General features: G+C 65.4%; 84 protein-coding genes (2 of these 84 running past the window's edge). 33 read left to right on the top strand and 51 right to left on the bottom strand.

The genetic code is table 11. The features are described from left to right. From BDW41_RS08275 to BDW41_RS08260, 4 genes are all read left to right on the top strand, one after another. A protein-coding gene (locus tag BDW41_RS08275) for a glycosyl hydrolase family 65 protein (RefSeq protein ID WP_233496809.1) crosses the window boundary here: on the top strand, positions 1–2,036 show its 3' portion. It extends 280 nt beyond the left edge of the window; 2,036 of the gene's 2,316 nt are visible here — the last part of the coding sequence; the start codon falls outside the window, past its left edge; it ends in the stop codon at positions 2,034–2,036. After that, positions 2,033–3,724 (top strand): trehalase family glycosidase, encoded by a 1,692-nt coding sequence (locus BDW41_RS08270; RefSeq protein WP_074545426.1) that lies wholly within the window; start codon positions 2,033–2,035, stop codon positions 3,722–3,724. Before BDW41_RS08275 ends, BDW41_RS08270 begins: the two co-directional genes overlap by 4 nt. Further along, positions 3,724–4,788, top strand: a complete 1,065-nt coding sequence (locus BDW41_RS08265; RefSeq protein ID WP_074545428.1) for an alpha/beta hydrolase fold domain-containing protein — start codon at positions 3,724–3,726, stop codon at positions 4,786–4,788. The genes BDW41_RS08270 and BDW41_RS08265 overlap by 1 nt, the downstream gene beginning before the upstream one ends. Before the next feature lie 79 nt (positions 4,789–4,867). After that, the gene (locus BDW41_RS08260; protein ID WP_074545433.1) at positions 4,868–6,277 is read left to right on the top strand and encodes a sigma-54 dependent transcriptional regulator; all 1,410 of its coding nucleotides are present in this window, start codon (positions 4,868–4,870) and stop codon (positions 6,275–6,277) included. Positions 6,278–6,789: 512 nt separating this feature from the next. Here BDW41_RS08260 and BDW41_RS08255 read toward each other — a convergent pair. The 4 genes from BDW41_RS08255 to BDW41_RS08240 form a co-directional block, all read right to left on the bottom strand. Next, positions 6,790–8,346, bottom strand: a complete 1,557-nt coding sequence (locus tag BDW41_RS08255; protein ID WP_074545437.1) for a response regulator — start codon at positions 8,344–8,346, stop codon at positions 6,790–6,792. A 67-nt stretch (positions 8,347–8,413) separates the two neighbouring features. Next, complete coding sequence (locus tag BDW41_RS08250) at positions 8,414–8,860, bottom strand: response regulator (protein WP_074545440.1); 447 nt, start codon at positions 8,858–8,860, stop codon at positions 8,414–8,416. Then, positions 8,857–10,698, bottom strand: a complete 1,842-nt coding sequence (locus tag BDW41_RS08245) for an ATP-binding protein (RefSeq protein WP_074546353.1) — start codon at positions 10,696–10,698, stop codon at positions 8,857–8,859. The genes BDW41_RS08250 and BDW41_RS08245 overlap by 4 nt, the downstream gene beginning before the upstream one ends. Positions 10,699–10,739: 41 nt before the next feature. Then, positions 10,740–13,142, bottom strand: coding sequence for a GH92 family glycosyl hydrolase (locus BDW41_RS08240; RefSeq protein WP_074545444.1), 2,403 nt, complete (start codon positions 13,140–13,142; stop codon positions 10,740–10,742). A 158-nt stretch (positions 13,143–13,300) separates the two neighbouring features. Between BDW41_RS08240 and BDW41_RS08235 the strand changes: the two genes are divergently transcribed. Genes BDW41_RS08235 through BDW41_RS08220 form a run of 4 tightly spaced genes read left to right on the top strand, consistent with a single transcriptional unit; the run spans position 13,301 to position 18,270 of the window. After that, complete coding sequence (locus BDW41_RS08235; protein ID WP_074545447.1) at positions 13,301–14,350, top strand: LacI family DNA-binding transcriptional regulator; 1,050 nt, start codon at positions 13,301–13,303, stop codon at positions 14,348–14,350. 15 nt (positions 14,351–14,365) lie between these two features. Continuing rightward, positions 14,366–16,069: a glucose/galactose MFS transporter gene (gene gluP, locus BDW41_RS08230; RefSeq protein WP_074545451.1), complete on the top strand. Its 1,704-nt coding sequence runs from the start codon at positions 14,366–14,368 to the stop codon at positions 16,067–16,069. 18 nt (positions 16,070–16,087) lie between these two features. Then, positions 16,088–17,065: a carbohydrate kinase gene (locus BDW41_RS08225; protein WP_074545454.1), complete on the top strand. Its 978-nt coding sequence runs from the start codon at positions 16,088–16,090 to the stop codon at positions 17,063–17,065. Next, complete coding sequence (locus tag BDW41_RS08220) at positions 17,062–18,270, top strand: AGE family epimerase/isomerase (RefSeq protein ID WP_074545457.1); 1,209 nt, start codon at positions 17,062–17,064, stop codon at positions 18,268–18,270. Before BDW41_RS08225 ends, BDW41_RS08220 begins: the two co-directional genes overlap by 4 nt. 60 nt (positions 18,271–18,330) lie before the next feature. Here BDW41_RS08220 and BDW41_RS08215 read toward each other — a convergent pair whose 3' ends face one another. Further along, positions 18,331–18,951: a hypothetical protein gene (locus BDW41_RS08215; RefSeq protein WP_074545460.1), complete on the bottom strand. Its 621-nt coding sequence runs from the start codon at positions 18,949–18,951 to the stop codon at positions 18,331–18,333. Between the two features lie 274 nt (positions 18,952–19,225). On the opposite strand from BDW41_RS08215, the gene BDW41_RS08210 reads away from it, so the two are divergent. Together BDW41_RS08210 and BDW41_RS08205 are read left to right on the top strand one after the other, a co-directional pair. Next, positions 19,226–20,038 (top strand): SDR family oxidoreductase, encoded by an 813-nt coding sequence (locus BDW41_RS08210; protein ID WP_074545464.1) that lies wholly within the window; start codon positions 19,226–19,228, stop codon positions 20,036–20,038. Positions 20,039–20,165: 127 nt separating this feature from the next. Beyond that, a complete protein-coding gene (locus tag BDW41_RS08205) occupies positions 20,166–20,579 on the top strand; it encodes a DoxX family protein (protein WP_074545468.1) in 414 nt (137 codons plus the stop codon). 31 nt (positions 20,580–20,610) lie between these two features. Here the strand turns inward: BDW41_RS08205 and BDW41_RS08200 are convergent, their stop codons facing one another. The 18 genes from BDW41_RS08200 to BDW41_RS08115 all read right to left on the bottom strand — a co-directional run bounded on the left by BDW41_RS08200 (position 20,611) and on the right by BDW41_RS08115 (position 46,224). Continuing rightward, entirely contained in the window at positions 20,611–21,435 is an 825-nt protein-coding gene (locus BDW41_RS08200) for an alpha/beta hydrolase (RefSeq protein WP_074545471.1), read from the bottom strand. A 95-nt stretch (positions 21,436–21,530) separates the two neighbouring features. Next, on the bottom strand, positions 21,531–23,996 hold the full coding sequence (locus BDW41_RS08195; protein ID WP_074545474.1) for a tetratricopeptide repeat protein: 2,466 nt from the start codon (positions 23,994–23,996) through the stop codon (positions 21,531–21,533). 122 nt (positions 23,997–24,118) lie between these two features. Next, positions 24,119–25,450 (bottom strand): BatD family protein, encoded by a 1,332-nt coding sequence (locus tag BDW41_RS08190; RefSeq protein ID WP_083337444.1) that lies wholly within the window; start codon positions 25,448–25,450, stop codon positions 24,119–24,121. Then, entirely contained in the window at positions 25,447–27,072 is a 1,626-nt protein-coding gene (locus tag BDW41_RS08185; protein WP_074545482.1) for a VWA domain-containing protein, read from the bottom strand. The genes BDW41_RS08190 and BDW41_RS08185 overlap by 4 nt, the downstream gene beginning before the upstream one ends. Positions 27,073–27,075: 3 nt before the next feature. Then, complete coding sequence (locus tag BDW41_RS08180) at positions 27,076–28,092, bottom strand: VWA domain-containing protein (RefSeq protein WP_074545487.1); 1,017 nt, start codon at positions 28,090–28,092, stop codon at positions 27,076–27,078. Then, a complete protein-coding gene (locus BDW41_RS08175) occupies positions 28,079–28,582 on the bottom strand; it encodes a DUF4381 domain-containing protein (protein WP_074545490.1) in 504 nt (167 codons plus the stop codon). The genes BDW41_RS08180 and BDW41_RS08175 overlap by 14 nt, the downstream gene beginning before the upstream one ends. Before the next feature lie 273 nt (positions 28,583–28,855). After that, the gene (locus tag BDW41_RS08170) at positions 28,856–29,806 is read right to left on the bottom strand and encodes a DUF58 domain-containing protein (RefSeq protein WP_074545493.1); all 951 of its coding nucleotides are present in this window, start codon (positions 29,804–29,806) and stop codon (positions 28,856–28,858) included. Between the two features lie 8 nt (positions 29,807–29,814). Further along, a complete protein-coding gene (locus tag BDW41_RS08165; protein WP_074545499.1) occupies positions 29,815–30,795 on the bottom strand; it encodes a MoxR family ATPase in 981 nt (326 codons plus the stop codon). A gap of 31 nt (positions 30,796–30,826) precedes the next feature. After that, positions 30,827–33,340, bottom strand: a complete 2,514-nt coding sequence (locus BDW41_RS08160; RefSeq protein WP_233496808.1) for a fused MFS/spermidine synthase — start codon at positions 33,338–33,340, stop codon at positions 30,827–30,829. A 144-nt stretch (positions 33,341–33,484) separates the two neighbouring features. After that, positions 33,485–35,158 (bottom strand): arylsulfatase, encoded by a 1,674-nt coding sequence (locus tag BDW41_RS08155; protein ID WP_074545505.1) that lies wholly within the window; start codon positions 35,156–35,158, stop codon positions 33,485–33,487. A 419-nt stretch (positions 35,159–35,577) separates the two neighbouring features. Further along, entirely contained in the window at positions 35,578–35,925 is a 348-nt protein-coding gene (locus BDW41_RS08150) for a hypothetical protein (protein ID WP_074545510.1), read from the bottom strand. A gap of 329 nt (positions 35,926–36,254) precedes the next feature. Beyond that, positions 36,255–37,925 carry an arylsulfatase gene (locus BDW41_RS08145; protein ID WP_083337446.1) on the bottom strand — a complete coding sequence of 557 codons (1,671 nt, stop codon included), beginning with the start codon at positions 37,923–37,925 and terminating at the stop codon, positions 36,255–36,257. A 97-nt stretch (positions 37,926–38,022) separates the two neighbouring features. Continuing rightward, on the bottom strand, positions 38,023–38,955 hold the full coding sequence (locus BDW41_RS08140; protein WP_110301556.1) for an HAD family hydrolase: 933 nt from the start codon (positions 38,953–38,955) through the stop codon (positions 38,023–38,025). 467 nt (positions 38,956–39,422) lie between these two features. Continuing rightward, a complete protein-coding gene (locus BDW41_RS08135; protein ID WP_074545517.1) occupies positions 39,423–39,953 on the bottom strand; it encodes an NADPH-dependent FMN reductase in 531 nt (176 codons plus the stop codon). Positions 39,954–40,077: 124 nt separating this feature from the next. Continuing rightward, positions 40,078–41,610 (bottom strand): CehA/McbA family metallohydrolase, encoded by a 1,533-nt coding sequence (locus BDW41_RS08130; RefSeq protein ID WP_083337447.1) that lies wholly within the window; start codon positions 41,608–41,610, stop codon positions 40,078–40,080. 75 nt (positions 41,611–41,685) lie between these two features. Next, positions 41,686–44,484, bottom strand: a complete 2,799-nt coding sequence (locus BDW41_RS08125; RefSeq protein WP_074545521.1) for a TonB-dependent receptor — start codon at positions 44,482–44,484, stop codon at positions 41,686–41,688. A 116-nt stretch (positions 44,485–44,600) separates the two neighbouring features. Next, complete coding sequence (locus tag BDW41_RS08120) at positions 44,601–45,716, bottom strand: FecR domain-containing protein (RefSeq protein ID WP_074545524.1); 1,116 nt, start codon at positions 45,714–45,716, stop codon at positions 44,601–44,603. After that, a complete protein-coding gene (locus tag BDW41_RS08115) occupies positions 45,709–46,224 on the bottom strand; it encodes a sigma-70 family RNA polymerase sigma factor (protein WP_074545528.1) in 516 nt (171 codons plus the stop codon). Before BDW41_RS08115 ends, BDW41_RS08120 begins: the two co-directional genes overlap by 8 nt. Positions 46,225–47,015: 791 nt before the next feature. Here BDW41_RS08115 and BDW41_RS08110 point away from each other — a divergent pair. The 5 genes from BDW41_RS08110 (at position 47,016) to BDW41_RS08090 (ending at position 56,879) form a co-directional block, all read left to right on the top strand. After that, a complete protein-coding gene (locus BDW41_RS08110) occupies positions 47,016–49,673 on the top strand; it encodes a TonB-dependent receptor (RefSeq protein WP_233496807.1) in 2,658 nt (885 codons plus the stop codon). A 112-nt stretch (positions 49,674–49,785) separates the two neighbouring features. Continuing rightward, entirely contained in the window at positions 49,786–52,431 is a 2,646-nt protein-coding gene (locus BDW41_RS08105; protein ID WP_074545535.1) for a glycoside hydrolase family 2 protein, read from the top strand. Beyond that, positions 52,428–53,882: a glycoside hydrolase family 125 protein gene (locus tag BDW41_RS08100; protein ID WP_074545537.1), complete on the top strand. Its 1,455-nt coding sequence runs from the start codon at positions 52,428–52,430 to the stop codon at positions 53,880–53,882. The genes BDW41_RS08105 and BDW41_RS08100 overlap by 4 nt, the downstream gene beginning before the upstream one ends. A 64-nt stretch (positions 53,883–53,946) precedes the next feature. Continuing rightward, the gene (locus BDW41_RS08095) at positions 53,947–56,364 is read left to right on the top strand and encodes a GH92 family glycosyl hydrolase (protein ID WP_074545541.1); all 2,418 of its coding nucleotides are present in this window, start codon (positions 53,947–53,949) and stop codon (positions 56,362–56,364) included. 2 nt (positions 56,365–56,366) lie between these two features. Continuing rightward, complete coding sequence (locus tag BDW41_RS08090; protein ID WP_233496806.1) at positions 56,367–56,879, top strand: gluconokinase; 513 nt, start codon at positions 56,367–56,369, stop codon at positions 56,877–56,879. Here BDW41_RS08090 and BDW41_RS08085 read toward each other — a convergent pair. Next, the gene (locus BDW41_RS08085; RefSeq protein WP_199535306.1) at positions 56,876–57,472 is read right to left on the bottom strand and encodes a DNA-3-methyladenine glycosylase; all 597 of its coding nucleotides are present in this window, start codon (positions 57,470–57,472) and stop codon (positions 56,876–56,878) included. The two genes, BDW41_RS08090 and BDW41_RS08085, sit on opposite strands and share 4 nt — an antisense overlap. A 224-nt stretch (positions 57,473–57,696) precedes the next feature. Here BDW41_RS08085 and BDW41_RS08080 point away from each other — a divergent pair, with 224 nt between their 5' ends. Continuing rightward, positions 57,697–58,227 (top strand): dihydrofolate reductase family protein, encoded by a 531-nt coding sequence (locus BDW41_RS08080; protein ID WP_074545548.1) that lies wholly within the window; start codon positions 57,697–57,699, stop codon positions 58,225–58,227. Between the two features lie 130 nt (positions 58,228–58,357). Here the strand turns inward: BDW41_RS08080 and BDW41_RS08075 are convergent, their stop codons facing one another. Then, complete coding sequence (locus BDW41_RS08075) at positions 58,358–64,219, bottom strand: putative Ig domain-containing protein (protein WP_074545551.1); 5,862 nt, start codon at positions 64,217–64,219, stop codon at positions 58,358–58,360. 301 nt (positions 64,220–64,520) lie between these two features. On the opposite strand from BDW41_RS08075, the gene BDW41_RS08070 reads away from it, so the two are divergent. The 4 genes from BDW41_RS08070 to BDW41_RS08055 are packed head-to-tail and all read left to right on the top strand — an operon-like array spanning position 64,521 to position 66,701. Continuing rightward, a complete protein-coding gene (locus BDW41_RS08070; protein ID WP_074545554.1) occupies positions 64,521–65,039 on the top strand; it encodes a tail fiber protein in 519 nt (172 codons plus the stop codon). Positions 65,040–65,054: 15 nt separating this feature from the next. Next, positions 65,055–65,585 (top strand): tail fiber protein, encoded by a 531-nt coding sequence (locus tag BDW41_RS08065; RefSeq protein ID WP_074545558.1) that lies wholly within the window; start codon positions 65,055–65,057, stop codon positions 65,583–65,585. 37 nt (positions 65,586–65,622) lie between these two features. Further along, on the top strand, positions 65,623–66,159 hold the full coding sequence (locus tag BDW41_RS08060; protein ID WP_074545561.1) for a tail fiber protein: 537 nt from the start codon (positions 65,623–65,625) through the stop codon (positions 66,157–66,159). Next, positions 66,156–66,701 carry a GNAT family N-acetyltransferase gene (locus BDW41_RS08055; RefSeq protein WP_083337448.1) on the top strand — a complete coding sequence of 182 codons (546 nt, stop codon included), beginning with the start codon at positions 66,156–66,158 and terminating at the stop codon, positions 66,699–66,701. Before BDW41_RS08060 ends, BDW41_RS08055 begins: the two co-directional genes overlap by 4 nt. 8 nt (positions 66,702–66,709) lie before the next feature. Here BDW41_RS08055 and BDW41_RS08050 read toward each other — a convergent pair whose 3' ends face one another. From BDW41_RS08050 to BDW41_RS08035, 4 genes are all read right to left on the bottom strand, one after another. Continuing rightward, the gene (locus BDW41_RS08050) at positions 66,710–67,003 is read right to left on the bottom strand and encodes a hypothetical protein (protein WP_074545565.1); all 294 of its coding nucleotides are present in this window, start codon (positions 67,001–67,003) and stop codon (positions 66,710–66,712) included. Between the two features lie 107 nt (positions 67,004–67,110). Further along, the gene (locus BDW41_RS08045) at positions 67,111–67,902 is read right to left on the bottom strand and encodes a phytanoyl-CoA dioxygenase family protein (RefSeq protein ID WP_074545567.1); all 792 of its coding nucleotides are present in this window, start codon (positions 67,900–67,902) and stop codon (positions 67,111–67,113) included. A 137-nt stretch (positions 67,903–68,039) separates the two neighbouring features. Then, positions 68,040–68,651, bottom strand: coding sequence for a response regulator transcription factor (locus BDW41_RS08040; protein WP_199535305.1), 612 nt, complete (start codon positions 68,649–68,651; stop codon positions 68,040–68,042). Positions 68,652–68,808: 157 nt separating this feature from the next. Further along, positions 68,809–72,129 (bottom strand): sensor histidine kinase, encoded by a 3,321-nt coding sequence (locus BDW41_RS08035; RefSeq protein ID WP_158536986.1) that lies wholly within the window; start codon positions 72,127–72,129, stop codon positions 68,809–68,811. Positions 72,130–72,519: 390 nt separating this feature from the next. Here BDW41_RS08035 and BDW41_RS08030 point away from each other — a divergent pair, with 390 nt between their 5' ends. Then, positions 72,520–73,932, top strand: a complete 1,413-nt coding sequence (locus BDW41_RS08030) for a cytochrome ubiquinol oxidase subunit I (protein ID WP_074545574.1) — start codon at positions 72,520–72,522, stop codon at positions 73,930–73,932. An 18-nt stretch (positions 73,933–73,950) separates the two neighbouring features. Continuing rightward, on the top strand, positions 73,951–74,958 hold the full coding sequence (cydB, locus tag BDW41_RS08025; protein ID WP_074545578.1) for a cytochrome d ubiquinol oxidase subunit II: 1,008 nt from the start codon (positions 73,951–73,953) through the stop codon (positions 74,956–74,958). Positions 74,959–75,296: 338 nt separating this feature from the next. On the opposite strand, the gene BDW41_RS08015 is transcribed toward cydB, so the two are convergent. From BDW41_RS08015 to BDW41_RS07940, 16 genes are all read right to left on the bottom strand, one after another. Further along, the gene (locus tag BDW41_RS08015; protein ID WP_074545582.1) at positions 75,297–76,706 is read right to left on the bottom strand and encodes a TolC family protein; all 1,410 of its coding nucleotides are present in this window, start codon (positions 76,704–76,706) and stop codon (positions 75,297–75,299) included. Next, positions 76,687–78,618 (bottom strand): FUSC family protein, encoded by a 1,932-nt coding sequence (locus BDW41_RS08010; RefSeq protein ID WP_074545584.1) that lies wholly within the window; start codon positions 78,616–78,618, stop codon positions 76,687–76,689. The genes BDW41_RS08015 and BDW41_RS08010 overlap by 20 nt, the downstream gene beginning before the upstream one ends. Continuing rightward, on the bottom strand, positions 78,602–79,627 hold the full coding sequence (locus BDW41_RS08005; protein WP_074545588.1) for an HlyD family efflux transporter periplasmic adaptor subunit: 1,026 nt from the start codon (positions 79,625–79,627) through the stop codon (positions 78,602–78,604). The genes BDW41_RS08010 and BDW41_RS08005 overlap by 17 nt, the downstream gene beginning before the upstream one ends. A 12-nt stretch (positions 79,628–79,639) precedes the next feature. Next, complete coding sequence (locus tag BDW41_RS08000; protein WP_074545591.1) at positions 79,640–79,927, bottom strand: YtcA family lipoprotein; 288 nt, start codon at positions 79,925–79,927, stop codon at positions 79,640–79,642. A gap of 225 nt (positions 79,928–80,152) precedes the next feature. Continuing rightward, complete coding sequence (locus BDW41_RS07995) at positions 80,153–81,862, bottom strand: thiamine pyrophosphate-dependent enzyme (protein ID WP_074545595.1); 1,710 nt, start codon at positions 81,860–81,862, stop codon at positions 80,153–80,155. Positions 81,863–82,920: 1,058 nt separating this feature from the next. After that, positions 82,921–83,454: a single-stranded DNA-binding protein gene (gene ssb, locus BDW41_RS07990; RefSeq protein WP_074545599.1), complete on the bottom strand. Its 534-nt coding sequence runs from the start codon at positions 83,452–83,454 to the stop codon at positions 82,921–82,923. A 230-nt stretch (positions 83,455–83,684) separates the two neighbouring features. Continuing rightward, positions 83,685–84,377, bottom strand: coding sequence for a response regulator transcription factor (locus BDW41_RS07985; protein WP_074545604.1), 693 nt, complete (start codon positions 84,375–84,377; stop codon positions 83,685–83,687). After that, a complete protein-coding gene (locus tag BDW41_RS07980) occupies positions 84,374–87,040 on the bottom strand; it encodes a sensor histidine kinase KdpD (RefSeq protein ID WP_074545607.1) in 2,667 nt (888 codons plus the stop codon). Before BDW41_RS07980 ends, BDW41_RS07985 begins: the two co-directional genes overlap by 4 nt. Positions 87,041–87,205: 165 nt before the next feature. After that, entirely contained in the window at positions 87,206–87,775 is a 570-nt protein-coding gene (gene kdpC, locus BDW41_RS07975; RefSeq protein ID WP_074545610.1) for a potassium-transporting ATPase subunit KdpC, read from the bottom strand. A 10-nt stretch (positions 87,776–87,785) separates the two neighbouring features. Beyond that, a complete protein-coding gene (locus BDW41_RS07970) occupies positions 87,786–89,237 on the bottom strand; it encodes an outer membrane beta-barrel protein (RefSeq protein ID WP_343125758.1) in 1,452 nt (483 codons plus the stop codon). A gap of 167 nt (positions 89,238–89,404) precedes the next feature. Further along, positions 89,405–89,605, bottom strand: coding sequence for a hypothetical protein (locus tag BDW41_RS07965; protein ID WP_074545613.1), 201 nt, complete (start codon positions 89,603–89,605; stop codon positions 89,405–89,407). Between the two features lie 175 nt (positions 89,606–89,780). Then, complete coding sequence (kdpB, locus tag BDW41_RS07960) at positions 89,781–91,862, bottom strand: potassium-transporting ATPase subunit KdpB (RefSeq protein WP_074545616.1); 2,082 nt, start codon at positions 91,860–91,862, stop codon at positions 89,781–89,783. 25 nt (positions 91,863–91,887) lie between these two features. Continuing rightward, entirely contained in the window at positions 91,888–93,690 is a 1,803-nt protein-coding gene (kdpA, locus tag BDW41_RS07955) for a potassium-transporting ATPase subunit KdpA (protein WP_074545621.1), read from the bottom strand. Continuing rightward, positions 93,687–93,779 carry a K(+)-transporting ATPase subunit F gene (kdpF, locus tag BDW41_RS07950; protein WP_074545624.1) on the bottom strand — a complete coding sequence of 31 codons (93 nt, stop codon included), beginning with the start codon at positions 93,777–93,779 and terminating at the stop codon, positions 93,687–93,689. Before kdpF ends, kdpA begins: the two co-directional genes overlap by 4 nt. Positions 93,780–94,068: 289 nt before the next feature. Beyond that, positions 94,069–95,040, bottom strand: a complete 972-nt coding sequence (locus tag BDW41_RS07945; RefSeq protein WP_074545628.1) for a VTT domain-containing protein — start codon at positions 95,038–95,040, stop codon at positions 94,069–94,071. 107 nt (positions 95,041–95,147) lie between these two features. Beyond that, on the bottom strand, positions 95,148–96,368 hold the full coding sequence (locus tag BDW41_RS07940) for an MFS transporter (protein WP_074545632.1): 1,221 nt from the start codon (positions 96,366–96,368) through the stop codon (positions 95,148–95,150). A gap of 137 nt (positions 96,369–96,505) precedes the next feature. On the opposite strand from BDW41_RS07940, the gene BDW41_RS07935 reads away from it, so the two are divergent. Beyond that, positions 96,506–97,507 carry a polyprenyl synthetase family protein gene (locus BDW41_RS07935; RefSeq protein ID WP_074545636.1) on the top strand — a complete coding sequence of 334 codons (1,002 nt, stop codon included), beginning with the start codon at positions 96,506–96,508 and terminating at the stop codon, positions 97,505–97,507. Between the two features lie 228 nt (positions 97,508–97,735). Here BDW41_RS07935 and BDW41_RS07930 read toward each other — a convergent pair whose 3' ends face one another. Genes BDW41_RS07930 through ubiH form a run of 3 tightly spaced genes read right to left on the bottom strand, consistent with a single transcriptional unit; the run spans position 97,736 to position 101,005 of the window. Continuing rightward, complete coding sequence (locus BDW41_RS07930; RefSeq protein ID WP_074545641.1) at positions 97,736–98,524, bottom strand: dienelactone hydrolase family protein; 789 nt, start codon at positions 98,522–98,524, stop codon at positions 97,736–97,738. A 34-nt stretch (positions 98,525–98,558) separates the two neighbouring features. After that, positions 98,559–99,779 carry a UbiH/UbiF/VisC/COQ6 family ubiquinone biosynthesis hydroxylase gene (locus BDW41_RS07925; RefSeq protein WP_074545644.1) on the bottom strand — a complete coding sequence of 407 codons (1,221 nt, stop codon included), beginning with the start codon at positions 99,777–99,779 and terminating at the stop codon, positions 98,559–98,561. Continuing rightward, on the bottom strand, positions 99,776–101,005 hold the full coding sequence (ubiH, locus tag BDW41_RS07920; RefSeq protein WP_074545649.1) for a 2-octaprenyl-6-methoxyphenyl hydroxylase: 1,230 nt from the start codon (positions 101,003–101,005) through the stop codon (positions 99,776–99,778). Before ubiH ends, BDW41_RS07925 begins: the two co-directional genes overlap by 4 nt. 122 nt (positions 101,006–101,127) lie before the next feature. On the opposite strand from ubiH, the gene BDW41_RS07915 reads away from it, so the two are divergent. The 3 genes from BDW41_RS07915 to BDW41_RS07905 are packed head-to-tail and all read left to right on the top strand — an operon-like array spanning position 101,128 to position 103,235. Next, complete coding sequence (locus tag BDW41_RS07915; RefSeq protein WP_074545653.1) at positions 101,128–101,733, top strand: hypothetical protein; 606 nt, start codon at positions 101,128–101,130, stop codon at positions 101,731–101,733. Positions 101,734–101,738: 5 nt separating this feature from the next. Then, a complete protein-coding gene (locus BDW41_RS07910) occupies positions 101,739–102,305 on the top strand; it encodes a cob(I)yrinic acid a,c-diamide adenosyltransferase (protein WP_074545656.1) in 567 nt (188 codons plus the stop codon). A 6-nt stretch (positions 102,306–102,311) separates the two neighbouring features. Continuing rightward, positions 102,312–103,235 (top strand): histone deacetylase family protein, encoded by a 924-nt coding sequence (locus BDW41_RS07905; protein WP_074545659.1) that lies wholly within the window; start codon positions 102,312–102,314, stop codon positions 103,233–103,235. Position 103,236: 1 nt separating this feature from the next. Here the strand turns inward: BDW41_RS07905 and msrB are convergent, their stop codons facing one another. Further along, the gene (gene msrB / locus BDW41_RS07900; RefSeq protein ID WP_074545661.1) at positions 103,237–103,641 is read right to left on the bottom strand and encodes a peptide-methionine (R)-S-oxide reductase MsrB; all 405 of its coding nucleotides are present in this window, start codon (positions 103,639–103,641) and stop codon (positions 103,237–103,239) included. A 93-nt stretch (positions 103,642–103,734) separates the two neighbouring features. Here msrB and lptD point away from each other — a divergent pair, with 93 nt between their 5' ends. From lptD to BDW41_RS07870, 6 genes are all read left to right on the top strand, one after another. Next, positions 103,735–106,236, top strand: a complete 2,502-nt coding sequence (gene lptD, locus BDW41_RS07895) for an LPS assembly protein LptD (RefSeq protein ID WP_074545664.1) — start codon at positions 103,735–103,737, stop codon at positions 106,234–106,236. 38 nt (positions 106,237–106,274) lie between these two features. Continuing rightward, a complete protein-coding gene (locus tag BDW41_RS07890) occupies positions 106,275–107,624 on the top strand; it encodes a peptidylprolyl isomerase (protein ID WP_074545667.1) in 1,350 nt (449 codons plus the stop codon). Between the two features lie 7 nt (positions 107,625–107,631). Next, positions 107,632–108,639 (top strand): 4-hydroxythreonine-4-phosphate dehydrogenase PdxA, encoded by a 1,008-nt coding sequence (gene pdxA, locus BDW41_RS07885; protein ID WP_074545669.1) that lies wholly within the window; start codon positions 107,632–107,634, stop codon positions 108,637–108,639. After that, the gene (rsmA, locus tag BDW41_RS07880) at positions 108,636–109,421 is read left to right on the top strand and encodes a 16S rRNA (adenine(1518)-N(6)/adenine(1519)-N(6))-dimethyltransferase RsmA (protein ID WP_074545672.1); all 786 of its coding nucleotides are present in this window, start codon (positions 108,636–108,638) and stop codon (positions 109,419–109,421) included. The genes pdxA and rsmA overlap by 4 nt, the downstream gene beginning before the upstream one ends. A 90-nt stretch (positions 109,422–109,511) precedes the next feature. Further along, a complete protein-coding gene (gene apaG / locus BDW41_RS07875; RefSeq protein WP_026033765.1) occupies positions 109,512–109,895 on the top strand; it encodes a Co2+/Mg2+ efflux protein ApaG in 384 nt (127 codons plus the stop codon). Then, positions 109,895–110,743: a symmetrical bis(5'-nucleosyl)-tetraphosphatase gene (locus BDW41_RS07870; RefSeq protein ID WP_074545675.1), complete on the top strand. Its 849-nt coding sequence runs from the start codon at positions 109,895–109,897 to the stop codon at positions 110,741–110,743. The genes apaG and BDW41_RS07870 overlap by 1 nt, the downstream gene beginning before the upstream one ends. Before the next feature lie 431 nt (positions 110,744–111,174). Here the strand turns inward: BDW41_RS07870 and secA are convergent, their stop codons facing one another. Together secA and BDW41_RS07860 are read right to left on the bottom strand one after the other, a co-directional pair. Beyond that, a complete protein-coding gene (secA, locus tag BDW41_RS07865) occupies positions 111,175–113,910 on the bottom strand; it encodes a preprotein translocase subunit SecA (RefSeq protein ID WP_074545678.1) in 2,736 nt (911 codons plus the stop codon). A 245-nt stretch (positions 113,911–114,155) separates the two neighbouring features. After that, positions 114,156–115,085: a M23 family metallopeptidase gene (locus BDW41_RS07860; RefSeq protein WP_074545683.1), complete on the bottom strand. Its 930-nt coding sequence runs from the start codon at positions 115,083–115,085 to the stop codon at positions 114,156–114,158. A 30-nt stretch (positions 115,086–115,115) separates the two neighbouring features. On the opposite strand from BDW41_RS07860, the gene BDW41_RS07855 reads away from it, so the two are divergent. Then, positions 115,116–115,343: the 5' portion of a DciA family protein gene (locus tag BDW41_RS07855; protein WP_074545687.1), read on the top strand. It continues 255 nt past the right edge of the window; 228 of the gene's 483 nt are visible here — the first part of the coding sequence; it begins with the start codon at positions 115,116–115,118; its stop codon lies off the right edge, out of view.

Raw genomic sequence — 115,343 nt, 5'->3', positions numbered from 1 at the left:
ACAGCACGGGCTTGTCGCACGCGGGGCAGTTCTGGCTCAACCAGGTGGACATGACGCCTGCGCGCTTCCAGGACTACCGCCAGACGCTGGACATGTACGACGGCACGCTGACTACGCACTACCGTTACATCGATGGACGCAAGCGCACCGACATCGACGTGGCCACCCTGGTCAGCCAGGCGTCGCCACATCTTGCCGCCACGCAGATCACGCTCACGCCGGATTTCGACGGCGACGTGCAGTTCTCCTTTCCATTGGACCTGTGGGCGCCGCATCAGCCCCGCTTTCCGCTGGCGACGCTCGACGGCCCGCAGATGCAGGAGGCCGTGGCGGCGCATAACCTACAGTTGCGTCCCATGCCTCCTGATGTGCCCGACCGCGCGCCACTCTGGTATCACGGCGATACCCAGCTTGTGGCCGGCGATGGCGACACGCAGCAGCTCACCCTATGGCTGGACGGTCGCGCCGCCCACGGCGCGCGCATGGCCGAAGCCGTCGCGGTGCTGCTGCCCCGCGGCCTGCACGTGCGCGACGTGCGGCTGTATCGCAGCGATTACAAGCTGTCGCTGGAGGTGCATGCCGACGTGCGCAAGGGGCAGTCCTACCGCTTCACCAAGTTCGTAGCAGCCTCGCGCGAGCGCTGGGGCGGTGATGCCAAGGAAGACCTTGCACTGGCCACCGAGGCGCGCGACCAGGGCTTCGAGAAGCTGCTGTCGGCGCACCGCGATGCGTGGCATCGCCTGTGGCAGTCGGACATCGTGATCGACGGCGATACGAAGGCGCAGCAGATCGTGCATTCGGATCTCTACTACCTGTTGAGCAACGCCGCGCCGGACACCAACTGGCCCATCGGCGCCTGCGGCATGACGCCGGGCTATACCGGACACGTGTTCTGGGATAGCGATTCCTGGGTGTTTCCCGCCCTGCTCCTGCTGCACCCGGAGCGGGCGAAATCGCTGGTGATGTTCCGCAGCCGCTCGTTGCCGCAGGCCGAACAGCGCGCGAAGGCGCGCGGCCTGCGCGGCGCCATGTATCCGTGGGAAGCGGACGCGGACAACGGCAGCTCGCAGACGCCGCATTCGGCGCAGATACTCGACGAGCGCGAGATCCATGTGAACGCCGACGTCGCCATCGCCCAATGGCAGTACTACCTGGCCACGCACGATCTCGACTGGCTCAAGCGCGACGGCTGGCCGGTGATCCGCGCCGTGGCGGATTTCTGGGCCAGCCGCGCGACGCGCGTGCCGGGCACCTCGCATTACGCGATCGAACATGTCACCTCGGTGGACGAGGACTATAACGACGTACCGAACGACACCTTCACCAATGCGTCGGCGCGCAAGGCGCTGCGCATCGCCTTTGATGCGGCCACGCTCGTCGGCGACGCGGCCGACCCGCGCTGGGCCGCCGTGGCCGACGGCCTGGTGCTTCCGTTCGACGCGAAGGAAGGCCACTACCTGGATTTCGATGCGTCCGTGCCGCACGACATCGACTCCTGGGGCGGCAGCTTGCTGCCGATGCTCAGCTATCCATCGCTCGACCTGCCGATGGACGCGGCGACACGCCGGCGCGATTACGACTACGCCATTGCGCCCATCACGCGGTCGCATCATGACCCCAACAGCATGGGCTTCACGCCGCTGTCCATCGCGGCGTCCACCGCGGGCGATACGACGGCGGCGAGCGAATGGTTCCAGCACAATCTCACCGCCCATGTGCTGAAGCCGCCTTACAACGTGCGCACGGAAACGGCAAACAACAACACCGGCTATTTCATGACCGCCAGCGGCGGCCTGCTGCAGAACATGCTGTACGGCTTCACCGGCTTGCGCATCGAGCGCGACGGCCTGGTGCAGGCCTATGCGCCGATGCTGCCAGCGCAGTGGCGCGCCATGACGGTAAAGCACGTGCGCTTCCGCGGCGACACGTTCGACATCACCGTCGACCGCGACGCGGCAGGCAAGGTACGCCTTGAACGCCACCCCGCCGCCACCGCGAACCCCACCGATCACGCCAACCACCGGGAGCAGACATGACCCCACACGCCAACCCGACCGTTCGCCGCCGCCTTGTGGCCATGGCACTGTCCTGCGCCGTCGCGGGCTCCGCCTTCGCGGCCGACACGCCCGACCCCGCCAAGACGCGCGCCTACATCGACAAGGCCTGGACCACGCTCACGCGCTCGCAGGAAGACTGCGCCGCGCTCGTCGACACCAAGGTGGTGGGCCGTCCCGTGCTCTACGTCCCCGCCGGGCAGCCCGTGCCTGCGAGCGTGGCGGCCATCGGCAAGCGCTGCAAGGTGGATGTGCGGGCGCTGCCGCGCAAGGTCGAGCAACTGGGCGACATCGACGCCACCAAGCTGCCGCAGCAAGGCCTGCTGTACCTACCGCATCCCTACGTGGTGCCCGGCGGCTTCTTCAACGAGATGTACGGCTGGGACAGCTATTTCATCCTGCTGGGGCTGGTTGCCGACCACAAGCTGGAGCTGGCGAAGGACATGGTCGACAACGCGCTGTACGAGGTGGAGAACTACGGCGGCGTGCTCAACGCCAACCGCACGTATTACCTCAGCCGCTCGCAGCCGCCCTTCCTCACCGCAATGATGACGGCGGTGCTGGACGAGCCCACCAGCTTCAAGGATGCGGATGCGCGGCGCGAATGGCTCGCCAGGGCCTATCCGCTCGCGGTGCGCAACTACGAGATCTGGACGCGCCCGGAACACCGCGCGGGCGACACCGGCCTTGCGCGCTACTACGACTTCGGCAGCGGCCCGGTGCTGGAGGCCAAGGACAGCGAGTTCTACAAGGGCGTGATGCGCTGGCTGATCGCGCATCCGCAGGAAGATCCCGGTTACCTGATCAAGGCGCCGGAGCATCCCAACGCTGCGGAAGCGGCGCAGCTGAAAGAGACCAGTTGCGACGTGCGTGCCTCCAAGGTGTGCGCGGGTGCGTGGGTGGACGGCTATCGACTCACCGCGGATTACTTCCACGGCGACCGCGCCATGCGCGAATCGGGCTTTGACACCAACTCGCATTTCGGCCCGTTCGGCGGCTCCACCCATCACTACGCCGATGCCAGCCTCAACAGCCTGCTCTATCGCTATGAGCGCGACCTGCACGATTTCGCCCTGCAGCTGGGCAAGGCAGGCGAGGCCGAGCGCTGGGCCAAGGCCGCGGACGCTCGCAAGGCGGCCATGGACAAGTACCTGTGGAGCGAGCAGGACGGCATGTACCGCGACTACGACTTCGTCGCCGGCAAGCCTTCGCCCTACCCCTACGTCACCACCTACTACCCGCTGTGGGCCGGCATGGCCTCGCCGCAGCAGGCCGCCGCGGTGCGCGGCAAGCTCAACGTGTTCGAGCGCAAGGGCGGCCTGAGCATGGACAACCGGCCGATGGCCGTGCAGTGGGGCGATCCGTTTGGCTGGGCGCCGACCAACTGGCTCGCGGTGAAGGGCCTGGACGACTACGGCTTCCACGACGACGCGCGCCGCCTCGCCGGCAAGTTCGCCGCCACCGTGGACCAGGGCCTGGCCGACGACGGCACCATCCGCGAGAAATACAACATGGCGCTGGGCAACGCGGACGTGAAGGTAAGCGCGGGCTACAGCGAGAACGTGGTGGGCTTCGGCTGGACCAACGGCGTGTACCTGAAGCTGCACGAGATCCTGGAAGGCACCGCGCAGCATCCGGCCACGCCCGCCAAGACGGAGAAGACGCCGTGATGCGCCGTCCACTGATGGGCCTGGCCCTGGCTGCCGCCGTGGTGTGCAGCCCGTTGCGCGCGCAGGAAGCCGCGCCGACGGTCAACGCCGACGGCGGCATCCACGCGGCCAACGTCACCCTGCCCTATTCCCCGGCGGCCTCGCCGGAGGCGCGCGCCTTCTTCCCGAAGATGCTCGCCGCCGGCAGCAAGGCGCCGCCGATCACCGCGCCCATCGAGCAAAGCCGCGCGTTCTACGACCGCATGAACAGCGACCGCGCGCACCGCATGATGGCGATCTATCCGGTGAAGACGCATCGGGAAACCATCGCGGGCGTGGCGACCGACGTGGTGGAACCGGCGCAGGGCATCGCGCCGGAGAACAAGGACCGCGTGCTGATCAACCTGCATGGCGGCGCGTTCCTGTGGGGCGCGCACAGTGGCGGGCTGGTGGAATCCATTCCCATCGCCAGCCTGGGCCGCATCAAGGTAATCAGCGTCGATTACCGGCAAGGCCCCGAGCACGTCTTCCCCGCCGCCAGCGAAGACGTGGAGGCGGTATACCGGGCGTTGCTCAAGCAGTACCCGCCCGCCGCCATCGGCATCTATGGCTGTTCCGCCGGCGGCGTGCTCACCGGCGAGGCGGTGGCGCGGCTGATCGACCGCAAGCTGCCCGTGCCGGGCGCCATCGGCACCTTCTGCGGATCGCTCGTGGACATGGACGGCGACTCGGCCTACGTCGCGCCGCTGCTCAACGGCGGCCCGGTGCCGGCCCATCCGCTGACGCTGGGCGACCTGCCCTATTTCAAGGGCGCCAGCGCGACCGACCCGCTCGTGTTTCCGGGGCTTTCCCCGGCCTTGCTGGCCCAGTTCCCGCCCACCCTGCTGATCACGGGCACCCGCGACATGGCCATGAGCTCGGTCATCCGCAGCCAGACCTTGCTCAGCCAGGCCGGCGTGGCGACCGAGCTGCATGTCTGGGAAGGGATGTGGCACTCGTTTTTCTCCGACCCGGAGATGCCAGAATCGAAGGCCGCCTACGCGACGATCGTGAGATTCTTCGACCAGCACCTGGCCCGCAAGTAGCCGCCGCGCCGTCGTCAGACTTTGCCCACTGGCGGGGTGGCGGTTATCCTAGCCCCGTCCACAGCGCAATACTGACGACATGAGCCAACAGACCGTTCTGGTCATCGACGACGAACGCGACATCCGCGAACTCCTCACCATCACCCTCGGCCGCATGGATTTGCTGGTCGACGCCGTGGGCACCGTGACGGAAGCACGCCGCGCCCTCGCCGAGCGCCACTACGACCTGTGCTTCACCGACATGCGCCTGCCCGACGGCACCGGCCATGAGGTGGTCGAACTGATCTCCGCCGAACATCCGGATACGCCGGTGGCGATGATCACCGCCTACGGCAACGTGGACGCGGCGGTGAGCGCGCTGAAGGCCGGCGCCTTCGACTTCGTGTCCAAGCCGGTCGACATCCAGATGCTGCGCCGCCTGGTACGCACCGCGTTGCGCCTGGCCGAGGAAAAGCGCAGCGGCCACGCCGCCGCCAAGCCCGACGGCAACGAGCGCCTGATCGGCGAGTCGCCCGCCATGCAGCAGGTGCGCGGCACCATCGGCAAGCTCGCGCGCAACCAGGCGCCGGTGTACATCGCCGGCGAATCCGGCGTGGGCAAGGAACTGGTCGCACGCCTTATCCACGAGCAGGGCCCGCGTGCCAGCGGCCCGTTCGTGCCGGTGAACTGCGGCGCCATTCCGTCCGAGCTGATGGAGAGCGAATTCTTCGGCCACCGCAAGGGCAGCTTCACCGGCGCGGTAGGCGACAAGGAAGGCCTGTTCCAGGCCGCGCATGGCGGCACGCTGTTCCTCGACGAAGTGGCCGAGCTGCCGCTGCACATGCAGGTGAAGCTGCTGCGCGCGATCCAGGAAAAGGCCGTGCGCCCGATCGGCGCGCGCGAGGAAGTGCCGGTGGACGTGCGCATCCTCTCCGCCACTCACAAGAATCTCGCGGCGTTGGTCGAACAAGGCCAGTTCCGCCAGGACCTGTTCTACCGCATCAACGTCATCGAACTGCGCGTGCCGCCCCTGCGCGAACGCCGCGGCGACGTGCCCCTGCTGGCCAACTTCGTACTGCGCCAGCTCGCCGCCAAGAGCGGCGGCACGCCGGGCCATTTGCTGCCCGCCGCGCAACAGGCGCTGGAGAGCTACGACTTTCCCGGCAACGTGCGCGAACTGGAGAACATCCTCGAACGCGCGATGGCGATGTGCGACGGCGACCAGATCGACGTCAGCGACCTGATGCTGCCGCAACGCACGCCGCGTGCCCATGCCGAACCGGTTCCCGCTGCGATGCCTGCCAGTCTGCACGCTGCAGCGGCGGAGCCCGCACCCGCCGCCTCGCCCACCGCCAGCGGCGGCCTGGACGACTACATCAGCAACCTGGAGCGCACGGCGATCATCAAGGCGCTGGAAGAGTCGCGCTACAACAAAACGGCGGCGGCGAAGAAACTGGGCATTACGTTCCGCGCGCTGCGGTACAAGTTGAAGAAGTTGGGCATCGACTGAGGTTGATCGGTGCGACGCAAAAAGCCGGACGTTGTCCGGCTTTTTTGTTTGTGGGTGACGTGATCGATGCGCCCCCAGTTCCCTCAGTTTGACTCCCTCTCCCCGGAGGGGCGCGCGGGGAGCAGCCATGGATGGCTGCGGCTTTGAGGAGCGAGGAGAGGGTTGGGGGTGAGCCCCGAAAAGGGGATAAAGGTCGTGGGCTTGCCTCAGCGCCTGATTCTTTAGCCGTCATCCCTGCGAAGGCAGGGATCCAGCGACTTTGCGCGGGGTTGATCGGCTCTTCATCAGCGCGTTCGCGACAACCGAACACAAAGTCACTGGATTCCTGCCTTCGCAGGAATGACGGTTCTTATGACGCCGCGAGGCAAGAATGGCCCTCACCCCAGCCCTCTCCTTGCTCCCCAGAGCCGCAGCCATCTATGGCTGCTCCCCGCGTACCCCGGAGGAGAGAGGAAGAAAACCTGCCGAGACCTCGACGCCTCGGCACAAACCATCACCGAACAGCCGCAACCTCACACCGGCCCCTGCGGCCCCGCCCCGGAAGCACTCTCCTCCAGCGCCTCCCTCACCGTCTTCAACAGCTTCGTCGTCGAGACTGGCTTGTCGACCAGGTACAGGTGCTCCATCACCGGCAGCTCGTCCATGTCCGGCGGCGCATCCGGGCGTGCCAGCAAAATCACCGCGCCGCGGTAGCCATGGTCGAACAGCGCCGCCAGCGTGCGCACGCCGGTGAACAGGTTCATGTCCGAATCGAGCACCACCAGGTCAGGCACGCCCTGGGCTTCCAGCCATTGCAGCGCGGCCGTGCCGCTCTGGCTGCCATGGGCCTGGTAGCCCCAGGAGTCGAGGGTGTCGACCAGCAGCGACAGCTGGCCGGCTTCTTCCACCACCACCAGCACGCGCTCGGCTTCGCCCTGCAGGTTGATGGTTTCCTGTTCCTCGGCGATCTCGGCGGCCTGGCGCGTCAGCGGAATATGCATGTGGAAGCGCGTGCCCACGCCGGGCTGGCTGTCCACCCGCATCACGCCGCCATGGGCGGTGATGATGCGCTTGCACGACACCAGGCCCAGGCCGGTGCCGCTTTCCTTGGTGGTGTAGAACGGCTCGAACAGGTGCTGCAGCGCCGCCTCGTCCATGCCCGTGCCGGTGTCGCTCACGGTGAGGCAGACGTAGTTGCCTTCGCGCGCTTCCTCATCGGGCAAAAAGAAGCTTTCCGGCAACGACGCCAGCGACGCCGAGATCTGCAGCTTGCCGCCGTCGGGCATGGCCTGGATGGCGTTGAGGCTGAGGTTGAGCAGGCACTGCTGCAGCTCGGTGTGGTTGCCGTCGAAGCTGAGGTCCGGGTCGTACGCCTCCAGCTCCAATGTCACGTTGCGCGGCACGCTGCCTTGCAGCAGCAGGCCAAGCGCATCGAGCAGCGCGCCCACGCGTACCTGCTCGGCGCGGCGCGCTCCACGCGCAAACGAAAGCATGGACTGCACCATGTCCAGGCCGCGCTTGCCGCAATCGCGCACCAGTCGTCCCAGGCGCGCGAGGCGTGGGTCGTCCTGGTAATCCTGCAGGCTGTCGCCCGCCAGCAGCAGCGGCTGCAGCAGGTTGCGCAAGTCGTGGCTGAGGCCGCCGGCGAGCATGGCGAGGCTTTCAAAACGCTGCGCGCGGATCAGCTCGGTTTCCGCGCGCCGGCGTGCGCGTTGCGCCTCGGCCTCGCGCATGGCGCGACGCACGGCGGAGGCCAGGCGCGCGGGATTCTGCTTGAGGATGTAATCGGTGGCGCCGTTGCGCAGCGCTTCGATGGCGGCCTCTTCACCGAGCGTCGCGGAGACGAAGATGAAGGGCAGGTCCTGGTCGCGTTCGCGCAGGATGTCCAGCGCGCGCTGGCCGGAGAAGCCCGGCATGCTCAGGTCCGACAGCACGATGTCCGGCTGGAACTGCTCCAGTGCGGAAAGATAATCGCGCTCGGCATCCACCAGCCGCACGTCGTATTCGATGTGATCGGCGTCCAGTTCGGACAACACCAGCTCGGCATCGAGCTGGCTGTCCTCGATCTGAAGTACACGGATTCGGGGCAACGCCCACTGCTGCCTTTCCACTTTCAGCCACCCCGTTGTGGTGCTCACCGCCCCCGCTCTTTAGTTCTCAGCCGTGGTCCGGCGCCTGGTTGAGCACGGCCCAGAACTGCCCCACGGTTCGCACCGCTTCAAAAAACTGATCCACATCTACCGGCTTGATCACGTACGCATTGGCGCCGATGTCCCAACTGCGCGCGAGATCGCTTTCTTCCCGCGACGAGGAGAGGATCACCACCGGCACCCGCCGGAAACGCTCGTCCGCGCGCAGCTGCGTCAGCACTTCCAGGCCGCTCATGCGCGGCATCTTGATGTCCAGCAGCACCACCGCGGGATCGACCGGTTCGCGCCCCGCCCAGTCGCCACGGCAGTAAAGGTAATCCAGGCAATCGACGCCGTCTTCCACGTGCACCACGGGATTGGCCAGGTGCGCGCCGGCCAGCGCGTCCAAGGCCATTTCGGCGTCGGCGAGGCTGTCCTCGACGAGCAGGATGGTACGGAGGTCTCGATGTTTCATGGGCGCCTCTGCGAAAAGCTCTCTGCGAGGTCCGAAGACGGCAGGCTGAAATGGAAGCGCGCTCCCTGCCCCGGCTGGGCATCGGCCCAGACGCGCCCGCCGTGTCGGGTCACGATGCGACGCACGTTGGCCAGGCCGATGCCGTTGCCGGGAAATTCGGAGGCACGGTGCAGCCGCTGGAACACGCCGAACAGTTTACCCGCATACTGCATGTCGAAACCGGCGCCGTTGTCGCTCACCACGAATTCGTAGCTGCCGTCGCGATGGCGCTGCACGTCCACGTCGATGCGCGCCACCTCGCACTTGCCGGTGTATTTCACCGCGTTGCCGAGCAGGTTCTGCCACACCGTGCGCAGCATGTTCTCGTCGCCGATGACGATGGGCAGCGGCGCGATGGACCACACGATGTGCCGCCCGTGCGCATCCGTCTCGGCCAGCGCGCGCGCCTCGTCGGCCAGCGACTGCATGTCCACCGGCTGCAGGCGCAAGGCGCCGCGGCCCAGGCGCGAGAACACCAGCAGGTCCTCGATGAGCAAGGCCATGCGCTTGGCGGCGTCGTTGATCACCTCGATGTAGTGGCGCGAGCGTTCGTCCGCGGTGTCGCCCAGGTGCTGCTGCAACTTGCCGGCGAAACCGCTGATATGGCGCAGCGGCGCGCGCAGGTCGTGCGACACCGAGTAGCTGAAGGCTTCGAGCTCGCGGTTCACGTCCGACACCTGCTCGATCTTGCCTTCGAGCTGGCGGTTGAGTTCCTTCACTTGCTGTTCCACAAGCGCGCGCGCCGTCACGTCGCTCAGGGTGAGCAGCAGCACGGGATCGCCGCCGCTGTCCTGCTCCAGGCGGCGGGCGTTGATCACCACGTGGCGGTCCACGCCATCCACGGTGCGCTGGATCAGTTCGTAGTCCCACAGTTCGCGGTCCAGCAGCAACACGTCGTTCAGTCGCTGCAGCAGCGCGCTGTCCTTCCATGCGCCATCGCCGATCTCGGTGAGCGGCAGCGACTGGCGGAAATCGGGCGGCAGGCCGTAGAGCTCGCCGAAGGCAGCGTTCACCAGCAGCGTGCCGAGGCTGGCGTCGAGCAGCGCGATCGGTTCGCGCACCGCCTGCACGATCAGTTGCGAGCGCTGCACCGCCTGCCCTTCGCGCACTTCGGCGCGCAGGCGGCGGCTGATCTGCCGCTCGGACACGATCACCACGATCGCCAGCAACAGCACCTGGGCGATGGCGGTGATGGTGAGCGCCAGTTCGCTGTTGAACGATTCGCGGCTGGCCGCGTCGCGGCGAGTGACCAGGTTGCCGTCCTCGTTGTGCACGATCTCGTCGATCAGATCGTCCATCTTGAACAGCGTGCCGGAGTCGCGCATGGCGTCGGCCGCGCCGGTGTCGTCGCCATGGTCATGCCGCAAGATGGCCTGCCCGCTCAGCGCCAGGCGACCGCTCACGGTGGAACTGAGCGAGCCGATCAGGGACTGCTGGTCCGGGCTGTCGCGGGTCATCTCGCGCAGCTGCTGCAGGAGTCCGGGCGCTTCATGCGCAGCGCGTTCCGCACGCAGGCGCACCTGCGCGTCCCGATCGCCGTGGATGAGGCGGTAGATCGCCGCCTCGCTGTCGCGCGTGACGTAGGCGATCCGGTAGGTGAGCGACTTCACCTCGCTGGAATGCGTCACGCGCTCGCTGGCCTGGATCGCTTCGCTGGAGCCGGAGCGCGTGACCACGTAGGGCAGCGCCACGATCACCAGCACGGCGGCGAGGAGGCCCCCCAACCGCCAGCGCAGGGCCAGGCGGTCCTTCACGGAGGGCCGTTGTGTCGACGCCAGTTTCCAGGATGAGCGCAACATGTCGGGCATGTTTGCAGAATCACCCCGGCAAACGCCACCGTCTATCGATGGGTCTTGCCATCGCTTTCGCCGGAAGCGCCCGCGACCTTGGTCGTAGAGACGCTCATCGACGAAGGCCGGTCACCCGCGCCCTGCCCCCACGACCGGTTCGGCTCGGCCTGCATGGCGAAGTGCAGCTCGCCGCCGGCCACGATCTCGCCGTGGCGGAGGAAGACGCGGTCCAGCGGCTTGCCGTTGAGGGTCACCGCGCCGACATAGGGGTGCGCGTCATCCAGCGGATCGGCCGTGACGGTGAAGGTCTTGCCGTTGGGCAGATGCAAGGTAGCGCGCGACACGAACGGCCGCCCGATGGCGTACTCGTCGCTGGCCGGCGTCACCGGGTAGAAGCCCAGCGCGGTGAAGATGTACCAGGCGGACATCTGGCCCAGGTCGTCGTTGCCGGCCAAGCCGTCGGGACGCGTGGCGTACTGGCTGTCCATGATCTGCTTCAAGCGCTTCTGCGTCTGCCACGGCACGCCCGCATAGTCGTAGAGGTAGGCCAGGTGATGGCTGGGCTCGTTGCCGTGCGCGTACCAGCCGATCAGGCCGGTGATGTCCTCGACGTTGGCGAAGTGCGACTTGTCGACCTTGGCCTCGAACACGCTGTCCAGCTTGGTGACGAAGGCCTGGTCGCCGCCCATGGCCTTGATCAGCGCGGCGACGTCCTGCGGCACGTACCAGGAGTACTGCCACGCGTTGCCTTCGGTGTAGTCGCTGCCATAGCCGGCCGCATCCGGATCGAACGGCTCGCGGAAGCTGCCGTCGCTCTTGCGCGCGCGCATGAAGCCGGTCTTGGGGTCGTACGCGTTGCGCCAGTTGCCGGCGCGCTTGTCGAAGGTGGCGGCGATGTCCTTGCGGCCCATGGCCTTGGCCATCTGCGCCAGCGACCAGTCGTCGTAGGCGTATTCGAGCGTCTTGGAGGCGGCTTCGGGCTCCTTGTCGATGGGCACGTAGCCGAGCTTCATGTAATCGCCCAGATCGCCGTACGGCGCATAGGTGGCGCTGGCGACCATCGCCTTCAGCGCCGCGTCCGCATCGAAGCCGCGCACGCCCTTGACGTAGGCATCGGCGATCACCGGCACGGCGTGGTAGCCGATCATGCACCACGTCTCCAGGCCCTGGTACGCCCACACCGGCAGGATGCCGAACGGGCTGGTTTCGCGCGAGGCGATCAGCGAGCGGATGAAATCGGTGCTGCGCCCGGGCATCAGCAGCGCCACCAACGGCTGCTGCGCGCGATAGACGTCCCACAGCGACCAGGTGGAGTGGAATTCGAACTTGCCGTTCTTGTCGACCGCTTCGTGCACGGCGCCGTCAGGGCCGCGGAACTGGCCGTTGACGTCCATGCTCAGCGTCGGCGACAGCAGCGCGTGATAGAGCGAGGTGTAGAAGCCCACGCGCTGGTCCTTGCTGCCTTCCACGTCGATGGACGCCAGCGCCTTGTCCCACGCCGCGCGCGCTTCAGCGCGGCGTGCATCGAAATCCCAGCCCTTGCCTTCGGCATCGAGGTTGGCCACGGCGTTGGCTTCGCTCACCGTGGAGATGGCCACCTTCACGCCCAGCGGCTGCTTGAGCGTGCCGAAGTCGAACACGCCTTCCAGCGCGCGGCCGCTCTGGCCGTCATGGTCTTCCGCCTCGTGGCCCGGGCCCTTGAAGCCCTTGTAGACCACGTCGGTTTCGCGGTTGTAGAGCGTGCGCGACTGCAGGGGCTGCGAGAAGCGCATGGCAAAGCACAGCTCGCGTCCCGGCGCCCAGCCGCGCGTGGTGCGGCAACCGGTGACGGTGCCGTCCTCATGCACGCGCAGGCTGGACCACAGCACCTTGCCGGGGTAGTCGTAGATGCTCGGACGCAGATCCAGCAGCAGATGCGTCGGCTTGTTCGCGGGGAAGGTGTAGCGATGCCAGCCGATGCGGCGGCCGGCGGTGAGTTCGGCGCGCACGCCGTAGTCGCTCAGCGTCACGGCGTAATAGCCGGCCTGCTCCACTTCGGTGTCGTGGCTGAAGCGCGAGCGGTAGCCGCTGCCGGGCTTTGCCGCGTCGCCGGGTTCCAGGCGGACGTCGCCGGCAATCGGCATCACCAGCACGTCGCCCATGTCCGAATGGCCGGAGCCGGAGAAATGCGTGTGCGAGAAACCCAGCAGGCTGCTGTCGCCGTACTGGTAGCCGGCGGCGTACTTGTAGGCATGCTTGAAGTCCGGCATGGCCGTGTCGGGCGACAGCTGGATCATGCCGAAAGGCACCGTGGCGCCCGGGAAGGTGTGGCCATCGCCGCCCGTGCCGATACGGGGGTCGACATCGGCGGCATGGCCCTCGGCAGCCCTTGCGCCAACCGGTGTCGCAAGGCCCAGGGAGACCGCGGCGGCCAGCAGACCGGGCAGCCAGGCACGGAACGGCGAATCAAACATAGACTTTCCCCAAAGTAATAGATTTGAATCGTTCTAATTTCGCCTCACGCTAACATTCATGCAGGCATCGTTGCATGCTGCGTCGCGCCATCGAAATCGGTTCCGTTCGACCGCGCGGCCGGTTACCTTTGGATCGTTCCAATCAACCCAGGCCTGCGATGGAAAGCCAGACCCCGGTCGGTAGAAAGATCACACTCAACGACATCGCGGCGGGCTGCGGTGTGTCCCGCGCCACGGTTTCGCTGGTGTTGCGCGGCAGCCCCCTCGTCAACAAGGTCACCCGCGCCAGGGTAGAGGAAGAACTGCGCAAGCAGGGCTACGTCTACAACCGCGCCGCGGCCAACCTGCGCCGGCGTACGTCGTCCAGCGTGGCCCTGGTGATCAACGAGCTGGCCAACCCGTTCTTCGCGGAATTCGCCGCCGGCGTCGACGAGACGCTGGGCACGGCCGGTTTCGTCACCCTGCTCGGCAGTACTGGCGACTCCGCCGAGCGCGAGCACGCGGTGCTGGGCTCGCTGATCGAGCACGGTCCCGGCGGCATCATCCTGTCGCCCGCCGAAGACAGCGAGGCGCGCAAGGTGCTCGCCGCCGTGGGCACGCATACGCCGGTGGTGCTGTTCAACCGCGAACTGGGCGGCGAGCTGCCGGAATACGCGCACTGGGATCGCCTGATGCTCGACAACGAGCGCGGCGCGCGCCAGGCCACCGAGCACCTGATTGCGCAGGGACACCGGCGCATCGCCTTCTTCGGCGGGCACGACCACGCCAGTTCCACGCGCCAGCGCCATGCGGGTTATCTACAGGCGATGCAGGCCGCCGGGCTCACCGTCGAACCGCAGTGGCGCGTGCAGAGCACGCCCACGCGCACCGACGCCGCACGCTCCGCGGGCGCGCTGTTCGAAGGAAGCGGAACCGCGCCCACGGCCGCCGTCTGCTACAACGACGCGGTGGCGCTGGGCCTCATGCTCGGCCTGCACCAGCACGGACGACAGGCCGGGCGCGACTTCGCCGTCACCGGCTTCGACGACATCGCCGAAGCCTCCATGAGCATGCCCTCGCTGACCACGCTGTCCACCGCGCCCCGCGCGCGTGGACGGCAGGCGGCGGAAATGCTCCTCGCCCGTCTGCGGGATCCGCAGGCGCCCTCCGGCACCATCATCGCGCCCGTGGAACTGGTCGTGCGCGAAAGCAGCTGCCCTCTTTCCTGACCCTCGGAAACACGCATGGCCTTCGCAGCTCCACCTGTCCAGTCGGCGACCGCGTCGCCGGCCACCGGCAAGACGCGCTACACCGACTATCCGATGGCGATGGCGGTGACCACCACGATCTTCTTCATGTGGGGGTTCCTGACCGTCCTCAACGACATCCTGATCCCGCACCTGAAGACGGTGTTCGAACTCAATTACGCGCAGGCCATGCTTGTGCAGTTCACCTTCTTCGGCGCGTACTTCCTGATGTCGCTGCCGGCGGGCCGCCTCGTCGCCCTGCTGGGTTACAAGAAGGGCATCGTGGCCGGGCTGGCGATCGCCGCGGTCGGCGCCTTCGGTTTCTGGCCGGCGGCGCAGCTGCATTCCTACGGCGCGTTTCTCGCGGCGCTGTTCGTGCTCGCCACCGGCATCACGGTGCTGCAGGTGGCGGCCAACGCGTATGTCGCGCTGCTGGGCCCGGAGCGCACCAGCTCCAGCCGGCTCACGCTGGCGCAGGCGATGAATTCGCTGGGCACCACCATCGGGCCGAAGTTCGGCGGCCTGCTGATCCTCTCGGCCGCGGCGGTGGTGATCCCGCCGGCGGTGCGCAATGCGCCGGAAACCGTGCAGTTGGTGCAGACCCTCAACAACGCGCCGGCGGTGCAGACCATCGACGCGATCAGGCAGGCGCCGCCCGAGCGCCTGGTGGCCGCGCTGAACGATGCCTCCGCCACGGCGCTGGATCGCCTGCCGGTGCAGGACGTGGCCGCAAGCTTCGTGCAGCTGCCTGCCGGCCCGATGGCGCAGGTGTTGGACAGTCTCTCCGGCGCGCCCCTGCTCGCCACGCTGTCGACGCTCTCGCCGCAGCAGCTTGCCGCCCTGCCGCCCGCCACGCTCGCCACGGCGCTGGACAAGCTCGCTTCCTCGCGGCTGGACGAACATGACGCCGCGCAACTGGCCAACGTGCGCGCGAGCCTGGCGCCGGAAACGCGCCAGCAGCTCACCGACTACCGTCAGAAGCAGGCCCAGCTGGTGCAGGTGCCCTACCTGGGCCTGGGCGTCGCGCTGCTCGTGCTCGCCGTCGGCGTGTGGCTGTTCCGCCTGCCGCCGTTGACCGAATCCACCGAGCAGGCCGACACCTCGCATCACACGCTGATGGACGCGCTGCGCCACAGCCACGTGCTGTTCGGCGTGCTGGCGATCTTCTTCTACGTGGGCGCGGAGGTTTCCATCGGCAGCTTCCTGGTGAACTACCTGTCGCTGCCGGAGATCGGCCACATGAGCGAGCAGGCCGCCGCGGACCACGTGGTGTACTACTGGGGCGGCGCGATGGTGGGACGCCTGGCCGGTTCGGCGCTGCTGGTCTACATCAACCCGCGCAAGCTGCTGGCCGCCTTCGCCGCCGTCGCCGGCCTGCTGGTGCTGACCACCATGCTCACGCAAGGCCAGGTGGCCCTGGTCAGCGTGATCGCCATCGGCCTGTTCAACTCCATCATGTTCCCGACCATCTTCGCGCTGGGCATCGAGCGCATGGGCCCGCTGACCGGCAAGGCATCGAGCCTGCTGATCATGGCCATCGTCGGCGGCGCGCTGCTGCCGCTGGCGCAGGGCGTGCTGGCCGACCATATGGGCATCCAGCACGCCTTTATCCTGCCGCTGCTCTGCTACGGCTACATCGTCTTCTACGGCCTGCGCGGCTCGCTCGTTCGCGAGCCGGCCACGCCCGCCATCCACCATTGAGTCGAGCCTCGAACGCTGATGTCACGCACCATTCTCTGCTTCGGTGAAGCACTGATCGATTTCCATAGCGAAGGCGGCGACGAAGCCGGGTTTCCGCGCAGCTTCGTTCCCTATGCCGGCGGCGCGCCGGCCAACGTGGCCGTGGCGGTGGCGCGCCTGGGTGGCGAGGCCGCCTTTGCCGGCATGCTCGGCAAGGACATGTTCGGCGATTTCCTGCTGGACAGCCTGCGCCGCGCGGGCGTGAACACCAACGGCGTTGCCCGCACCGACGAGGCGAACACCGCGCTGGCCTTCGTGTCGCTGGACGGCAACGGCGAGCGCAGCTTCAGCTTCTATCGCCCGCCTTCGGCCGACCTGCTGTTCCGCCCGATGCACTTCCACGCGGAGAGCTTCGACGGAACCGCCGTGTTCCACGTCTGCTCCAACAGCATGACCGACCCCGCGCTGGCCGAAACCACGCGCGAAGGCATGCGCCGCGCGCACGCGGCGGGCGCGCTGGTCAGCTTCGACCTGAACCTGCGTCCCGCGCTGTGGCCGCGCGACGTGGAGCCGCGTCCGCTGATCTGGCCGGCGCTGCACCTGGCCGACGTAGTGAAGCTGAGCGCCGAGGAATTCGCCTGGCTCGCCGTCGACGGCGAGGAAGCCACGCTGCAGAAACTGTGGGAAGGCCGCACGCGCCTGGTCATCATCACCGACGGCGCCAACGCGCTGCGCTGGTTCCATCCGGACGTGGAAGGGGAGCTGCCGGTGTACGCCGTGCCCGCCGTGGACACCACGGCCGCGGGCGACGCCTTCGTCGGCGGCCTGCTGTACCAGCTGGCCAGGCTCGACCACACCGACGACCGCATCGATCACCTCATCACCGAACTGCCCCGCCTGCATGCGGCCCTGCGCTTCGCCGCGGCCTGTGGCGCGCTCACCGTGACGCGCCAGGGTTCGTTCTCGGCCATTCCCGACGAGGCCGAGGTGCTGAGCTTCATGGAGACCTACGCATGACCACCACGCCCGACTTCCGCAGCGAGGCCTTCCTGCGCGAGCACATCGCCACGACGATGGCCTTCTACCATCCACACTGCATCGACCCGGCCGGCGGCTTCTTCCACTACTACAAGGACGACGGCACGATCTACGACCGCAGCCATCGCCACCTGGTGAGCAGCACGCGCTTCGTCTTCAACTACGCGATGGCGCACATGGAATTCGGCAAGCCCGAATACCTCGACGCCGTGCACCACGGCCTGCGCTACCTGCGCGACGTGCACCGCAACCCCGCCACGGGTGGCTACGCGTGGACCATCCGCGACGGCAAGCCCGAGGACACCATGTACCACGCCTACGGCGTGGCCTTCGTGCTGCTCGCCTACTCCACCGCCCTCAAGGCCGGCGTGCGCGAAGCCAGCGCGTGGATGGACGAAACCTGGAACCTGCTGGAGCAGCGTTACTGGGATGCCGAGGCCGGCCTGTACCGCGACGAGGCGAACGACCAGTGGCAGTTCACCGACTACCGCGGCCAGAACGCCAACATGCACATGTGCGAGGCGATGCTCGCCGCCTACCAGGCCAGCGACGAGCCGCGCTACCTCGAACGCGCGCTGCAGCTGGCGGACAACATGACGCGCCGCCAGGCGGCCAAGGCCGATGGCCTGGTGTGGGAACACTACGATGTGAACTGGAACGTCGACTGGAAATACAACCTCGACAATCCCAAGCACCTGTTCCGTCCGTGGGGCTTCCAGCCCGGCCATCAGACCGAATGGGCCAAGCTGCTGCTGATCATGGAACCGCTGCTGCTGGAGCGCGGCCGCGAGGAAGACTGGCTGGTGACCGCCAAGCACCTGTTCGACACCGCGCTCGCCCGTTCGTGGGACAAGGAATTCGGCGGCATGGCCTATGGCTTCGCGCCGGACGGCACCGTGTGCGACGACGACAAGTATTTCTGGGTGCAGGCCGAATCACTGGCTGCGGCAGCCCTGCTGCATGCGCGCACTGGCTTGCCCGAATACGACGCGTGGTACCAGAAGCTATGGGCGTACTCGTGGGAACATCTGGTCGATCACAAGTACGGCGCGTGGTTCCGCATCCTCACGCGGGACAACCGCAAGTACGACGACGAGAAGAGCCCGGCGGGCAAGACCGACTACCACACCATGGGTGCGTGCTACGAAGTCCTGGCCCTGATCCGCGACGGTGGCGTGCCGTAAGCGTCGCTGGATTCACCTCGACGCAAAAAAAGGGACCGCGGTGCGGCCCCTTTTCGTTGCTTACTTCGACGCCTTCGCCTTCGGCGTCACGGTGATCGCCAGAGCCTCGACATAGGTGGCGACCACCATGTCGCCCACCTTGAGCTTGCTCATCTCGGCCTGGCGCGCAGGATCCTTCACTTCGATCATGCGCTCGTGGCCGTCCGGGCCCTTCAGCGTCACGGTGTGGTTCTTCAGATCCACCGCGGTGAGCTTGCTGGTCACCGTGACGGACTGGCCTTCCTTCACGCCCGGCTTGCTGCCCGGCGCGGCGGTCGCCTCACCCGCCTGATATTCCACGTCGCGCTTGGCGCTGCCGGCCGGCATGATCTGCACGGCCACGGCGGACTGGTAATGCGCCGTCACCTGGTCGCCCGCCTTCAGCTGGTCGAAGTTCTGCACTTCGGGGCCGGCCTGGATGGTGACTTCCTTGCCCTTGGGGCCCTTCAGCGTGACGAAGCGCTCCTGCTTGTCCACCGACACCACGGTCGCCGTGATCGACCGGTCCTCGCGACCCAGCTCATGCACGGTCGAGTTGACGGGGGCTTCCTCCGTGGCCTGCTGCGCCCACGCGAACATCGGCGCGGAAAGGGCCATCGCGGCGGCGAGCAGGTAGCGGGTGGAAGGTTGGAACGTCTTCATGATGATGTCTCCTTGGGGTATCGATCGCCCGGGGCCGGGTTCGGTGCGGGAGGGTGGACACGTATCGGCGTAGCCATGCTTGAGCTCCCTTCACCCGGCCATGTTCGACCAGTACGCCCGGGGCCACGAGCGAAAAATCACCCAAAGATGATGCGTAGTTCTACTGAGGAAAACGCCCATCCGGGGCGTGACACGATACCGGCGCGGGTGCAAGCTTGACCGGTCATCGCGAAGCCCTGGCGCCATCCAAACCCTCGTCCCCGGAGATACCCGCATGGCCGTCGTCGAACAGCCCGATACCGTCCTGATCACCGGCGCTTCCGCAGGCATCGGCGCCGCTTACGCCGATCGCTTCGCGCAACGCGGCCATCCAGTCGTGCTGGTGGCGCGCAACCCGGAGCCGCTGGAAGCCCTGGCGCGGCGGCTTGCCCGTGAATATCAGGTGAAAGCGGAAGTCCTGCCAGCGGACCTGACCTTGCCCGGCGAACGCGAGCGCGTGGAAGAACGGCTGCGCACCGACGCCGCCATCGGCATGCTGGTGAACAACGCGGGCGTGGAGGCCGGGCCTGCTCTCGCGGAAGCATCGCCCGACGACGTGGACGCGATGATCGAACTCAACGTCACCACGCCGTCGCGACTGATCGCGGCCATGCTGCCTCGGCTGGTGGCGCGCGGCCAGGGCAGCATCATCAACATCGGCTCGATACTGGCGCTGGCGCCGGAGCTTTTCCCTGGCGCCTATGCGGCCAGCAAGAGCTATGTGCTCACCTACAGCCTCTCGCTGCACGAGGAAGTCGCGCGGCACGGCATTCGCGTGCAATGCGTGCTGCCGGGCGTGACGCGCACGGGCATCTGGAATGCCGCGGGCGGCATCGAAGCCTTCCCGCCGCGCATGATCATGGAAGTGGATGAACTGGTGGACGCGGCGCTCGCGGGCTACGACCAGGGCGAACTGGTCACCATTCCCTCGCTGGTGGACAGCGTGGAATGGCGACACTTTCAGGAAGCGCGCCGGCGCATGCTGCCCGAGCTGTCGCGCAGCGTGGCCGCCGACCGCTACAAGAGCGACATCTCCGAGGACGCCTGAACGGCCAGGCCAGGCTGCACCATCAGCCTCGCACAGGCATATAGTGTTCACGACCGCGCTGCACGGGTGGCGCGGTGCACGCGGGCCGCGACCCGCACGCCTTGCGTAGAGTCATGGGAGAAAAGCCATGCGATATACGTTACTGGCAGGCAGCAAGGATGGTTTGCTGCTCCTCGCACGCCTTCTGCTGATGGTTCTGTTCGTCATCTTCGGCTGGAGCAAGCTCACCGCGTTCTCGGATACGGCCACCTACATGGGTTCCGTCGGCGTGCCGATGCCGACGGTCACGGCCGCCATCGCGGTGATCATGGAGTTCTTCGTCGGCATCGCCATCGCGGTCGGGTTCTACACGCGCCCGCTGGCGATCGTGCTGGCGCTGTATACGGTGGCCGCTGCGGTGATCGGCCATCAGTTCTGGAACCTGGTCGATCCCGAACGCATCGGCGCGATGATCAACTTCTACAAGAACGTGAGCATCGCCGGCGGCCTGGTGTTGCTGTGCGTGGCCGGCCCAGGCAAGTACTCGCTCGACCGGCGTTGAACCTGCGGCCCTGGCGCGACGAGGCTTCGCGTCAGGGCAGGCCAAGGCCGCGCAGAAAGGCATCCACGGCGTCGGTGTAGCCGCCGCCTTCCCCGAGCGTCGCGTTGATGTCGGCGTGGCTCAGCGGCTCCGGCAACACGCTGGCATCCACGCCCAGGCCCTGCGCCTTGGTCGCATAGGCGCGATTGTGCGGGCAGGACTCCGCCCTGCGGCTTGAGCACACGAGCAGGACCGGCAAGGCGTCGCGGCCGAGCTGATCGATGGGCGAGGCCTTGCGCCATTGCGCGGGATCGCTGCCGAACACCCTGTCGTAGAACCCCGCGTGCGGCGACGACATGATGCCCGGCACATCGATGGCGCCGGCATCCAGCGACACCGTGCCCAGCCAGCGCTTCGCGCCGCGCCCCGTCGCCATGGCGGGCGACGACGACAGCAGGGCGACCAGGTGCGCGCCGGCGGAATGTCCCATCAGTACGATCTTCGTTCCGTCCGCGCCCCACGCCTGCGCGTGCTGCTGCACGTAGGCAAGCGCGTCGGCGACATCCTGGGCCTGTTCGAGCGGACCGGCCTTGGGCCATAGCCGATAGTCGACCGAAACGAACACGTAGCCCGCCTGGTTCCAGTGCGCGGCCTTGGGCTCGACCACGCCACGGCTCGCCTTGTCGCCGATCATCCAGGCGCCACCGTGCACCATGACGATGATGGGTGCGTCCTTCGGCACGCTCGGCAGATAGACGTCCAAACGTTGTTTCGCGTCGGCACCGTAAGCCAGATCGCGCCGCACGTCCGCCGCCCTGGCGACGGTGACGCATGCCAGCAACAGAAACAGGCCAGACCACCAGCGACGGACGATCATGCTCGCCTCCCCGTTCCCGGTTGAGCGGGGCCGGCGGCCCCGCACGCGCGATGATCGCATGCGCCGGGCCGCCGCGTGGCAGCGACCGACTGGCGTCAGTGGAAGGCAGGCAGGCTGTCGCCGCCCAGGCTTTGCAGCAGTTCGTGGGCCTCGCGGGAGCGCGGCGCCACCGCCACCAGGCGCTGGGCGTAATCGCGCGCCTGTTCCTTGTTGCCGGCGTCCCGCTCCGCCTCGGCCAGGGCGAACAGCAACGAAGGATCATACGGTGCGGCCCGCAGGCCTTCTTCCCATAGCTTGCGCGCCTGCTCGTGCTCTCCGGCGGAATCGAGCGCCACCCCATAGACATAGGCAAAGCGTGCATTGGAGGGCTCGGCGCGGTGCGCACGCTCCAGCCAGGACAAGGCTTCCTTGGGCTGCTGCTGCCGGATCAGCGCCAGGCCCTTGGTATGCAGCAGGCTGGCGTTGCCCGGCACGCCCTTCAGCCCTTCATCGAGGATCTTGCCGGCGTCTTCCTCGCGCCCCATGGCGCGGTACATGTCCGACAGGTTCACATAGGCCGGTACGAAATCCGGCTGCAGCTTCAACGCCTGGCGGAAGGCCTGCTCCGCCGCCGCGGTGTCGCCGCGTTCGACATAGACCAGACCCAGATCGAAGTGCGATTCGGGGCGATCCGCGATGGCGTCCTGCGCCTGCTTGTAGGTGACGAAGGCCCGATCGCGCGCCGCACGCTGGCTGGCATCCAACTGCGCATCGGGCACGCCGGCGAGCACGCGGCCCGCCTTTACCCGCACCGCGAGCACCTGGTCATCGGCCAACGGCGCCGCCAGCGGGCCGCGCACCTCGGTGGGAAAGGCAAGCAATGCATCGAGCGCGGCTTCGCGCATGAGCGGATCGCCATCGCCCAGCGCGGACTGGATCGCCGGCAGCGCATCGGGGCTGGCGTAGTGGCGCAGTTCGCCGACGGCCGTGGCGCGGGCAATCGTGGGCGACGACGCATCGCCCGCCAGCGTCGTCAGCAGCGACGCGGCGCCGGGTTTGCCGCGGCGCGCCGCATCCAGTGCCTCGACGAAATGCTGGTAGCCCTCGCGCTCGGGGCCGTGCGCTTTCGCAACTGCATCGGCGGCCCATTGCGCGCCCTTGTCGGCGTGGCAGTTAGCGCAGGCGTTGGGCACGCCGTATTGCACGGTCAGGTCGGGACGCGGCACACGGATGGAATGATCGGGGCGCGCATTGATCACCATGTAGTTCTTCGAGGGCATGTGGCAGGCCACGCATTGCGATCCCGCGCTGCCTTCCTTGTGCATGGTGTGCTTCGCCGTGTCGTAGACGGCCGGCGTATGGCAGCTTTCGCACAGCGCGTTGCCCTGCGCGCGCGTCTTGCCCGTATGCGGATCGTGGCAGTCGCTGCAGGTCACGCCCTTCGCATACATGCGGCTCTGCAGGAAGGACGCGTACACATAGACCTCGTCCAGCTGCTGGCCGTCCGCGTAGTAGCGGCCTTCGGTGAGCAACACCGGATCGTGCGTGTCCATGAGGCGGCCGGTGGGCGCCGAGTCCTTGGCGATGATGCCGCGACGCGAATGGCACACCGCGCAGGTTTCCACTTCGCGATGCGAGGCCAGCGGCGTGCTGCGCACCGGGTTGCCGGAGGCAGGATTGGGAATCCAGTGCATGCCCTTGCGCTCGTCCAGGGCAATGCTCAGGCCCATCGACGGATCGGCGCGCTTCCTGTCGTCGCTGGCGTTGGACCATTCGACATGACGCGAGCCCGGCCCGTGGCAGGCTTCGCAGGCGACGTTGATCTCGCTCCATGTGGTCTTGAAGGTGTTGCTGGCCAAGTCGTAGTTGCGCTGCACGTTGGTGGAGTGGCAATCCGCGCACATGAAGTTCCAGTTCTGGTTCAGTCGCGTCCAATGCAGCGTGTCGTGCGCGTCGATGTGCTCGCCGGGATACAGGTTGAACCAGCGCTGGCCGCCCTCGGCCGCGGGGCGCGCATCCCATGAGGCGCGCAACGCCTGAAGGCGCCCATCGGGAAACGCGACGAGATACTGCTGCAACGGATAGACGCCGAAGGCGTACTTCACCTCGAACTCGCCGGGCTTGCCGTCCGGCCCGTCGGTTTTCACGAAAAAGGCGTGATCGCGTTTGAAGAAACTGGCGGTGGAGCCGTCCTGTTTCAGCGCGCCTTCGAAGCGGCCTTCGATGGTCTTGTCGTCGGCCACCTGCATGGCCAGCGCATGATGCGACTGCTGCCACGCCTGCGCCTCCTTCGCGTGGCAGGACGTGCAAGCCTGCGCTCCGACGTAATGCGCCGGAGGCAACGCGGGCGATGCGGGCGTGGGAGCCGAGGCGGCCGTGGCCACCGGCGTGGTCGCGCCGCCGGGCGCAGGCACGCGCAGCCACCAGATGCCCAGCAGGACCAGCACCAGCACAGCCAGGCCCAACGGCAACCACCACACATGGCGATGGCGGGCCTCGGGCGCAGGCGTCATCGCCGGTGCCGATGGCGCAGCCGCCGCCTTGCCAGAGCGCTTGCCGTGGCTCTTCCTGGAACGACCCATCCTGCTCTCCCCCGATACCTACGGTATGAATGTCGTGCATCCCTTCCTGGGATGCTGTTTTTCACCGTCGCGCGTGGGCATGGTAGCCAGCGCTCGCGATGAGCCTGTGAATACGTGACCGATCATGACGCCGGATTCAATGGCGGCAGCTCGGGACGGCGCCGCCAACGTGACCGGCTGTGCTTCCACTGGTGCCGTGCGGAGCCGAGTGCGTCGGTCAAGGCGGAAGCGGACCACGCCGACGTGCCTTTTCCGTACAGCGCATCCTGCAAGGCGTTCCATTGCGCCAGCAGGGACGCTTCGCCGTAGCGCGTGGCCCAGCCTGCCACGCTGGTTGGCGCGCCATCGTCCGCCGCGCGCCGCACCCACGCATCGACCACTTCGGCCAGCACCTTGGCCGAGGCGGCATGGCGCTGGCGGGTGATGGCGCGGAAGGCGGCCGCCTCCGCATGACGGCGCCGATGCCGCCATGCCTTCCATCGCTGCCACAGCTGCTGGCACGTATCGCGGAACCGCCATGCGAGCCACGCCAGCACGGCGAGCAGGAGCACGCCAATCCCGGCGTCGCTCGACAGCCACTCGATCAGCCTGGGCATGAAGCCGCGTTGCGGCAGCGCGAAGCGCGGCTTGTTCGTGCTGCCCCACCACGCGTGGAAATGGACAGCGGGCACGGTGCTTTCGCGCCATTCGCGCGTACGGCTGTCCATCCAACGCACCGTCACCGGCGGCAAGCTATAGCGCCCGCGATGGTCGATGACGTAGCTGGCCGTATCCACGCGGCTGCCGCCGACGAAACCGCCGTGATTGTCGACCGCATCGCGCGTGACCGGCGATGCCGCATACAGCGTGAGCCCGCTCACCGGTGCGAAAACGGTAGGCGGCAGCATCATCGCGGGCGCGCCTTCGGCGGATATCTCGATGCGGCGCGTCACGGTATCGCCCACGTGCAGGCCGCCGTCCTGCGGCGTCACTGTCTGCGTGATCTTTACCGAACTGGCGATCAGCGCTTCCGTCACCCCGGCCGGCAAGCTCAATGCCTGTACCTGCAGCGCGAGCGGCGGCGTCTGCACGGCGACCGGGGTGCGCGCGGCGCCGATATGCGCGGTGATCTCGAACGAGGGAATTTCCATCGGCCCGGACATCAACGGCGTGATGAGATAGGTGCGCGACACGCCCGACCAGCTCTGCCCATCGACCGTTTCCACCAGATGGCCCGGGGTTTCATCGGACAGCGAAAGATAGGCGCCGTCCACGTGCAGTTCGGGCAGCACCGGCGCGTCGGTGAAGAAGTCTGGCGTGAGCATGTCCACCACGATGCGCGTGGTTTCGCCCTGCATCAGCGTACCGGCCGGCTCCTGATGCACACGCACCTGGATGGGCGGGGCCGGGGGCGGCTCGTCGGCATGCACTGCCGCCACGCATAGCCACAGCAGAAAGCAGCACCACGCCCTCATGGCGGCGACTCCGGCGCGCTGCTCGCGGGTGCCGGCGCGGTCGGCGTCGACTGGCCGTTCTCGATGCTGAACTTGGTGCGCAGGAATTCCGCGGGCGACACGCTGAGGTTGCGCATCCACACGTCCGCCGGCAGCGCGATGGGGCGCTTGCCCATCACCATCTCCTTCTCGTTGCCCTTCTTAGCATCCTTGTCTTGCTTGACCTGGTCGGGCGTGGTGTCTTCGTCCTTGGTTTCCGGTGGCACGTCCGCGCGCTGCTTCATCAGCGTATCCATGAGCCGCAGGTTCGCCTCGGCCTCAGGGAACGGATGGCGCATGCGCAACGCTTCGTTGTAGGCGTCCTTGGCTTCCTGGTATTCGAACTGGTGCGCATAGCTGTTGCCGGACATGAACTTCGCATCCGGCCCCGGCAAGGTGTCGAAGACCTTCTGCGCTTCGTCCCAGCGGCCGTGCTGGTACAGCGCCCAGGCTTTCCAGTAGGGGTTCTGGAAATGCTCGGCCGCCTTGCCGAAATCGCGGTGCTCGTAGTACCAGCGGCCCTGCTGGTCGGGCGTGAAGAACCAGTCGGCTACATGCCAGTCGGTGGCGAGCGCGGGCGACGGCAGCGCTCCCAGCCCCACGAAGCCGAGCACGAACAGCCAGCGCACCATCCAGCCACGCCGGAACCAGAGCAAGGCAACCAGCACCAGCGGGTAGCACAGGTAGTAGCCGCATTCCTTCCAGTGCACCGACGATGCGTGGGTCACGACCTGCAGGTGGTGCACGGCCTCGCGCTGCACCCACTGCATGTCGTCGTTGTTCGAGGTGATGCTTGCCAAGGGGATATGCGCCTGCGACGCGAGCTGCTGCAGCGCCTTGTCGTCCAGCTTCGCGACCACGGGCGAGCCGTCCTCGCCGGTCTGCTCGCCGCCGTTGGCCGTGCGCAAGGGACCGCCCTGGGTCGTGCCCACCGCGAGCATCAGCACCTGCTGCCGCGAGTGCTGGCGGTGCGCGACGAAGGCGGGAATCTGCGCGTCATCGAACCCGCTGGTGAAGAACACGATGGTGCCGGGATCGTGCTCGGCATCCAGCAGCCGATCGGCCAGCGCCAGCGCGGCGCCGGCGTTGCGACCCTTCGCCGGCAACAGGTCGGTGCTCAGCGCGGAGAGGAACATTTCCATCAGCGCCGCATCGTCCGTGGGCGGCAGCACCATGTGTGCCGTGTTCGTATACACGATCAGGCCCGTGCGGCCGCCCACGCGCAAGGCCATCAGGTCGCGCACCTTCTGCTTGGCGCGCTCCAGCCGCGTGGGGGAGACGTCCATGGCGTTCATGGCCGGCGACAGGTCCATCGCCACCATCATCGGCGCGCGGTCTTCCGCGAACGGCGGGGATTCCAGCTCCCACGTCGGCCCCGCGCAGGCGATGCTGCCGATGACGATGACGGCGCATACGAGGTGGATGGGCCGCGGCCGCCAGTGCTCGCTGTCGCCCACCACCAGATGCGCCAGCAGGTGCGGCGCAATCATGCCTTTCCACCGCTGCAGCGGATCGTTGCGGCGCTGCCACCACCACAGCAGCAGCGGCCCCAGCGGCAACAGCAGCAGCCATAGCGGTCGGATGAAATGGAAGCCCTGATCCATCGCTCAGCTCTCCGACGGCTCAGGCGCGAGCGACGCCCGCCGGTGCGCAAACGGCGCAAAGACGCCGAGCATCAGCAGGTGGTAGATGATCATCAGCAGCAAGGCTGCGCCCAGCGGCACGTAGTAGAGCTTGACCTTGGGCCGGTACACCGAGTGCTTCACCTTGCTGGGCGTCATGCGATCCAGCAAGGCATAGATGTCGGCCAGCTGCTCGCGGTTTTCGCCGCGGAAGCTGCGCCCGCCGGTGGCGGCGGCAATGCGCTTGAGCGCATCCAGGTCCACCCGGTTCTCGCCCTTGGCGTTCGGGTCGCCGATGCCGATGGTGTGGATGACGATGTGGTTGGCCTTGCCGATCTCGGCCGCCTTCTCCGCCGGAATGCGCCCGGCGGTGTCGTTGCCGTCGGTAAGCAGGATCAGCACGCGCTCGCGCTGGCTGGAGTGCTCGGTCATCTTCACCGCCACGCCGATGGCGTCGCCGATGGCGGTCTGCTCGCCGGCCATGCCGACGCGCAGTTCCTCCAGCAGCTCGCGCACGGCGGTGTGGTCCAGCGTCAGCGGCGCCTGCGGAAAGGCATTGGTGCCGAAGACGATGAGACCGATGCGATCGGTGGTGCGGCGCCTCACGAATTCGTCCACCACGCCCTTGACCGCATCCAGGCGGGAAATGCGCTGCCCTTGCGGATCGAGGAAATCCGGCATGGCCATGGATCCGGACAGGTCGATTGCGAGCAGCAGATCGCGCGCGGCCTCGGTGCGCTCCACCGGCGGCTCCAACCGCTGCGGGCCGGCCAGGGCCAGCACGAGCAACGCCCAGCACAGCGGCGCCAGGATGCGGCGTAGCCAGTTGCCGCGCAACACGACGGCGCCGCGCGCAGGCTTCTGCCCCGTCGCCTCGGCCAGTTCATCGAAGAACGGCACACGCACGGCACGCGTGCGTTCCCCATAGGGCGGCAGCAGCCACCACGCCAGCAGGGGCAGCGGCAGCAAGGTCAGCAGCCAGGGATACTCAAGCTGCAACATGGCCGTCGATCCATTGATGCAACAAGGCCATGAGCGACGACAGTTCGTCATCGCCGATGCTTTTCGCGCCATAGGCCAGCGCGTCGAGCTGCCGTCCCGGCCCCTGCACGAAGCCGCCGGCGGCATAGGTGCCATCGAGGTAGCGCAGCCACGCTTCGCCACTCATCGGCCCCACTTCCGGACGCGGCGCCCAGGCGAGCACGGTGCGCTTGACCAGCGCCGGGATGGCCGCCAGCGCTTCGCTCCGCATGGCCGGATCACTCACGGCACGCTCGATGGCGGCAAGTTCGGCCTGCGCTTCGCGACGGTAACGATTGCGACGCCATCTGAGCCATCGCCACAGCGCGTAGGCCAGCACCGCCGCCAGGATGATGCATCCGACGATCCACCAGCCCGCGGTCTGCGGCATCCAGGAAACCGGCGGCGGCGCGGGGATGTCCTTGAGATCCGCAATCGACGCCATTTTCTGGGGATCGGCAAGCCAGTACATGCGTAGGGATGCTCTGATCTATTCAACGTGGGTGTCACCGGTTCTGTTTGTCCGTTGCTGCGTGTTGCGCTGGCGAAGGCAGGCTGGTGGCCTGTCGAGACAGCGCGGCGCGCAGCGGCGGACAAACAGAGCCGGCCCTGCGGGTGATGTCCCCAACGCCCGCAGGCCGCGGTGCGCGACTTGCCCAGGCAACCAGCCTGGGCTGCGTCCCGCCCCACACCCTGCGGGCGTCGGGGACATCATGCCACCCGCGCTGGATAGAACAGAGCATCCCTAACCCCGCATCTGCGCAAAGTGGCCGAGCATGCGCGCCATCTGCAGCAGCGTAGGCTGCTCGGTGTCGATCGCCAGCACAGGCACGCCGCAGCGCTGCACGAGATCCACGGTCTGCTGCAATCGCTGGTCGAACATCGCGCTGAGCGGCTCGCGAATGGTCTTGCGGCCGAAATCGAGCTCCACCTGCAATTCGCCCTCAGTCACGACGAGCTTGCCGCTGTCGGGCACGGCGCGCGCGGAGGGATCGAATACCAGGGCGGCGACCACATCGTTGTGTGCCGCCAGCTCGCGGATCAGTTGCAGGGTCTCCTCGTCCGCACCGAGGAAATCGCTCACGATGCAGACCAGGTAATCGTGAGTGGCCAGATGCAGCGCCGCGCGGAGCGCCGCATCCAGCTGCGCGGGGTTGATGCGCGCGGGGCTGTCGGCACGCAGCGCCTGGTTGCTGCGCGCCAGCGCTCCCAGCACGGCCTGCACGCTGGAGCGGCTGCGCCGTGCGCGCAGGCTGTGGATCTGGCTGTCGTCGAACACCACGGCGCCGGCGCGATCGCCCGCCTGGAACGTCATCCACGCTCCCAGCGCGGCCACTTCCGCCGCGACCACGGATTTCATCGCGCGCCGGGTGCCGTAGAACATCGATATGCGCTGGTCCACCACGAACAGCGCGGGTCGGTCGCGCTCTTCGGTGTACGAGCGCACCATGGCATGCCCCACGCGCAGCGACACCTTCCAGTCGAGGTGGCGGATGTCGTCGCCGGGCACGTAGGCGCGGATTTCCTCGAAATTGAGCCCGCGTCCGCGCAGGCGCGAGGCATGCCGGCCGGCGAGCACGCTGTGATGCGGGCGATGCGGCGTGGTGCGCAGGCGGCGCGCGTCGTACTCCATGCGCGCCAGGTGCGCGGGAGTCACGTAGACCGTACCGATGTCGCTGGCCTGTACTGTCGTCATCCCGTACCTCAAGCTGGCACGGCCACCAGTTCCAGAATCCTGTCGATCACCTGATCGGCGCGAATGCCTTCGGCGCTGGCGTCATAGGAAAGCATGATGCGGTGACGCAGCACGGGATGAACCATGGCGCGCACGTCGTCCGGCGTGACGTGGTCGCGCCCTTCCAGCCATGCATGGACGCGCGAGGTGCGTTCCAGGGCGATGCCGCCGCGCGGGCTGGAACCGATCTGGATCCACGTCGCCAGCGTCTTGTCGTACGAAGCGGGATGCCGCGTGGCATCCACCAGCGCCATGATGTATTGCTCGATGGCCGGCGCCACATGCACGCCATGGATTTCGCCACGCGCCGCGAAGATGCTGGCCGGCTCGATGCGCTGCGTGGACGCGCCGCCGGCGCTGGACGAGCCTCCCACTTCTTCGTTGCGCACCAGCTCCAGCACGCCGATCTCGCTGTCCCGATCCGGATAGTCCACCAGCACCTTCAGCAGGAAGCGGTCCAGCTGCGCCTCCGGCAAGGGGTAGGTGCCTTCCTGTTCGATGGGGTTCTGCGTGGCCATCACGATGAACAGGTTGGACATCTTGTGCGTGGTGCCTGCCACGGTGATTTGCCGCTCCTCCATGGCCTCCAGCAGGGCTGCCTGCACCTTGGCCGGCGCGCGGTTGATCTCGTCGGCCAGGATGACGTTGCCGAAGATGGGGCCGGGCTGGAACTGGAAGATGTTCTGGCCGTCCTGCTGATGCAGCACTTCCGTGCCGGTGATGTCCGAAGGCAGCAAGTCGGGCGTGAACTGGATGCGCCGCATCTCGGTGTCGAGATTCCTGGCCATGCTCTTGACCGCGCGCGTCTTGGCGAGGCCGGGCAGGCTTTCCAGCAACAGGTGTCCATTCGCCAGCAAGCCGACGATCATCTGCCGGATCAGGTCGCGCTGGCCGATGATGGACGCTTCCATCTGTGTTTGCAGGGTGGCAACAGCCTCTCTGGGGTTCATGTGTTCTCTCGGCTCCCTTGCCCGGCGGCCATCACTGATCGCCACCGGCAATCCATCGGTAATACGGGTTCTGGCCATCGGCCTGCATGACGGCGCCCATCGCCTGGGCCCATTGGTCGCGATCGCCTTGGTAGGCGGCCAGCCCCGAGGCGTAAAAGGCGAGCAGGACATCGCGCTGGCGATGCATGGCGTCGAGCAGCTCCGCATCCGCGCCACGCAGGGGCGGCTCGGTGCGCAACGCCACCAGCTCGGGCAGCACGCGCACCAATTCGTTGCGGCGCACCCAGGTGGCGTACTCGATGCTCGGGTGGTCGTCGTTGACGGCCGGCGTGTTGCCTGCGTAGCGTTCCAGCCCGGCGCGATCGGTCACCCAGGTGGCGAGCAAGGCCGCCGGCGAACCGACACCGACCTCGCCGAGCGCACCGGCGACGGACGGCTGGTTGAAGCGTTGCGCGATCTGCGCGGCGTCCAGTTCGATGGGATCGCGCGAACCGATCAGCAGCATTTCGTGCAGTTCGGTCGTCCACAGCGTGGCGTGGGGAAACGCGTCGAGGAAGGCGCGCACCATGGCGCGGGAGTCCTCGTCGTTCTGCGTGGGCAGGGGCAGCCATTGCGCCAGCAAGCCACCCGGCGCGAGACGCGTCGCAGCCAGCTGGTAGAAATCGCGCGAATAGAGATTGACCACGCCGGATGCCGACGGCGGCGGTGGCTCCAGGGTGATCATGTCGTAGGTCTGCTCGCTGGCCAGCAGTTCGCGGCGACCGTCGCGCAGGCGTATGTCCAGTCCCGGATCGTTGCCGGCGCCGTAATTGCCCTGAAACTGCGCATGCGCACGCACCACGGCGGGAAGCAGCTCCGCGCACACGCGCGTGGTGAGCCCCGGATACCGCGACAGCGCACCCGCGGTAATGCCGGTGCCAAAACCGATCACCAGCGCCGAATGCGGCTCGCCACGATGGATGATGAGCGGCAACAGCGCCTGCAGGCGCATGTAGCGCTGCGATGGCAAGGTATCGCCCGAATTGGACACGCCCTGGATATACAGGCGATGAAAGCGGTTGTCGCCCTGCCCCTGCTCCAGCACGGCCACGGTGCCGCCGCGGCTTTCCTCGTAGAACGTGACCTCGCCGCCGCGCGCCTGGGCGAGCAGCTGCGCCATCTTCTGCGGCGGCACGAGAAGCGCGACCGCCAGCGTGCACAGGCCGGTCGCCACCACAATCCAGCGCGAGCGACCGCCCGGTGCCGTGCCCGCGAACGCGGCCACCATGCCCACCAGGCCGGCGGCGAGGGCCAACAGCGCCAGTGAACGCACCAGCCCGAAGGTCGGCACCAGCACAAAGCCGGTCAATGCCGTGCCCGCGATGCCGCCCAAGGTATTGAGCGCCACCGCGAAGCCGATGCCACGGCCGCTGCGCTCCGACTGTGCCGACAGGCGGAGCACGGCGGGAAACGCCGCGCCGAGCAGCAGCGTGGGGAGCAGCACCAAGGCAGCCGCCGCCACCGCGAAGCGCGCGCACATGGCGACCAGGCGGCTGCCGGTGAGCGTGCTGGCGGCCTGGGCCATCGCAGCCTGCAGCGCCGGCAGCCACGCGCCGAGCAGACCCACCTGCAACACGGCCACCAGGCCGGCCAGCGCGATCAGGATGCCGAAGGCCGTCCACGCATTGCGTACGCGGTCGGCGTAGCGCGCATAGATCGCGCTGCCCATCATCAGGCCCAGCAGATAGACGGCCAGCATCATGGCGAACGCGAACGCGCGCGTGCTCATGAACTGCACCACGGTCTGCGACCAGATCACCTCGTAGCCGAGTGCGATGCCTCCCGCGATGGCATAGAGCGCCAAGGCCAGTCGGGCCGAGCGCGGCGGTGGCGCGACTTCCGCCGTAGCGGAGGGATGGACGGGCGAAAGGCGTCGATCCAGCAACAGCGCGACAGCGGCCACCAGCAGGTTGATAGCCCCGGCGGCCAGCGCCGAGCCCTGCACACCAAGCGCAGGCAGCAACACGAAAGGCGCGAGCAGCACGCCCGCAATCGCTCCTGCCGTGTTGGCCGCGTAGAGGCGCCCGCCCGTACCCGCCACGCTGTGATGCGTGCTGGCGCGAACGAGCACGGGCAGCGTGCCGCCCATGGCGACCGCCGGCACGCCCACCAAGGAAAAGGGCAGCAGCCACGCCAGCCAGCCGACGTGCTGTTCAAGGTAGGCGAACGGTGCGGCGCTGTGCGCCAGCAAGACCGTCGACGCTACCGCCAGCAAGGCGATGCCGCCTTCCAGCCAGGCATAGAGCCGCAGGGGGCGCGTCACCTGGTCGGCCACGCGGCCCAGCCATGCGCCGCCGACGGCGAGCCCGCCAAAGAATGCGCTTACCGCGATGGTGACGGCGTACACCTCCACGCCGACCACCAAAGAAAGCTGCTTGATCCAGAGCAATTGGTACACCAGCGACGCAGCGCCGGAACCGAAGAGCAGCCCTGCCGCCCAAGCCCTCGCCGAAGAAACGGTGGACGCGGCGACGAAGGCATGTTGTCCAACACGTGGAGGCTTCATGGCGTGCATGTGTCTCGCGCAAAGCTGGATGCTCCCGAGTATAGGGAGGAATCACGGAGCCACACGCTACTTAGGTAAAAATGAACAACGCTCGGAAAAACGAAAGCGGATGGCCATGACGCCATCCGCTTCCGGGCGAGCGGATTACTTGCTTGCCTGCTTTTCCTGCAACTGCCGCTTCAGTGCTTCCGTCGCCTGGTCGATGGTGAACGAGGCGGGGATCTGGCTGGGCGGATATTCCTTGAACGTCTGGAGGAACTTGACCGTGTGCATGACGCCTTCGGCCATCAGGTAGTCGTTGTTGACCAGCCAGGCGTAGTAGTTGTTGGTCGGACCCACGTCGGCGCGCTCATACGGGTCCATGCGCAGGTTGAACAGCTTCGGCGTACGCAGGCAGGTGAAGGGTTCCATCCAGATCTGCACGCCGCCCGGCGCACGCTGTTCGCAGAACTGCACCTTCCACGCGGTGGAGCGCGTCGCGCCCGGCGTCTTCGTGTCGAAACGCACGGCCATCAGCTGCGCGTCGTCATCGAAGTAGAAGAACTCCTTGCGTGGGCCTTCGTTGGCCTGGCCGGTCAGGTAGGGCAGGAAGTTGTACCCGTCCAGATGCACCTTGAAGTTCTTGCCGCTAATGCTGGTGCCCTTGAGCAGCTTGTCGGTGATGTTCGGGTCACCCGCGGCCGCGACCAGGGTGGGGAACCAGTCCAGGCCCGAGATCATCTCGTTGCTCACGGTATTGGGGCGGATATGACCCGGCCAGCGGACCATGCCCGGCACGCGGAAGGCGCCTTCCCAGGTGGAGTCCTTTTCGCTGCGGAACGGCGAATTGGCGGCATCCGGCCAGGTGAAGAAGTTCGGGCCGTTGTCGGTGGTGAAGATGACGATGGTGTCCTTGGTGACGCCCGCCTCATCCAGCGTCTTCAGCAGCTTGCCGACGTTCTGGTCCATTTCCCACATGCCGTCGGCGTAGTCCTGGCCGGCGCCCAGGCCCGCCTTGCCGTGATACTCGGGACGGATGTGCGTGAACATGTGCATGCGCGTGAAGTTCATCCACACAAAGAACGGCTGCTTCGCGTCCGCCTGCTTCTTGATGTAGGAGATCGCCGCACCGGTAGTTTCGTCGTCGATGGTCTCCATGCGCTTGGTCGTGAGCGGGCCGGTGTCCTCGATCTTGCCGTCCGCGTACGAGTGGATCACGCCGCGCGGATTGTAGGCCTTGATGAATGCCGGGTTGTTGGAGGGCCAGTAGGGCTGCTCCGGCTCCTGCTCGGCGTTGAGGTGATAGAGGTTGCCGAAGAACTCGTCGAAGCCGTGCTTGGTCGGCAGGAAGCGATCCTGGTCGCCTAGGTGGTTCTTGCCGAACTGCGCCGTGCCGTAGCCCATGGACTTGAGCACCTGCGCGATGGTGACATCACGATCCTGCAGGCCGACAGGCGAACCCGGCACGCCGACCTTCGAGAGGCCCGTGCGCAGCGTTGCCTGGCCGGTGATGAAGGTGGATCGGCCCGCGGTGCAGCTGTTTTCACCGTAGTAGTCGGTGAAGATCATGCCTTCGCGCGCGATGCGATCGATGTTGGGCGTGCGGTAGCCCACCATGCCCATGGTGTAGGCGCTGATGTTGGCGATGCCGACGTCATCGCCAAAGATGACGAGCACGTTCGGCTTCTTGCCGCTTGCCGACGCATCCGACGATCCGGCGGACGACTGCGCGTGCACCGCGGGTGGCTGCATGGTGAATGCTGCCGCGGCGAGGACCGCCGTGGCCACGATCGTGCCCAGCGACTTCATCAAAGTTCGATGCTTCCCCAGTGGGAACATGGTGATACTCCTTGTTTGGCTTGACTGCGCCATGCAGCCAACGTCGGTGCGCCCCTCCCCCGTCGTGCCCGACATGCTGGACAGATTCCGATGACATCGCCGCCACGATCGATAGGTCGCCGTGCCCGCACGGCGCCCGCCGATCGCCGAAGGAAAGAGGGGTGGTCAGACTGCCCAAGCCGCGCCTTTCGTAACAGCGCCTGAACTCTCAAAGTCGTGTAAGCGTTTTGCGCGGGGCTTGAAGATCACCGCATCGGACACGCAGGGTGCGTGCCGCTATCGGACATATCGCCGATATATCCGGAAAGCTTCCACGCAATGGAATCGACCATGGACGTGGTTCATTTCGTCCCTGCCTGCGCATGCAGAAGCTTCCGCTGACGAAAGCTCACCAGGGCAACCAACGTCACACGACAACGCTAGGCGTCGTTTTCCGGTGGAAAAGGAAGGAAGGCCGCGTCGATGGCCTTGCGGCGCGCGGCACCGTAGCGCCTCGCCCGGGCACGCATGGTGGGGATCAGCGCCTCGCGCACCAGCCGGCGCAGGGCGGTATCGGAAATATGCAGGGCGGTGGTAATGACGGCCTGTATCAGCTGCCGCTCGTTGGGCTGCAGCTGCAGGCCGCGATCGGCCAGGGTCTTGCCGATGATGGCGAATTCCAGGGAGAGCGGCGGCTCGTCGTCCCAGGCGTCGGCCAGTTCATTCAGCGCGCGATTGATCAGAGGCAGCCGGGATAGCACGTTGAGAAATCGTTCGACCGGCGTCATGCCCGTTTCTACCCGCACAGTGGAGTCTCAGGTGGCATCTCGCTCCGACCGCAGGGCCCGCCATGCAAGCGGCCTGACAGCGAGTAGTGACACCCCAAGAGGTGCCCACCCAGGGTTACGCTAGAACGCCATGGATGGCTGTGACGAAAGTAGCAGGCGACGGTGAGTGCACTTATAGGATTTACCTGAAATATTAGGCTTAGGTCCCGAGCATGCCGGGCCCGAGGCTCCATCGCGATTCGTGGAAAAACAAACGCCAGCCGTATCCACGGCTGGCGTTTGTCTTGCGCAGATACGGCAGCCTACGCATGCCGCACGGATGCCCTCGCTTACTTGCCTTCCTTCTGCAATTGCATCTTCATCTTCTGCACCGCCTGGTCGATGGTGAACGTCGCCGGCGTCTGGCTGGGCGGGTAGTCCTTGAACGTCTGCAGGAATTGCTGCGCGCGCATGGTGGCTTCGACGGTGACGTACGCGTTCTCGGTCTCCCAGCGGTAGTAGCCGGTGGTGGGACCAATGTCCGCGCGCTCGTACGGATCCATGCGCAGGTTGTAGAGCTTGGGCAGGCGCAGGCAGGTGAAGGGTTCCATCCAGATCTGCAGGCCACCGGCCGCGCGCTGTTCGCAGAACACGGCCTTCCAGGCATCCGGCCGCACGCCACCCGGCTCGATGGGATCCCAGCGCACCGCCACCAGCTCGGCGTCATCGTTGAAGTAGAAGAATTCCGTGCGTGGGCTGACGTTGGTCTTGCCGGTCAGATACGGCAGGAAGTTGTAGCCGTCCAGATGCACCTTGAAGCTCTTGCCCGCCAGGCTGGTGCCCTTGAGCAGCTTGTTGGTGATGTCCGGATCGCCGGCCGCCGCGACCAGGGTCGGGAACCAGTCAAGTCCGGACATCAGCGCGTTGCTCACCGTGTTCGGGCGGATGTGCCCCGGCCAACGGATCATCGCCGGCACGCGGAAGGCGCCTTCCCAGTTGGAATCCTTCTCGCTGCGGAACGGCGAGTTCGCCGCATCCGGCCAGGTGAAGAAGTTGGGGCCGTTGTCCGTGGTGAAGACCACGATGGTGTTCTTGGTGATGCCGGCATCGTCCAGCGTCTTCAGCAGCTTGCCGACGTTCTGGTCCATCTCCCACATGCCATCGGCGTAGTCGTGGCCCTTGCCCAGGCCGCCCTTGCCTTGGTACTCCGGCCGCACGTGCGTGAAGATGTGCATGCGCGTGAAGTTCATCCATACGAAGAACGGCTGCTTCGCATCGGCCTGCTTCTTGATGTAGGAGATGGCCGCACCCGTCGTCTCGTCGTCGATCGTCTCCATGCGCTTGACGTTGAGCGGGCCGGTGTCCTCGATCTTGCCGTCCGAGAAGCTGTGGATCACGCCGCGCGGGTTGTAGACCTTGAGGAAGTTGGGATCGTTCGACGGCCAGTACGGACGCTCCGGTTCCTCTTCGGCATTGAGGTGGTAGAGGTTGCCGAAGTATTCGTCAAAGCCGTGCTTGGTCGGCAGGAAGCGGTCCTGGTCGCCCAGGTGGTTCTTGCCGAACTGGGCCGTGGCGTAGTTCAGGCCCTTCAGCGCCTGCGCGATGGTGACGTCGCGGTCCTGCAGGCCCACCGGCGCGCCCGGCATGCCCACCTTGGACAAACCGGTGCGCAGCACCGTCTGCCCCGTGAGGAAGGTGGAACGGCCCGCCGTGCAGCTGTTTTCACCGTAGTAGTCGGTGAAGATCATGCCCTCCCGCGCGATGCGGTCGATGTTGGGCGTGCGGTAGCCGACCAGCCCCATCGAATAGGCACTCAGGTTCGAGATGCCCACGTCGTCGCCAAAGATGACGAGGATGTTCGGCTTGCCGTTGTCGGACGAGGATTCCTGCTGGTCCTGGGCCGGCGGCTGTGCCTTGGCCACGGGGGGTTGAAGGGTGACGGCCGCCACGACGAGCAAGGCCGTCGTGACCACCGTCGTCAGTGATTTCAGCAAGGTACTGCGCTGCCACGGGCGAAACATGGGAACCTCCTGTATGCAATGGCTGCACGGAGCAGCCAACGGGGATCACAACGTTCATTCCGCGACGGCGCCAAAAGCGTAGCGCCGTCCTGTTGCGCTACGGTTTTTCAGGGGGATAGATCACCTTCCAATCCTGCTTCATGTCCACCACGGTCCAGTCCTTGGCCGCGGCTTCGTCCAGCGCCTTGTCGAGCCTGCCGACCGACGACTGGCGGTCGTACGCGAACTCGCGCGCGGCATCGGTGTGATGCACCAGGCCGGCGAAGCGTGCACCGTCGCCGGAGGTCGTCCACTCCAGCATCTGCTGGTCGCCATCGGAATTGCCGAAGGCGAAGATGGGCTTGCGGCCGATGAAGCGCTCGATGCCTACCGGCTTGCCGGCGTGGTCATCGACCAGGGCGACCTTGGGCAGCTTGACCAGCACCGGCTTGCCATCGCGAAGCTCGTACTTGAGCTCGCCCTCGCTGCCGATCACCTGGTCCGGCGGAATGCCGTACACGGCCTCGGCCCAGGCGCGCATGAAATCCTGGCCGCCGCCGGAGACGATATAAGTCTTGAAGCCGTTGTCGCGCAGGTAGTGCAGCAACTCCAGCATGGGCTGGTACACCATTTCTGTGTACACGCGATGCGTCTTCGGATGCCGCGCGGTGGACACCCATTGATTGACGCGCCGCGCGAACTCGTTGGTGGTCATGCCGGAATGAGTGGCGGTGATCAGTTCAACGGCGCCCTTTTCACCCGTGGCGGCCATGCCCTTCATGTCGCCGGCCAGGGCGGACTTGAAGGGTTCGGTGGTTTTCCACTCGGGGTGCTGCGGTGCCTGCGCCTTCACCTGGTCGAGCGCGAAGAAGAACTCGAAGTAGACGGGCTGCTCGGCCCACAGGGTGCCGTCGTTGTCGAACACGGCAATGCGCCTGGCGGGCTCCACGAAATCGGGCGAGCCCTGCTTGGTCACCTTTTCGACGAAGCTTTCGATCTTCTGCTTGGTGGCGCCGTCGTTCCACGAGGGCAGCGGATCCTGCGCCGCCATGCACACGCCAGCCCAGGCAAACCCGATCAGCAGGCATAGCGATGCCCAACGGGATTTGCGCGCTTTTTGCTCCCCAGTCCTGCTTGTGCCAATCCGATACGCTGCGTACATCCACATCACTCCGAAGTTTTCGAATGCGCCGCGACCGTCCGCCCGCCACGTTCTGGCAGCCGCCGCGACACATGAAGGACCCCGCGCACGACCCTGTGCCCGATGTAGGCGCGCACCGACAATGCGCGACAATTCTCACGGTCGCGGATTTGTCCGACGCTGACAATTCGAGAGACTACGTAACTGCGCTAAGCAAAATTACGTGGTTTGAACCTGGCGTAGGACGCAAAGCCCATCTCACAGGCGGGTGTTCGTGATAATCCGGTGAAGGGAGCGACCTGTTGCAGCGGGGCTGTACAAGCGCAACGCCGCACGCTCCTACGAAACGCAGCGTGCCAGCCACCCACGTTGCCGCGCTAGATCCCGCGAATGGCGGCAGTGAAGCGAGAGAGAAACTCCACCACCTGCGACGCAGGCTCGGGCTCGCGCATCAGCGCTTCGATATCGCCCACGGACTTGCCCACCAGCGGCACCCTGAGAAATACGTCAGGAAGGAAACCATCGCTCACGGTGGACAGCACGACCCGCAGCGACGCCAGCATTTCATCGCCGCGATGCGAGGCGTGGGCGAGTGCGATGGGTTTGCCGATGATCTCGAAGCGGGACACCATCCAGTCGATGGCGTTCTTCATGCCGCCGGGTATCGCGCGGACGTACTCGGGACTGGCGATGACGATGCCGTCGGCTTCGGCAATGCGCGCAAGGAAATCCAACACCACGGCCGGCGTCCGCTCGCCCTCGAGGTCAGGCGAGAACACGGGCAAGGTATCGAGGCGATGGAACACCGACACGTCCACGCCCGCGAGCGCGAGACTTTTCACCGCCATCAGCAGCGCGGTGTTGGTGGAATCCCGACGTGCGCTGCCCGAAATGGCCAAGAGCTTCATGGCAAGAGTGTCCTGGACGGATAAGCAGCGGAGCCGGCCCTATCCCAAAGCCGCCGCGTGGCGGAGCGGCTTCGCATTATAGAGAGGACACGGCGACGCTGTCGGCCACGGCCGCTTGCGCGCCTCATTCGTTGAGATAGACCGGATTGCCCACAATCAGCAGCGCGCCATCCGCCGCGCGCACGTTGGCACGCATCCAGTGCCGGCCGCCATCGCTGGGCCACTCGAAGGAGAGCGCCTGCTCCGCGCTGTGGATCGACAGGTCGCCCGTCGGCACGTATTCCTTGCCGTCGACAATGATCTGCGCATGTGCACCATCCAGCCCCTTGGCGTGCATGGTCACCTGCACCGCGGCGCCACGCGGCGCGGCCAGCGTGTCGCCCATCTCCGCTTCGCGGCCGCCCTGGCTGGCCACGAAATCGAACGCGCGGCCCGGCCGACCCTGCACGTCAATGAACACATGCCCCGCGCGAATCGCCTCCAGTATCGCGCGCATCGACAACTCCTCGGCATGCACCACCGTGGTCGGCAAGCCGATGGGCGTGCTTCCGCCCGGCGCGGGCAAGGCCAGCTTCGCATCGTGATTGTCGCTGCCGCCGATGCCGGTCAGGTGCAGCCCCTTGTTCAACTGCGCCTCCCAGAACGGAATGCCGCTATAGATGGGGCTGAGCGCATCCATGCCGTTCACCGCTTCGATGGCCTGTACAAGATGCATGTCCACCGGCTGCGCAGGCGTCCATCCGCATCCCATGCAGGTTTCGTCGTTGGGGCGTATCGGGTGATTGATCGAGAACAGCGCGTGCAGGTCCGCCGCCTGCTTCAGCACCGCATTCCAGTCCGGCACGGCCTTGCTGCCGATGCGGAAATCGAGCGGCTCGATGGTGCCGAACAGATTGGCGTGCCCCTGGAAGGTGGTGATCTCACGCGCGGGGATCAGCAGAAGGTGGTCGTAGTACGGCTGCAGCTCGCGGATGTCGTTGGCCTGCGACACGGTGTTGTGATCGCTCAGCGCAATGAAGTCCAGTCCACGTCGGGATGCGTCCTCCACGGTGAACACCAGCGGGCACGGCGCCTTCCCTTCCCCGCTCTGGGTCGGACAGCTGCCATCGCTGTGCGCGCCATGCATGTGCAGGTCGCCGCGATACCAGCCCGGCTCCTTGCGCTGCGGAGGATTGAGCACGGCCGGCAACCACGCTGGATCGCCGGGATGCCCGAACCAGATCTTCGCGGTGAATGCGGAGTTGGATGATGCGCGGATATTCGGAACGCCTAGCAGCAGGTTCCAGCGACCCGGCTGGATGGGTCCGGGAGCGAACGAAGGCGTGGCATCGATCGCTCCCACAGTGAACAGCTGCTTGCTGCCGCCCGTCCAGCCACGCAGCCCCTGCTGGCCGTGGAAACCGCTGGGGTCTTCCAGCCCCAGGTCGATAGTGGTGCGCTCCTCGCGCCCGCTGTATTCGAACTGCACCGTAATGCGGTTGACGCCCGCCGGCACGTCGAACGGCACCTCGCGATAGCTGTGGTTGTCGCTGCCCTGCAGCGAGCCATGCAGGACGACATCCGGCGCGCCGTCGGTGGCGCAGGCAACACTCAGTACCGCCAGCCACATCGCGACCAGTCCAAGGAAGCGGTACGGGCAACGTGCATGTTCAATCATGGTTGTCTTCCATCCGGTCACGGAAACCGCCCCGCACGCCGCCATGCGGAGCGGCGCGCGGGACGTCGAACGCCGTCAGAAACGGTACATCACCGAGGCACGGAACGAGCGGCCCAGCAACGGACGCGCAATGAACACGCCCTTGCCGGCATCGGAGCTGTCCAGCTCGCCGGCGCGCGGATTGCCTTCGGTGAGGCCCAGCGAGTTGTTGAGGTTGTCCGCATAGAGGAAGAACGACAGCTCTGGCGTCATCTGGTAACGGGCGCTGAAACCAATGGTGTGGTACTGCGGCAGCACCACGGAGTTGGCCGTATCCACGTAGCGGCGTCCCTCGTACTCGTAGGACATCTGCAGGCGCAGCTTGTCGTCCAGCAGGTTCACGCCGGGCACGATGCGGAAGCTGTTCTTCGGCACGCGGATCAACTGGTTGTCGTCGTAGTTGAGCAGCACGGGCTGGCCCGCCGTGATGGTGGTGTAGGACAGGCCCTTGTACTTTGGATCCTGCACCGTCGCGGTGTACTGCACGTCGAAGTATTTGGAGGGGTAGAACGTGCCCTCCAGTTCCAGGCCGTAGGTCTCGGTATCCGCGTAGCCGGTCTGCGGCGTGGACACGCCGGTGTTCGGATCGAACACGTAGTTGCTGAAGCTCACGTTGTTGTACTTGGTGTAGAACAGCGTGGCGTACGCATCCATGTAGCGGTTGCTGAACTTGTAGCCCATCTCCGGCAGGATCATCGTCTGCGTGATCGGCGTTGCCGTCGGCGAGGTGATGTACGAGCTCAGGTTGGGCAGGCGGAACGTGGAGGTGTAGCGCGCGAATACGCCCTGGTGGTCGCTGAACTGGTAGTTCGCGCCCAACGTCCAGCCGAGCTTGTCGAAGCTGTGGTCGTAGCTCACGTACTTGCCGTTGCCCGTGAGGATGTTGGACGTGGCCGGCGTGCCCAGGTTCACCGTCTGCGAGGACTCCGTCCAGCCCTTGGTATTCACGCGCTCCCAGCGCACGCCGCCGTCGATGCGCAGCTGGTCGTTGACCTGCCACTCGTCCGACAGGTAGAACGCGTTGGTATTGGACGTGCCGTGGGCATGCGCCCACTCGTAGCCGTAGCCGTAGATGCCGCCGTTGGTGAGCTTGCCGAGCGGGTTGCCCGCCGCATCCACCGCCACCACGTCCAGCAGTCGCGCATTGTCGGTGGCGGTAAGCAGCGCCGTGGACGAATAGCGGTCGAAGCTCTGGTTGAAGTGCGCGTAGTAGTAGCCAAGCGTCACGTCATGCGTCTGGCCGCCGATATCGAACTTGCGCAGCAGGCGCGTGTTGCTGGTGAGTTCGTCCACGGGCATGGTGATGCCGCGCAGGCCGCCCAGCACGACCATGCCGTTGTTGGGGCTGCCGTTGAACGCCTGGCCGTTGTCCACGTACTGCAGCTGCATGCCGGCTGCCGTCGGGTAGTACTGCGCAAGGCGCTTCTGCGCCGAGGCGAAGAAGTCGCCGGTGGTTTCCACCGCGTTCGGGTACACGCCGTTGCGCTGCGTGTCGGTGTCGCTGTAGCGCAGGTCCTCTGCGATCTTCCAGCCGTCGCCCAGGTTGTAGTCGAACTTGGTGGTGAACTGCGTGCGCTTGACCTGCGTGCCCAGGCTGTTGTCGAAGTTGTACAGGCTGCCATTGCCCTGGATCATCTGGATATGCTCAGTCTCCGGCCCGGCCAGCGTGCCGTAGTTGCCGTTGAAGCCGGGCACCGCGACCAGGTCGCCGCTGGCATTGCGGTACATGGGAATGCCCAGGTCCAGCGCGACCTTGTCGTCCATGCGCTTGATGTCGAAGCTCAGGCTGCCGTTCTCGAACTGCTTGGACAGCGTGGCGCGCAGCTGGCCGCCCTGGTCGTTGGTGTAGCCCGGCGGGCGGATGCCGTTGTCCTGGCGGTAGAAGCCGCCGGCGCTGAGTTTCCAGCCATCGCCGATGGGCGTGCCGTACCAGAAATCCAGCCGGTCGAGGCCGTAGTTGCCCACGGTGTACTTCACCAGGCCCTCGGCCATGTCGCCGACCTGGCGCGGAATGAAGTTGATCGCGCCCGCCGGTGCGTTGGAATAGAAGATGGACGACGGGCCGCCGCGCACCACTTCGATGTGGTCGATGGTTTCGTCGAGGCGGAACGCCTGGTCGGCGTTGAGATAACCCAGCGCGGGATCGTGCTGCACCGGAATGCCGTCTTCCAGCAGGTTCACCGAACCGAAGCCGTCCACCGGAATGCCGCGCGCGCGGATGTTGCCGCTGGCCTCGCCGCCGGATGCTTCCACCCAGAAACCCGGCACCGACTTCATCGCCTCGGTGACGCTGGTGGGGTTCTGCATGCGCAGGCGGTCTTCGTCGATGGTGGTGATCGAGTAGCTGGTCTGCGCCTTGGTGCGCTCGTCCACGCCCGAGCGCGCCGTCACCACCACCTGGTCGAGATCCTTCGCGCTCTTGTTGCCGCTGGAGGCGTTCGCGGTGTCTGCGGCCGCGTTGGAGCCTGCACTACCGGCCGTCGTCACCGCAGCGGAGGCCGGGTTGCCCGCATTGGCTGCCACGTTTCCCGGGATGATCGACACCGTGTTCGCCGTGACGAAGCGATAGGTCAGGCCCGTGCCCGCCAGCAGCTGGCGCAACTGCTGCTCCGGCGCGAGGCCGGCGTCGGCGCCGGGGCTGCGCACGGTATCGGCGATATCCGAGCCATACACGATCTGCATGCCCGCTTCGTGCGAGAAATTTTCCAGCGCCTTGGCCAGCGGCATCGGTGCGATGGCCGTGGTCTGCGGTGCGGCGGCGGATTGCGCAAGCACGGCGGCGGGAAGGCTGGCGCCAAGCGCCAGGGCGATATGGAAGGCCAAACGATGTCGCATCTTGAAGGAGCCTTGAAGGGGTTGATCGATGGCCGGCGCGTTGGATGTCGCCAGCCCATACCCATCAAGAGCCGCCCCGCGCGACATCGGGTACCTCCGATTGCATGAATTTTTTCTTACAGGTGCGCCACGCTCGTTTCCGCCTGGCTCGCCGCCACGATGCGCACGCGGTCGTGTTCATCGATCACGCGCACGTCGGGCAGGGTCGCAAGATAGGCCGCGAACGCCTGCGGATTGTCCGCATGGAAGATGCCGCTGATGCGCTCGCCGGCGATGCGTGCGTTCTCGATCACCAGTGGCTTGCTGCTGTACGCGTTGAAGCGGCGCGCCACGTTGCCGATGGTTTCGTGCTGAAAGCGGATTTCCGCCGGCAGCCATGCGGTGACCTGGGCGAGCTGCGCCGCCTGCTTCGCGCCCACGCCCGCCGTGCCCAGCGAAATCTGCTGGCCCGCCGTGAGATCCGCCACCGCATCGCCGCCAAGCAGGGCGATGTCGAAACCCTTGAGCGAGGCATCGGGCGCGTTGAGCACGCGCACGCGGCCGCTGATGACGGTCAAGGTGTCGCCGCCGGCATCGCGCCGCACGTCGAACACCGTGCCGATGTCCTGCAGCACGTGGCCGCCCACGTTGACCAGCAAGGGACGCGCGGGATCCTTGCCCACGTCGAACAGCGCGTTGCCGCGCACCACTTCGATGCGGCGAAGTCGCCCATCGAAATGCACGTCGATGGCGCTGCCGCGATCGAGCTGCACCAGCGTGCCGTCCGGCAGGTCGATGGTACGCACCGTCGCCGCGTCGCCGACGTAGCTCTGCTCGATGCGGCCGCTGGCCGCGCGCCAGTGGCCGACGCCCAGCCATGCCATGGCCACCGTGGCGGCAACGCCCGCGAAGGCGATGGCCACGCGGCGCGCGCGCCCCTTGCGCGGCACGCGCGGCTCCCGCATGACGTTCTCCATACCGGGAAACATCACCACCGGATTGCTGCGCGCCGCCTGCTCCGCCAGCACGTCGGGCGCCAGCGTGTGCAGCGATGCGGCCGCCTTCAGGTCGCCGTGCATCTGCGCCACGGCGAAGTACTCCGCCACATGGCGCGGCGAGGCACGCAGCCAGTTGAGGAAGGCGACACGCTGCCGCTCCGTCAGCGGCTCCTGCTGCTCGATGTACCAGGACACGGCCTGCTCGGTGATGCGGCGCGCCTGCCGCGCGGCGTCGAACTGCGTGGAATCATTCATAGTCGGCCATCCTTTGCCGGCACGCCGCCAAGCCTTTCACGATGTACTTCTTCACCATGTGGGTCGAGATGGACATGCGCTCGGCGATCTCGCGATACGACATCTCGTCGCGGTAATGCATGATCAGCACGGCCTTGCACTTGGGCGAGAGACGGTCGATCAACGCGCCAAGACGCTCCTGGCGCAGCCGGCTGTCCATGTCCGCCTCGGGATTGGCGGGCGCCGCGAGTTGTTCCACCACCTGCTCCAGCTCATCGCTGCCCAGGGGCTGCTGCTGGCGCAGCACGGCATGCTCCTTCACCAGGTTCGCCGCCACCGTGAACAGGTAGGCTTCCGGGCTGCGGATGTTGGCCGCATCGTCGGGCTCGATGCGCAACAGGCGCAGGTAGACCTCCTGCACCAGATCCTGCGCATCCCAGCGATGCGCGACGCGCCGCAGGAAATATTTGCTCAGCGTCGCGCCCTTTTCCGCGAACAGCGCGGACCAGGCCCCATGTTTTTCGCGCACTTCGCCTCCTTCGACCGTGTCTGCCGAGGAAGGCTACGGCTCTGCGTGAGCCCGGGAGCCTAGGCGCGGGTTGTGACGGTTCGATGAAATGCGGGCCTGCTGGTCGCGCTTCTGACGGCTGAGGAAACACGCCGAGCCGTCGACGCGGCCGTGCATCGCGCCGCCCGCATCAGCCAACCGGCCATGGCACACACATCGGCCTCCGCCCCATCGCAGCGATTTGCGATGCATTGCAACAAACGACCAGCGGCACCGTTTCCCGGCCTGCCGGAAGGTCCGCCACACCCGGGAAATGAAGCTGCGCCTAGCCTGCGGAGCACACATTCAGCCCGCGCCGTTAGTCAAGCGGCTTAGATCGATTCAAGCGACACCTCCACTCTATTGCAGCGCAATATTCGCCCTCGCAAAATCACCCAACAAAATCAATGTCTTGGACAGGCGCTTTTCATTTAGATCGAGTGAAATTTTTTGTTGACAAGGCGAATGGCGGACTCCAAGAATGATCCTGTCGCCGGCGACCTCCACACGTAGCCGGCGGTGCGGCGAGGGGTTCTGAGTCGTTTGACGCCGGCAGGGCGGGCGCGCCGATCTTGGCCGCCAACGACCTCGCCGCACCGGCATGCGATGGCGGCAACGACCAGCTCCCCTCGCCGGCCCCATCACCAACTCACACGAACCGCCACGACCACGGCCGCAAGGCCGTGCGAGCCGGTTCGTCCCGAAAACCTGGAAGGCACGAACCCCCGCGTCTTCCAGCCCACACAACGCCCTGGCGTTGCATGGAGAAAGGCGTGACGTATCGCAAGACCGCACTTTGGATCGGCATGGCCAGCGCGCTGTTCGCCAGCGCAACGGCGATGGCGCAGACCGCCCCCACGCAGGGCACCGCACAGAACGGCACCCCGCAGCCCGCGGCCAACGGCCAGTCGAACAACGGCCAGTCGAACCCCGGCGACCCGGCCCAGGCCAAGCAGCTCGAAGGCGTCACCGTCACCGGCATCCGCGCCAGCCTGCAGAAGTCGCTGGACCTCAAGCGCAACTCCGACTCCATCGTCGACGCCATCTCGGCCGAGGACGTGGGCAAGTTCCCCGACACCAACGTGGCCGAGTCGCTCTCGCACCTGCCCGGCATCAGCGTGGACCGCAACTTCGGCGAAGGCGACAAGGTCAGCATCCTGGGCACCGACCCGGCGCTGAACCGCCTGCTGCTCAACGGCCAGACACTGGCGTCCACCAATTGGACGTCCGATCCGAACAACCCGGACAGCCGCTCGTTCGACTACAGCCTGCTCACCTCCGAGATCATCGGCACGGCCGAGGTCTACAAGACGCCGCAGGCGCGCATTGACGAAGGCTCCATCGGCGGCACGGTGATCATCAACACGCGCCGCCCGCTGGACCTCAAGGCCAACACGCTTACCGGCACGCTGGGCTACCAGTACAACGACCGCGCCGACAAGGGCGAGCCGCAGGGCTCGCTGCTGTACAGCTGGAAGAACAACGACAGCACTTTCGGCATCCTGGGTTCGGTGATGCATTCGGACCGCATCATCCAGCGCGAAGGCACCGAGATCTTCGGCTACCAGCGCGCCAACGACCCGACCGACACCGACCCGAACCACCAGTTCGCGCCGGGCGTGGTGCCGCCGGGCCAGACGGGCGTGTATCCCACCGCCATCAACACCGCGCTGTTCAAGCAGGAGCGCAAGCGTGACGGCGTGTCCACCGACATCCAGTGGAAGCCCAGCCAGGCCTTCGAGCTGAACTTCACCGGCCTGTACGTCACCGAGAAGTTCAACAACTTCAACCAGAGCCGCTACGGCGACTGGTCGGGCAGCGCACCGGACGCCACCGCGCTCAACTTCAGCAACGGTGTGGCGACCAGCGGCACCTACGGCGCCGGCGCACCGACCTACCTGGACGGCTACGAGCGCTTCTCCAAGGTGAACACCGGCACGGCGCAGCTGCGCGCCGACTGGCACGGCGACGGCTGGAATGCGTCCAGCCAGATCGGCTACACCAGCTCCACTGGCGGATCGCAGGGCATCTACAACGTGCAGTTCCGCGGCTACGGCGGCTACAACTGGAACCTCAACGGCCAGAACCCGCAGATCAACTACAACGCCGCCAACGACCCGAGCGAGATGCTGGCCCACGGCGCCGGCTTCAGCTACGCGCCCAGCTACGACAAGGAGCGCTACTTCCAGGCCGACTTCAACCATGACCTCAGCTGGGGTCCGTTGAACGAGATCGAAGTGGGCATCAAGGCGAGCAACCACTACAACGGCCAGACCGGCTACCAGGCCAGCATCCCCACGCAGGACGGCTCCGGCGTGTCGCTGGCCGACTTGAGCGGCGGCGGCACGCCCAGCGGCTACCTCGACGGCCTCGACCCCACCGCGAGCATGGCCAACTGGACGCAGATCAGCCGCGGCGGCCTGAAGAGCTACGTGCAGTCGCTGTACACCAACGCCCCGATGGATCCGAAAGCCACCTACGGCATCCAGGAGCAGAACCGTGCGTTCTACTGGCAGGCCGATTTCGCCGGCAGCAACTACCGCGGCAACTTCGGCATGCGCTATTTCCACACGCGCGACACCGTCACCGGCTACAACTTCATCGGCAACAACCAGTACGCGCCGGTGGACAAGCGCAGCAGCTACGGCGAATGGCTGCCCTCGTTCAACATCGCCTACGACCCCATCGAGGACGTGACGCTGCGCTTCGCCGCCGCCAAGACCATCGCACGCCCGCGCTTCCAGGAAATGACGCCGTACGTGGCGCTGGATGACCGCACCCTCACCGGCTCGGGCGGCAACACGGATCTCAAGCCGTACAAGTCCACCAACTACGACGCCACGGCCGAGTGGTACTTCGCCGAGAACAGCCTGCTGTCGGCGGAACTGTTCTTCCGCCGCATCTCCGGCTACATCCTCAACACCAACGTGCCGCAGACGCACTACAACGTCACCGAACAGAAGGACGACGTGTACCAGATGGAGATCCCGGTGAACGCCGGCGTCGCCAAGGTGAAGGGCCTGTCGCTGACCTACCAGGGCAACTTCGCCTATGGCTTCGGCCTGCTGGCGAACTACACCCTGTCGGATGCGGACACCAGCAACGGCTTCCCGCTGCCGTACAACTCCAAGAACGCGTTCAACCTCACGCCCTACTTCGAGAACGGCCCGTGGAGCGCGCGCGTGACCTACAGCTGGCGCTCGCACTACTTCACGCAGATCGCCCAGCTGCAATCCTCGCAGATCACCGGCATCTTCCGCGAGCTGGATGCCTCCATCGGCTACCAGATCAACGACCACATGCGCGTCTCGCTGGACGGCACCAACCTGCTGGACTCGACCTACTACGTCTACAACAACACGCCGGCCGAACCGCTCAACGCCTACAAGAACGGCCGCACGTACACGCTCAACCTCGGATTCAAGTTGTAAGACCCCCCACTTCCGGGCGCTCTCGTGGCGCCCGATTTTTTTTGGGGCCCTGTCCACCCTCTTTCGCTCTGTGCGATAAGAGGCCTTTCAGCAAGATGTGGAGCGCCTTGCCGTGCCATCCCTGACCCGCCTGTCCCTCGGCCTACTGTCCGCCCTCACGTTCGCCTATGCGTCCGCGCTGGGAGCCACCACGGTGACGCCGCTGGACAGCGGCTGGCAGTTCCGCCTGGCGCCCGACGCCACGCAGGCGGCGCAGCATCCCGATCAGACCAGCTGGACGCCGGCCCACGTGCCCGGCAGCGTGCAGACCGACCTGCTGACCACCGGCAACATCGGCGACCCGTTCTTCCGCGACAACGAAGCGCAACTGCAATGGATCGGCCTGGCCGAGTGGGACTACCAGCTCAGCTTCAACGTCGACGCGGCCACGCTCAAGCAGGATCACGTCGACCTGGTGTTCGACGGCGTGGATACCTTCGCCGACATCGTCGTCAACGACACGCCGCTGCTCAAGACCGGCAACATGTTCCGCCAATGGCGCATCCCGGTGAAGAAGGTGCTGCACGCCGGCAGCAATACGCTCACCGTGCACCTGCACTCGCCCATCGCCAAGCTGCAGCCGTGGCTGCTGATGGCGCCCTATGCCCTGCCCGGCGAGTTCGATTCGGCCTTTGGCGACGAACCCAAGGGCAAGCAGACCTCCAACTACGTGCGCAAGGCCAACTACCAGTACGGCTGGGACTGGGGCCCGCGCTTCGTCACCATGGGCATCTGGCAGCCGGTGCGGCTGGAAAGCTGGACCGACGCGCGGCTGGAGGATTTCCACATCGCGCAGCCGCACGTCGATGCCGACAACGCGCAGCTCGCCGCGGAAGTCTCGCTGCAGGCCGGCAAGGCCGGGCGCGCGCACGTGGTGGTGAGCTGGACGGCACCGGACGGCGGCCAGGGACAGACGGCGCAGGACGTCACGCTCAAGGCCGGCGACAACACGCTGAGCCTGCCCTTCGCCATCGCCCGGCCGGCGCGCTGGTGGCCCGCCGGCTATGGCCAGCAGAACCTCTACCGCTTCCACATGGAAGTGACGCGCGGCAGCGACACGCTCGCCAGCGCCGACCGCAGCACCGGCCTGCGCAGCGTCGAACTGCGCCGCGATCGCGACCAGTGGGGACGCGGCTTCGCCTTCGTGGTGAACGGCGTGCCGATCTTCGCCAAGGGCGCGGACCTGATCCCCACCGACAGCTTCCCGGAACGCACCACGCCCGAACAGCTCAAACAGCTGCTCACCTCCACCCGCGACGCCAACATGAACATGCTGCGCATGTGGGGCGGCGGCTATTACCAGAGCGACGCGTTCTACGACCTGGCTGACCAGCTGGGCATCATGATCTGGCAGGACTTCATGTTCGGCGGCGCGATCACGCCGTACGACCACGAATTCCTCGGCAATTCGCGCGTGGAAGCGGAGGAACAGGTGCGCCGCCTGCGCAACCATCCCAGCATCGTGCTGTGGTGCGGCAACAACGAAGTGCAGACCGGCTGGGAATCCTGGCCGGATCGCATCGACTTCAAGAAGTCGATCAGCGCCGACGAACGCCAGCGCATCGAGAACGGCATGCGCGAACTGTTCGACCACACCCTGCGCGAAGTGGTGAAGGCCAACGACCCCGACGTGCCGTACTGGGCCAGCTCGCCCAGCACCGACTTCGACGGCGAGGCCAACGTGCTCAACGACGGCGACTATCACTACTGGAAGGTGTGGTCCGGCTCTGAGCCCATCGAGCACTACCTGGACATCACGCCGCGTTTCCAGTCCGAGTACGGCCTGCAGTCCTTCCCGGTGATGGCGACCATCGAACGTTTCGCCACGCCCGCCGACATGGCGCCGAACTCGCCGGTGATGCGCGCCCACCAGAAATTCGCCAACGGCAACGGCAACGACCGCCTGCTGCTCTATATCCGCGCGAACTACGGGGAGCCCAAGGACTTCGCCTCGTTCGTCTACCTTAGCCAGCTGATGCAGGCCGAGGGCATCGAACTGGCCGCGGAACACCTGCGCAGCGCGCGACCGCAGAGCATGGGCTCGCTGTACTGGCAGCTCAACGACGTGTGGCCGGGCCCGTCGTGGTCGAGCATCGACTACTACGGCCGCTGGAAGGCGCTGCAGTTCCACGCCAAGCGCTTCTACGCGCCGGTGGACGTGGTGCCCATCCGCCGCGACGGCCACACCACGCTGCACCTGGTTTCCGACCGCACTGACGCATTCAAGGCCACGCTGCGCACGCGCGTCTACGATATGGCGGGCAAGCTGCTCAGCGAGAAGAGCACGCCGGTGGGTGCCGCCGCGCTCAGCAGCACGCCCGTGGGCGAGTTCAGCGATGCGGAGCTGCTGCACGGCGCAAAACCCACGCGCAGCGTCGCCTCGTTCGACGTGATCGAGAACGGCGAAGTCACCGCACATCACCTGCTCTACTTCGGCGTGGCCAAGACGCTGGACCTGCCGAAACAGCCAGGACTCCACGCCGAGTGGCGCAAGGACGAGGACAAGACCGTGCTTCGCATTAGCGCGAAGCAGCTGGCGCGCGGGGTGTGGATCGATTTGGGCAAGCTCGACGCCACGCTGTCCAACAACGCCTTCGATCTTCTGCCGGGCGAGCATGTGGATATCGCCGTCGAAAGCACGTCCGACCTGGCCGCACTGAAGGCCGCACTCAAGCTGACCTCGCTGGTCGATGCCGTGAAACCGGGAGCCACGCCATGAATACCTCGCGCCGCAACCTGCTCAAGTGGATGGCGATGGCGCCCGCCGCCACGCTGCTCTCCGATGGCCTGCTCGCCGGCACCGCGTTCGGCGCGCCGGGCAAGGCCGGCCTGGTCAGCCAACGCCCGCCGCTCGGCAAGCGCAAGTTCACCAGCGCGGCGGTGGAAAAGCTGATTGCGCAGACCAAGGCCAAGATCGGCGATACCGAACTCGCCTGGATGTTCGAGAACTGCTTCCCCAACACGCTGGATACCACGGTCGAAGTGGGCACGCTGCGTGGCAAGCCCGACACCTTCATCGTCACCGGCGACATCGACGCCATGTGGATGCGCGATTCGTCCGCGCAGGTGTGGCCGTACGTGCAGCTGGCCAAGCAGGACAAGGCGCTGCAGCAGCTGTTCCGTGGACTGATCCATCGCCACGCGCTGTGCATCGGCATCGACCCTTATGCCAACGCCTTCATGCCCGATCCGTCGGCCAAGTCCAATCTGGACTGGGCGCAGCATGACGTCACCGACATGAAACCCGGCGTGGCCGAACGCAAGTGGGAAATCGATTCGCTGTGCTACCCCATCCGTCTCGCGCACGGCTACTGGAAGGCCACGGGCGACACCACCGCGTTCGACGACGACTGGCACGCCGCCATGCGCACGGTGCTCAAGACCTTCCGCGAACAGCAGCGCAAGGATGGTCCGGGCCCGTATCACTTCCAGCGCATGTCGTTGATTCCCACCGAGTCGCAGATCCTGCAGGGCTACGGCAATCCCACCCGTCCGGTGGGCATGATTAATGCGATGTTCCGGCCCTCGGACGACGCCACGATCTATGCGTTCAATATTCCCGGCAACCTGTTCGCCGTCACCAGCCTGCGCCAGCTCGCGGAGATGCTGCGAGCCATTCGCCACGACGACGCCACCGCCGCCGACTGCGTGGCGCTGGCCGACGAGATCCAGCGCGCGGTGGAAGCGCACGGCGTGATCCACGGCGATCAGGGCGATTACTGGGCGTATGAGGTGGACGGCTACGGCAACCAGCTGTTCATGGACGATGCCAACGTACCCAGCCTGCTCGCCCTGCCCTATCTGCACGCCTGCGAACCGAATGATGCGCGCTACCAGCGCACGCGCGCGCAGGTGTGGAGCGCGCACAACCCGTACTTCTTCAAGGGCAGCGCCGCCGAGGGCGTGGGCGGCCCGCACGAAGGGCTGCGCATGATCTGGCCGATGTCGATCATGATGCGCGCCTTCACCAGCAGCGACACGCGCGAAATCAGCCAATGCCTGACGTGGCTCAAGACCACACACGCGGGTACGGGCTTCATGCACGAATCGTTCGACCAGGACGATCCGGCCAAATTCACGCGCAGCTGGTTCGCCTGGGCCAATACCTTGTTCGGCGAGCTGATCGTGCACCTGGCCGATCGTCATCCGGAGGTGCTGCGCAAGGCGTAGCACCGTTTCCCTCTTCCGTCGGCCGTGGTGAGCGGCCATCGTTCCGCTTCAAAGGAGTCAGACCATGGTTACGCGCCGCCGCTTCCTGCAAGGCATGGCCGCACTTTCCGTCCTGGGCAGCAGCGTCAGCGCCCTGCCCTCCTTTGCCGCCGCCGGCAAGAAGACCGCGCTGGCCGATGGCGTGTCGCGCCACGTCGACGTGTTCGTCGGCACCGGCGGCCATGGCCACACCTTCCCTGGCCCCACGATGCCCTTCGGCATGGTGCAGCTGGGCCCCGACACCAACAACTGGCAGTGGGACAGCAGCTCGGGCTACCACCAGGGCGACGGTTCCATCATGGGCTTCTCGCACACGCATCTTTCAGGCACCGGTGCGAGCGACATGCTCGACGTGCTGGTGGTGCCCGCGATGGGCCCCGTGCTGCTGCAGCCTGGCGACCGCGACTACGACGGCGTGAACTACACCTCGCGCTATGACGGCGTGCACGCGGGCAGCGGGCCGAAGCCCAAGGGCTACCGCACCGGCATCAAGGGCTATCGCTCGCACTACACCGGCGAGCAGGCGCGCCCCGGCTACTACCGCGTGCAGCTCACCAACAGCCACGTGCTGGCGGAGCTCACCACCACCGAGCGCGCGGGCATCCACCGCTACACCTTCCAGCAGCCGGGCGAGGCCCATCTGCTGGTCGATTTCGCGCACGGCTTCCACGACGACCCGAAGACGCCCGCCAAGGTCACCGACGCCGAGCTGAAACTGGTCGGCAACGACACCCTGGTCGGCAGCCGCGTGGTGCACCAGTGGGCCAACGGCCGCCACATCTATTTCGCCATGAAGGTGTCGCGCCCGTTCAAGCGCGGCACGCTCTACAGCAACGACACCGCGCTCGCCGCCGGCAGCACGCAGGCCAGCGGCACCAACCTCAAGGCCACGCTGCACTACGACACGCTCAACGACGCGCCGCTGCTGGTGAAGGTGGGCATTTCCGGCGTGGATGTCGAAGGCGCGCTGCGCAACCTCAGCACCGAGATTCCCGCCTGGGATTTCGACGGCGTGCAGGCCGCCGCCGAAGCGGCATGGGAGCGCGAGCTCAGCCGCATCCGCATCGAGTCCTCGTCCGACGAGATCACGCGCACCTTCTACAGCTCGCTGTACCACACCATGCTCGCGCCCACGCTGTTCAGCGACGTGGACGGCCGCTACCGCGGCATGGACATGAAGGTGCACCAGCTGCCGAAGGGCCAGCACAACTACAGCACCTACTCGCTGTGGGACACCTACCGCGCCGAGCATCCGCTGTTCACGCTGTACCAGGCCGACCGCGTGCCCGACCTGGTCAACGGCCTGGTGCGCATGGCGCAGGAAAGCCCGGCCGGCCCGCCGGTGTGGCCGCTGCAAGGCATCGAGACGGTGTGCATGATCGGCTACCATTCCGCCGTGGTCGTCGCCGAGGCGCAGGCCAAGGGCTTCACCGGCATCGACTACGCCGCCGCGTGGCCGGTGTTCCGCAAGCGCGCCATGGAGGACGATTACTTCGGCCTGCCCGAATACCGCAAGCGCGGCTACATCCCCAGCGACGTGGAAGGCGAAGCGGTCAGCAAGACGCTGGAATACGCCTACGATGACTGGGTGATGTCGCACTATGCCGAAAAGCTCGGCCATCACGAGGATGCCGCCGCGCTCAAGGCGCGCTCGCAGAACTACCGCAACGTGTTCGACAAGGCGACCACCTTCACGCGCCCGCGCGCCAGCGACGGCAAGTGGCTGGAACCGTTCGACCCGCGCGCCATCGGCCATTCCAAGAAGTGGCGCGACTTCACCGAGTCGAACGCATGGCAGGCCACCTTCCTCAACCAGCATGACCTTTACGCGTACATGAAGCTGTTCGGCAGCACGGAGGCCTTCGAGAAGAAGCTGGACGAGCTGTTCAACATGGACAGCGAACTACCGGCCGATGCGCCGCCGGACATCGCCGGCATGGTCGGCCAGTTCGCCTTCGGCAACGAGCCGGCCCATCACGTGCCCTATCTCTACGCGTACACCGGCGCGCACCACAAGACCCAGGCACGCGTGCGCATGCTGCTGGAAACCATGTACCGCCCCGACCCCGACGGCCTTCCCGGCAACGAGGACTGCGGCCAGATGAGCGCGTGGTACGTGATGAGCGCGCTGGGCCTGTACGCGGTGGACCCGGTGAGCACGCACTACGTATTCGGCAGCCCGCTGCTGGATCGCGCCGAGGTGCAGCTGGCCGGCGGCAAGAAGCTGGTGGTGACGACGCAGGGCAACGGCAAGGGCCGTCCCTACATCCAGTCGGTGACCTGGAACGGCAAGCCGTGGACCCGGAGCTGGATCAGCCACGCCGAACTCACCGCCGGCGGCACGCTGGCCTTCGTAATGGGCGACAAGCCGAATACGTCCTTCGGTGCGGCGCCGGCGGACCGGCCGCCCAGTTACGGCAAGCCGGCCACCGAGCAGGTTTGACCGTGCGCGCCGTGGTAGTGATGGGTGTTTCCGGCTGTGGAAAGACCAGCATCGCCACGGCGCTGTGCGGGCGCATCCATGCACGCATGATCGAAGGCGACGCGTTCCACCCCGCGCAGAACATCCGCAAGATGGAGGCCGGCATTCCGCTCACGGATGCCGACCGCCAGGGCTGGCTGGAAACACTGGGACATGAACTCCAGCACGCGACGCACGACGGCGAGAACGTCGTGCTGACCTGCTCCGCGTTGAAGCGCCGCTATCGCGAGGTGCTGCGCGCCGCACTTCCCGGCCTGGGCTTCGTCTTTCTGCAGCTCTCGCCCGAGCAGGCGCGCGAGCGCGTCGCGCATCGCACCGGCCACTTCATGCCCGCCTCGCTGATCGACAGCCAGTTCCGCGACCTGGAACCGCCGACGGACGAACCGCGCGTACTGACCGTCGACGCCACCGAACCGACCGGGATGACCGTGGAACGCATCGTGCACTGGTGGCCTTCCGCTGCACGCAAGCCCTAGGCTTTCCGCCCGCGACTTTCACGCACGGCAGCCACAGGCCCCGACACGTAACGGCTGTCCGGCACGCTCCATCGCCACGGGAAATCCACTCCCACGCGTATGCCAATGCGCGGCCCGCCCACCAGCGTTTCGGGCGGCGGCGTGCCGTCATCGACGATGGCGAAACCATCGCGCGCGCGAACCAGGTCGATGCCGTTCTGCGCACCGGTGATGCCCATGGCCTGCGTCAGCCGCGCCGGCCCGCGGCAAAGATCGCGCTCCTTGATTCCCCATCCGCGCGCGTCCTGCATCAGGTCCACGCCGTGCAAGGGTTCCAGCGCACGTATCAGCACACCCTCGCCCACCTGGCACACGCAATTGGCGCACCAGTGCATGCCATAGGTGAAGTACACATACATATGGCCTGCAGGGCCGAACATCACCGCGTTTCTCGGCGTCTGGCCGCGATACGAATGCGCGGCAGGATCGACCGAGCCGACATAGGCTTCCACTTCCACAATGCGCCCGGCACGACCATCCGCGCTGGCGAGAATCTTATTGAGCAGTTGCGGCGCCACCGCGATGGATGTCCGCTCGAAGAACGGCCGCGTCATGACAGCGCCAGGCCAGGCAATGGAACGACGCGCTCCCTTGGACATGCAAGGCTCCTCTTCAGGCTGCGCAAGCCCGCTCGCGCGCCGATGGACAGGGTTCGCTGCCGGCGACCGCACATGCCGCCGCAACGAGTAAACGGATCGCCAGCTTACTGCCTACATGGCCACAAGATGCGGCATCGACCCGAAGCAACTATGCTGAACGCTCTGACGTGGAGGTTTCCATGGCAAAGCTCGTCTTCGGCATGAACGTGTCTCTGGATGGCTACGTCGACCACGACGCATTCGCCCCCGGCCCCGCACTCTTTCGTCACTTCGTGGAACAAGTGCGCGACCTGACCGGCAGCCTATACGGCAGCCGCATGTACGACATCATGCGCTATTGGGACGACGACTCGCCCGCTTGGAGCAGCGAGGAACGAGACTTCGCCATGGCATGGCGAGCCCAGCCCAAATGGGTCGTATCGCGCACGCTGACCTCCTTCGGCCCCAACGCCAGCCTTGTCACCGGTGATCTCGAAACGGCGGTGCGCAAGCTCAAAACCGAACTCGACGGCGAGATCGAAGTCGCCGGCACCGTGCTGGCCCACAGCCTCACCGCACTCGGCCTGATCGACGAATACCGCCTCTACCTCCACCCCGTGGTGCTGGGCCACGGCAAACCCTACTTCGCCGGCCCGCAACCACGCCTGCGCCTCACAGCCCACGAACCGATGGGCGAGGACGTGATCCGTTTGACCTACGTTCCCGCGTGATGGCGCAACGCGCTGGATAGGCGGAACTGCGTCCCACCGTGCCGGCCGGGACGCGCTTCATGACAACGGCCCGCATCGATCGCGAAGCCGGCGGCCGTCGGTCGCACGGAGCGACGACCGAACTCACGCATCAAGGCTCGAACTTCTTCTCCACGCCCAGCAGGATCGACTGATTGTCGCTGCTCGTGTTGTCCATGTAGTTCTGGTACTCCATGCGCAGCAGCCAGCCATTGAGGGTCTGCAGGGCGACACCAGCACCAAGCATGGTGTGGTTGCGCGACTGGTTGGTCAGCGTGGCCTGGTACAGCGGACCACTGAGCACGTCCGCGTAGCGCATGGATGCCTGGTTCGAGCCCTGCATGTCGTGGCCATACTCCACACGCAGCTGCGGCGACCACGTGCCGTAATCGCGCTTGAGCACCCATTGCGCGAGGAAACCCAGGGTGCCGGTGCTGGTTTTCACCGTCTGGCGCTGGTAGGCCAGCGCATAGGTGGCGTCGCCGCTCTCCGTATAGCCGTCCAAATGACCATGCGCGATGTCAAGGCGGCCATAGGGGGTCAACAGCACGTTGTCGGTCTGGTGCTCGTAACCCACCGAGATCGAACCGAAGAACTGCGTGCCGCCGCGGCTGCCATGCACGGTGTTGCCGTCGTCCGTGACGTAGCGGCGCGCATCGAACTGCAGCCACTGATAGCCAAGCAGGCCATCGACGTAGACCGAGTTGGCCGGATGGAAACTGGCGTACATCGCCACGTTGTAGCTGTCGAGCATGCTGCGGCTGTTGTGCTGGCCCACGTCCGATGCATCGTGGCCGTAGCCCACGCCAAGGCCCGCTGCAAAGCTGCTGCTGAAGGCCTTGTCCACGCCCATGCTCAGGCCGGATGTGGTGAAGTCGATGCCATTGTCGCTGCTGCCGGGCTGCATCTTGCCGAAGTTGATGGCGCCGCCCGTCCATACCGCCACGTCGCCGGGCAGGCTGCCACCCTGCAGCGTGGTCTTGGGTGGCGCCGCCGCCGTGTCGTCGGCATCCGGTTGCACGCGATAGCGATTCATCATGCCCGCCGGTCCGCCCAGTTCGGCCAGCGAATCAGGGCGGCGCATGCTGCTCGCCGAGGTCATGGTGATGCCGTTGGAGAAGCCGCTGGCAGCGGCGCCGCCGTGCAGCGATTCCAGGCGGCGCTGGAAGTTGCCGATCTGCCCGATGGCCACGCGGCGTGCCGCATCGGCCTGCGCGTCGAGCACACCCAGAACCTCCGCATCCTTCGACGGATCGCTGCGCGGCGTGACGCTGACGTTGATGGTGCCCGGCTCCGACTCGGCGTAGGCATTGCTGAGCGTATAGCTCAGCTGCGCAGCACCGCTGAACGCTGGCGCTGCGGTAAACGACAACTGGTAGCCGCCCGCGCTGGCCTGGATGCTTGCCGAGCCGGCATTGGCCGGCGATACCGATACCAGCCTGGCGCCCGTGAACGGGCCGCCATGCGCCGTGGCCGTCAGATCCACCTGGATCGACTTGCCAGCCACCACGGTCGCGCTGAGCGTAGGCGCCACCGGCATCGGGTTGACCGTCACGGTGACATGCGCGGGCCGGGAGGCGCCGAACACGTTGCTTATCGTGAAGTCGAAACCATACGTGCCCGAGGCATCGGCCGCGGCGGTGTACACAAAGGTGTACCCCTGCGCCACGACCGTGCCCGACGTCGGCGGGGTCACTACGACCGGGTTGAAGAACGGCCCGACGGGTGCGCTTGCGACGATATTGATCGTCACCGACTTGCCGGACAGTACCGTGACGGCCTGCGGCGCCACGGCAGGCACCGCTCCGGCGGCAACCGTGATGGACACGGTCGCCGCAGTGGATGTACCGCCCGGGCCGGTGGCCGTGTAGTTGAGCGAGTCGGTGCCGAAGTAGTTGTCTGCCGGCGTGTAGACCACGTTCAGGCCATTCACCGTCGCCGTGCCATGCGTTGGCTGCCTGGTGACCGCGATGCTGGTGATCGGGCCGGTGTCGTTGGCCGTCACCGGAATGGTTGCCGCCGTATTTGCGTTGGTGCTGGCGGTGTCGTTCACCACCACGGGCGCCGGCTGCGCCACGCTGACCGTGAAGCTCTGCGTACCACTGAAACCCAGGCTGTCCTTCGCGGAGATGCTGAAGGCATAGCTGCCCGCCGCGGTCGGCGTGCCCGTCAGCGCGCCGCTGCTGGAAAGACTGAGCCCGGTCGGCAAGCTGCCGGCACTCACGGTGAACGTGTAGCTGCCATTGCCGCCACTGGCGCTGAGCTGCTGGTGGAAGGCAACACCGGTCTGCACCGCACTCAAGGCGCCTGGGCTCACCGTGATGCCCGGTGCATTAACGATGAGCGCATAACTGCGTGTGGCGCTGAAAGGCGCGCCTGTGCCGGTGCTGCTATCGGTGGCGAGCACGGTGACATTGAACGTGCCCGACACCGTGGGCGTGCCCGACAACACGCCGGCCGGGCTCAGCGACAAGCCGGCCGGCAACGCGCCTGCGCTGATCACGAAGGTGTACGGCGCGGTGCCCCCCGTCGCGGACAGGGTTTGCGCATAGCTGCTTTCCGCCGTCATCGCGGGCAGGTTCGCCGGACTCACCGCCATGCTGGGCGCACCGATGGTTGTGCTGTACGCCTGCGAGCCGCCGAAACCGGCGCTATCCCTCGCGGTAACGGTGAAGCTGAAACTGCCGCCCGCCGTCGGCGTGCCTGCCAGCAAGCCCGTGCTGCTCATCGTCACGCCCGTGGGCAGGACGCCGGCGCTTACGGCATAGGTGTAACTGCCGTTGCCGCCGCTGGCGCTCAGCTGCTGGCTGAAGGCCGTACCCAACTGCATCGGGTTCAACGCCGCCGGAGAGAGGGTGATCACCGGTGCATTGACGGTCAACGAATAGTTCTGCGTCACGACAAAAGGTGCGCCGGTGCCCGTGCTGCTATCCAGGGCGCGAACGCTGAAGTTGTAGCTCCCCGCTGCGGTGGGCGTGCCCGACAACACGCCAGCGCTGCTCAACGACAAGCCCGGAGGCAAGGCGCCGGAACTGATCGTGTACGTGTAAGGCGACGTGCCGCCGCTCGCCGTGAGAGTCTGGCTGTACGCCGTTTCCGCGGTCGCAGCCGGCACGCTGGAGGGAGCCAGCGTCACCGTTGGCGCATTGATGACAAGAGAGTATGCCTGCATGCCGAACACGCCATGCGCATCGGTGGCCTTTACCGTAATGGCGAACGTGCCGGCCGACGTGGGCGTGCCCGCGAGGTTGCCTGCGCTGCTGAGGCTCATCCCTGCCGGCAACGCGCCCGAGCTGATCGCAAAGGTGTACGGCGCGATGCCGCCATTGGCGGTCAGGGCAAGGTTGTAGCTGGCGCCCGTGGCTCCCGCCGGCGCGCTGGTGGGCGTCAGGTTGATGGTCGCTGCGGCAATGGTCAGTGTGTAGAAGGTGGACACGTTGAAGGGCGCGCCCGCTCCCGTACTGCTATCGGTCGCCGTCACCGTGATCGGGAAGCTGCCCGACTGCGTGGGCGTACCGGAAAGCGTGCCTGTAGCGGCGTTCCACGCCATGCCAGCCGGCAGGGTTCCGGTCTCGGCATAGGTATACGGGCCCGTGCCGTTCGTGGCCGTGAAGGTCTGTGAGTAGGGCTGTCCATACGTACCGCTGAGCGCAGTACCCGCTGGCGCAAGCCCCAGCGTGGGCGCTGCCACGGTGATGCTGTAGGGCCGCGCGCCGGAATACGGCCCCGTACCCGTGCTGCTGTCCATGGCCTGCACGATGAAGCTGTAAGTGCCGGTGCCGGTGGGCGCACCCGACAACGTGCCGTTGCTCGCGAGCGTCATGCCGGGCGGCAGTGAACCGGTAACGCTGAACGTATAAGGCGGCGTGCCTCCGGTGCTGCTGAGGATTTGCGAGTACGGCACGCCATCGGTGGCCGAAGGCAGGGACCCGGGATTGACGGTGACGGTCGCCGCATTGACCGTCAGCGAATAACTCTGGCTGCCGGCATTGGTGTTCGCGTCCGTGGCCGTCACGGTGAACGAGAAACTGCCACCCGCCGTCGGTGTACCGGACAACATGCCCGCGCCGCTCAATGTGAGACCGGCAGGCAAGCTGCCCGATGTCACCGCGAACGTATACGGGGCCGTGCCGCCGCTGGCCGTGATGGCCTGACTGTAGGCGGTTGCCACTGTCGAGACGGGCAGGCTGGCAGGACTCAGCACGATGGTCGGCGAACTCACCGTCATCGAGTAGGCCTGCGTGGCGGCAAAGGGAGCACCCGCACCGGTGGTGGCGTCGGTCGCCGCAATGCTGAAGTTGTACGAGCCGTTGGTGGTCGGCGTACCGCTCAAGACGCCGCTGCTGCTCAGCGACAGGCCAGGCGGCAAGGCGCCGGCGCTCACGCTGTAGGCGTAAGGTGCCGTGCCGCCCGAACCGGTCACGGTCTGGGCATAAGCGGTATGCAAGGTGGCGTCAGGCAGCGTGCCCGGCGACAGCGCGAGGGAGGGCGCATCGACGACCAGCGTGACGCTGGCCGGCGAGGCCGAGAACGGCCCGGTGCCCGTGGAACTGTCCGTGGCGGTCACCGTGAAGGCAAACGTACCCACCGCCGTGGGCGTACCGCTCAGCGTGCCGTTGCTGCCCAGTGTGATGCCCGCCGGCAGGCTGCCCGTCGTCAACGCATAGGTGTAGGGCGCCTTGCCGCCACTCGCGCTGGCGATGGATTGGCTGTACGCAACGCCCGCCCTGGCATGCGTCGGTGCGGCGGGTGCATACGTGATGGTCGGCGGCGACACCGTCACCGTCACCGTGGCCGGCGATGACGTCCCGCCCGTATTGGACGCGGTATAGGTGAAGCTGTCCGGGCCCGCATAGCCCACCACCGGCGTGTAGGTGATCGAGGTGCCGCTGGCCGTCGCCGTGCCGTGGGTGGCGTTGGTGCCGACGGCCACCGAGGTCGCCGTGCCTCCCGTGATGTTCAGCGCGATCGGATTGCTGGTGCTGCCGTACGCCACGGTGGCGTTGACGGCGTTGGCCACCGGCGGCGGATTCTGCACATTGATCGTCAGCGACGTGACGGTGAAGTAAGGACCCCCCGGACCGGGACTGCTGTCCGTCGCGCGTATGCCGAATGTCGCCGAACCAACGGTGGTCGGCGTACCGCTGATGACACCCGTGCTGGTGTTCAACGACAGGCCCGCAGGCAGCGAGCCGGATTCCAACGAGAACGTATAGGGCGCCGTGCCGCCGCTGGCGGTCAAGGTCTGAGAGTACGCCACATTCACGACGGCGTTGGGCACCGGGTTGGTGACGATCTGCGGCGCCGCCACCGTCATCGCATAGCTCTGCACGCCCGTGCCACCGGCGCTGTCTGTCACATTGATGGTGATGTTGGACGTACCCGACGTCGTCGCCGTGCCGCTGATGGTGGCGTTGACGGCATTGCTGGCAAAGGTCAAACCCGGCGGCAAGCTGCCGGTGAGCGAATACGTGTAGGGGCCGGTTCCATTGGTCGTGCTGATGGTGGCGCTGTAGGGCACGCCCACCTGCGGGTTCGCCAAGGAGGAAGGCGACACCGGGAGCGTCGTGGCGCGCGCGGCAATCAGCACCGTCACGGTAACGGTGCGGCCGAAATCGTCCTTGAAGGTGAACGTATCGGTGGTGGCACCATCGTTGTTGTTGAGGTAGGTGATCTGGTCCGACAGAGGATCGACCGACACATGACCATGCGCCGTGGCGACGCTTTCCGAGGTCAGGCCGCCACCGCTGTCGCAACCTGTGGCATCGATGACGATCTGCGTGCCTGCCGCCATGGGGCTGGTCGACGGCGTCGTGTTCGCATTGGGCACGGTGAAACTCGTGCAGGGCGCCGTTTGCGCGTGCGATGCGCCAGGAACCAGCAACACGAGCAGAAGCGTGAGCGCCCACGCATGGGGCGAACGCAGCAACGACATGAGGCGCACGGCGGCGCGCATCCACGGGCGGTGATGCATGGTCCTTCAATCCCCTGTTTTGCGCCCGGCGAGCGGCAACGACACGTACGCAAAGCACGCGTCACAACCACCCCGACCGGACTGCCACGGCCGTGCTACGGCCGTCCCCTTTTACTGCATGCCGCATGTCGCCGATATGCAAATCCGGCAGCACTGCGTAGCCCGCATCGTCAATGATCGCGGCAGCACATCCACACATTGTGATGTAACACACGGTTCACTTGTCAATCTGACCTTTGCTGCGCCAGAGTAAACGAGCACGACGGCCAGGACCGGTCGATCGTCTACACAGGGGGAAAACATGTCAGAACCGTATCTCGGGCAAATCACGCCCACAGCGCTCAACTTCGCGCCCAGGGGCTACGCCATGTGCAACGGACAGCTGTTGCCGATTGCGCAGAACCAGGCCTTGTTCGCACTGATCGGCGTGACCTACGGCGGCAACGGCGTAAGCACCTTTCAGCTGCCGGACCTGCGTGGCCGTACACCGATTGGCATAGGCCAATCGACCAGTGGAAGCAACTACACGCTGGGCCAGTCTGGCGGCACCGAGGGCGTCACGCTGCAAGCCGGGCAGATTCCGGCGCACACGCATGCCACCAATTACAGCTCAGCGAACGCCGTTGCGCGCAATCCCACGCAAGGACTGTTCGGCACCACCAGCGGCAACCTCTACGCACCCTCGAACGGCACGCAGGTACCGCTCAATGCAAGGACGGTCACCACGCCGAACGCCGATCAACCTCATCCGAATCTGCAGCCGTACCTGGTGCTGAACTTCTGCATCGCGCTGTCCGGCATCTTTCCCTCACGTAGCTGACGCGGAGACCGCTCTATGGAACCCTTCCTTGGCGAAATCCGCCTGTTTCCCTATACCTTCGCGCCGCAGAACTGGTTCGACTGCGACGGCAGCCTGCTGCCCATCAGCGAGTACGACGCGCTGTACGCGCTGCTTGGCACCACCTATGGCGGCGATGGCCAGACGACGTTCGCACTCCCAGACATGCGCAGCCGCGTGCCCGTGCACGTGGGGCAGGGCCTTGGCCTGCAAAACTACACACTGGGTTTGAAGGACGGCAGCGAGCAGGTCACGCTTACCGCGCCCCAGTTGCCCTCGCACACGCACACCATGGCGGCGACCACCCTGGCGGCCAACACAAGCACGCCAGGCAATACCGTGGAGCTCGGCTCGCTGAGCGGCGACACGCTCTACACCAGCGACCTGACCGGACTCAGCTCGCTACAGGTGGCCAATACGATGGTGAGCGCCAACACGGGCGGCAACCAGCCGCATGAGAACTGCATGCCAAGCCTGACGGTGCGCTACTGCATCTGTTGGAACGGCGTCTATCCCTCGCAGTCGTAAGCCGCCACGGCACTGCAACCAATTCAGGGAATGCACCATGAGTGATCAATTTCTCGGCCAGATCCAGCTGTTCTCGTTCAACTTCGCACCATCCCAATGGGCACAGTGCGCCGGCCAAATCATGCCCATCCAGCAGAACACCGCCTTGTTCTCGCTACTTGGCATCAATTTCGGCGGCAACGGCACCACCACGTTCGGGCTGCCCAACTTCCAGGGCCAGGCAGCCTGCGGCGTGGGCCAGGGACCGGGGTTGTCGCAACGCGATATCGGTGAAGTCTTCGGTGCGGAGAGCGTCCAGCTCGTGCCCAGCGAGCTGGCATCGCACATCCACACCGTCAACGTGTTCACACAACACGATGCCACCAAGCGCCACGGCACACCGCTGGCGCAGGATGCCATCACTGCACCGGTCAACATCTCGCCCTTCACGACCGATGCCACGACCAACGGCAGCTTTCCGGCGAGCATGCTTGGCGCCAACACTACCCAGAACCTGGCACACCCCAATCAGCAACCGTATCTCGCGATGAATTTCTGCATTGCACTGGCGGGCAAGTTTCCATCGCGCCCATGATCCACGCAGAACCGCTGGCGTTTCCGTCACCGACGAAAACGCCAGGCTACCTGCTCGATGCGCATCCGGGGCATGGCCTCGCGTTGCGCATCGCGCGTGACACCGACCTGCCCTACTTTCGCGCGCTCTACGCGGCATCGCGCGCGCCTGAGCTCGCCGGCATGCCCTGGCCCGATGCGGCCAAGCAGGCCTTCTGCGACAGCCAATTTGAACTGCAGCATCGCCACTACCTCGCGCACCCCGCGCCGGCCGGCTATTTCGTGGTCATGCGCGATGGCCAACCGGCGGGGCGCCTCTATCTTCGGCACGAGGTCAATGAGCTGCGCATCGTCGATATCCTCATCGATGACGCGCTGCGCGGCCGGGGTGTGGGCACGGCATTGCTGCGCTGGTTGCAGTCACGGGTGCGCGAGCAAGGCCTGGCGCGGCTCACGCTCTCCGTTGCCGTATACAACCCGGATGCGCGCCGGCTCTACGAACGAGTGGGCTTTGTCACCGGCGAGCGCACGGACATGCACCTGGGCATGTCCTGGCCGCACTGAAGCACCCGTCAGTTGAACAACGCCTGGTAGATGAAGCCGTCGCGGTCGCGCGCAATCGGGACCAGGAAAATGCCGAATTCACCCAAACCCTGGTGCTTCATGCTGTAGGTGCGCTGTGGGAAGACCACTGCCGCTTCGTGGCGAAACAGCAGCGAAAATGGTTCACGCACCATGCCGGCGATGGGTCGATAAGGCAGCGGCCGCGCTTCCACCAGCACGAAAGGTGTGTCCACCTGATCGATCTCGACGCTGAAGGTCTCGTTGAGATGCGGCGCGAAGTGATTCAACTGAAAGAATGACATGACGTTCCCCCTGTCCGGCGAGCATGCCGCAGGGCCCCATGGCTTTCAATACATGCGCATGGCGCAACACGGGACAGGCTGCGTCCGGCACACCGATGTTGCCGGCATTACGCCTTCCATGTTTCGGTGTAGTGGAAACGGGTGGGCCGCAGCGACATGTACTGCACGACGCGCGGCCGTTGCGCGCGATTAGGGCTGCTTCCGTGTGGCAACAGGTGGTGCCAGATAATCATGTCGCCGCGCTTCGCCGCGATGGGCGTCATCGTCAAGGTGCGCTGCGCATGGACATTGGCAGCCACACCGGCGGGGACGCTCTTCAGCCACGTTTTCAGCGTGCGATGAAAGCCCGGTACGCAGCTGAATGCGCCCTGGTTCTCGGCGACGTCCGCCAGATACAGGATGCCCTGCAGGTCGAAACAATGCGGCTCGGCGAGCGTGGCGTCCCAGTGCAAATGCGGGCCGGGGAATCGCCAGCGCTCGTGCTCGGGCGGATTGAATCCGCCCTGGTCGATGGTGACCCAGAGATCCTCGCGGCCCCACAGCTGTGCGTGGGCCTTATGGATTCTTGCCGCGCGCCGATTGGCTACCAGTGCCGGATGCCGCAGCAGCGGTACCCAGATGGAATGACCAAGCGTTTCGCCATACCAGGACGCTGGATCGTCCCGGCGCATCCCCAGGGATTCGTAAATCGCCAGCTCCGCCGCTTCCGCCGCTTGCGGGGTGATCGCGTTGCGCAGGATGACGTAGCCATGCTCGTCCCAATGCGCCAGATCATCCGCGCTCAAGCCTTCGACGCCATCGAGATCGCCGACTTCGGCGCCTACACGCTGCCCAGCCAGCGCGCGCCGTAGGCGATCCAACGCGGCGCCTTCCAGCTCGCCGCCGTTGCGCTCCAGCACCCACGCTTCAAATTGCGCGTAATCCGGCTTGTGTTGATGCAGGTAACGCAGGGTTGGCCGCGCCGGCGGGCGCGCTTACCTGTCCGCATTCAATCGAGCCAGCCGGCAACTCGGGCCGTGGCAAGCAAGAGCTGGATCTACTGCACCGGGTCGATAAAGCCGCGGCCGATAGCGATCATCACGGCATGCGTACGGTCGTCGGCGTTGAGCTTACGCATAATGCTTTTCAGGCGCGCCTTGACCGTATCTTCAGAGATGAACAGCGCGTCGGCGATGTTGCGATTGCTGCGGCCCTGGGCGACCAGCTTAAGGATGCTCGTCTCCCGATCGGTCAGCTGCTCCTCCCCCATGTGCTGGGCAACCTGCTGTGCGACGTCCGAGGCGATGGTTCGCCGGCCGACGAGCGCACCGCGGATGGCGCGGACGATCTCCTGGGCACGCGCCGTCTTCAGGAGATACGACCTTGCGCCAAGCGCAAATGCGCGTGCGACGCGGGCATCTCCGAGGAAGCTCGTCAGAACAATGATGGCGGCGTCGGCAAACTCTTCACGGATGATAGAGATGGCCTGCAAGCCGTCTATTTCAGGCATCTGCAGATCGATGAGCAACAGATCCGGCCGCAGATCGCGATAGCCCTCAATGGCTTCTTTGCCGTCGCCGGCTTCACCGACGACGACCATGTCATGTTCGGCAGAGAGCATGGCCCGCAGGCCATCCCTGATCATGGGATGGTCATCGGCAATGAGAATGCGGAACCGCTCTGGCGCTTCGTTCAAGGTCTCGTCCAAACACGTGATAAATGCCAATGATTAGAGGAGATGGCGCGATTGATGTGACACTCGTGATCGTTCGACTATGCACAACTGGGCGCAATATATCAACGCTCGAAAGGGTATTTAGCATGCTTCACGCGCTGGCTTTATCGGTTTTATGCCTGCGTGGCGTCTGCTGCCTCCACCATGGGAGTCGGCTCCAATTTGCCCCGGAATGAGAGAGATAGGCTTCGCGCTTGGGGATGGTCAAACGGATGGTAGTGCCTTGCGAAGAAGCGTCTATTTGCAGGTGCGCGTTGATCTTCTCGGCGCGCTCGTGCATACCTGAGATGCCCCAGTGGCCTGCACGTTGCCGCGCTTCCATAAGCTCTTTATCGATACCCACGCCATCGTCACTAACGGCAACTTTGAGTGCGCTCGCCTCGTAGGTGATGGTCACGACGACGTGGCCTGCATCGGCGTGGCGGTAGGCATTAAGGATGGCCTCACGAGCGATCGCGAAAATCTCAATTCTGGCCTCCTGGCAAACAGGCAAAGGCTCGCCTTCCACGCGCAAGGAAAAGAGGCTTGGGGAGATTGCGGATGCGCCCTGGCCGACGGTGAGCAATTCCGAAACAAGGTCCAAATCGCGCTTATCGTCCTGCCGCAGGAGACGAATTTTGTCGCGACCGTCGATCAGAACGTCGCGCATTTTTTCTTCGATCGCCGTGGCCGCATCGCGCTGTTGCGGGGCAAGGTCGGTTCTTTGGGCCCAGAACTCCATTTGCATCAGCAAACCCTGCATGCCTTGCAGCAGTGTGTCGTGGAGCTCGCGGGCGATGCTTTCGCGCTCTTTGTGTTTGGCCTCGAGGCTAATGCGCAATCGCCGAGATGCCTGGCGCAGTCGCAACGCGACCGCTAGCCATAGGGCGGCCAAAATGGTCAGCAAGCAAAGAGCTTTGAACCAAAGAGTCTGGTAGTAGGCTGGCTTGATGTAGAAGACGAGTCGCGTATCTTCCTGGCTTCTGACTCCATCGCTGTTGAGAGCTTCGATATCGATCTGATGCTTTCCTGGCGCTAGATTGGAATAGCTTATTTCCCGGCGTGAGCCGATACTTTGCCAGTCAGCATCGACTCCAAGCAGGCGCACCTTCGCATCGACGCGTTCTGGTGTCGAAAAGCTGAGTACTGAGAACTCTATGTCGATGTTATGAGTCAGCGCGGGAAAGGTCAGACTGTCATGTGGACCGTAAGCGACGTCGTCGGCGAGCACTTTCGTGATCGAGATCGATGGCGGAACAGGATTGCTTATAAGCTGAGTGGGATCCAGCCAAACCACGCCATTGATGGTGGCGAACCACAACCGTCCATCTGTGCTCTTAACCACCGTTGGATGCGCCCAGTGAATATCCGGAGGGCCGGGCAAGCCATCCAAACCATCGAACTTCGTCAGAGGCAAGACATGTGAGGGATCGTTCTCGGACCGGATGACATCCTTAGCGGGCACACGGTAAACACCGGACATTGCGTGTATCCACATATCGTCGTTCGACGCGAAGACGATGCCCGTGATTTGTCCTAACGATTCTTGAGACAGTCGAGCGGCGTGCATGCGCATGCCGTCCATAAAGCCAAGACCTTCGCTACCGCCAACCCAAAGGCGCCGGCCATCACTCATAAAGGCACCGATGCTGCCAATAGTCACTCCTTGCTCCGCACCGAGCAGGGAGGCCTTGCCGCCATCGATGACTCCTACGAGATCATCGTTGTTGCGGCCTCGCAAGTACCCGTACCACACGCGCCCACTGTCGTCTGCATACAGCGAGGACGGGGGACGCTTCACTTTCGGCACTTCAAGCATCGCCCATTGATCGCCATGAAGTGAGAACAAATTTCCGCGGCCATTGTTTGAAAGTTCCGACAATCCCCAGATAACACCATGGCTATCTTTGACAATAGCGCTCATGGCGTTCCAAGGCGTCTTTGAATGGACAAGCAACTTGGTGTTCGCGTCGTTGATTGCCCACAAATCAAACGAATCGTCTGGATTAATTCGCGATAGATAGGTGTTGCCGTCTCGGTCGACGAAGATTGCCGGCACTGTGCCAGGGATCGATGTACTGAGATGCCCGTCCTTCAGCTTCACGGTGGCTTGCAGCTGCATTCCAGCCCAAACCGAACCGTCTTTGCCAGCGGCGAGCGCGTACGTGCCTCCGTTTTCAGGAAACGGGGACCGGGCAAAGTTGCTCCGACTGAAGCGATCGATTCCGTGGCTTGTTCCCACCCATAGATTGTCTTCTCGATCAACCAAGAGCGTCCCCGCGGCGTCCGCGCTCAGGCCGTTGGAACTATCGAACTTTCCTACCGCCAATGTGCCTGAAGCGACTCCATTCCCGTCGTTAAGATACGCTTCCGGCACCTGCGCAATGCCGTTTTTCTGGGTGCTTACCCAAGCGTTTCCTTGCCTATCGAACGCCAAAAATCGTGCCCGCAATTGAGACAACGCACCCGCGTCGGATCTGATCGGTGTCTGTGTACGGGTGTCCCATCGTTCGATGCCGCTTTCGGTGTAGCAAATCCAGACGCTTCCGTCCCTACTTTGCACAATGTCTGAGATCTGACCCTTCTGCTCCGACGGTGCCAATGTCATGAACTGCGTCGAATGCGCTGGCCGATAGAGAAGCTTCTCTCCCGTGCCTGTCCACACGTTTCCGTTGCGATCGACGAGTACGCGGGTCACGTTCTCCGTCTTCTGATTCAAGAGATCTTGAAAGCCGGCGTCTGGAATAATCCATTCCTTTCCATCAAAGGTCATGACACCCGGTGACACCGCAGCCCAGATGCCACCCTGTGGGCTATCGACGAACTGACTATTGATGGTGCTGACCGGCCCGTGTTCTTCGGAACTCACATGCGCGACGGTGTCGCCTTTGATTTCGAAGATGGGGCCGTGCGAGTAGCCCAGCCATAGTCCCCCGTCCGCGCCGGCGAACACGGTCATGAGCGGCAGTTTGGGCAACGCCACGGAGCCGATATTCTCGATATGTTGAAAGCGAAGGCCATCGAAGCGGAACAGGCCTTCCGATGACCCGATCCAGATAAAACCGTCGTTCGTCTGAGTCAGGCTAGTTACGCCGACGGGAGCACCATCGCGTGTCGTCCATGTCGAATGCTGGTAGCGATCCAGTGTCCACGGACGGGCATCCGCCCGCGCCGGGCTAGCCGCCACCAACGCCAGCCATAACACCAGTATCAGAAAGTTGATCCTGTTGGACCCGATAGCCACCGCGATACGCCCTATGCCGGTACGCAAATTGTTGCGCCAGGCGCGCATTGAGCCCAGGCGAGTTAAAGATAACCTATGCCCCTCGTGGTACTGCGTACGTTTACTGGCCATAGGCGATGGAAGCAGGCAGTCCTGGAACGGCTCCGCGCTGTTGCCGCCGCTGACGACAGCTTGGCTATAGCCAGACACCTGTACTCGAAGGACGCTATATCGTTGACCCAAACTGATCCGAGAAAATGCCCCCATTCGGGGGGGCGCCTAGCGGCCGCGTATCGGGGATCTTTGCTTCAGTGTCGGCGCCAACGAACAGGCTGGCGCCGACGGCAAGTGCATCCATCGCGGCGACGAACACCACTGGCTGGCGCAACGTCACCGCAGGCCTCACGCACCGTCTTCCCAAATGCACGATACCCACGTTGTGATGGCGAGCCGATCGACCTGAGCGCTATTCCCGTTAACCCTAATTACCTCGCGACATTTGCGAAGGTCAATGCGGCCACCGTCATCCTTCTGAGCCGCCTATAGCCAGGTCAGACCCCTGTTTGATCATGAGCCCGCCATGCGCCCCGAGGATCCCATATGTTCGGCTTGACGTCGCTCGAATTGTCGAGAATGCAGTTTGCCTTCACGGTGTCGGTCCACATCATCTTCCCTGCCATCACCATCGGCCTGGCCAGCTTTCTGGTGGTGCTAGAGGCCTTATGGCTTTGGAAGAAAGAGCGCGTTTACCAAGACCTCTATCAGTTCTGGATGCACGTCTTTGCCGTCAATTTCGGCATGGGGGTCGTTTCCGGCCTAGTGATGGCCTACGAGTTCGGTACCAACTGGAGCCAGTTCTCTTCGGTGGCCGGCGGCATTACAGGGCCGCTGCTTGCTTACGAAGTATTGACCGCATTCTTTCTTGAAGCCGGCTTTCTCGGCGTCATGCTGTTCGGTCGCGACAAGGTGGGTCCTGGCCTGCACTTCTTCGCCACGGTCATGGTGGCCGTTGGCACCTTGATATCCACCACCTGGATCCTGGCGTCCAATAGCTGGATGCAGACACCGCAAGGCTTTGTCATCGTCAATGGCCGCGCGATCCCTGTCGACTGGCTGAAAGTGATTTTCAACCCTTCCTTCCCGTTCCGCCTGGCTCATATGACGGTGGCGGCATATCTATCGACCGCGCTATTCGTCGGCGCCTCAGGCGCGTGGCATCTCCTGAAGGGACACAGTAGCGAGGCGGTGCGCACGATGCTGTCGATGGCGATGTGGATGATCGTCATCGTTGCGCCCATTCAAATTTTTCTGGGTGACGCGCATGGCCTGAACACACTCAAATACCAGCCCGCAAAAATTGCTGCCATTGAAGGGCACTGGGAAAGCACGGGAGATAGCAGCCCGCTGGTCCTGGTTGGGTTCCCCGACATGGAAGCCGAAGTAACCCATGCTGCTGTGGAAGTGCCGCGCCTGGGCAGCATCTTGCTTACGCATAGTCTTCATGGGCAAATCCCGCCATTGAAGTCCTTTCCCAAGGCCGATCGACCCAATTCGAGCATCGTGTTCTGGACCTTCCGCCTGATGGCAGGGCTCGGTTTCTTGATGCTGCTGCTCGGTCTGTGGGGTGCCGTGCTGCGCGTACGCAAACGCCTCTATAGCTCGCACCTCTTCCTACGATTTGCAACGCTCATGGGCCCCAGCGGCTTGATCGCCCTTTTGGCCGGTTGGATGACCACTGAAATTGGTCGCCAGCCGTGGTTGGTTTATGGGCTGCTCCGAACGGAAAACGCGGTTTCGAACCATTCGGCCGCAGCCGTATCCACCACGCTGGCGATCTTCGTGGTCGTGTACGTCTTCGTGTTCGGCACCGGCGTGAGCTACATGTTGAAGCTTGTAGCCAAGGGGCCGCACGGCGTCCGCGGCGCGCACCGACTGGAGCAAAACCAGGTCAGGCGTCCGGCGCGACCGCTCTCCGCAGCGCCGGACAACATCGATCCTGCGATCACCAAATGAACTGGCTAGGGGGAACTGATGGGCATTGATCTGCCACTTATCTGGACGGTCATCATCGGCTTCGGGTTGATGATGTACGTCATCATGGACGGCTTCGATCTGGGTATCGGCATGCTTCTGCCGCTGATACGCCATCGGGAGGACCGCGACCGGATGGTTAACACGGTGGCGCCCGTGTGGGACGGCAATGAAACGTGGCTTGTCCTGGGGGGAGCGGGACTGCTCGCAGCGTTTCCTACGGCCTACTCCATTTTGCTTAGCGCGCTGTATTTTCCGCTCATCTTCATGTTGATCGGGCTGATCTTGCGCGGCGTCGCTTTCGAATTTCGTTTCAAGGCAGACGAAGCGCACAAGCCATTCTGGGATAAAGCCTTCACGTGGGGATCATTCATCGCCACCCTCTCGCAGGGTGTCGCTTTGGGTGCCATCATCAACGGCTTTAGCGTGGACAACCTGGTCTTCACCGGAGGCGCGCTCGATTTTCTGTCGCCCTTCAGTGTATTCACTGGCCTCTGTCTCGTTGTCGCTTATGGCCTCCTGGGCGCGACGTGGCTAGTCATGAAGACAGATGGCCTCATCCAAGGTCTCATGCGCAGGGCGGCACAGCTGTTGCTCATGATCTTGTTGGTTGCCATAGCGATAGTGAGCGTGTGGACGCCGCTGGCTCACCCAGGTATTGCACAGCGATGGTTCGTGTTGCCGAATATCGCGTTCTTCTGTCCCGTGCCGATCTTGGTTCTCTTTACATCATGGGCCGTCGTGAGGTCGTTGCGACGCGACGGTCAGGCAAAGCCGTTTGTCTTGACGCTGTTTCTTCTGTTCCTGGGCTATACGGGGCTGATCATCAGCATATGGCCCCATATCGTCCCGCCATCCATCTCGTTTCGCGATGCAGCGGGGCCGGAGCAGAGCATGGGCTTCGCCCTTGTAGGCGCCCTGCTGATCATTCCGTTTATCCTTGCCTACAGCGCCTGGTCCTACTTTGTGTTTCGCGGCAAGATCGGAACGACCGAGGGCTACCACTGATGATCGGCGCAGCAAAGCCGGTCAGCCTATGGACTCGGCGTTTCGGATGGTTTATCGCCATATGGCTAGCAAGCGCCTGCTCCTTGGCCGTCGCGGCGTCACTGCTGCGCCTGATCATGAAGCTATGTGGCATGCAAGGCTAACCCGTTGTAGACGCCTACGCTGGTTCGAGGCCCCCCCGTTGGAGCAGCGCAGCATCTTGAAGTCCCATTCCTCGAGGCATCAAAACGCCCGCCAAGGCGTCTTCGCCATTCGACTTCTGCAGACGGCCCCGTAAGTTCCGCACGACGGTGGGATCAAGCCATAAAGCTCGCGAGTGGGCGCGAGGGGCGACGAGGCTAAGGCCCCGCGGTACGCTGACCGGTTGCCAGCGCTAACGCGGCTTGCGCGATCATGACATCTGCATTGGCATCTTCCTGGCTGGCTTCGGCCTGAGCGAACGCAGCCTCGTCATTGGTTAGATCGGTGACGCTGGCCATGCCGTGCCTGTACGAGTCAAGAGAAGCTTGATACGCGATCTCGGTCGCCTGGGTGTAATCGACTGCCTGCCTGCGGTTGTCCACACTGGTCTTCAGGTCGTTGTAGCTTTGCACGACTTGCTGGACGGCGAGATTTTTGGTCTCGGCCAATGCGTCTTCCGCTTGTGCTCTCTCCGAACTGGCTAGAGATACCTTGGTTGCGCGCGCTCCACCGTCAAATAGCGGGAGCTCGAACGCTACGAAGATACTGTTGCCGGTGAGATTGATACTGGAGAACGGGCTGTTGTCGCTGCTGGTTTTGCCGATATTCTGGTAGACCTGGGCTTCGATGCTGATGGTAGGGTGGTAGTCGGCCTTGGTGGCCGCAACCTTTGCGGCTGCAGCTGCCACCTTGCTTTGCGCGGCGAGAATGTCCGGTCGATTGCCCATGGCGGTATCGATCAGCGCCGCAAGAGTGGGTTTCTGGACAGCGTCCAGGCCTACGCCTGAAGGTGACGACAGTTGAAACTGCGATTCCGCAGGCAGCCCCACCGTGGCCACTAGCATCGCAAATGCTGTCTGCGCAGCGCCTGAGGCTCTCGTGAGGGTAACTTGCGCAGCCGCCGTCTGCCTATGGGCTTCCGCCACCTGAACTACCGTGGCGCGTCCATGCTGCTTCTGATCGTTGACGGCTTCTTCCATGAGCTGTGCCGCATGCAAGCCCTTCTCTGCCGCACGCACCTTTCCCTGTGCAGACATCACGTCGAAGTAGGCGCGTGAAACCTCAAACACGAGCTTCTCTTGCGCTCCCAATAGGCCAGACTCAGCGGCCAGAGCCAGCTGCGTGGCTTCCTCCACCTGGCCCTTCTTGCGTCCAAAATCAAATAGCAGCCACTTCAATTGAAGAGAAGGAATAATCTCGCGAGAAGTCGATACGATGTAGCCACGAGGCGAGACGTTGCGCGTAATCGGTAGAGGCGTGTGCTCGTTGCCAGCCAGGGCTTTGATGTTGACTTGCGGGGCGTACTGAGCCCTCACCAGAGATGTTTCGAGATGAGCGTGAAGTGCCTGCTGCTCCGCCTCCAGATACGATGGATTGCTCTCCAGCGCCACGCCAATCAGATCTTGCAGTGAGTAAACCTTGTGCTCCCCGATGAGCTTCGTCGTGGATACGGCTGAACGCGCGTCGCCAAGTTGTGCATAGACCTGCCCCGCTCCACCATAGAGCACCAGAGCAACAGCCAGCATCCGGCACCGAAGCGTCCGGTGCTCAGCGGAAACGCGTGACATGGCCAAGATCCTCTTCAAGTTGAGCGCGGGCTTGATGTAGCAATGAAGATGTCGTTTCTGGCAGGTCTGACATTCTTGGCGGGGCTTGGCCGGCATCGAGCAGCGCATCGATCTGTAAAGCGAGCTGAGCATTCGCCTCTGTCATCGCAGTGCCATGCGATTCTGCGTCACGCACACGCAGAAGGATGAGCGCATGCGTCGCGATGCGCTCGGCGGCGTCGAGTGACGGTTCTTGCTTGTTTTTGCTGATGTTTCGCCATTCGAAGGCGGCGCGTGCCTGCATCGTGTCGGCGCGCGACAAGTCCTGCTGGATCAGAAAAAAGTCTTGGTACGATCTTCCATGCGAACTCCGCAGCATGGCACTGATCTTTTTCAAGGCAGCTGCACGCAAGGCACGCGCCTGTTGGGCAGCACTTACCGGCCATAGGGATGCGAAGACCAGCGTCACCCATAGGTTGCCTATCAGGATGCCGACGATGCGATCGCGCAAAACCGTGAGATCCGTGTTCGGTCCGTAGTCTTGCAGTACGCCCAAGAAGAAGGCGAAGGCCAGTTGCATGCCGGCATAGCTGATCGCTTGACTCCCCGTGGATATCCAGGCGGCGAAAGCCGATACCGCAGCGATCAACAGGCAAAGTTGCCCGATATCCGTTAGCAGCGGCATGACGAAGACGATGCACAGACCGGCCATCAGACCACCGATGAGGGCGCCGGAGGCACGTAGCGTGAACTTGTGCATGCTCTCGCCGAACGTCGACAGCGACACGAAGAAGCACGTGGTGACGGCCGTGCGGATGCCTGGCCAGTCAAGCAGCGTATAAGTTGCATACGAGCCGAGCACCGCCAGCATGACCTTGATGGCGAAGCGCGCGTGTCCACGGTTCAGAAGAGCGTCGGGCACCAGGAAGCGATGCGTGCCTGGCGAAGCCGGCTCGACTCGGGCAACGACAGCAGCCACACCCCGGGCGCAGTCAAGAAGCTCACGAACGGCACATTGCAGTGAGCGCCCAGTCGCCTGCGTCGAAGGCTTCACGGGATCAAGCGAGGAAGGACGCTCGGGTTCGGCATGCGAATGGCGTCTCCGGACGAATGCTCTTCCGGCGGCACGTATGGCCGCGGATGCGTTGCGCCGGGTGTCCGGGTCCTCGTCTGATAGATGCGAGGAAATCGCCAGGGTCTCAAGCAGCAAGGCAATCAGGGTGTCGTCCTCCTGGGCAAACACCTTTAGCTGCTTGTCCCACTGAAGCGCCTTGTTCTTGAGTTGGCTCAGCGCGATCAGTTCATCGCGCAGCCTGTTCGCCGGCTCGGAGCAAGGATCTTCGACATGGCGAGCCAGGCGTTCGAACAGATTGGCGGCGCGTTGCTGTGACAAGGCCACGGGGCTTTCGCCAAACAACAGATGCATGGTGGCCGTGACCGCGATCGGTGCCGCCACCACGACCCACAGCCAAAGTAGTTGATGAGTCAGCGGATCGGTGAAGGGGATTTCGTCCGCCAGCGTTTGCGTCAGCACCAGTATGTAGCCGGACAAAAACGCAATCGGCCCCAACGAGCTGGTGCGGGTAAAGAAAGCACCGGCGAAGGTGCTGAGTGCGAGCAGCGGGATGCGCAGTGCTGGCTCCCCGGCATCGAAGATGTAGAACAGCAGCGAAATCGCTACCGCGATGGTGGCCGCGACGACGCCGCCCAGTGAGGTCTTCAGGGTGGACGCCGCGTCTTCCTGGCTAGCGATAAAGACAAGATAGGCGGCGTACGCAGGTAGCGGAACTTTGAATGTCATGGTGACGGCAACCATGACCGCACAACCAAGCGAGATGCGTGCGATCGAACGTCGGCGCTCGGGCGTGAGCGCCAGCTCCCGGCCTACGAATGACGAGATTTGATCTGTCGCGGTTTCAGCCTGCGTGATCATGTGTCACCCGCACCGAAGCCGTTGCGCCAATGCGCAGGAAAGACGCGTCGCTGCGTCGCAAATGGATCCAGACGGGAAAACGCTGCGCCACCACCACCCAGTTGAGATTACGGTCTACTTGCGGCAAACCCGGTCCCACGGAACCGGTGGGTTGCACGCCAGGGCCCAGGCTTTCGACCGAGCCGGCAAGCGGTTGGTCGTCATGGCCCATAACCCATACCGTGGCCACGTCCCCCGCGTGTAGATGCGCAAGGTCTGTTTCGCGGAAGTTGGCGATGGCGTACCAATTGTCGTCATCGATCACGGTCAGCAGCGGGTGCCCCGCCGTGGCGAAGGATCCCTGCGCCAGGTTGAAACCAACGACGCGCCCATTGAAGGGGGCGTTGATCGTCGTTTCTCTCAGGTCACGCTCGGCCAGCTGCTGTGCCGCCATGGCTCCCAGCAACTGCGCTTTCAGGCTTTCCACATCGCCGATGGCTTCCTTGGCTTGCGATGCTTGTTGGATGGAAGAGGCCAGTTGTGCTTCCGCGCTGCGCTCATCGGTCTGCGCCTGATCGAGCTGCTGTGCGGTGGCGAAGCCCCGGGCCGCCAATGGCTCCAGGCGCTTTCGCGTGTCCTGCGCAAGAGAGACTTGCTGGCGTGCACGATCCACCTGCCGCGCGGCAGCCTCGGCGCCGGAGCCTTGGGAAGTCACTTGTCGGCCGGTAAGGTCGATCTGCGCCTTCAGTGCGGCCACTTGTGCTTTTGCCTGTTCCAACTTGTATTGAAAGGGCTCGGGATCGATGCGCAAAAGCACATCGCCCTTATGAACCACTTGATCATTGCGGATTTGGATCGCCACGATGCGACCGCTTACCTCCGGCGTGAGCAAGGCGCTATAGGCGTAGACATAGCCGTCGTGCGTGCGTGGCCGCCGGTCCACGACAATCACACATACAACGATGAGTACCAGCGCAAGAGCGAAGGAAAGGAAGGCGATCACGCGTGCGGCAAGACGCTTTGTAGACATGTGCGTCTCTCCTTAGCCCAACCAGAACAGCCAGACCGCCAGGGTGATGGCGATCCAGACACTTAGATAAACGAGCACGGGAACAGGAAGATCTTTGTCGATATCGGCCTTGGCCAACACAGCGCGCAAGACAAAGGTGCCAACGATGCCGACCAAAGCGCAAAGCATCCATGTCGGAAAGTAAGACCCCAAGATGTTTCGCGAAGGCGATTGGCTGCATGCGCAGAGCAACGCACCGGCGACTACCAGCGTCGCCGTGCGTGTTGCCAAATGGAATGGTTGCCTATGAAAGATGTGCATCCGACAAACCTCTGTGCGAGTCGGGCTGGCCAAGGTCGTTTGTCGACCACGGTGATGAGGCAACTGGGCGTCTCCGACGGCAACCTGTCGATGGCCCAGTACTGCCCGCTTCACAACGGTTTGCGCAGGTGGCTGCCTAAATCGCTGGAACACCGCGAGTAAAGGCCACCCCGAAGGGTGGTCCCGGAAGGGCCTGCGAACGAGGCTGCGTGCGGCCCAGAAAACTCAGATATTTTCGCGGATCATTTCCAGCACATCTGCGCCACGTCCGTGCAGAATGGCGCGCGCGGAATACAAAGCCATGCCTACCACCGGCTTCAACTCAATCATGGGTGGCTTCACCAGTTCCAACTGATTGACGATGACGTTGAGCAGACCAGGACCCGGCTGGGCCAGCAACTCTTGGATCGCGCCATCGAGATCGGCAGCTTTATTGACCGTTTTGCCCCACAGCCCAATGGCCTCAGCCACCTTGCCGAAGTCCGGGTTCTTGAGCTTGGTGAAGGTGTCCAGGATACCTTCGGCCTTCTGTTCGATTTCCACAAAACCCAGCTTGCCGTTGTCAAACACGATGATCTTGACCGGTATGTTCTCTTGAATGGTCGTGATCAGTTCACCAAAGAGCATAGTGAGCCCGCCATCGCCGCAACAGGCGATGACCTGGCGGTCAGGTGCGGCTTTTTGCAAGCCAAATGAGCTGGACAGTGCGGAAGCCATGGTTCCATGGAGAAGACTGCCAAAAATGCGCCGCTTACCGTTGGCGTCGAAATGGCGAGTGGCCCAGACAATGGGTGATCCGTCGTCGGCAACCAGCAAAGAGTCATCGGCCGCATACTTATTTATACGCGACATCAAGTATGAGGCAGGGATGGTGTCGTCATGACCGGGCTTGAGGTGCTTCTGTGTTTCCTCGATAACCTTCTTGTAGCGATCGACAAATTCCCCAAGGAACGACTCGTCCGGATTTTCTTCCAGATGCGGAAGAAGCGCCTGCAGTGTTGCCTTGACGTCGCCCACCGCCCCGAGCGACACGTGATGGCGTCGGCCCAGGTGCGTCGGCTTGATGTCGATCTGCACAATCTGGGCGTGGTCTGGGTAGAACTGGCGCCAGGCAAAGTCGGCGCCCAGCATGAGTAGCGTGTCGCACTCCAGGATGGCGTTGTATCCGGCTTCGTTACCTAAGATGCCGGTCATGCCGACGTTGTACGGGTTATCGTAGGCCAGTGCATCTTTGGCACGAGACGTATGGGCGACTGGCGCCTTGAGCCTGTCAGCCACCGCCTTGATCTCGTCGAGCGCACCTTCGCAACCGGACCCCGCATAGATAGCGATCTTCTGACCCTCGTTGAGGATCTTCGCGATGTCGCTGATTTCCTGGTCGTTCGGTCGAATAAGCGGCTGCGCGTTATGCACGCGATATGGGAAGTCCTCTTTCACCTCGCCATGCGACATATCGACTGGCACGATGAGAACCGCGACACCCTTCAAGGCGATCGCCGCTTGACACGCCGCCACCACTTTTCGACGTGCTTGTTCAGGCGTATAGATCTGTTCGCAGTAGACCGAGCACTCTTTGAATAGCGACTTGAAATCCACTTCCTGGATAAATTCAAAGCCCAGCTCGCTACTCATGATCTGGCTCGCGATCAGGACCACCGGCGAACGATTGCGATTGGCTTCGTACAGGCCGTTGATGAAGTGCAGGCTACCGGGACCACACGAGCCGGCGCATGCGGTCAGTCCGCCAGTGAGCTGAGCTTCGGCCCCAGCTGCGAATGCACCGGCTTCCTCGTGGCGCACATGGACCCACTCGATGGAACTCTTGTCCAAACTTTCCGCAAACAGATTGAGGGTGTCGCCAACGATGCCGTAGCAGCGTTCAACACCCGCCTGTTCCAGGACCTCAACGAGAATTTCAGCGACTTTCTTGCCCATGGACGTACTCCGGGAAACAGATAAAAGCAGGGTCACTACCCGGCACACGACAGGGCAGCTCACGGATGTCAACCTGTCACGCTTGCTCGTTCATCAACGTGTGACGGCGCGCTGTGATGAGCGGAGTGTGCCCCTGGGATAAGCAGTGCCCTATCCCCCTGATGGGGGTTTTGCATCATCGACACGTTGTCTGTTGAGCCATGCCCGGCTGGGGCGGTGACCCCGTTGCGTTCGCGGGGCCGCGCGGCAACCCCTTGGCGGCCATCCAAGGGTTTCTCAACCCAAGCAAGCGGCGCGGTGCTCGCTGCATGTCCTGCTGTGGGGTCAACAACTTCTTGAAGTGTGACCACCTGTTCGGGAGTCGGGCCACACTTGACGGCAGCCGACCGTTTTCCAACCGGTCGCCGACCGATCAACCCACGATGAACCAGATCAATCTGACGTGCAGTCGACTCATCGACCGTGAATCCAAGCAGGGTATGGGAGAGCCAGCGAAGGTAGTTCGCAATATGTGTCAAGCGGGCGTATTCGCTTCCAGCCCCTATCCTCTGCCTTGCTTTGCGCCTCCGAAACGGCACGACCGCAGGGCCACCATGCTTGCTCCAGCGCCTCTGGCACTCATCCCGGATTGCGTCCAACTCCGCGGGATTGAAAAAGCGCCGTGCCCTGATTCGACTCTCCAGATCGATCCCACGCTCGGTGCAATAGGTAAGCAGTACGTTGATCGCCGCAGAAGCAGCATCCATGCTGGCTACCGATAGCGATCGATTTCGAACTTGCGTTGTCACAAACAGGTTCGGGTAGAAAAGAGGCATGCCAGAGTCGGGATCGACGAGCAGGCAATACCTCTCGCCGCTTCCCAGGACGAAGCCTTGCGTTCTATATCCAAGTCGCATCTCCGCGCTCCGACTGAGGGTTCACAACAGTTCCCAAGGTGCAGCTTAGGCGATGATCCAGGATGGAATTCGACTCGAAAACATCCATTTAGAAAAAAGAAAACCCCCGACGAATCGGGGGTTTAGGATTAAAAACCTTACAACAATGGTCTAAGGTACGTTTTAGAACGGAATATCGTCGTCGCCGAAGCTGTTGTTCTGCACCGGCGGGGCGGACTGGCGCTGCTGGTTGCCGTAGTTGTCGCCACCGCGGGACTGCTGGCCGCCACCGCCGTAGCCGCCCTGGCGCTGGCCGCCACCGCCGCCGCCCTGCGAGCGCTGGAAGTTGCCGCCGCCACCGCCGCCCATGCCGCCTTCGGCGTTGCCACCGAGCATCTGCATTTCAGCGGCGATGATGTCGGTGCTGAAGCGTTCGATGCCGTCCTTGTCGGTGTACTTGTCGGTGCGCAGCGAGCCTTCGATGTAGACCTGGCGGCCCTTCTTCAGGTATTCGCCGGCGATTTCGGCGAGGCGGCCGAACAGCTTCACGCGGTGCCACTCGGTGCGTTCCTGCTTTTCGCCGCTCTGCTTGTCGGTCCAGTTTTCGGAGGTCGCGATGCGGATGCTGGTGATCGCGGTGCCGTTGCCGGTGTAGCGGGTTTCCGGGTCGGCGCCGAGGTTGCCGACGATGATGACCTTGTTGATGCCACGTGCCATGGATGTTGTTTCCTCTGTGAGCCGGCGCTGCGTTCTGGGGCGGTCAGCGCCGGGATGTTGAACAGGCAGCCATCATAACCGTGCCCTGGCCGCGGAGACAGGCGTTGACCGGCGGCGGGTAACTGTGAATTCGGCCAGCCTTCGCCCTGCCCCGCTGTCCGGGTTGGGCGAAAAAGTATCAGGGAATCAGACCACTAAGGGCTCTCAGGGCTTGCGACGCCGGGCCCGGCTCAGGCGCCGCTGATGAAGCGGTAGCCGACCCCGGGCTCGGTCTTGAGCCAGCGGGGGGCGGCCGGGTCGTCACCCAGCTTCTGGCGCAGCTTGCCGACCACGATGCGCAGGTAGTGGCTGTCGTGGGTGTGGGTGGCGCCCCAGATGTCGCGCAGCAGCTGTTGCTGGGTCACCACGCGGCCGGCGTGGCGCAACAGCAGGGCCAGCACGGCGTATTCCTTGCGGGTGAGCGAGAGCGGCGCGCCATCGAGGAAGACCTCCCGCCGGGACAGGTCGATGGCGAGGCGTCCATCATCGTAGCGCTGGGTGGCCTCGGGCTCGCCCTGGCGGTTGCGCATGAGGGCGCGCAGGCGGGCCATCAGCTCCTGGATGCCGAAGGGCTTGGTGACGTAGTCGTTGGCGCCGGCGTCCAGCGCCTTCACCTTTTCGCTTTCCGCATCGCGCACGGACAGCATCACCACGGGCACGTGGCTCCACTGGCGCAGCTCGGCAAGAACTTCATGCCCTTCCTTGTCGGGCAGGCCGATGTCGAGGATGACCAGGTCGGGCGAGCGCGTGGCCGCCAGCGCCAGCCCTTCGGCCGCGTTGGCCGCGAGCAGCACCTCGTAGCCTTCGGCGCGCAGGCCGATGTCGAGGAATTTGCGGATCTGCGCCTCGTCGTCGACGACCAGGACACGCGCAGCGGACGTCATGTGTGGTTCGCGGGTGGCGCCGGCAAGGGCAAGGTGATGCGAATGGTGGTGCCAACGCCGTCGCCCGGCAAGGCCTCCACGCTGCCGCCGTGTGCGCCGATCATGCCGCGGCAGATGGCAAGGCCAAGACCCGTGCCCTGCGGCGCGCGGTCGCCGCGCGACACCGAATAGAACATGTCGAAGATCCGCGCGCGCTCGTCTTCGGGTATGCCGGGGCCGCGGTCGATCACGTCGATCTGCACCTGCTCGCCCTTGGTGCGCACGACGACGCGCACGGCTTCGCCGGGCGGCGAGAAGCGCGCGGCGTTCTCCAGGATATTGAACAGCGCCTGCTCGATCAGTGCGGGATGCACATACAGCAGCACGGTCTGCGGCGGCAGCGCGGTATCCACGCGCAAATCGGGGAACAGCTTGCGCAAGCGCAGGGTGGATGCCGCGACGATTTCGGCCACGTCGGTCCAGTCGCGATTGAGCTTGAGCGTGCCGTGGCCCAGGCGTGTCATGTCGAGCAGGTTCTGGATGTAGCGGTCCAGGCGCTGGCCTTCGCCGAGAATGGCTTCGAGCAGTTCGAGGCGTTCTTCCGGCGGCAGCTGGTCGCCGTAGCTGGACAGCGTGCCGGCGGAGCCGATCATCGAGGCCAGCGGCGAGCGCAGGTCGTGCGATACCGAAGAGAGCAACGCGTTGCGCAAACGCTCGGTTTCGCCCTGCACGCGTGCGCCTTCCAGCTCCTCCGCGAGCCGTGCGCGCTGCAGCGCCTGGCCGATGTCCTGCACCATGGTCAGCGCCAGGCTGCGCTCGTCGGTGGACGGCTCGCCCTGCCCCGGCGGAAAACGCAGCGCTGCGACGCCGAGATGATTGTCGTCGCTGCCCAGCGGCAACACCCAGCACGGCGCGGCATTGAGCGTGTCGGTGTAGCGGCCGGCCTGCTCCGCATGCTGCTCGCACCACGCGGCGGCGCCCATGTCCTGCGCGGTCAGGTCGAACTCGCGCGGGGCGGCGGCCACCACGCGCAGCACCTGGCTGGCATCGCGTGCGAGCACGGCCACGTCACAGCGCAGCACATCCGCCAGTGCCCTGGCGCCCACCCGGCGGATGCCTTCGGCATCGGTGCTGGTGGACAGGCGTTGTCCCAGCGCCAGCAGGGCGCGCGCCTGCGCATGCGCCATGCGCAGCGATTCCACCTGGCTGGCGAGCTTGGTGGCCAGCCGGCTCGCCACCAGCGCCGCGACGAGGAAGAGGCACACGGCCAGCACGTCGTCGAAGTTGGCGATCATCAAGGTGTAGCGCGGCGGCGCGAAGAAGAAGTTGTAGCCGAGGAAGCACAGCACCGCCGTGTACACCGCCACCGCCATGCGCGTGCGCACCGCCACCACCAGCACGGCGGTGAGGAAGATCAGCGAGAGGTTGGCGACCGACAGATAACGGTCGGCGATGAAGGACAGCCCGAATGCCACAAGTGTTGCCAGCGTGGCGTAGATGTATTCGCCGCGACGCCCACGGCCGCCTGGCATGCGCAGGCGCAGACGCGACTTGGCCCGCTCGGCGGGCGTGGCGATGATGGTGAGTTCCAGGTGCGCACCACGGCGCAGCAGCAGTTGCGTCAACGAGCGACCGAGCATGCGCGCCAACGGCCGCTCGCGCGTGCGGCCAAGGATGATCTGGCCGATGCCTTCACGATCCGCATGCGCGATCAGCTCGTCGGCGATGGCATGGCCGCGCAGCACCACGGTGTCGCCGCCCAGGCGGCGCGCAAGGCGCATGGCGGCATCCAGTCGGTCGCGGCGCGACTTGTCGAGCGTCACGCCGGTGTCGACGAAGGCCACGCTCCACGGCGCGCCTCGCCGTTCGGCGATGCGCCGCGCGATGCGCACCAGGTATTCGCTCTGCGAATGTCCGTCGATGGCGGCCAGCACGCGCCGGCGCACCGGCATGGCGCCGCCGCGCGCCAGCATGTGCTCGCGCAGGTCGCTGTCCACGTGGCCGGCCACGGTATCCACGGCCAGTTCGCGCAAGGCGACGAGGTTGGTGGGCGAGAAGAACGCATCGAGCGCGGCGGCCGCCGTCTCCGGCACGTAGACCTTGCCCTGCTTCAGGCGCTGGATCAGCTCGCGCGGCGGCAGGTCGACCAGCACGATGTCGCGCGCGCGATCCAGGAAGGCATCCGGCACGGTTTCGCGCACGGTGACATTGGTGATGCGCCGCACCTGGTCGTTGAGGCTTTCCAGGTGCTGCACGTTGAGCGCGGTGTAGACCTCGATGCCGGCTTCGAGCAGCTCGGCGATGTCCTGCCAGCGCCGCTCGTGGCGGCCGCCCGGCAGGTTGGTGTGCGCCAGCTCGTCGACCAGGATGATGTCGGGGCGGCGCGCCAGCGCGGCATCCAGATCGAACTCGGTGAAGTCGCGCCCCTTGTAGTTGACCTTGCGGCGCGGCAGCTGTTCCAGGCCTTCCAGCAGCGCCGCGGTTTCCTGCCGGCCATGCGTTTCCACCAGGCCGACCACCACGTCCACGCCCTGCCGCTTGAGCTCGCGCGCGGCGGAGAGCATGGCGTAGGTCTTGCCCACGCCCGGCGCGGCGCCGAGGAAGATCTTCAGGCGCCGCGTGCGTTCCTCCTCCACGGAGTCGAGCAAGGCATCGGCGCGTGCTTCGCGGGAGGGTTCGGTCATGGGAGCGCCGGTGACGTGAGTGAAGTTAGGTTAGGGCTTGGCAGGTGCTATCGGAAGTGAAACGTCGCAGACAGTGACGGTGTGGCGAGCACCCGACCTTTACCCCCTTTTCGGGGCTCACCCCAGCCCTCCTCCCCTAACGGGGAGAGGGAGTAAAGGCTCGTCTTATCGGCCATCCAGCGCCAGATTGAGCTTGAGCACATTCACGCGCGGCTCGCCCAGCAGGCCGAACTGGCGACCGGTGGTCGCCATCGCCACCATGGCCTGCACCTGCGACACGCTCAGGCCACGCGCCTTCGCCACGCGGTCTACCTGATAGGCGGCGGCGGCCGGCGAGATCTCCGGGTCGAGACCGCTGCCCGACGCCGTGACCAGGTCCACCGGCACCGGCTGGGTATTGCCGGGGTCGGCGGCGCGCAACGCATCGATGCGCTGCTTCACCGCATCGGTGAGCGTGGGATTGGTTGGCCCCAGGTTGGACGCGTTGGACGAGGCCGCATTGTTCGGCTGCGGCGAGGTGGCTGACGGACGGCCCCAGAAATACTTGGGGTCGTCGAAGGACTGGCCGATCAGCGTGGAGCCGATCGGCTTGCCGTCCTTCACGATCAGGCTGCCGTTCGCCTGCGACGGGAACAGCACCTGGGCCAGGCCGGTGACGGCCAGCGGGTAGAGGATGCCGGTGATCGCCGTCATCAGCACCAGCATGGTCAAGGCATTGCGTAGCAGCTTGCTCATGGTCTTTACCTCAGTAATGCAGGATGGCGTCCACCAGTGCCGTCGTCTGGTGATTCTTCAGGCCGCCGTTGTAGGCGGGGAAGTCGTAGGCGTGCTCGTAACGCAGCTCCGGGCGAATCTCCAGATCCGGCGTGGCCCAGTACGTCATGCCGACGGTGTGGCTGGAATAGCGCGTGGCAAAGCCGGTGCGCTGGCCGTCCTTGTCGTCGTAGAACTCGTTGCGCACGGATACGTAAGCCTTCGGGCTCACCTCCACGTTGACGTAGTTCACGATGCCGTAGGCGGGGTTCTTGCCCAGCGGGAAGCTCGGCGCCTCGCCCAGCGGATAGCCCGGCACGCCCGTCGGCGCCTGCGATTGGCCCGGCCCTGTCGCCAGCGCCTGGTCCTTCACGTAGATGTAGTAGGCCTCCGTGAGCATGTGCACCTGCGGCGAGAAGCGGCGCCCCCAGGTCATCACGAATTCCTGCAGGTTGTTGTACGTCTGGCGCGCGCCGTTGAACGACTCCACGCAGGGATAGAGCATGTCGTCGTTGGACTTGGACACCCAGCGCACGCAGGCCTGGCCGGTGAGGCGGCTGGTGCTGTCCCAGATGGCCGAATCGTCACCGCCATGGATGCCCAACTGCAGCGTCCACTGGTCGCTGAGCTTGGTGGTGGTGATGATGCCCATGTTGGTGTACGCATCCACCGTGTAGAGGATGGAGTGCGTCAGCAGGTAGTTGTTCGGCGAGAACTGCGCCTCGATGTCCGGCAGCGAGAGATAACGGCCTGCCGTGATGACCATGCCCTGCGCGACCCACGGAATGTACAGGTCCACGTACGCGATCATCGGATCGTTGCCGTACAGCTTGCCGTTGAGCGCGCTGTTGGGCTTGGGGTTGTTGAGCAGCTGGTTGCTGGTGACGCCCTTCATCGTCGTGTAGTGGTAGTCGTAGCCATACAGATCGTCGAAGTGGAAACCCCAGTCGATGTGATCGGTCTGCACCGTGTCGGGAATGCGCTCGATACGGAACAGGAACTGGTCGAATTCCACGCGATTGGGGCGCGTGGCGTAGGACAGCGGATAGTTGCTATGGCTGGACGTGCTGAGGTTGGCCGACGGGTTGATCCAGCCGTACACCTCGATGCGGTTGTCCTGCATCCAGTGGCCGAGGCTCGTGCAGGACAAGGCTTTTTCCAGCGGATATTGGGAATTCTCGTTGGGCACGCCGATGGGATAGTCCACGCCGCCCAGCTGCCATTCCGACGAAGGAAACGGCGGCGACGGAAACGGCGAATCCAGGCCACGGCGCGCCGGCGTCGAGGCCGGCGCATTGGGGTCGGCCGGCTGTGCGTCCTCGCGATAGGCAGCGGCAAGACGCGAGAAGAAACCGCGCGAACAATCGCCGCTGGCGGCCACGGGCGCGGCCTGGCTGTCGCCGAGCGCCGCGGCGGGCGCCACGTCGGTGCTGCCGGCCGGCATGTCCGCCGGCGACGCCCACGCCTCGCCGGCGGGAGCCAGCGCCAACATCAACGCAAACGAAAGTACCTTCTTGGACATCATGGGTGTTCCTGAAATCGGCTCGGGGCGAGCCGTCCTTTTCTTGTGGGTAGGGGAAGTGTGATGGGCCACTTTCGTGCGGCCTCGTATCAGATGCCGGCGTAGCCGCCGAGCACGTAGTCGTCCTGTTCGCTGCGCGGCGCCTCGGTGTCGCGCGGCGCGATGCGCGCGCGTGCTTGCGTCGGCAAGGCGATCACCACGTCGCAGGCGGAATCGTTGGAGGAGAGACGAAGCTCCATGTCCGGGTGGGTGTCGTCTGGCAGCGAAACGGAAAGCTTGAGTACTTGCATGGCAAAGACTCCGGGGATGAATGACAACGCGATGCCTTTCCTATCCCGTCATTCCGGCGTACCCCACAAAAGGGGGCGAGGGCCGGAATCCAGTAACGAACGCGCCTGGTGTTCGCGAAAACCGATCACAGCGGCTTCTGGATTCCGGCCTGCGCCGGAATGACGAGCGAGAGCATCACGCCAAACCGCAAACCACCAGCAACATATCGATCACCTTGATACCCAGGAACGGCACCGCGATGCCGCCCAGGCCGTAGACGAGCAGGTTGCGGCGCAGCAGTGCGCCGGCGCCCAGCGCGCGGTACTTCACGCCCTTCAGCGCCAGGGGAATCAGGAAGATGATGATCAGCGCGTTGAAGATCACCGCCGACAGGATGGCGCTCTGCGGCGTGGCGAGCTTCATCACGTTGAGCGTGTTCAACGCCGGGTAGGTGGTGGCGAAGGCCGCCGGGATGATGGCGAAGTACTTGGCCACATCGTTGGCGATGGAGAAGGTGGTCAGCGAGCCGCGCGTGATCAGCATCTGCTTGCCGATCTCCACCACTTCGATGAGCTTGGTCGGGTTGGAATCCAGGTCCACCATGTTGCCGGCTTCCTTGGCCGCCTGGGTGCCGGTGTTCATCGCCACCGCCACGTCGGCCTGGGCCAGCGCGGGCGCATCGTTGGTGCCGTCGCCGCACATCGCCACCAGGCGGTTCTCGGCCTGGATCTTGCGGATCAGCTTGAGCTTGGCTTCGGGCGTGGCTTCGGCGAGGAAGTCGTCCACGCCGGCTTCCGCCGCGATGGCGGCCGCCGTGAGCGGGTTGTCGCCGGTGATCATGATGGTCTTGATGCCCATGCGGCGCATTTCGGCGAAGCGCTCGCGGATGCCGCCCTTCACGATGTCCTTCAGCTCGATCACGCCCAGCGCGCTGGCGCCTTCGGTGACGATAAGCGGCGTGGCGCCTCGGCGCGCGATGTCTTCGGCCATGCGCTTGACCAGCGGCGGCAGGTGGCTACCCAGGGAATCCAGGTAGCGCTCCACCGCATCCAGCGCGCCCTTGCGGATCTGGCGCTCGCCGATGTTGACGCCACTCATGCGGGTCTGCGCGGTGAACGGCACGAACTCCGCGTGGCCTTCCTCGAGCTGGCGTTCGCGGATGCCGAAGCGCTCCTTGGCGAGCACCACGATGCTGCGGCCCTCGGGCGTTTCGTCGGCCAGCGATGCGAGCTGCGCGGCGTCGGCCAGGCGGTTTTCCTCCACGCCGGGCGCCGGCACGAAGGCCACGGCCTGGCGGTTGCCCAGCGTGATGGTGCCGGTCTTGTCGAGCAGCAGCACGTCTACGTCGCCCGCCGCTTCCACCGCGCGGCCGGAGGTGGCGATCACGTTGGCGCGGATCATGCGGTCCATGCCGGCGATGCCGATGGCCGACAGCAGCGCGCCGATGGTGGTGGGAATCAGGCACACCAGCAGCGCCACCAGCACGGTGAGCGTGATGGGATTGCCCGAGCCGGCCACCTGCACGCTGTAGATGGAATACGGCAGCAGCGTGGCGCAGGCGAGCAAAAAGATCAGGGTGAACTTCGCCAGCAGGATGGTCAGCGCGATCTCGTTCGGCGTCTTGCGGCGCGCCGCGCCTTCCACCATCGCGATCATGCGGTCCAGAAAGCTTTCGCCCGGATTGGCGGTGATGCGCACCACCAGCCAGTCCGACAGCACGCGCGTGCCGCCGGTGACGGCGCTGCGGTCGCCGCCCGATTCGCGGATCACCGGCGCGGATTCGCCGGTGATGGCGCTCTCGTCCACGCTGGCGGCGCCCATCACCACTTCGCCGTCGCCGGGCAATTGATCGCCCGCTTCCACCAGCACGTGATGGCCCACGCGCAGGTCGGACGACGGCATGAAGGTGATCGCCGCATCCTTGGTCGGCGCGGCGAGGCGCTTGGCCACCACGTCCTTGCGCGAGCTGCGCAGCGCGGCGGCCTGGGCCTTGCCGCGGCCTTCGGCCAGCGCTTCGGCGAAGTTGGCGAACAACAGCGTGAACCACAGCCAGATCGTCACCCAGAAGATGAAGGCGGTGGGCGCTTCGCCGTGGCCGGCTAGCGCCTGCACCCACAGCAAGGTGGTCAGCACGCTGCACACGAACACCACGAACATCACCGGGTTGCGGAACTGCTGTTTCGGCGACAGTTTGCGGAACGAATCCGCGATGGCTTTCACGATCAGGTCGCGGTCGAAACTGCGCACGCCGTGAACGGGGGTATGGGTCGTTGTCATGGATCGGTGTTCCTTCGTGCGCCGGTCAGCGCACCGACATCAGGAATTCGGCGATGGGGCCGAGCGCCAGCGCGGGGAGGAAGGTGAGCGCGCCCACCACGATCACCACGCAGGCAAGCAGGGTCACGAACAGCGGCGTATGCGTGGGCAGCGTGCCGGCCGAGGGCGGCACGTGGCGCTTGGCGGCCAGCGAGCCGGCCATCGCCAGCATCGCGATGGCGAGCAGGAAGCGCGACAGGTACATGCACACGCCGAGCAGCACGTTCCAGAACGGGGTGTTGGCGGAAAGGCCACCGAACGCGCTGCCGTTGTTGTTCGACGCCGACGACACCGCGTAGAGGATCTCGCTGAAGCTGTGCGCACCCGGGTTGCCCACGCCTGCCACGCCGGCCGGCGTCATCACGGCGATGGCCGTGCAGATCACTACCAGGGCGCAGGGCACCAGCACGGCCAGGCTCGCCATCTTCATTTCGTGCGCCTCGATCTTCTTGCCGAGGTATTCGGGCGTGCGCCCCACCATCAACCCAGCGATGAACACCGCGACCACGGCGAACGCGAGCATGCCGTACAGGCCCGAGCCCACGCCGCCGAAGATCACCTCGCCCAGCTGGATCAGCCACATCGGCACCAGTCCGCCGAGCGGCGTCATGGAGTCGTGCATGCTGTTCACCGCACCGCACGAGGCGGCCGTGGTGATGGTGGCGAACAGGCCGCTGGCGGCAATGCCGAAGCGTGTTTCCTTGCCTTCCATGTTGCCGCCCGGCTGCAGCGCGGAAGCTTGCTGGTCCACCGCAAGTCCGTGCAGCGCCGGGTTGCCGGCCTGCTCGGCGGCAATGGCGCCATAGGCGAGCGGCACAAAGATCAGCAGCATGGTGGCGAGGACCGCCCAGCCCTGCCGACGGTCGCCGACCATGCTGCCAAACGTGTAGCAAAGACCGCCCGGAATCAAAAAGATCGCCAGCATCTCGATGAAATTGCTGAAGGGTGTGGGGTTCTCGTACGGGTGCGCGGAGTTCGCATTGAAGAAGCCGCCGCCATTGGTGCCCAGCTGCTTGATCGCGATCTGCGAGGCCGCCGGGCCCATCGGCAAGGTCTGCGTGGTGACCACGCTCGACTGGGTGACGTCCTTGCCCTGCGCATCCTTCACTGGATTGCCAGCCGCGTCCTTCACCGTTTCCACGGCGGTGGTGTGCTGCACCAGCGGAACGTCCACGTACGACTTGAAGTTCTGCACCACGCCCTGCGAGGAAAGCAGCAGCGCGATCACCAGCGAGAACGGCACGAGCACGTAGAGCGTGCTGCGCGTCATGTCCACCCAGAAGTTGCCCACGCTGTCCGCGCTGCGACGGGTGAAGCCGCGAATCACCGCCAGCAGCACGGCCATGCCGGTGGCCGCCGACAGGAAGTTCTGCACGGCCAGGCCCAGCATCTGGGTCAGGTAGCTCATGGTGCTTTCGCCGCCATAGGCCTGCCAGTTGGTGTTGGTGATGAAGCTGATCGCCGTGTTCATCGCCAGGTCCGGCGACAGCGCGTCGAAGTGCTGCGGGTTGGCGGGCAACCACGGCTGCAGTCGCTGCAAGGCATACACCGCCAATGCGCCAAGCAGGTTGAACACCAGCATGGCGATGGCGTAGCGCTTCCAGCCCATCTGGTCGTCGGCGCGCACGCCGGCAAGGCGATAGAGCATATGCTCGAGCTTGCCGCCAATGCGGTTGACGCCGTTGGGCGTGTCGGCGAACGCGAGCGCCATGTAGCTGCCCACGGGCTTGATCAGCACGAGCAGCACGGCGAGGTAGATCACGACCTGGAAAAAGTCGAAGCTGGTCATTCGAACCACTCCGGCTTCAGCAGGGCCACGCACAGATAGCCCGTCAAGGCCACCGCGATCACGGCAGCCACGAAATACAACGCGTTCATGGGTGGAATCTCCCGAAGGAAAGGCGCAGGTCCGGCCGCCGGCCGGGGCGACAGGCAAACGTCAGGGGCGGCGGCCCAGGCGGTCGCAGATCAGCAGGAAGCCGAGCGCCGCAGCGAACAGCACGATCAGGAAAAGCAGGTAGATGGCGTCCATGGATGCCCGACTCACCGTGTCAGTTAACGGAGAAAATTGTCGGCAGCGGCGCATAAGAAAGGGGTAGCGATTTCCGCTACCCGCGTATAGAAGCCGTAAAAATTTGCCCCGCGCACCGGCGACGGGGCGTGCGGCTCACACCGCGTGGGACACCACGACCTCGTCGGCCACGGGCACGCGATCCACCGGGTAGCCGGCCGCGTCCCAGGCATCCAGCCCGCCCAGCAGCGGGCGCACGCGCTTGTAGCCGCGCAGCATCAGCGCCTTGGCCACCAGCGCCGCGGAGTACTCGTTGGGGCAGGTGCAGTAGAGCACCAGCTCGGTGTCGGGCGGCACGGCCTCGGCGATGCGCTCGATGCTGTTGACGTCCGCCAGCAGGGCGCCGGGAATCACGCGGGAATCGACCAGCCGCGCGCCGTCCGAACGCACGTCGACCACGACCGGCTTGCGGCCCTGCATCACGGCGTCGTTGAGTTCCTCTACCGTGATGCGGGCCATGCGCAGGGTGCGCATCAGGTGATGCCGCTGCCACCACTTCACGATGACATAGAGCGCGAGCAGGCTGCCGATGAACATCAGCGCCACGCTGCCCGCATTGGCCAGCGCCATCAGCACGGCGTCGATCTGGTTGGCGAACACGTAGCCCAGGCTGACCGCCATGCCCACCCACATCAGCGAGCCCAGGCCGTCGAACAGGATGAAGGACGCCGTGCGCAGCCCCATCGCACCCACCAGCGGCGGCGCCACGGTGGACAGACCCGGCACGAACTTGGCGAGCAGCAGGATGCTGCCGCGCCAGCGCTGGAAACGCAGCTCCGACTGCCGCACGCAGGAGTCGGGGGAAAGCGAAATGCGGCACAAGGTGCGCATGACGCTGCCGCCGAAATGGCGGCCCGCCACGTACCACGCGTAGTCCGCCAGCAGGCAGGCCACCAGAGCCACCGCGACGACGCCGGCCAAGGGGAGCCGCTCCATCGACGCCAATGCGCCGGCCACGATCATGGTGGGCACGGCCGGCACGGGAACACCCGCCTGCTCGACCAGCACATTGACGAAAACCAGCAGCAAGCCGTACTGCGCGATGAGTTCGATGATGTGGTGAGACATGGCCGCCAACCTCGCCGCCGATCCGGCGGCAACAGGCCGCCCAGCGCCACGATCATTGGGGCTGCGGGGCACAAACGCAATGCGTTTTCGGGCCCTCTTTGCGCGGATCAGGCGCCGCTCGACGCCTCGGCGGGCGTACCCGGCAGCGGCGTGGCGCCGGCGATCCAGCGCGCGCCCGCCAGCACCAGCGGCAGCCACAGCAAGGTCAGGGCCGCGGCGCAGAAGAACACGCCCTCCGGCCCCATGCGCCCCAGCGCCACGCCACCGATGGCGCCGCCCACGAAGGCGCCCAGGAACTGGCTGGTGGAATAGGCCCCCATCGCCGCGCCGCGCAATGGACCCGGCGCCAGCTGCGACACCAGGCCGGGCAAGGCCGCCTCCAGCAGGTTGAAGGCCGAGAAGAACACTGCGGCCGCCAGCCCCAGCACAGCCACATGCGTGCCGGATAGCGCAAACCCGAGCAGGCCCAGCCCCGTCGCCACCACGCATACGGCCACCAGCCGCAGGCTTTGCGCCAGCTCGCGCATGCGATGCAGGCAGGCGCCCATGACGAAGGCGGCGATCACCATCACCGGGAGATAAAGCTCCCAATGGCGATTGACCGGCAGTTGAAGGCGATCGGCCAGCAGCAGCGGCAGGCCCACGAAGCTGGCCGTGAGCAGCAGGTGCAGGAAGAACACCGAGCCGTTGAGCACCAGCAGGCGCGCGTCACGCAGCATCGACAGCACGCCGCCGAACGAGGCGGAAGCCGGCGCGGAAGGCCGCTCCGGCGTGGGCACGATCAGCCACAGCAGCACCAGCGCGCCCAGCGCAAGCACGGACGTGGCGGCAAACAGGCCCGGCAGGCCGTTCAGGGCTTCCAGCGGCGGCCCGAGGATCAGCGCCAGCAGGAACGCCACGCCGATGGAGACGCCAATGATGCCCATGACCTTGCTGCGGTTCTCCGGCCGGGTCAGGTCCGCGGCCAGCGCCGTGCCAGCCCCGGCCACGGCTCCCATGCCCTGCAGGGCGCGGCCGATCACGATGCCCAGCAGCGTGTGCGACATCGCCGCCACCAGCCCGCCCGCCGCGAACACCAGCAACCCCAGGGTAATCGCCGGCTTGCGGCCGATGCGGTCGGACAAGAGCCCCAGCGGAATCTGCAGCAGTACCTGGCCCAGTCCATAGACGCCCAGCGCGAGGCCGATCAGCCAGGGCGTCGCGTCCGGCAGGCGCTGCGCGTACAGCGAAAACACCGGCATGATCAGGAACAGGCCGAACAGGCGCAGGCTGATTACGCAGGCCAGGGTCAACGCACTGCGCCGCTCGAGTGGGGAGAGTTGGCTCACCGGGGGCTTCTTAAAAGGGTCGCACCAGCCCGCGATTATACGTTTCGGTCCAAAAAACCAACCGTGGTGCCGTGTCGCGGCGGTTTCTGCCACCCAACTCTCTCTATAATCCCCCGATACGACGCTACGACCGCCTCATGACCACGACCCAAGCCGACACCCGCCGCTCTGCCGACTTTGCCGCCGTCCGAGGGCTCGCCGCCGCAGACATGCACCGGGTCGACTCCCTGATCCGCCAACGCCTGTCGTCCGACGTGGTGCTGATCAACCAGATCGCCGACCACATCATCGCCGGTGGCGGCAAGCGGCTGCGTCCGATGCTGCACGTGCTGGCCGCCAACGCGGCGGGTTACCGCGGCGAGCATCACATCAAGCTGGCGGCCGTGATCGAGTTCATCCACACCTCCACCCTGCTGCACGACGACGTGGTGGACGAGTCGGACCTGCGCCGCGGCCGCAAGACCGCCAACGCCCTGTGGGGCAACGCAGCCAGCGTGCTGGTGGGCGACTTTCTCTACTCGCGTTCGTTCCAGATGATGGTCGAGCTGGATGACATGCGCATCATGCGCATCCTGGCCGACACCACCAACACCATCGCCGAGGGCGAGGTGCTGCAGCTGCTCAACATCGGCAACGCCGACGTCGACGAGGCCGCCTACCTCAACGTGATCGAGCGCAAGACCGCCGTGCTGTTCGCCGCCGCCACGCAACTGGGCGGCCTGCTGGGCGGCCTGCCGGCGGAACAGTGCGCGGCCCTGCGCCACTACGGCATGCAGCTGGGCTACGCGTTCCAGATCGCCGACGACCTGCTCGATTACACCTCGGACGCGGGCACGCTGGGCAAGAACATCGGCGACGACCTCGCCGAAGGCAAGCCCACCTTGCCGCTGATCTACGCGCTGCAGCGCGCCGATGCCGAGCAGAAGCAATCGCTGCGCCACGCCATCGAGCACGGCGGCCTGGATTCGCTGGACCGCATCATCGCCGCCATCCGCGATTCCGGCGCCCTGGAGCGCACCCACGAACGCGCCGTGATGCACGCCGACGCCGCGCGCGATGCGCTGCGCGTACTGCCCAGTTCGCCCTGGCGCGATGCCATGGCGACGCTGGCGGATTATTCGGTGCAGCGGAGTTTTTGAGCGCCGGTACGGGGTTTCGCGAAAATCCACAATCTCCTCACGGTCATCCCCGCGAAAGCGGGGATCCAGCGACTTTGGGCCTTTTTACGCGATGCTTAAAGGCACTGGATCCCCGCTTTCGCGGGGATGACGGTGAGGGAGCAGTGGGTGATTTGCGCGACTTGAAAACGCTCCAAGTCCGTTAGCGTGACGGGGCCGCGCAAAGTACGCGCCCCGCCTCATACCGAACTACGGCGTACCGCTAAACGCCCTATGCAGCCAATCCTGCATCATCCGATAGCTGCGCTTGGCCGCACGCTCGTCGTAGGCACAACCGGCGCTGTGCTGGTCCGTCTCAGTGAAGCAATGCACGGCGTTGCCCAGCACCACGAACTGCCAGTCGGCCTTGGTGGCGCGCATTTCGTCCATGAACTTGTCGGCGTCGGGCATGGTGCCCTTGTCGTCGGCGCCGTTCATCACCAGCACGCGCGCCTTGATGTTCTTGGCCAGCGCCGGGTCGTCGGTCTGCAGCCCGCCGTGGAATGACACCACGGCCGCCACGTCGGCGCCGCTGCGCGCCAGGTCCAGCACGGCCGTGCCGCCGAAGCAGAAGCCGATGGCCGCCAGCTTGCCAAGATCGATCGGCGCCGTCTTGGCCTGCGCCTTCAGCTGGTCCAGCGCCATGTTGGCGCGCTTGCGCATCAGCACGCGATCGCCATAGAGCGGCTTGATCGCGGCCTTCGCCTCGTCATCGTTGGTCGGTCGGATCTTGGCGCCATACATGTCGGTGAGCAGGATCACGTAGTCCTTGCCCGCGATCATCTCCGCCTTCTTGATCGCGAGCTCGTTCACGCCGTACCAGTTGGGCACCATCACCAGGCCAGGTCGCTTGGTGGCCACGGCATCGTCGTAGATCAGCACGCTGTGGAAGGTGGTGCCGTTCTGCGTCCATTCGATGGGCTTTTCCACCATCTTCGCCTGCGCGGTGACGGCGAATCCTGCGAACAACAGAAAACTGCAAAGGCGGGCGATGCGCATGACGTGCTCTCCTCGTTGCGGTGCGTAAAACCGGTTACAGGCCGGCGGCGTGTTCCGCGAGTCTGCGTTTGATGGGTGACAGCTTGTCGATCAGGCGCACGCCCAGCCCGCGCGCCGCCACCAGCGGCGGCGCCTGCCAGCCGTAGATGCGCGCCAGCGCGTCGAAGCCCAGCGCATCGAGCGTGTCGGCACTGCGGCGTCGGCGCGTGTAGCGGCGGAGCACATGGGGCGCCGCGATATCGCTGCCCGCGTCGCGCGCGGCCACCAGCGTGGCGCGCAGTTCGGCCACGTCGCGCAAGCCCAGGTTCACGCCCTGCCCGGCCAGCGGATGCACGGCGTGCGCGGCGTCACCGAGCAGCACGAAGCGCTCGGCCTGGTAGGTTTCGGCCAACTGCAGGCGTAGCGGGAAAGCCGCTCGCGCGGTGGCGCCGACGATGCGTCCCAGGCGGAAATCGCTGGCGACGCCCAACGCCTGGAAAAACGCCTCATCATCCAGCGCGAGTACGCGCTGCGCCTCGTCTTCCGGCAGCGACCACACGATGGAACTGCGGCCATCGGCGAGCGGGAGCAAGGCGAGCGGACCGGTGTCGATAAAACGCTGCCATGCGGTGCCGTCATGCGGACGCTCGGTGCGCACGTGCGCCACCACGCCGCGCTGCGCGTAATCACGCCCCTCGGTGGCGATGCCGGCCATCGCGCGCAGGGGCGAAGCTGCGCCGTCGGCCGCGACCAGCAGACGCGCGGACACCGCTTCGGCGTCACCGCTCAAGGACAGCTGCACCCGGTCCTCAAGCACTTCGTAGGCACTGACCTGTGCGGGGCATAAGCGGCGCACGCCGGCGGCATCGAGCGCCTGCCACAGCTGCCACTGCACGAGGTTGTTCTCGACGATGTAGCCCAGCAGGTCGCGGCCTTCGTCGGCGGCATCGAAATGGATGGACGCGCCACTGGCAGCATCCCATACATGCATGTGCGCGTAAGGGCTGGCACGCGACGTGCGGATGGACGTCCAGACGCCCAGCTCGTCCAGCAGGGCCACGGAGGAAGGCGCCAGGCCGACGACGCGAAGGTCCACGTCGTCATGCACGGACCACGGCGCCGGCGCACGCGCCTCGACCAGCGCGGTGCTGATGCCCGCGCGTGCCAACGCCAGCGCGGCCGCCGCACCCACCATGCCGCCACCGACCACCGCGACATCGAGCGCGGGACCGCGGCGACGGGACGATTCAAGACGGGAATTCACCACCGTATTCATGGCAGGCGCTCCAGCACGGCCCGAGGCGGCTCGCCGCGGAAACCCATGCCTCGACGCGCCATCAGGCGCTGCAGCGGCGGCACCCGATCGAACGCCAGCATGGCCACCGAACGCAGCGGCCCCAGCATCGGCTGCGGCAGGCAGGCGAGCTGAACCAGTCCGTGGCTCATCGCCATGGTGCCTTCGCGATCGGGCGCGCGACGCGCGGCGTAGTGCGCCAGCAGCTCATCCGCACCGGGATCGGTTGCGCCGGCGAGCAATTCGGCCAGCGTCAGCGCATCGCGCAGACCGAGGTTGAAACCCTGCGCGCCGATGGGATGCACCGTCTGCGCCGCATTGCCCACCAGCACGGCGCGACGCGAGACCAGCGCGCGTGCGGCCACGCGCTGGATCGCATACGGATGCCGCTTGCCCGGTCGGCTCAAGCGCCCCAGGCGCCAGCCGAAGCGCTCCTGCGCCAGCGCGATGAAAGCCTCGTCGTCCATCGCCTCCACCGCGCGGGCCTCGTGCTGCGGCACGGTGAGCACCAGTCCGCAACGGCGATTGGCGAGCGGAAGCAAGGCGATGGGGCCGTTGTCCGCGAAACGCTCGTACGCGCGCTGCGCGTGGTCGCGCTCCGGCGTGACCGTGCAGACGAACAGGGTCTGGCGATAGTCGTGCCGCTCGGCCTCGATGCCCAGGCGGTCGCGCACGAAGGACGCCGTGCCGTCGGCGCCGACCAGCAAGGGCGTGTCGATATCCACCGGGCCTTCGCTGGTGTGGATGCGCGCGCGCCAGCCGTCGGCCAGCGGCTCCAGCGACTCCACGCGCGCGGGCGCCAGGCGGCGCAGGCGCGTGCATTCGTCGAGCTGGCGCAGCAGGGCCGCGCCCAGTTCGCGCGCCGGCAGCGTCCAGCCCATCGCGTCGACGCCGTGACGCGCGGCATCCATCCGCACGCTGCCGAACTCGCCGGCCCGCGTGACGTGGATGTGGCGAATCGGCGTGGCCTGCGCCTGCGCGTGTTTCCACACGCCAATGGCGGTCAGGCCGTTCACGGTGGCACGGGCCAGCGCCAGGTTGCGCTCGTCGTAGCTGGGCTGTTCGCCCACCCGCGGCGCGGCGGCCTCGACCATCACGGCATCGATGCCTGCGGCGTCCAGGGCAATGGCCAGACTGGCGCCGACCAGCCCGCCGCCAACGATGAGCACCGGCTGCCGGCCGCCGGCCTGAGAGGATGAGTTCGTCATGGCGTCGAATGATACGCGCTAAGCGTCTGTCCACGGTCTCCGCTTGGCCGCCACTCAGGCGCAGGCCCAGTTGCGCTAGACTCAGGCATTGATTTCGACGCGACCTTTCTTTGGAGCAGCTCATGGCTAAGACGCAGACCCAGCGCCTCGGCATTTTTCTGGCCCTGGCCGCGGTGATGGCCGCCACCCGCATTCATCTTTCGCTGTTCCATCACGACATCTGGGATGCGTCGTGGGGCATCTTCTTCCTGGCGGGCTTCTGGCTGCGCGGCTCGGTGCGCTGGGCGTTCCCGCTGCTGATGGCCGAGGCCGTGCTGCTCGACTACCTGGTCATCAGCAACCAGGGCATCAATTTCTGGGATCACTACTGCGTCTCGGTGGGCTATTGGTTCCTGGTCCCGTCGTACTTCAGCCTGTGGCTGGGCGGCAGCTGGTTGGCTGCCCGCAAGCCCGGCTTCAATGCCCGCAGCCTCGCCCTGGCCGTGAGCGCCGTGCTGGTGAGCTGGCTGGCCTGCTATGTGATTTCCAACGGCAGCTACTACTGGCTGAGCAGCACGGTGCCGCAGCCGCGCAGCTTCGCCGCATGGTTCTCCAACATGGCCGACTGGTATGGCTTCTTCCTGGAGACCACGGCGCTCTACGTGGCGCTGGGCCTGGTGATGCACGGTCTGGTGGTGCAGCTGTCGCACCTGCTCGGCCACGCCGGCACGTCCAAGCTGTCGCACTGACCACGATGGGTAACCGGCTCTCGAAGATCTACACCCGCACGGGCGACGACGGCAGTACGGGGCTGGGCGATGGCTCGCGCGTCGCCAAGGATTCGCCGCGCGTCGGCGCGTACGGCACCGTGGACGAACTCAACAGCACCATCGGCATGGTGCTCGCCTCCGATGGCGTCGGCGACGACGTGCGCGAGGCGCTGACCCAAGTGCAGCACGACCTGTTCGACCTGGGCGGCGAGCTGTGCATTCCCGGCATGGCGATGGTCCATGACGAGGACATCGAACGCCTGGAACAGGTGCTCGACGCATTCAACGATCCGCTGCCGCCGCTGAAGGATTTCATCCTGCCCGGTGGCGGCATGGCCGCGTCCTGTTGCCATCTGGCGCGCACCGTATGCCGCCGCGCCGAGCGCGAGGTGATCGCGCTGGGTCGCGTGGAGGAGGTGCGCCCGCAGGCACAGCGTTACCTCAATCGCCTGTCGGATCTGCTGTTCGTCGTTTCCCGCGTCCTGGCCCGCGCCAGCGGCCATGGCGAAGTGCTCTGGAATCACGAGCGCCGCCGAAAGCCGCAGGCGTAAGCATCCATGCTGCGGCTCTACACCCACGCCAGCTGCCTGCAGCATGATCCCGGCCCGGCCCAGCCCGAGTCTCCCGCGCGTCTTCGCGCCGTGCTGCAAGCGCTGGACAGCGACCGCTTCGCCGCACTCGACCGCGTGGAAGCGCCGCGCGTCACGCGCGAGCAGCTGTTGCGCGTGCACAGCGCGGAGCACGTGGACCGCATCCTCGCCATCGCGCCCGACGAGGGCACCGTCCGCCTCGACGAAGACACGCTGATGTCGCGGGGCTCGGCGGAGGCGGCGCTGTATGCCGCCGGCGCGGTGGTCGCCGCCGTGGACGCCGTGCTGGGCGCGCAAGGCGGCAAGGCGTTCTGCGCGGTGCGCCCGCCGGGACACCACGCCACGCCCGACCGCGCCATGGGCTTCTGCCTGTTCAACAACGTGGCCGTGGGCGCGGCGCATGCGCTGGCCGAACATGGACTCAAGCGCGTGGCCATCGCCGATTTCGACGTCCATCACGGCAACGGCACGCAGGACATCTTCGCGCGCGAACCGCGCGTGCTGTTCATCTCGAGCCACCAGATGCCGCTGTACCCGGAAACCGGCAGCGCGGACGAACACGGCGTGGGCAATATCGTCAACGCGCCGCTGTCACCGGGCGACGGTTCCTACGAGTTTCGCGAACTGTGGGAAGGCGTACTGATTCCGAAGCTGCACGCGTTCAAGCCACAGCTGCTGCTGGTTTCGGCGGGTTTCGACGCGCATCGCAACGACCCGCTGGCCGACCTGCGCCTGGGCAGCGAGGACTACGCCTGGATCACCCAGCGGCTGGTCGACGTGGCCCGCGCGCATGCGCAGGGCCGCATGGTGTCCACGCTGGAAGGCGGCTACAACCTGCTCGCCCTGTCCACCAGCGTGGCCGCGCACGTGGGCGAGCTGCTCGAAGCCTGATTCAGGCGCCCGCCGGCACGAAATCCAGCGCGACCGAATTGATGCAGTAGCGCAGGCCGGTCGGCTTGGGCCCATCCGGAAAGACATGACCCAAATGTGACTCGCAGGCCGCGCAACGCACTTCGGTGCGGCGCATGCCGTGGGTGTCGTCCTGCCGCAGGGCAATGGCCTGACGACTCAACGGCTGGAAGAAGCTTGGCCAGCCGGAGCCCGAGTCGTACTTCGCCTCGGAGGCGAACAAGCGCGCCCCGCAGGCCACGCAGACATAGGTCCCCGCGGCCTTGTGGCGATACCACTTGCCACTGAACGGCGGCTCCGTAGCCGAGCAGCGGCACACGGCATATTGCTGCGGCGTCAGCTCCTGCTGCCACTGGTCGTCGCTTTTGGCGATTTTCTGATCAGCCATGCTGAATCCTGCTCCCGGAAAGGTGTGCACCAACTGCCGTCCATGGGGCCTTTCTGCTAGTTTTACGAGCCTCCCAGCCGACAGACTGCCATCGTGACGCCCAAGCTCCCTCCGCGCCACCTGCCCCCTCGCCGCCTGTTGGCGGTTGCCGCCGCCCTTGCCCTGTTCGGTGGCCCGGTCGAGGCACAGTCTGTCCTGGAACAGCCCGGCCCGACGGCTCCGTCCAACCCCGACCAGGTGATGCCGCCCACGACGCCGCCGCCGAGCAACGCGCGGCCGTCGGACGTCCCCACCTGTCCGCTGGGTTCGTACCGCTGCCCGCCGCGGCCGCTGAACTACAGCATGTGCCGCCCGAACGCGATGCTGTCGTTCTACGACCCGACGATGAGCAAGGACAGCTCGGTCCGCGACACGTCGAACACCTATGTCACGGCGCAGCGCGTGGACGGCTCCAACCAGACCGTCTATCACCTGGAGGGCGACGTGAAGCTCGATCGCGCCGACCAGCGCATCCAGGCGGACGTGGCCGACTACAACGAAGACAGCACCGACTTCGACGCGCGCGGCAACGTGCGCTACCAGGAGGCCGGGCAGTTGATGTCGACGGACCACATGCGCGGCAACCAGGACGCCAGCACGGCCATTGCCGACAACGTCGCCTACCAGATGCTGGCCAGTCGCGGCAACGGCGTGGCGGTGCAGGGCCAGAAGCTGGACGAGCAGCGCAGCCGTTACCTCAACGCCACCTACTCCACCTGCGACGTGGGCAATCACGTGTGGGAACTTCGCGGAAAGGACATCCGCATGGACAAGGAGACCGGCGAGGGCGTGGCGCATGACGCCACCATGTACCTGTACAACGTGCCGTTCTTCTGGCTGCCGAGCTTCACCTTCCCCATCGACGACCGGCGCAAGACGGGCTTCCTGACACCCACCATCGGCAGCTCTAGCCGCTCGGGCTTCACGGTCAGCGCGCCGTACTACCTCAACCTGGCGCCCAACTACGACGCCACGCTCGACCCACGCATCTATGCCGACCGCGGCGTGATGCTCGCCACCGAGTTCCGCTACCTGGTGCCCGGCAGCCTGGGCCAGTTGAACTTCGAGTTCCTGCCGCACGACAACGGCGACAGCGACCCGGATGGCACGGCCAACACCGAAGGAAAGGACCGCTGGCTGCTCAAGTACAACGACCACACGCAGATCTACGGGCCGTGGTCGCTCAACGTCGGCATCAACCGCGCGTCGGACCGCAACTACCTGCGCGACTTCGGCAATGACCTCTACACCGCTTCCATCGGCCAGCTGACTTCGTCCACCTACATCAATGGTGGCGGCAAGTGGTGGAACCAGGTGTACTGGAACGCCAGCATCGGCGCGGACTACTACCAGAACGTCGACTACTCGCTGCCCGACTCGAGCGTGCAGTACAAGCGCTGGCCCCGCGCCACCTTCAACGTGGACTACCCGATCAACCGCTGGCTGGACGTGGGCGCCAACACCGAGGCGGTCGCGTTCCGCAAGAACGAGTCGGTCGAAGGCAACCGCCTGGACCTGTACCCGTATGTGCAGGCCAATTTCCAGGGCGCCGCGTGGTTCGTGAAGCCCAAGGTGGCCTATCGCTACACGGGCTATGACCTTACCGGCAATTACCAGCAGTACGGTTACTACGGCTTGCTCGCGCCGGGCCAGGCCTCGCCGTTCACCAACGGCTCGCCCAGCCGCTCGCTGCCCATCGTCAGCGTGGACAGCGGCCTGATCTTCGACCGCAGCATGTCGCTGTTCGGCACCAGCTACACGCAGACGCTCGAACCGCGCCTGTACTACCTGTACGTGCCGTACCGCAACCAGAACAACATCCCGCTGTTCGACACCAACCTGATGTCGTTCGACACCTGGCAGCTGTTCACGCCCAACACCTATTCGGGCGCGGATCGCCAGATCAACGCGAACAACCTCAGCGCCATGCTGACCTCGCGCCTGCTCGACGACAACGGCGTGGAGCGGCTGTCGGTGGACTTCGGCCAGATCCGCTATTTCACGCAGCAGCGCGTGCAGCTGCCCAATGGCGCCAACACGGTCACGCCGCCGACCAACTGGTCCGGCTCGGACTATGTGATCGACCTCACCACCCAGCTCAACGACTCCTGGAAGCTGACGTCCCAGTACCAGTGGAACCCCAACACCAGTCTCACGGACCTGGGCGCCATCGGCGTGCAGTACCGCCTGAAGACGGACGGCGTGCTCAACTTCTCCTACCGCTACCGCCGCCAGCCCGGCACGGAGCTTCCCTGGCTGGAACAATACGACGCCTCCGTGGTCTATCCGCTCTCTGACCGCTGGCGCCTGATCGGCCACTGGGCCTATTCGGTGCTGGACAAGAAGACCGTGGAAGCCCTGGCCGGCGTGGAGTACGACAGCTGTTGCGTCGCGCTGCGCCTGGTGGGACGCCACTACGTGAATACCTACGATTACTCGACCCAGCTTGGCTCGGCGAACACCGCGGTCATGTTCGAGATCGAGTTCAAGGGCATGGGCAACTTCACCGGTCAGTCGGAAAACATCCTTCGCAATGGTATTCTTGGTTATCAATAACTTCCCTGTCGCCCACGGCGATTGAAGGCCCCGGACTGATGAAGCAGCCTCTCGCGTTGTTCCTGCTCGCGATCGCCACCGCGACCGCCCTGCCCGCCCATGCCCAGCTGTTGCCGCAGGCGGCCCAGGGCAAGCAGCCCCTCGACCGTATCGTGGCGGTGGTGGACGAAGGGGTGATCCTGCAGAGCGAGCTGAACGAGGCCGTGCGCTCGGTGCAGCAGCAGTACGCCAGCAACCCCGGCCAGCTGCCCCCGATGGACGTGCTGCAGCGCCAGGTGCTGGACCGTCTCATCCTGATGAAGCTGCAGGTGCAGCGTGCCGACGACCAGGGCATCCGCGTGTCCGACGCCGACGTCGACCAGGCCGTCAACGCCGTGGCCCAGCAGAACCACATGACGCCGGAACAGCTGCGCGCGGCCGTGGAGGCCGACGGCAACAGCTTCGCCGCGTTCCGCCGCCAGCTGGGCGACCAGCTGATCGCCCAGCGCCTGCACGACAGCGTGGTTCGCGACCAGGTGACCATTACCGACAGCGAAATCAACAACATGCTGGCCAGCCCCTCCTACAAGGCGGGCGAGGTCCACTTGGCGCACATCCAGATCAGCCTGCCGGCCGGCGCCAGCGCCGCCGACATCAAGGCCGCCCAGGAGAAGGCCACCCAGGCCATGGACGCCATCAAGGGCGGCATGGATTTCCACGCCGCCGCCATCCGCTATTCCGATGCCCAGGACGCCCTCGAGGGCGGCGACCTCGGCTGGCGCCGCATGGACGAGATTCCGCCGGCGTTCGCCGATGCCGTGGGCAGCATGAAGGCCGGCGACGTGTCGCCCGCCATGCGCGGCCCGACCGGCTTCCACATCCTCAAGCTCATTGAGCAGCGCCAGCCCAGCCGCCAGGTGGTGCAGGAGTTCCACGCCCGCCAGATCCTGATCCGCCCGAGCGAGCTGATGACCCCGGAGCAGGCCCATCAGAAGGCCGAGGACCTGTACAACCGCATCGTCAACAAGCACGAGGACTTCGCCAAGCTGGCGAAGGAAAACTCCAAGGACGACACCACCGCCAACAACGGCGGCGACATGGGCTGGTTCATGCAGAACGACTGGGGCAGCACCATTGCCCAGCACCTGGCCGAGCTGAAGGACGACCAGATCTCGCAGCCGTTCCAGAGCGAAGCCGGCTGGCACATCCTGGAGCGCCTGGGCACCCGCCAGAGCGACCGCACGGACGAGCTGGAACGCAACCAGGCCCGCCAAGCCATCGGCAACCGCAAGGCCGAGCAGGCCTACGACGACTACCTGCGCGAGATGCGTTCCAGCGCCTACGTGAACATCCTCGTTCCCGAGCTGCGCGACCCGAACGCCCAGCAGCAGGGCCAGAAGTCCTCCTGAGGTCCGTTTGAATACCCAGACCCTCCCCCGGCTGGCCGTCACCGCAGGTGAGCCAGCGGGGATCGGTCCCGAACTGCTCGTTCGATTGGCCGCCACTCCGCTGGCGGCCAATTTCGTTGCGATCACGGATCGACACCTGCTGGAGCGCGCCGCCCGCCGCTGCGGCCTGCCCGTGGAATTGATCGACGACGACGGCGACATCGCGGCGCGCCGACCCGGGCAGCTACGCGTGCGGCATGTGCCGCTGGGCGCCCCCGAGGTGCCCGGCAGCCCGGACCCGGCCAACGCCCGCCACGTGCTCGCCACGCTGGCCGAGGCCGCCGACGGGTGCATGGCGGGCCGCTACGCGGCCGTCGTCACCGCGCCGCTGCAGAAGTCCTCCATCAACGAGGCCGGCATCCCCTTCAGCGGACACACCGAATTCTTCGCCAACCGCGCCCGCGCCGACGTGGTGATGATGCTGGCGAGCCCCGAGCTGCGCGTGACGCTGGCCACCACCCACCTTCCGTTGTCGGCCGTGCCGGCGGCCATCACGCGCGACACCATCATGCGCGTGCTGCGCATCGTGCACGGCGAACTTCGCGAGAAGTTCGGCCTATCCCAGCCACGCATCGCCGTGCTGGGCCTCAACCCGCACGCGGGCGAAGGCGGCCACCTCGGGCGCGAGGAGCTGGACACCATCATTCCGGCGCTCGACGCACTGCGCGGCCAGGGCATGCACCTGCTCGGGCCCCTGCCCGCCGACACGGCATTCGTGCCCGCCATGCGCGAGCGCTACGACGCCGTGCTGGCGATGTACCACGACCAGGCGCTGCCGGTGCTCAAGAGCGAAGCGTTCGACCGCACGGTGAACCTAACGCTGGGCCTGCCCTTTATCCGCACGTCGGTCGACCACGGCACGGCGCTCGATCTTGCCGGTACCGGTCGCGGCGATCCGTCCAGCCTGATCGCGGCCGCGAAGATGGCGCTCGATCTGGTGGCACGCCGCCGCGCCGCTTCGCAAGGAATCCCATGAACGCCCGCCCCAAGAAGAGTTTCGGCCAGCACTTCCTGCACGAGAAGCGCTACATCGAGCGCATCGTCAGCGCGATTTCGCCGCGCCCGGACGACGTCGTCGTGGAGATCGGCCCGGGCGAAGGCGCGCTGACCCTGCCCCTGCTCGCGGCGGCGGGCAAGCTGACGGCGATCGAGCTGGATACGGATCTGATCCCCGACCTGCAGGCGCGCGCCGCCAGCGTCGGCGAACTCAGCATCATCCATTCGGACGTGCTGAAGGTGGACTTCACCGCGCTCGCGCACCGCCACGGCGTGGAGCGGCTGCGCGTGGCAGGCAACCTGCCGTACTACATCTCCAGCCCCATCCTGTTCCATTGCGTGGAGCACGCCCGCGCCATCCAGGACATGCACTTCATGCTGCAGAAGGAAGTGGTGGACCGCATGGCCGCCGAACCCGGCAGCAAGGTCTACGGACGCCTCTCGGTCATGTTGCAGCTGGCCTGCCGCGTCGAGCCCCTGTTCGTCGTGCCGCCCGGCGCGTTCCGGCCGCCGCCGAAGGTGGACTCGGCGGTCGTGCGACTGGTTCCGCTGACGCCCGACCAACTGCCCGACGCCGACCCGGAACGCGTTCACGCCATCGTGAAGGCCGCCTTCGCGCAGCGCCGCAAGACGCTGGGCAATGCCCTGAAAAACCTCATGGACAGCAGCGCGATCATGAGCGCCGACGTGGACCCCAAGGCCCGCGCCGAGACGCTGTCCCCGCACGATTACGTCCGCCTCGCGCGCGTGCCCGCCGGCTGATCGACCATCGGCCATTCGGCGGGCTTCTCCGGTTCAGCGAGTCGCCTGCAAGCTTCACCCATGTGGCGCGACAACCCTTACAATCGGGGCATGAATGAACGATCTTCCTACACGATCGACGTGCAGGTCGAACCCCGCTTTGTCCCCGACCAATCCCGTCCCGGCGACAACCGCTACGTTTTCGCCTACACGATCACGCTGCACAACGCGGGCGACGTCGCCGCGCGCCTGCTGACCCGTCACTGGATCATCACCGACTCCAACGGCAAGGTCGAAGAAGTCACCGGCGAAGGCGTGGTCGGCGAACAACCGTGGATCCGCCCGGGCGACGAGTACGAGTACACCTCCGGCGCCGTGCTGGAAACTTCCGTGGGCGTCATGCAGGGCAGCTACCAGATGGTGGCCGACGACGGCACCCGTTTCGAGGCGCCGATTCCGCCGTTCACGCTCTCGATTCCGCGCACCCTGCACTGATGGCTACGTACGCAATCGGCGATGTGCAGGGCTGCCATCCCGAACTCCAACGCCTACTCGACAAGATCCGCTTCGACCCCTCCAGCGACCGCCTGTGGTTCTGCGGCGACCTGGTCAATCGCGGCGGACAATCCCTGCAGACGCTGCGGCTGATCCACAGCCTGCGCGAACAGTCCATCGTCACGCTCGGCAACCACGACTTGAGCCTGCTGGCCATCGCGCAGCGCCGTCCCGAGGCCCAGTCCAAGGTCAATCCGGAACTGCGCGAAGTGCTGTTCGCGGACGATGCGCCCATGCTGCTGGAGTGGCTGCGCTCGCAGAAACTGCTGCACCACGACGAGCAGCTCAATTGGACGATGGTCCACGCTGGCCTGGCCCCGATGTGGACCCTGCGCCAGGCGCAGCGATCCGCCCAGGAAGTCGAGCGCGAACTCAGCGGTCCACGCCACCCGCGCCTGCTCAAGAACCTGTTCGGCAACCGACCGGCCGCATGGAGCAGCCGCCTGCAAGGCGTCGAACGCATGCGCGCCTCGATCAACACCCTCACGCGGATGCGCTACTGCGACGTGCAGGGGCGCATCGATTTCGAGAGCAAGGGCATTCCAGGCACGCAGAAGCCCGGCATGTATCCCTGGTTCGAGGTGCCGGGCATGCGCCGTCGCGAGACACGCATCGTATGCGGCCACTGGTCCGCTCTCGGTCGCTTCGCCGGCCTGGGTATCCATGCCATCGACACGGGTTGCGTATGGGGCGGACAGCTGACCGCGCTGCGGCTGGATTCGGAAGAGCCACAGTATGTAACGGTGAATGCGGAGCCGTACCGGAAGAAGGTGCCGGGCGGGGATTGAGTCCGCGGAACAATCTAGCTACGTGCTTTCATAAGAACCGTCATTCCTGCGAAGGCAGGAATCCAGTGACTTTGTGTTCGGTTGTCGCGTGGTGGTGATGGACTCCTTCGTGCGCTTCCACGTAGGCGGCCAGGTCGCGGGAACGCTAAAAAGAACCGACCACACTCCACGCGTAAACCCAGCGAAAAGTCACTGGATTCTTGCCTTCGCAGGAATGACGGGCTAAAGAATGAAGCGGTGAGGCAAGAGCCGCCCCTCACCCCAACCCTCTCCTCGCTCCTCAAAGCTGCAGCCATCCATGGCTGCTCCCCGCGTACCCCGCTGGGGAGAGGGAGCCAAGGCCCGACGATCCGGACTACGCCGCAACAAACAAAACCTCACCACACGCCACACACTCAAAAAGAAACCCCGCCGAAGCGGGGTTTCTCGTATCAGCTCAGCTGGCCGTGGCAATGCTTGTACTTCTTGCCCGACCCGCAAGGACACGGATCATTGCGTCCCACGCGCGGACCATCGTGCTCGGGCGCACCCACCGGTGCTGCCATGCTGCCGGCGGCCACCGCCTCGGCGTCGGTGCCCAGCGCGGCCAACGGCGCGCCACCGCCGCTGGCCAGCATCTGGCGCTGCAGGCGATCGGCGAGGCGCTGCTGCTCGGCTTCCATCGCGGCGACTTCTTCCTCGCTGCGAACGCGGACGCGGGCCAGCATCTGCACCACTTCGGTCTTGATGCGATCGAGCATGCTGGAGAACAGCTCGAACGATTCGCGCTTGAACTCCTGCTTCGGCTGCTTCTGTGCATAACCGCGCAGATAGATGCCCTGGCGCAGGTAATCCATGCTCGCGAGGTGTTCCTTCCACGCGTTGTCCACCACGCTCAGCATGATGTGCTTCTCGAGCTGGCGCATGGTGTCGGCGCCGATCTGCTGTTCCTTGGCCTTGAACAGCTGTTCCACCGCCTCGCGCACGTGTTCGAGGATCATCTTGTCGTCGATCTCGTGCTGCTGGTCGACCCACGCCTTCAGATTGAGCGACAGGCCGAACTCGCTTTCCAGTTCGCGGTCGAGGCCGGCGAGATCCCACTGCTCGTCGATGCTGTCGGCGGGCACATGGCGGCGCACGAGTTCCGTGACCACGTCGTCGCGGATGTCGGCAATGGTGTCCGATACGTCGTCCACCACCAGCAGCTCGTCGCGCTGGGCGTAGATCACCTTGCGCTGGTCGTTGGCGACGTCGTCGAATTCGAGCAGGTGCTTGCGGATGTCGAAGTTGTGCTGTTCGACCTTGCGCTGCGCCTTTTCGATCTGGCGGCTGACCATGCGGTCTTCCAGCGCGTCCTCTTCCTTCATGCCGAACATGCGCATCCAGCGGCCGACCCAATCGCCGGCGAAGATGCGCAGCAGGTTGTCTTCCAGCGACAGGTAGAAGCGCGAGGAACCCGGGTCGCCCTGGCGGCCCGAACGGCCACGCAGCTGGTTGTCGATACGGCGCGACTCATGGCGCTCGGTGCCGACGATGTGCAGGCCGCCGGATTCCAGCACCTTCTCGTGCAGCTTCTTCCACTCTGCCTTGACCTTGGCGCGATCGGCGTCGGTCGCGCCTTCCGGCAGGGCGGCCAGCGCCGCTTCCAGGCTGCCGCCGAGCACGATGTCGGTGCCGCGGCCGGCCATGTTGGTGGCGATGGTCACGGAGCCCGGCGCGCCGGCCTGGGCCACGATGTGCGCCTCGCGCTCATGCTGCTTGGCGTTGAGCACTTCGTGCGGAATCTTTTCCTTGCGCAGCAGGTTGGACAGCAGCTCGGACACCTCGATGGAGGTGGTGCCCACCAGCACCGGCTGGCCGCGCTTGTGGCAATCCTTGATGTCCTCGATCACGGCGCGGTACTTGGCCTGCTGGCCAAGGAAGACCATGTCCGGGTTGTCCTTGCGGATCATCGGCTTGTGGGTGGGGATCACCACCACTTCCAGGCCGTAGATCTGCTGGAATTCGTACGCTTCCGTGTCGGCCGTGCCGGTCATGCCGGCCAGCTTCTTGTACATGCGGAAGAGGTTCTGGAAGGTGATCGTGGCGAGCGTCTGGTTCTCGCGCTGGATCGGCACGCCTTCCTTCGCTTCCACCGCCTGGTGCAGGCCGTCGGACCAGCGGCGGCCCGGCAGGGTGCGGCCGGTGAATTCGTCCACGATGACCACTTCGCCATCGCGCACGATGTAGTCGACATCGCGATGGTAGATGGCGTTGGCGCGCAGCGCGGCATTGAGGTGATGCACCACGGCCAGGTTCTTGGAGTCGTACAGGCCGCTTTCCGGATCGATCACGCCGGCCTGGCGCAGCAGCTCGTCGGCGTGCGACATGCCCTCTTCGGACAGGTGTACCTGCTTCTGCTTCTCGTCGACCCAGTAATCGCCGGTGCCGTCTTCCTTCTCCTGGCGGATCATCTTCGGGACGATCTTGTTCACCGCGATGTAGAGCTGCGGGGAATCTTCGGCCGGGCCGGAAATGATCAGCGGCGTGCGCGCTTCGTCGATCAGGATGGAGTCGACCTCGTCGACGATGGCGTAGTGCAGGCCGCGCTGGTAGCGCTGGTCCTTGCTGAGCGCCATGTTGTCGCGCAGGTAGTCGAAACCGAATTCGTTATTGGTGCCGTAGGTGATGTCGGCCGCGTAGGCCGCATGCTTGTCCGAATGATCCATGCCCGGCCACACCACGCCGGTGCTCAGGCCGAGGAAACCGTACAGCTTGCCCATCTGGGCCGAGTCGCGGCGGGCCAGGTAGTCGTTCACGGTGACCACGTGCACGCCCTTGCCTTCCAGGGCGTTGAGGTACACCGGCAGGGTACCCACCAGGGTCTTGCCCTCGCCCGTGCGCATTTCGGCGATGCGGCCCGAATGCAGCACCATGCCGCCGATCAGCTGCACGTCGTAGTGGCGCATGCCGAGCACGCGCTTGGCGCCCTCGCGCACCACGGCAAAGGCTTCCGGGAGAAGCTTGTCCAGCGACTCGCCCGCGGCGACGCGCTGCTTGAACTCGTCGGTCTTGGCGCGCAGCGCCTCGTCGCTCAGCTTCTCGAACTCGGGTTCCAGCGCATTGATGCGCGCGACATTCTTGGAGAGCTGGCGCAGCACGCGTTCGTTGCGGCTACCGAAAAGGCTCGTCAGGGCACGGTTGAGCATCGATCTTCCGGATCAGGATTCATGAGCCGCCCGCCCGGCAAACCCGGGCAGGACGAAAGGATTGATGATACTAGGGTCAGCGGGGTATCCCAAACGCCGCGCCGCCGCAGGTTCCTGCCGGCCTCGGCATGCGGTTCTCCCGGATGGGCGAACGCCGCGAACTCCCCCAACATCATCGTCCCGACCAAGGAGTGGCGGCGGGTTCCGGGGCTTTCAAGGGCGCCGCGGGCGCCCTAAGAATCCACTCAGCGATGGTTCTTCACAAAGGCCAGCGGATTGACCACGCGGCCCTTGTACCAGACCTCGAAATGCACGTGCGAACCGGTCGAGCGGCCGGTGGAACCCGCCTCGGAGATCACGTCGCCCACATGGACGCGCTGGCCGGGATGGACTTCCAGCCTGCTGTTGTGGGCATAGCGGGTCATGTAGCCGTTGCCGTGGTCGATCTCGATGACCTCGCCGTAGCCGGTGCGGTCGCCCGCATAGGTGACCATGCCTTCGGCCACGGCGTGGACCGGCGTGCCCTTGGGCGCGGAGATGTCGAGGCCGGTGTGGTAGGCGCTATGACCGCTGAACGGGTCCGGGCGACCGCCGAAATAGGAGGAAATGTAGCCTTCGACCGGCATCCCGGTGGGCTTGAGATTGGATTCGATCTTGGCATCCAGCAACAGGCTCTGCAGCGCCGAAAGCTGCGCCTGCTGGCTGTCGAACTGGTTTGCGAGCTGGTTGATACTGGTATCGAGGTTCTGCGGCAGCGCGTAGCCGTTGTCCGAGGCATCCTCCACACCACCGACCGCGGGCTGCTCATCGAAATTGAACTCGCCGTCGTCGAGCTTGCCGACCTGGGTCAGGCGCTCGCCAAGGGCGTTGAGGCGAGTGGACTGCGCCTGCAACTGGCCGAGCTTCACGGCCAGGGCGTCGATGTCGCGCTGGGAATCCTTGCGGATGCCGGCCAGTTGCTCGTTCTGCTGCTGCACCTGCTGGCGCAGGCGGCGGATTTCCGACAATGCCCTGTCGTGCGGACTGGCCACCACCATGGCGACCGCGCCGCCGAGTCCCGCACATCCCAGGATCGCCACGGCGGCCAGCCCCATCAGGCGATAGCGCAGGCGCCGGTCGGCGAGATTGAAGGTTTTGGGCACCTTTTGGGTGCGGGACACAAGTATGATTTGCATGTTGTTCTACGTCAGAAGATGTCGGCATCCATGCAGCGCGACGACTCCAAACCCTCTCGCCGCACCGGTTCCGGACTCAAGGCCATCACCGAGTTCGGCCCCATTGCCTCACTGGCCCGCAAAGCCCGTGAGCTGGATGCGTTGGATCGCGCACTGCGCCAGACGTTACCGTCACCACTCCGCGAGCAGGTTCGTTTCGCCAACCTGCAAGACGGCCGCCTCGTTTTCCTGGCTCCCTCATCGGCTCTGGCCGCTAGG

The sequence above is a fragment of the Dyella sp. AtDHG13 genome (assembly GCF_003201105.1).
Taxonomy (GTDB): domain Bacteria; phylum Pseudomonadota; class Gammaproteobacteria; order Xanthomonadales; family Rhodanobacteraceae; genus Dyella; species Dyella jiangningensis_B.
This window is presented reverse-complemented; position numbering and strand designations above follow the sequence as displayed.

Coding starts and splice junctions, on each gene's coding strand:
- BDW41_RS08270 (WP_074545426.1), top strand. CDS start 2,033: ATGACCCCACACGCCAACCCGACCGTTCGCCGCCGCCTTGTGGCCATG.
- BDW41_RS08265 (WP_074545428.1), top strand. CDS start 3,724: ATGCGCCGTCCACTGATGGGCCTGGCCCTGGCTGCCGCCGTGGTGTGC.
- BDW41_RS08260 (WP_074545433.1), top strand. CDS start 4,868: ATGAGCCAACAGACCGTTCTGGTCATCGACGACGAACGCGACATCCGC.
- BDW41_RS08250 (WP_074545440.1), bottom strand. CDS start 8,860: ATGAAACATCGAGACCTCCGTACCATCCTGCTCGTCGAGGACAGCCTC.
- BDW41_RS08245 (WP_074546353.1), bottom strand. CDS start 10,698: ATGTTGCGCTCATCCTGGAAACTGGCGTCGACACAACGGCCCTCCGTG.
- BDW41_RS08240 (WP_074545444.1), bottom strand. CDS start 13,142: ATGTTTGATTCGCCGTTCCGTGCCTGGCTGCCCGGTCTGCTGGCCGCC.
- BDW41_RS08235 (WP_074545447.1), top strand. CDS start 13,301: ATGGAAAGCCAGACCCCGGTCGGTAGAAAGATCACACTCAACGACATC.
- gluP (WP_074545451.1), top strand. CDS start 14,366: ATGGCCTTCGCAGCTCCACCTGTCCAGTCGGCGACCGCGTCGCCGGCC.
- BDW41_RS08225 (WP_074545454.1), top strand. CDS start 16,088: ATGTCACGCACCATTCTCTGCTTCGGTGAAGCACTGATCGATTTCCAT.
- BDW41_RS08220 (WP_074545457.1), top strand. CDS start 17,062: ATGACCACCACGCCCGACTTCCGCAGCGAGGCCTTCCTGCGCGAGCAC.
- BDW41_RS08215 (WP_074545460.1), bottom strand. CDS start 18,951: ATGAAGACGTTCCAACCTTCCACCCGCTACCTGCTCGCCGCCGCGATG.
- BDW41_RS08210 (WP_074545464.1), top strand. CDS start 19,226: ATGGCCGTCGTCGAACAGCCCGATACCGTCCTGATCACCGGCGCTTCC.
- BDW41_RS08205 (WP_074545468.1), top strand. CDS start 20,166: ATGCGATATACGTTACTGGCAGGCAGCAAGGATGGTTTGCTGCTCCTC.
- BDW41_RS08200 (WP_074545471.1), bottom strand. CDS start 21,435: ATGATCGTCCGTCGCTGGTGGTCTGGCCTGTTTCTGTTGCTGGCATGC.
- BDW41_RS08195 (WP_074545474.1), bottom strand. CDS start 23,996: ATGGGTCGTTCCAGGAAGAGCCACGGCAAGCGCTCTGGCAAGGCGGCG.
- BDW41_RS08190 (WP_083337444.1), bottom strand. CDS start 25,450: ATGAGGGCGTGGTGCTGCTTTCTGCTGTGGCTATGCGTGGCGGCAGTG.
- BDW41_RS08185 (WP_074545482.1), bottom strand. CDS start 27,072: ATGGATCAGGGCTTCCATTTCATCCGACCGCTATGGCTGCTGCTGTTG.
- BDW41_RS08180 (WP_074545487.1), bottom strand. CDS start 28,092: ATGTTGCAGCTTGAGTATCCCTGGCTGCTGACCTTGCTGCCGCTGCCC.
- BDW41_RS08175 (WP_074545490.1), bottom strand. CDS start 28,582: ATGTACTGGCTTGCCGATCCCCAGAAAATGGCGTCGATTGCGGATCTC.
- BDW41_RS08170 (WP_074545493.1), bottom strand. CDS start 29,806: ATGACGACAGTACAGGCCAGCGACATCGGTACGGTCTACGTGACTCCC.
- BDW41_RS08165 (WP_074545499.1), bottom strand. CDS start 30,795: ATGAACCCCAGAGAGGCTGTTGCCACCCTGCAAACACAGATGGAAGCG.
- BDW41_RS08160 (WP_233496808.1), bottom strand. CDS start 33,340: ATGAAGCCTCCACGTGTTGGACAACATGCCTTCGTCGCCGCGTCCACC.
- BDW41_RS08155 (WP_074545505.1), bottom strand. CDS start 35,158: ATGTTCCCACTGGGGAAGCATCGAACTTTGATGAAGTCGCTGGGCACG.
- BDW41_RS08150 (WP_074545510.1), bottom strand. CDS start 35,925: ATGACGCCGGTCGAACGATTTCTCAACGTGCTATCCCGGCTGCCTCTG.
- BDW41_RS08145 (WP_083337446.1), bottom strand. CDS start 37,925: ATGTTTCGCCCGTGGCAGCGCAGTACCTTGCTGAAATCACTGACGACG.
- BDW41_RS08140 (WP_110301556.1), bottom strand. CDS start 38,955: ATGGCGGCGCAGGATCCGCTGCCCTCGTGGAACGACGGCGCCACCAAG.
- BDW41_RS08135 (WP_074545517.1), bottom strand. CDS start 39,953: ATGAAGCTCTTGGCCATTTCGGGCAGCGCACGTCGGGATTCCACCAAC.
- BDW41_RS08130 (WP_083337447.1), bottom strand. CDS start 41,610: ATGATTGAACATGCACGTTGCCCGTACCGCTTCCTTGGACTGGTCGCG.
- BDW41_RS08125 (WP_074545521.1), bottom strand. CDS start 44,484: ATGCGACATCGTTTGGCCTTCCATATCGCCCTGGCGCTTGGCGCCAGC.
- BDW41_RS08120 (WP_074545524.1), bottom strand. CDS start 45,716: ATGAATGATTCCACGCAGTTCGACGCCGCGCGGCAGGCGCGCCGCATC.
- BDW41_RS08100 (WP_074545537.1), top strand. CDS start 52,428: ATGAATACCTCGCGCCGCAACCTGCTCAAGTGGATGGCGATGGCGCCC.
- BDW41_RS08095 (WP_074545541.1), top strand. CDS start 53,947: ATGGTTACGCGCCGCCGCTTCCTGCAAGGCATGGCCGCACTTTCCGTC.
- BDW41_RS08085 (WP_199535306.1), bottom strand. CDS start 57,472: ATGACGCGGCCGTTCTTCGAGCGGACATCCATCGCGGTGGCGCCGCAA.
- BDW41_RS08080 (WP_074545548.1), top strand. CDS start 57,697: ATGGCAAAGCTCGTCTTCGGCATGAACGTGTCTCTGGATGGCTACGTC.
- BDW41_RS08075 (WP_074545551.1), bottom strand. CDS start 64,219: ATGCATCACCGCCCGTGGATGCGCGCCGCCGTGCGCCTCATGTCGTTG.
- BDW41_RS08070 (WP_074545554.1), top strand. CDS start 64,521: ATGTCAGAACCGTATCTCGGGCAAATCACGCCCACAGCGCTCAACTTC.
- BDW41_RS08065 (WP_074545558.1), top strand. CDS start 65,055: ATGGAACCCTTCCTTGGCGAAATCCGCCTGTTTCCCTATACCTTCGCG.
- BDW41_RS08060 (WP_074545561.1), top strand. CDS start 65,623: ATGAGTGATCAATTTCTCGGCCAGATCCAGCTGTTCTCGTTCAACTTC.
- BDW41_RS08055 (WP_083337448.1), top strand. CDS start 66,156: ATGATCCACGCAGAACCGCTGGCGTTTCCGTCACCGACGAAAACGCCA.
- BDW41_RS08050 (WP_074545565.1), bottom strand. CDS start 67,003: ATGTCATTCTTTCAGTTGAATCACTTCGCGCCGCATCTCAACGAGACC.
- BDW41_RS08030 (WP_074545574.1), top strand. CDS start 72,520: ATGTTCGGCTTGACGTCGCTCGAATTGTCGAGAATGCAGTTTGCCTTC.
- cydB (WP_074545578.1), top strand. CDS start 73,951: ATGGGCATTGATCTGCCACTTATCTGGACGGTCATCATCGGCTTCGGG.
- BDW41_RS08015 (WP_074545582.1), bottom strand. CDS start 76,706: ATGTCACGCGTTTCCGCTGAGCACCGGACGCTTCGGTGCCGGATGCTG.
- BDW41_RS08010 (WP_074545584.1), bottom strand. CDS start 78,618: ATGATCACGCAGGCTGAAACCGCGACAGATCAAATCTCGTCATTCGTA.
- BDW41_RS08005 (WP_074545588.1), bottom strand. CDS start 79,627: ATGTCTACAAAGCGTCTTGCCGCACGCGTGATCGCCTTCCTTTCCTTC.
- BDW41_RS08000 (WP_074545591.1), bottom strand. CDS start 79,927: ATGCACATCTTTCATAGGCAACCATTCCATTTGGCAACACGCACGGCG.
- BDW41_RS07995 (WP_074545595.1), bottom strand. CDS start 81,862: ATGGGCAAGAAAGTCGCTGAAATTCTCGTTGAGGTCCTGGAACAGGCG.
- ssb (WP_074545599.1), bottom strand. CDS start 83,454: ATGGCACGTGGCATCAACAAGGTCATCATCGTCGGCAACCTCGGCGCC.
- BDW41_RS07985 (WP_074545604.1), bottom strand. CDS start 84,377: ATGACGTCCGCTGCGCGTGTCCTGGTCGTCGACGACGAGGCGCAGATC.
- BDW41_RS07980 (WP_074545607.1), bottom strand. CDS start 87,040: ATGACCGAACCCTCCCGCGAAGCACGCGCCGATGCCTTGCTCGACTCC.
- kdpC (WP_074545610.1), bottom strand. CDS start 87,775: ATGAGCAAGCTGCTACGCAATGCCTTGACCATGCTGGTGCTGATGACG.
- BDW41_RS07970 (WP_343125758.1), bottom strand. CDS start 89,237: ATGCCGGCCGGCAGCACCGACGTGGCGCCCGCCGCGGCGCTCGGCGAC.
- BDW41_RS07965 (WP_074545613.1), bottom strand. CDS start 89,605: ATGCAAGTACTCAAGCTTTCCGTTTCGCTGCCAGACGACACCCACCCG.
- kdpB (WP_074545616.1), bottom strand. CDS start 91,862: ATGACAACGACCCATACCCCCGTTCACGGCGTGCGCAGTTTCGACCGC.
- kdpA (WP_074545621.1), bottom strand. CDS start 93,690: ATGACCAGCTTCGACTTTTTCCAGGTCGTGATCTACCTCGCCGTGCTG.
- kdpF (WP_074545624.1), bottom strand. CDS start 93,779: ATGAACGCGTTGTATTTCGTGGCTGCCGTGATCGCGGTGGCCTTGACG.
- BDW41_RS07945 (WP_074545628.1), bottom strand. CDS start 95,040: ATGTCTCACCACATCATCGAACTCATCGCGCAGTACGGCTTGCTGCTG.
- BDW41_RS07935 (WP_074545636.1), top strand. CDS start 96,506: ATGACCACGACCCAAGCCGACACCCGCCGCTCTGCCGACTTTGCCGCC.
- BDW41_RS07930 (WP_074545641.1), bottom strand. CDS start 98,524: ATGCGCATCGCCCGCCTTTGCAGTTTTCTGTTGTTCGCAGGATTCGCC.
- BDW41_RS07925 (WP_074545644.1), bottom strand. CDS start 99,779: ATGAATACGGTGGTGAATTCCCGTCTTGAATCGTCCCGTCGCCGCGGT.
- ubiH (WP_074545649.1), bottom strand. CDS start 101,005: ATGACGAACTCATCCTCTCAGGCCGGCGGCCGGCAGCCGGTGCTCATC.
- BDW41_RS07915 (WP_074545653.1), top strand. CDS start 101,128: ATGGCTAAGACGCAGACCCAGCGCCTCGGCATTTTTCTGGCCCTGGCC.
- BDW41_RS07910 (WP_074545656.1), top strand. CDS start 101,739: ATGGGTAACCGGCTCTCGAAGATCTACACCCGCACGGGCGACGACGGC.
- BDW41_RS07905 (WP_074545659.1), top strand. CDS start 102,312: ATGCTGCGGCTCTACACCCACGCCAGCTGCCTGCAGCATGATCCCGGC.
- msrB (WP_074545661.1), bottom strand. CDS start 103,641: ATGGCTGATCAGAAAATCGCCAAAAGCGACGACCAGTGGCAGCAGGAG.
- BDW41_RS07890 (WP_074545667.1), top strand. CDS start 106,275: ATGAAGCAGCCTCTCGCGTTGTTCCTGCTCGCGATCGCCACCGCGACC.
- rsmA (WP_074545672.1), top strand. CDS start 108,636: ATGAACGCCCGCCCCAAGAAGAGTTTCGGCCAGCACTTCCTGCACGAG.
- apaG (WP_026033765.1), top strand. CDS start 109,512: ATGAATGAACGATCTTCCTACACGATCGACGTGCAGGTCGAACCCCGC.
- BDW41_RS07870 (WP_074545675.1), top strand. CDS start 109,895: ATGGCTACGTACGCAATCGGCGATGTGCAGGGCTGCCATCCCGAACTC.
- secA (WP_074545678.1), bottom strand. CDS start 113,910: ATGCTCAACCGTGCCCTGACGAGCCTTTTCGGTAGCCGCAACGAACGC.
- BDW41_RS07860 (WP_074545683.1), bottom strand. CDS start 115,085: ATGCAAATCATACTTGTGTCCCGCACCCAAAAGGTGCCCAAAACCTTC.